The organism is Streptomyces sp. VTCC 41912 (assembly GCF_045799175.1).
Classification (GTDB): domain Bacteria; phylum Actinomycetota; class Actinomycetes; order Streptomycetales; family Streptomycetaceae; genus Streptomyces; species Streptomyces albulus_C.
Genome location: NZ_JBJMAB010000037.1, coordinates 1 through 94,489 on the forward strand (window position 1 = coordinate 1; position 94,489 = coordinate 94,489).

76 protein-coding genes, 2 tRNA genes and 1 riboswitch are annotated in these 94,489 nt (G+C 72.7%); of the genes, 31 read left to right on the forward strand and 47 right to left on the reverse strand.

All coding sequences use genetic code 11. The features are described from left to right. Positions 1–128 precede the first annotated feature (128 nt). The 3 genes from ACJ6WD_RS33390 to ACJ6WD_RS33400 are packed head-to-tail and all read right to left on the reverse strand — an operon-like array spanning position 129 to position 3,087. Complete coding sequence (locus ACJ6WD_RS33390) at positions 129–1,301, reverse strand: dipeptidase (RefSeq protein ID WP_233658120.1); 1,173 nt, start codon at positions 1,299–1,301, stop codon at positions 129–131. Then, entirely contained in the window at positions 1,298–1,885 is a 588-nt protein-coding gene (purE, locus tag ACJ6WD_RS33395) for a 5-(carboxyamino)imidazole ribonucleotide mutase (protein WP_016575654.1), read from the reverse strand. Before purE ends, ACJ6WD_RS33390 begins: the two co-directional genes overlap by 4 nt. Continuing rightward, on the reverse strand, positions 1,882–3,087 hold the full coding sequence (locus ACJ6WD_RS33400; protein WP_407617128.1) for a 5-(carboxyamino)imidazole ribonucleotide synthase: 1,206 nt from the start codon (positions 3,085–3,087) through the stop codon (positions 1,882–1,884). Before ACJ6WD_RS33400 ends, purE begins: the two co-directional genes overlap by 4 nt. A gap of 161 nt (positions 3,088–3,248) precedes the next feature. Between ACJ6WD_RS33400 and ACJ6WD_RS33405 the strand changes: the two genes are divergently transcribed. Both ACJ6WD_RS33405 and ACJ6WD_RS33410 read left to right on the forward strand, forming a co-directional pair. Then, positions 3,249–3,686, forward strand: a complete 438-nt coding sequence (locus ACJ6WD_RS33405; protein WP_407617129.1) for a protease inhibitor I42 family protein — start codon at positions 3,249–3,251, stop codon at positions 3,684–3,686. A 154-nt stretch (positions 3,687–3,840) separates the two neighbouring features. Continuing rightward, complete coding sequence (locus tag ACJ6WD_RS33410) at positions 3,841–4,350, forward strand: GtrA family protein (RefSeq protein ID WP_331248026.1); 510 nt, start codon at positions 3,841–3,843, stop codon at positions 4,348–4,350. Positions 4,351–4,374: 24 nt separating this feature from the next. Here ACJ6WD_RS33410 and ACJ6WD_RS33415 read toward each other — a convergent pair whose 3' ends face one another. Together ACJ6WD_RS33415 and ACJ6WD_RS33420 are read right to left on the reverse strand one after the other, a co-directional pair. Then, complete coding sequence (locus ACJ6WD_RS33415; protein ID WP_016575658.1) at positions 4,375–5,622, reverse strand: ATP-binding protein; 1,248 nt, start codon at positions 5,620–5,622, stop codon at positions 4,375–4,377. 6 nt (positions 5,623–5,628) lie between these two features. After that, a complete protein-coding gene (locus ACJ6WD_RS33420; protein ID WP_016575659.1) occupies positions 5,629–6,309 on the reverse strand; it encodes a response regulator transcription factor in 681 nt (226 codons plus the stop codon). Between the two features lie 508 nt (positions 6,310–6,817). On the opposite strand from ACJ6WD_RS33420, the gene ACJ6WD_RS33425 reads away from it, so the two are divergent. After that, positions 6,818–8,344 (forward strand): peptide MFS transporter, encoded by a 1,527-nt coding sequence (locus ACJ6WD_RS33425; protein ID WP_233658116.1) that lies wholly within the window; start codon positions 6,818–6,820, stop codon positions 8,342–8,344. A gap of 113 nt (positions 8,345–8,457) precedes the next feature. Here the strand turns inward: ACJ6WD_RS33425 and ACJ6WD_RS33430 are convergent, their stop codons facing one another. The 6 genes from ACJ6WD_RS33430 to ACJ6WD_RS33455 all read right to left on the reverse strand — a co-directional run bounded on the left by ACJ6WD_RS33430 (position 8,458) and on the right by ACJ6WD_RS33455 (position 14,244). Beyond that, complete coding sequence (locus ACJ6WD_RS33430; RefSeq protein WP_233658115.1) at positions 8,458–9,900, reverse strand: hypothetical protein; 1,443 nt, start codon at positions 9,898–9,900, stop codon at positions 8,458–8,460. Beyond that, positions 9,900–10,976, reverse strand: a complete 1,077-nt coding sequence (locus ACJ6WD_RS33435) for a hypothetical protein (protein ID WP_407617147.1) — start codon at positions 10,974–10,976, stop codon at positions 9,900–9,902. Before ACJ6WD_RS33435 ends, ACJ6WD_RS33430 begins: the two co-directional genes overlap by 1 nt. 164 nt (positions 10,977–11,140) lie before the next feature. Continuing rightward, positions 11,141–12,217, reverse strand: coding sequence for a hypothetical protein (locus ACJ6WD_RS33440; protein ID WP_407617130.1), 1,077 nt, complete (start codon positions 12,215–12,217; stop codon positions 11,141–11,143). Between the two features lie 19 nt (positions 12,218–12,236). Then, positions 12,237–12,968, reverse strand: coding sequence for an LPXTG cell wall anchor domain-containing protein (locus ACJ6WD_RS33445; protein ID WP_233658113.1), 732 nt, complete (start codon positions 12,966–12,968; stop codon positions 12,237–12,239). A 247-nt stretch (positions 12,969–13,215) separates the two neighbouring features. Further along, the gene (locus ACJ6WD_RS33450; protein ID WP_016574221.1) at positions 13,216–13,704 is read right to left on the reverse strand and encodes an ATP-binding protein; all 489 of its coding nucleotides are present in this window, start codon (positions 13,702–13,704) and stop codon (positions 13,216–13,218) included. Between the two features lie 171 nt (positions 13,705–13,875). Continuing rightward, complete coding sequence (locus tag ACJ6WD_RS33455) at positions 13,876–14,244, reverse strand: STAS domain-containing protein (protein ID WP_233658112.1); 369 nt, start codon at positions 14,242–14,244, stop codon at positions 13,876–13,878. A gap of 272 nt (positions 14,245–14,516) precedes the next feature. On the opposite strand from ACJ6WD_RS33455, the gene ACJ6WD_RS33460 reads away from it, so the two are divergent. Then, positions 14,517–15,455, forward strand: a complete 939-nt coding sequence (locus tag ACJ6WD_RS33460; protein WP_233658111.1) for an RNA polymerase sigma factor SigF — start codon at positions 14,517–14,519, stop codon at positions 15,453–15,455. Positions 15,456–15,605: 150 nt separating this feature from the next. On the opposite strand, the gene hutI is transcribed toward ACJ6WD_RS33460, so the two are convergent. The 4 genes from hutI to hutU all read right to left on the reverse strand — a co-directional run bounded on the left by hutI (position 15,606) and on the right by hutU (position 21,119). Further along, a complete protein-coding gene (hutI, locus tag ACJ6WD_RS33465) occupies positions 15,606–16,787 on the reverse strand; it encodes an imidazolonepropionase (RefSeq protein WP_020963685.1) in 1,182 nt (393 codons plus the stop codon). Positions 16,788–16,873: 86 nt separating this feature from the next. After that, the gene (locus tag ACJ6WD_RS33470; protein ID WP_407617131.1) at positions 16,874–18,229 is read right to left on the reverse strand and encodes a formimidoylglutamate deiminase; all 1,356 of its coding nucleotides are present in this window, start codon (positions 18,227–18,229) and stop codon (positions 16,874–16,876) included. Next, positions 18,220–19,437: an allantoate amidohydrolase gene (locus ACJ6WD_RS33475; protein ID WP_233658132.1), complete on the reverse strand. Its 1,218-nt coding sequence runs from the start codon at positions 19,435–19,437 to the stop codon at positions 18,220–18,222. The genes ACJ6WD_RS33470 and ACJ6WD_RS33475 overlap by 10 nt, the downstream gene beginning before the upstream one ends. 17 nt (positions 19,438–19,454) lie before the next feature. Continuing rightward, positions 19,455–21,119, reverse strand: coding sequence for a urocanate hydratase (gene hutU / locus ACJ6WD_RS33480; RefSeq protein ID WP_016574876.1), 1,665 nt, complete (start codon positions 21,117–21,119; stop codon positions 19,455–19,457). Positions 21,120–21,355: 236 nt separating this feature from the next. Here hutU and ACJ6WD_RS33485 point away from each other — a divergent pair, with 236 nt between their 5' ends. From ACJ6WD_RS33485 to ACJ6WD_RS33505, 5 genes are all read left to right on the forward strand, one after another. Beyond that, complete coding sequence (locus ACJ6WD_RS33485; RefSeq protein WP_233658108.1) at positions 21,356–21,880, forward strand: hypothetical protein; 525 nt, start codon at positions 21,356–21,358, stop codon at positions 21,878–21,880. Continuing rightward, positions 21,877–22,221 (forward strand): transcriptional regulator, encoded by a 345-nt coding sequence (locus tag ACJ6WD_RS33490; RefSeq protein ID WP_407617132.1) that lies wholly within the window; start codon positions 21,877–21,879, stop codon positions 22,219–22,221. The genes ACJ6WD_RS33485 and ACJ6WD_RS33490 overlap by 4 nt, the downstream gene beginning before the upstream one ends. Further along, positions 22,218–23,234, forward strand: coding sequence for an ABC transporter ATP-binding protein (locus tag ACJ6WD_RS33495; protein ID WP_407617133.1), 1,017 nt, complete (start codon positions 22,218–22,220; stop codon positions 23,232–23,234). The genes ACJ6WD_RS33490 and ACJ6WD_RS33495 overlap by 4 nt, the downstream gene beginning before the upstream one ends. 86 nt (positions 23,235–23,320) lie before the next feature. Next, the gene (locus ACJ6WD_RS33500; protein WP_331248029.1) at positions 23,321–24,214 is read left to right on the forward strand and encodes an ABC transporter permease; all 894 of its coding nucleotides are present in this window, start codon (positions 23,321–23,323) and stop codon (positions 24,212–24,214) included. A gap of 278 nt (positions 24,215–24,492) precedes the next feature. Further along, a complete protein-coding gene (locus ACJ6WD_RS33505; protein ID WP_038519840.1) occupies positions 24,493–25,827 on the forward strand; it encodes a diaminopimelate decarboxylase in 1,335 nt (444 codons plus the stop codon). A gap of 22 nt (positions 25,828–25,849) precedes the next feature. Here the strand turns inward: ACJ6WD_RS33505 and ACJ6WD_RS33510 are convergent, their stop codons facing one another. Together ACJ6WD_RS33510 and ACJ6WD_RS33515 are read right to left on the reverse strand one after the other, a co-directional pair. Then, a complete protein-coding gene (locus ACJ6WD_RS33510; protein ID WP_055582998.1) occupies positions 25,850–26,770 on the reverse strand; it encodes a MurR/RpiR family transcriptional regulator in 921 nt (306 codons plus the stop codon). 163 nt (positions 26,771–26,933) lie between these two features. Further along, on the reverse strand, positions 26,934–27,986 hold the full coding sequence (locus ACJ6WD_RS33515) for a sigma-70 family RNA polymerase sigma factor (protein WP_407617134.1): 1,053 nt from the start codon (positions 27,984–27,986) through the stop codon (positions 26,934–26,936). A 193-nt stretch (positions 27,987–28,179) separates the two neighbouring features. On the opposite strand from ACJ6WD_RS33515, the gene ACJ6WD_RS33520 reads away from it, so the two are divergent. Both ACJ6WD_RS33520 and ACJ6WD_RS33525 read left to right on the forward strand, forming a co-directional pair. Continuing rightward, positions 28,180–29,568 (forward strand): cytosine permease, encoded by a 1,389-nt coding sequence (locus ACJ6WD_RS33520; protein ID WP_233658129.1) that lies wholly within the window; start codon positions 28,180–28,182, stop codon positions 29,566–29,568. A 66-nt stretch (positions 29,569–29,634) separates the two neighbouring features. After that, positions 29,635–30,039 (forward strand): hypothetical protein, encoded by a 405-nt coding sequence (locus ACJ6WD_RS33525; RefSeq protein ID WP_233658105.1) that lies wholly within the window; start codon positions 29,635–29,637, stop codon positions 30,037–30,039. Positions 30,040–30,329: 290 nt separating this feature from the next. Here ACJ6WD_RS33525 and ACJ6WD_RS33530 read toward each other — a convergent pair whose 3' ends face one another. Beyond that, on the reverse strand, positions 30,330–31,718 hold the full coding sequence (locus ACJ6WD_RS33530) for a cystathionine beta-synthase (protein ID WP_233658104.1): 1,389 nt from the start codon (positions 31,716–31,718) through the stop codon (positions 30,330–30,332). Between the two features lie 227 nt (positions 31,719–31,945). Between ACJ6WD_RS33530 and ACJ6WD_RS33535 the strand changes: the two genes are divergently transcribed. The 3 genes from ACJ6WD_RS33535 to ACJ6WD_RS33545 all read left to right on the forward strand — a co-directional run bounded on the left by ACJ6WD_RS33535 (position 31,946) and on the right by ACJ6WD_RS33545 (position 35,945). Then, positions 31,946–32,974, forward strand: a complete 1,029-nt coding sequence (locus ACJ6WD_RS33535; protein WP_331248023.1) for an SGNH/GDSL hydrolase family protein — start codon at positions 31,946–31,948, stop codon at positions 32,972–32,974. A 278-nt stretch (positions 32,975–33,252) separates the two neighbouring features. Beyond that, entirely contained in the window at positions 33,253–34,473 is a 1,221-nt protein-coding gene (locus ACJ6WD_RS33540) for an acetyl-CoA C-acetyltransferase (RefSeq protein WP_016574473.1), read from the forward strand. 455 nt (positions 34,474–34,928) lie between these two features. After that, positions 34,929–35,945 carry a hypothetical protein gene (locus ACJ6WD_RS33545; RefSeq protein ID WP_233658102.1) on the forward strand — a complete coding sequence of 339 codons (1,017 nt, stop codon included), beginning with the start codon at positions 34,929–34,931 and terminating at the stop codon, positions 35,943–35,945. Here the strand turns inward: ACJ6WD_RS33545 and ACJ6WD_RS33550 are convergent. After that, positions 35,909–36,301 (reverse strand): hypothetical protein, encoded by a 393-nt coding sequence (locus ACJ6WD_RS33550; protein ID WP_233658101.1) that lies wholly within the window; start codon positions 36,299–36,301, stop codon positions 35,909–35,911. The genes ACJ6WD_RS33545 and ACJ6WD_RS33550 overlap by 37 nt on opposite strands. 106 nt (positions 36,302–36,407) lie before the next feature. Between ACJ6WD_RS33550 and ACJ6WD_RS33555 the strand changes: the two genes are divergently transcribed. After that, positions 36,408–36,635, forward strand: a complete 228-nt coding sequence (locus ACJ6WD_RS33555) for a DUF4287 domain-containing protein (protein ID WP_016574476.1) — start codon at positions 36,408–36,410, stop codon at positions 36,633–36,635. Positions 36,636–36,716: 81 nt separating this feature from the next. Here ACJ6WD_RS33555 and ACJ6WD_RS33560 read toward each other — a convergent pair whose 3' ends face one another. Next, positions 36,717–37,547: a Bax inhibitor-1/YccA family protein gene (locus ACJ6WD_RS33560; protein WP_038519845.1), complete on the reverse strand. Its 831-nt coding sequence runs from the start codon at positions 37,545–37,547 to the stop codon at positions 36,717–36,719. Between the two features lie 555 nt (positions 37,548–38,102). Here ACJ6WD_RS33560 and ACJ6WD_RS33565 point away from each other — a divergent pair. Both ACJ6WD_RS33565 and ACJ6WD_RS33570 read left to right on the forward strand, forming a co-directional pair. Beyond that, complete coding sequence (locus tag ACJ6WD_RS33565; protein ID WP_233658128.1) at positions 38,103–40,952, forward strand: CDP-glycerol glycerophosphotransferase family protein; 2,850 nt, start codon at positions 38,103–38,105, stop codon at positions 40,950–40,952. Then, positions 40,952–42,121 (forward strand): glycosyltransferase family 4 protein, encoded by a 1,170-nt coding sequence (locus ACJ6WD_RS33570; protein ID WP_407617135.1) that lies wholly within the window; start codon positions 40,952–40,954, stop codon positions 42,119–42,121. Before ACJ6WD_RS33565 ends, ACJ6WD_RS33570 begins: the two co-directional genes overlap by 1 nt. Before the next feature lie 113 nt (positions 42,122–42,234). Here ACJ6WD_RS33570 and ACJ6WD_RS33575 read toward each other — a convergent pair. Further along, positions 42,235–42,316: transfer RNA gene (locus tag ACJ6WD_RS33575), tRNA-Leu, on the reverse strand. A 500-nt stretch (positions 42,317–42,816) separates the two neighbouring features. Here ACJ6WD_RS33575 and ACJ6WD_RS33580 point away from each other — a divergent pair. After that, complete coding sequence (locus ACJ6WD_RS33580; RefSeq protein ID WP_233658099.1) at positions 42,817–43,599, forward strand: ABC transporter ATP-binding protein; 783 nt, start codon at positions 42,817–42,819, stop codon at positions 43,597–43,599. A gap of 63 nt (positions 43,600–43,662) precedes the next feature. Next, entirely contained in the window at positions 43,663–46,191 is a 2,529-nt protein-coding gene (locus ACJ6WD_RS33585) for an ABC transporter permease (protein WP_233658098.1), read from the forward strand. A gap of 127 nt (positions 46,192–46,318) precedes the next feature. Here ACJ6WD_RS33585 and ACJ6WD_RS33590 read toward each other — a convergent pair whose 3' ends face one another. The 10 genes from ACJ6WD_RS33590 to ACJ6WD_RS33635 form a co-directional block, all read right to left on the reverse strand. After that, positions 46,319–47,629 carry a cyclopropane-fatty-acyl-phospholipid synthase family protein gene (locus ACJ6WD_RS33590; RefSeq protein ID WP_331248021.1) on the reverse strand — a complete coding sequence of 437 codons (1,311 nt, stop codon included), beginning with the start codon at positions 47,627–47,629 and terminating at the stop codon, positions 46,319–46,321. Between the two features lie 201 nt (positions 47,630–47,830). Further along, the gene (locus tag ACJ6WD_RS33595) at positions 47,831–49,219 is read right to left on the reverse strand and encodes an NAD(P)/FAD-dependent oxidoreductase (RefSeq protein WP_044376135.1); all 1,389 of its coding nucleotides are present in this window, start codon (positions 49,217–49,219) and stop codon (positions 47,831–47,833) included. A 470-nt stretch (positions 49,220–49,689) separates the two neighbouring features. Next, positions 49,690–50,631 carry a Ppx/GppA phosphatase family protein gene (locus ACJ6WD_RS33600; protein WP_331248020.1) on the reverse strand — a complete coding sequence of 314 codons (942 nt, stop codon included), beginning with the start codon at positions 50,629–50,631 and terminating at the stop codon, positions 49,690–49,692. After that, positions 50,628–51,230, reverse strand: coding sequence for a DUF501 domain-containing protein (locus ACJ6WD_RS33605; RefSeq protein ID WP_020930486.1), 603 nt, complete (start codon positions 51,228–51,230; stop codon positions 50,628–50,630). Before ACJ6WD_RS33605 ends, ACJ6WD_RS33600 begins: the two co-directional genes overlap by 4 nt. Positions 51,231–51,356: 126 nt before the next feature. After that, positions 51,357–51,848: a septum formation initiator family protein gene (locus tag ACJ6WD_RS33610; protein ID WP_020930487.1), complete on the reverse strand. Its 492-nt coding sequence runs from the start codon at positions 51,846–51,848 to the stop codon at positions 51,357–51,359. 220 nt (positions 51,849–52,068) lie between these two features. Then, complete coding sequence (gene eno, locus ACJ6WD_RS33615) at positions 52,069–53,385, reverse strand: phosphopyruvate hydratase (RefSeq protein ID WP_044376130.1); 1,317 nt, start codon at positions 53,383–53,385, stop codon at positions 52,069–52,071. A 308-nt stretch (positions 53,386–53,693) separates the two neighbouring features. After that, entirely contained in the window at positions 53,694–54,377 is a 684-nt protein-coding gene (locus ACJ6WD_RS33620) for a transglycosylase family protein (RefSeq protein ID WP_233658094.1), read from the reverse strand. 7 nt (positions 54,378–54,384) lie between these two features. Further along, positions 54,385–54,554: riboswitch (cyclic di-AMP (ydaO/yuaA leader) on the reverse strand. Between the two features lie 259 nt (positions 54,555–54,813). After that, a complete protein-coding gene (locus tag ACJ6WD_RS33625) occupies positions 54,814–55,818 on the reverse strand; it encodes a transglycosylase family protein (protein ID WP_407617136.1) in 1,005 nt (334 codons plus the stop codon). Positions 55,819–56,055: 237 nt separating this feature from the next. Further along, on the reverse strand, positions 56,056–57,450 hold the full coding sequence (locus tag ACJ6WD_RS33630; protein ID WP_331248018.1) for a cytochrome P450: 1,395 nt from the start codon (positions 57,448–57,450) through the stop codon (positions 56,056–56,058). A 47-nt stretch (positions 57,451–57,497) separates the two neighbouring features. Next, entirely contained in the window at positions 57,498–58,373 is an 876-nt protein-coding gene (locus tag ACJ6WD_RS33635; RefSeq protein WP_233658091.1) for a LysR family transcriptional regulator, read from the reverse strand. A 110-nt stretch (positions 58,374–58,483) separates the two neighbouring features. Here ACJ6WD_RS33635 and ACJ6WD_RS33640 point away from each other — a divergent pair, with 110 nt between their 5' ends. Beyond that, positions 58,484–59,761: an MFS transporter gene (locus tag ACJ6WD_RS33640; protein ID WP_359828523.1), complete on the forward strand. Its 1,278-nt coding sequence runs from the start codon at positions 58,484–58,486 to the stop codon at positions 59,759–59,761. Here ACJ6WD_RS33640 and ACJ6WD_RS33645 read toward each other — a convergent pair. The 3 genes from ACJ6WD_RS33645 to ACJ6WD_RS33655 are packed head-to-tail and all read right to left on the reverse strand — an operon-like array spanning position 59,736 to position 61,053. Further along, positions 59,736–59,960, reverse strand: a complete 225-nt coding sequence (locus ACJ6WD_RS33645) for a DUF397 domain-containing protein (RefSeq protein WP_407617137.1) — start codon at positions 59,958–59,960, stop codon at positions 59,736–59,738. The genes ACJ6WD_RS33640 and ACJ6WD_RS33645 overlap by 26 nt on opposite strands. 54 nt (positions 59,961–60,014) lie before the next feature. Further along, complete coding sequence (locus ACJ6WD_RS33650; protein ID WP_233658089.1) at positions 60,015–60,242, reverse strand: DUF397 domain-containing protein; 228 nt, start codon at positions 60,240–60,242, stop codon at positions 60,015–60,017. Next, positions 60,229–61,053 (reverse strand): helix-turn-helix transcriptional regulator, encoded by an 825-nt coding sequence (locus tag ACJ6WD_RS33655; protein WP_233658088.1) that lies wholly within the window; start codon positions 61,051–61,053, stop codon positions 60,229–60,231. The genes ACJ6WD_RS33650 and ACJ6WD_RS33655 overlap by 14 nt, the downstream gene beginning before the upstream one ends. Positions 61,054–61,229: 176 nt before the next feature. On the opposite strand from ACJ6WD_RS33655, the gene ACJ6WD_RS33660 reads away from it, so the two are divergent. Further along, positions 61,230–61,586 (forward strand): hypothetical protein, encoded by a 357-nt coding sequence (locus ACJ6WD_RS33660; protein ID WP_233658087.1) that lies wholly within the window; start codon positions 61,230–61,232, stop codon positions 61,584–61,586. 153 nt (positions 61,587–61,739) lie between these two features. On the opposite strand, the gene ACJ6WD_RS33665 is transcribed toward ACJ6WD_RS33660, so the two are convergent. The 6 genes from ACJ6WD_RS33665 to ACJ6WD_RS33690 form a co-directional block, all read right to left on the reverse strand. Then, positions 61,740–63,944, reverse strand: a complete 2,205-nt coding sequence (locus tag ACJ6WD_RS33665; protein WP_407617138.1) for a tetratricopeptide repeat protein — start codon at positions 63,942–63,944, stop codon at positions 61,740–61,742. A gap of 39 nt (positions 63,945–63,983) precedes the next feature. After that, positions 63,984–65,000: a nucleoside triphosphate pyrophosphohydrolase gene (locus ACJ6WD_RS33670; RefSeq protein WP_407617139.1), complete on the reverse strand. Its 1,017-nt coding sequence runs from the start codon at positions 64,998–65,000 to the stop codon at positions 63,984–63,986. 77 nt (positions 65,001–65,077) lie between these two features. After that, a complete protein-coding gene (locus tag ACJ6WD_RS33675; protein WP_233658084.1) occupies positions 65,078–65,719 on the reverse strand; it encodes a SurA N-terminal domain-containing protein in 642 nt (213 codons plus the stop codon). A gap of 226 nt (positions 65,720–65,945) precedes the next feature. Next, complete coding sequence (locus ACJ6WD_RS33680; protein ID WP_407617140.1) at positions 65,946–67,634, reverse strand: protein kinase domain-containing protein; 1,689 nt, start codon at positions 67,632–67,634, stop codon at positions 65,946–65,948. Then, positions 67,631–68,293, reverse strand: coding sequence for a hypothetical protein (locus tag ACJ6WD_RS33685; RefSeq protein WP_407617141.1), 663 nt, complete (start codon positions 68,291–68,293; stop codon positions 67,631–67,633). Before ACJ6WD_RS33685 ends, ACJ6WD_RS33680 begins: the two co-directional genes overlap by 4 nt. Positions 68,294–68,502: 209 nt before the next feature. After that, complete coding sequence (locus ACJ6WD_RS33690) at positions 68,503–70,647, reverse strand: N-6 DNA methylase (protein ID WP_407617148.1); 2,145 nt, start codon at positions 70,645–70,647, stop codon at positions 68,503–68,505. 290 nt (positions 70,648–70,937) lie between these two features. Here ACJ6WD_RS33690 and ACJ6WD_RS33695 point away from each other — a divergent pair, with 290 nt between their 5' ends. Beyond that, on the forward strand, positions 70,938–71,729 hold the full coding sequence (locus tag ACJ6WD_RS33695) for a DUF4190 domain-containing protein (protein WP_376556282.1): 792 nt from the start codon (positions 70,938–70,940) through the stop codon (positions 71,727–71,729). A 132-nt stretch (positions 71,730–71,861) separates the two neighbouring features. Here the strand turns inward: ACJ6WD_RS33695 and ACJ6WD_RS33700 are convergent, their stop codons facing one another. Continuing rightward, the gene (locus ACJ6WD_RS33700; protein ID WP_233658082.1) at positions 71,862–72,647 is read right to left on the reverse strand and encodes an HNH endonuclease family protein; all 786 of its coding nucleotides are present in this window, start codon (positions 72,645–72,647) and stop codon (positions 71,862–71,864) included. Between the two features lie 137 nt (positions 72,648–72,784). Here ACJ6WD_RS33700 and ACJ6WD_RS33705 point away from each other — a divergent pair, with 137 nt between their 5' ends. Then, positions 72,785–74,245, forward strand: coding sequence for a DUF2079 domain-containing protein (locus tag ACJ6WD_RS33705; protein WP_407617142.1), 1,461 nt, complete (start codon positions 72,785–72,787; stop codon positions 74,243–74,245). Between the two features lie 633 nt (positions 74,246–74,878). On the opposite strand, the gene mfd is transcribed toward ACJ6WD_RS33705, so the two are convergent. Continuing rightward, positions 74,879–78,415, reverse strand: a complete 3,537-nt coding sequence (gene mfd, locus ACJ6WD_RS33710) for a transcription-repair coupling factor (RefSeq protein ID WP_233661995.1) — start codon at positions 78,413–78,415, stop codon at positions 74,879–74,881. A gap of 424 nt (positions 78,416–78,839) precedes the next feature. Here mfd and ACJ6WD_RS33715 point away from each other — a divergent pair, with 424 nt between their 5' ends. After that, on the forward strand, positions 78,840–80,456 hold the full coding sequence (locus ACJ6WD_RS33715; protein WP_376442164.1) for an MFS transporter: 1,617 nt from the start codon (positions 78,840–78,842) through the stop codon (positions 80,454–80,456). A gap of 24 nt (positions 80,457–80,480) precedes the next feature. On the opposite strand, the gene ACJ6WD_RS33720 is transcribed toward ACJ6WD_RS33715, so the two are convergent. The 3 genes from ACJ6WD_RS33720 to ACJ6WD_RS33730 all read right to left on the reverse strand — a co-directional run bounded on the left by ACJ6WD_RS33720 (position 80,481) and on the right by ACJ6WD_RS33730 (position 86,037). Beyond that, positions 80,481–81,533 (reverse strand): cellulose-binding protein, encoded by a 1,053-nt coding sequence (locus ACJ6WD_RS33720; RefSeq protein ID WP_407617143.1) that lies wholly within the window; start codon positions 81,531–81,533, stop codon positions 80,481–80,483. Positions 81,534–82,111: 578 nt separating this feature from the next. Next, the gene (locus ACJ6WD_RS33725) at positions 82,112–85,024 is read right to left on the reverse strand and encodes an SUKH-4 family immunity protein (protein ID WP_407617144.1); all 2,913 of its coding nucleotides are present in this window, start codon (positions 85,022–85,024) and stop codon (positions 82,112–82,114) included. Between the two features lie 5 nt (positions 85,025–85,029). Continuing rightward, complete coding sequence (locus ACJ6WD_RS33730) at positions 85,030–86,037, reverse strand: HNH endonuclease (protein ID WP_037635711.1); 1,008 nt, start codon at positions 86,035–86,037, stop codon at positions 85,030–85,032. A gap of 434 nt (positions 86,038–86,471) precedes the next feature. On the opposite strand from ACJ6WD_RS33730, the gene ACJ6WD_RS33735 reads away from it, so the two are divergent. Further along, positions 86,472–87,005: a YwqJ-related putative deaminase gene (locus tag ACJ6WD_RS33735; RefSeq protein ID WP_233661992.1), complete on the forward strand. Its 534-nt coding sequence runs from the start codon at positions 86,472–86,474 to the stop codon at positions 87,003–87,005. 8 nt (positions 87,006–87,013) lie between these two features. Then, positions 87,014–87,574: an SUKH-3 domain-containing protein gene (locus ACJ6WD_RS33740; RefSeq protein ID WP_233661991.1), complete on the forward strand. Its 561-nt coding sequence runs from the start codon at positions 87,014–87,016 to the stop codon at positions 87,572–87,574. Between the two features lie 10 nt (positions 87,575–87,584). On the opposite strand, the gene ACJ6WD_RS33745 is transcribed toward ACJ6WD_RS33740, so the two are convergent. Next, entirely contained in the window at positions 87,585–89,054 is a 1,470-nt protein-coding gene (locus ACJ6WD_RS33745) for a sensor histidine kinase (protein WP_407617145.1), read from the reverse strand. Between the two features lie 244 nt (positions 89,055–89,298). Here ACJ6WD_RS33745 and ACJ6WD_RS33750 point away from each other — a divergent pair. The 5 genes from ACJ6WD_RS33750 (at position 89,299) to pth (ending at position 93,491) form a co-directional block, all read left to right on the forward strand. Continuing rightward, positions 89,299–89,370 (forward strand) — tRNA-Gln (locus tag ACJ6WD_RS33750). Between the two features lie 131 nt (positions 89,371–89,501). Then, positions 89,502–90,989 (forward strand): bifunctional UDP-N-acetylglucosamine diphosphorylase/glucosamine-1-phosphate N-acetyltransferase GlmU, encoded by a 1,488-nt coding sequence (gene glmU, locus ACJ6WD_RS33755; protein ID WP_331248006.1) that lies wholly within the window; start codon positions 89,502–89,504, stop codon positions 90,987–90,989. A gap of 73 nt (positions 90,990–91,062) precedes the next feature. Beyond that, on the forward strand, positions 91,063–92,037 hold the full coding sequence (locus tag ACJ6WD_RS33760; protein ID WP_016578947.1) for a ribose-phosphate diphosphokinase: 975 nt from the start codon (positions 91,063–91,065) through the stop codon (positions 92,035–92,037). A 189-nt stretch (positions 92,038–92,226) separates the two neighbouring features. Continuing rightward, entirely contained in the window at positions 92,227–92,811 is a 585-nt protein-coding gene (locus ACJ6WD_RS33765) for a 50S ribosomal protein L25/general stress protein Ctc (RefSeq protein WP_233661989.1), read from the forward strand. Between the two features lie 89 nt (positions 92,812–92,900). Beyond that, positions 92,901–93,491, forward strand: a complete 591-nt coding sequence (pth, locus tag ACJ6WD_RS33770) for an aminoacyl-tRNA hydrolase (protein WP_038519896.1) — start codon at positions 92,901–92,903, stop codon at positions 93,489–93,491. Between the two features lie 65 nt (positions 93,492–93,556). Here the strand turns inward: pth and ACJ6WD_RS33775 are convergent. Then, positions 93,557–94,489 (reverse strand): RNA-guided endonuclease InsQ/TnpB family protein (locus ACJ6WD_RS33775; RefSeq protein WP_407617146.1); only part of this gene is annotated, 933 nt, incomplete at its 5' end.

Consider the following 94,489-nt stretch of genomic DNA (forward strand, 5'->3'; position numbering starts at 1 on the left):
TGCACACCACCCCCGCAGGCCCGTCACCGCACCCAACAGCCCCGCGCAGCGGACAACGCCCGCGCCGCAGGCGCAAAACAGCAACCCCCACGGCGGGACAGCCAAAAACGTGGGAAGAGAACCGCCCGTCAGGGCGCAACGTTCGAGGGCCCCCGCAACGCCTGTTCCGTGCGGGCCGTTGATTCCGCGTCGCGGAGCACGCGGACGGCGTTCTGCCAGGTCAGTTTGGCGATGTCGGTGGGCGACCAGGTGCGGTCGAGGAGTTCGGCGATGAGGTTCGGGTAGCCCGCGACGTCGGCCAGGTCGGCGGGGGTGAAGGCGGTGCCGTCGAAGTCGCCGCCGATGCCGATGTGGTCGATGCCGGCGACCTGGCGCATGTGGTCGAGGTGGTCGGCGACGGTGGCCGCGGTGGCCGTGGGGCGCGGGTTGGCGGCTTCGAAGGCGCGTTGGACGGCCATGCCCTGTGCGGTGGTGTCGAGGTGGTGCAGGCCGTGGGCGCGCATGTTCTCGTCGGCGCGCAGCGTCCATTCGACGGCCGCGGGCAGCACGAACTTGGGGACGAAGGTGGCCATCGCGACGCCGCCGTTGGCGGGCAGTTGGGCCAGGACGTCGTCGGGGATGTTGCGCGGGTGGTCGCAGACCGCGCGGGCGGAGGAGTGCGAGAAGATCACCGGCGCGGTGCTGACCCGGAGCGCGTCGCGCATGGTGTCGGGCGAGACGTGCGAGAGGTCGACGAGCATCCCGCAGCGGTTCATCTCGCGGACGACCTCTTCGCCGAAGGCCGACAGGCCGTGGTGGCGCGGGGTGTCGGTCGCCGAGTCCGCCCAGTCGTTGTTGTCGTTGTGGGTGAGCGTCATGTAGCGGACGCCCAGGGCGTGGAAGGCGCGCAGCGTGGCCAGCGAGTTGTTGATCGAGTGGCCGCCCTCGGCACCCATGAGGGAGGCGATCCGGCCCTCGGTGCGGGCGGCCTCCATGTCGTCGGCGGTGGTTGCCAGTCGTAGGTCGGCTGCGTAACGGGTGGTCAGCTGGTGTACGACGTCGATCTGCTCCAGGGTGGCGCTGACGGCGTGGTCGCCGGCGTAGTCGGAGCGTACGTACACCGACCAGAACTGTGCGCCGACCCCGCCGGCCCGCAGCCGGGGGATGTCGGTGTGCAGGTTGGCGCTCTGGTCGGTGGCGACGTCGCGCTGGTCGAGGTCGTAGCGGACCTGTTCGCGCAGGGCCCAGGGGAGGTCGTTGTGGCCGTCGACGACGGGCCAGTCGGCGAGGAGTTCCCGCGCCGCTTCCTGGGCGGCCGTCACTTGCCGCTCCCGAAGCCGAACCCGGCGGATCCGGCGACCTTGTTGCGCAGCCGCCGGCCCTTCTCGGTGGCCTGCTCGTTCAGTTCCTGCTGGAACTCCCGCATGCGGGCGAGGAGTTCGGGGTCGTGCGCGGCGAGCATCCGGGCGGCGAGCAGTCCGGCGTTGCGGGCGCCGCCGACCGAGACGGTGGCGACCGGGACGCCGGCCGGCATCTGGACGATGGAGAGCAGGGAGTCCATGCCGTCGAGGTACTTCAGCGGGACGGGGACGCCGATGACCGGCAGGGGGGTGACGGAGGCGAGCATGCCGGGCAGGTGGGCGGCTCCCCCGGCGCCGGCGATGATCGTCTTGAGGCCGCGGCCGGCCGCCTGCTCGCCGTACGCGACCATCTCGTGCGGCATGCGGTGGGCCGAGACCACGTCGACCTCGTAGCGGATCTCGAACTCTTCCAGGGCCTGGGCGGCGGCTTCCATGACGGGCCAGTCGGAGTCGGAGCCCATGACGATGCCGACGACGGGGGCGTCGGAGGGGCGCGCGTCAGCGCTCGTCGAGGGGTGGCGGTCGGGCGCCGGGCGGGCTGTCATTCCGTGATCGTTCCTCGCAGGTAGCCGGCGGCGTGCGCGGCGCGCTCACGCACGTCCGCCAGGTCGTCGCCGTAGGTGTTGACGTGCCCGACCTTGCGGCCCGGCTTCACGTCCTTGCCGTACATGTGAATCTTCAACTGCGGATCACGGGCCATGCAATGGAGGTAGGCCGCATACATGTCCGGGTAGTCACCGCCGAGCACGTTGGCCATCACCGTCCAACGGGCGCGCGGGCGGGGGTCGCCGAGCGGGAGGTCGAGGACGGCCCGGACGTGATTGGCGAACTGCGAGGTGATCGCGCCGTCCTGGGTCCAGTGACCGGAGTTGTGCGGGCGCATGGCCAGCTCGTTGACGAGGACGGCGGGCGTGCCGTCGGCGTCCCGGACCTCGAACAGCTCGACCGCGAGGTGCCCGACGACGCCGAGTTCGTCGGCGATGCGCAGGGCGAGCTGCTGGGCGCGGGCGGAGAGATCGTCGGAGAGGTCGGGGGCCGGCGCGATCACGGTGTCGCAGACGCCGTCGACCTGGACGGACTCCACGACCGGGTAGGCGACGGCCTGGCCGTGCGGGGAGCGGACCACGTTGGCGGCGAGTTCGCGGACGAAGGGGACCTTCTCCTCCGCCAGGACGGGCACGCCGGCGAGGAAGGGTTCCGCCGCCTCGTTGGAGGATCGTACGACCCATACGCCCTTGCCGTCGTAGCCGCCGCGGACGGTCTTCAGGACCACCGGGAAGCCGCCCGAGTCGCCGCCCGGCCACTCGCCTTCGGCGAGGTGCTCCGCGCCGCTTCCGCCGATCTCGGCCGCGAAGCGCGCCGCGTCGGCCGGGTCGGACACGATGCGGTGGCGCGGGCAGGGCGCCCCGATGGCGTCCAGTTTGGCCCGCATCACGCCCTTGTCCTGGGCGTGCACCAACGCGTCCGGGCCGGGCCGGACGGGAATGCCCTCGGCCTCCAACGCCCGCAAGTGCGCGGTGGGGACGTGCTCGTGATCAAAGGTGATCACGTCGCACCCGCGGGCGAAGGCGCGCAGGGTGTCCAGATCGCGGTAGTCGCCGATGACGACTTCGCTGACCACCTGCGCCGCCGAGTCCTGCGGGGTGTCACTGAGGAGCTTGAACTTGATGCCGAGGGGGATACCCGCCTCGTGGGTCATACGGGCGAGCTGACCGCCGCCGACCATGCCGACTACCGGGAACGTCACGCCCCCAGGGTAGCCGCCCGACAGTCGTGCACCCGACCCGGAGTTGGAGGATCGTCCGAGGGCAGGCGTTCGAGGGCGATCGGGAAGATCGACCACCGCGGTGAGGTTCCGGACCGGCGGCGGGGCGGTTCCGCCCCGGCCCGGTGATGGGGGGAGGCCGCATGGAGAGCGGCGACATAACGAGGAGTTCCCGGGCGCTGGTGACCGTCATCGCGGTCGCCGCGCTGCTGATCGCCGTCTACACGGTGGTCAGCGAACTGTCCGGGCCGGAGGTGTACGGCCCCGGCGACACCGAGATCGAGGTCTCCGCCGGCGACCGCTTCACCATCGAGGTGCCCGACGACCCCGCGGACGGCCGGCGCTGGATCGTCGCCGCCCCGCGACCGGATCCGGCCGTTCTGCGGGCCACCGGCGAGGAGGCCGCACCGGCGGCGGCCGGTGGGCAGCCGTCCCCGGGCCGCGGCTCGCGCGCACTGGACTTCGAGGCCGTCCACCCGGGCCGCACCGACCTGCGGTTGCTGCGGTGCCGACGGTGCGCGACCGGGGCGGCGGACGAGCCCGGGGCGCGCGCCCTCAACTTCCGGATCACGGTCGACTGAGGGGTCCGCGCCCCACCCGCCGTGACCGCATTCATGCGCCCCGTCGCGGGACGGACCGCCCGCGCACCGCCGCACAGGAGCCGTGGTTAGCATGAGGGTGCCTACCGGGTCGCCGGCCCGCCTACCGCCCACGACGGGGAGCTGAACGATCACCATGAGTGAACGGAGCGCGCTGCGGTCGCGGTTGGAGGCGTTCACCCGGGAAGTCGTGAAGTTCGGTGCCGTCGGCGGGGCCGGCGTCGTGGTGAACTTCGCGGTCTTCAACCTCGTCCGGCACCTGACCGAGCTGCCGGTCGTCCGGGCGAGCATCGTGGCGACGGTGGTGGCCACGGCCACCAACTACGTCGGCTACCGCTACTTCGCCTACCGGGACCGCGACAAGCGCGGCCGGACCCGCGAGCTGACGCTGTTCCTGCTCTTCAGCGTGGTCGGGCTGGTCATCGAGAACGGCATCCTCTACGCCGCGACCTACGGCTTCGGCTGGGACAGCTCGCTGCAGAGCAACGTCTTCAAGTTCCTCGGCATCGGGATCGCCACGCTCTTCCGCTTCTGGTCGTACCGCACCTGGGTCTTCCGGGCGCTGCCCGCCCGGGAGGCGGTGCAGACCGCCGAGTCGTTCCTGGCGGACGGCTCCCGGCTGCCGAGCGGCACCACCCGGAAGTAGGCCCCGCCCGCCGCCCGGTGGGGCTCACTCCTCGGTGGGCTCGCCCTCCCGGGCCAGGAAGAGGGCGAAGACCGGCGGGTGTTGCTGGAGCAGCTCCAGGCGGCCACCGTCCGCCTCGGCCAGGTCACGGGCGACGGCGAGCCCCAGGCCGGTGGAGTTGCGGCCGGAGACGGTCCGTTCGAAGACCCGCGAGCCGAGGTCCGGCGGGACGCCGGGACCGGCGTCGGTGACCTCCACGACCGCCTGGTTGCCGGTGACGCGGGTACGCAGGGCGACCGTGCCGTCGCCGTGCATCAGGGAGTTCTCGATCAGGGTGGCGAGCACCTGGGCGACCGCACCGGGGGTGCCGACGGCCCGCAGGCTCTTCTTGCCGGAGCGGACGATGGCCCGTCCGGCACTGCGGTAGGCCGGGCGCCACTCCTCGATCTGCTGCTTGACCACCTCGTCGAGGTCGAAGGCGACCGCCGAGCCGGAGCGCGGGTCCCGGGAGTTGGTCAGCAGCCGCTGCACCACGTCCGTCAGGCGCTCCACCTGGGCCAGCGCGATGGTGGCCTCTTCCTTGACGGTGTCCGGGTCGTCGGTGAGGGTGATCTCCTCCAGCCGCATGGACAGCGCGGTCAGCGGGGTGCGCAGCTGGTGCGAGGCGTCGGCGGCGAGCCGCCGCTCGGCGGTGAGCATCCGGGCGATCCGCTCGGCGCTGGCGTCCAGCACGTCGGCGACCCGGTCCAGCTCCTGGACGCCGTAACGGCGGTGGCGGGGCCGGGGGTCGCCGGAGCCGAGCCGCTCGGCGGTCTCGGCGAGGTCGGTGAGGGGTGCGGTGAGCCGGCGGGCCTGCCGGACGGCGAGCACCACGGCCGCCAGGATCGCCAGCAGCGCGACGGCCAGGATCACCAGCAGGGTCCGGCCGATCTCCGCGCTGACCGTGGAGCGGGACTCCTGGACCCGGACCGATTCGCCGCGGTCGCCGCGCACCTCCGACTCGATCACGTCGCCGACCGGCCGCTGCCCGATCTCGATCCTCGGCTTGCCGGGGACCGTGATCTCGGCGTAGCGGTGGGCGGTGATCTGCTCCGAGAGGATCTGCGGGGTGATCTTCTCGCCGCTGCCCAGTCGGCTCTCCACTATCCCGACCAGGCGGACCGCCTCGGAGGCCACGCTCTCCTGTGCGCCGGACTGGATGGTGCGGGTCTCGACGATCACCAGGGAGACGCCGAAGACGGCGATGACGACGAGCACCACGGCGAGCGTGGAGTTGATCAGTCGGCGGCGCACGGGCCCCTAGCTCTTCTCGAAGCGGAAGCCGACCCCGCGGACGGTGGCGATGTACCGGGGGTTGGCGGCGTCGTCCCCGAGCTTCTTGCGGAGCCAGGAGATGTGCATGTCCAGCGTCTTGGTGGACGACCACCAGGTGGTGTCCCAGACCTCGCGCATGAGCTGGTCGCGGGTGACGACCCGGCCGGCGTCCCGCACCAGGACCCGCAGCAGGTCGAACTCCTTCGCCGTGAGCTGGAGTTCCTCGTCGCCCATCCAGGCGCGGTGCGACTCGACGTCGATCCGCACGCCGTGGGTGGCCGGCGGCTGCTGGGGCTCGGCGGTGGAGCCGCGCCGCAGCAGGGCCCGGACCCGGGCGAGCAGCTCGGCGAGCCGGAAGGGCTTGGTGACGTAGTCGTCGGCGCCGGCGTCCAGCCCGACGACGGTGTCCACCTCGTCGGCGCGGGCGGTCAGCACCAGGATGGGGAAGGAATGGCCTTCGTTGCGCAGCCGGCGACAGACCTCGAGACCGTCCATGCCGGGCAGCCCCAGATCCAGGACCACGAGGTCGATGTTGCCCTGGAGACCGGCGTCGAGGGCCGTCGGGCCGTCCTCACGCACCTCGACGTCGTAACCCTCGCGGCGCAGGGCGCGGGCGAGCGGCTCCGAGATGGACGCGTCATCCTCGGCGAGCAGTACACGGGTCATGGGCCGATGGTAGTCCGATGTATCGACAGGCAGGGGCGGACCAGCACGGATGGGCGACAGCGGGCCGGTTTCCGCGCCCGCTCGCACGTCTCGGACCGCGGGCGCACGGGTGCGGGCGCGGTCGTACAGGCGGTTGCGGACGGTTCCCCACGCCAGTGTGAGCGTTCTCTCACCACTCCCAACCGGCCGGTGAGCGGACGTATGGTGTCCGGAACGTTCAACGCACAACCCCAGGACCCGTGGCGCAGAACTGACGTCATCGGTCCTTGTTGTGTGCGGGACTGGCATCCCCAGTCCCTTACACAGTGAAAGACCTGTCGACCGGGTCCGCCGGCCGCATTGTTGCGGCACGGGGGCGTGGATCCCGGTGTTCGGCCTTCCGCCGGCCCCCTCCTGTGGGTCGAACCTCCCGGACGTGAGGGCGGGCAGGGCGGCGCCGGTGCCGGTCATCCCCCACCCGGGCGCATACCGAACCCCTCGGACGCGTCCCGAGCAGCAAGGAACCACCATGGCGTCCAGCCTGACGAAGGACGCGGCCCAGCAGGGAACCCCTGTCAACGGCGGCAAGACCTTCTTCGGCCACCCCCGCGGCCTGGCCACTCTCTTCATGACCGAGATGTGGGAGCGCTTCAGCTTCTACGGCATGCGTGCCCTGCTCGTCCTGTACCTGATCTCCGGCGGTTCGGACGCCAAGGTGGGCTCCCAGGGCGGCGGACTGGCCATGACGGCCGCCTCCGCGACGGCGATCTACGCCGTCTACATGGCCCTGGTCTACCTGCTCGCCATGCCCGGCGGTTGGTTCGGCGACCGCGTCTGGGGCCCCCGCAAGACGGTGATCGTCGGCTCGTGCGTGGTCATCGCGGGCCACATCGTGCTGGCGATCCCGGGCCAGACCTTCTTCGTCGGCCTGGCGATGGTGGCGTGCGGCTCCGGTCTGCTGAAGTCCAACATCTCCACGATGGTGGGCCACCTCTACGACGGCCCGCAGGACCCGCGCCGGGACGGCGGTTTCACCGTCTTCTACATGAGCATCAACCTCGGGTCCATGGCCGCCCCGATCATCGTCGGCGGCATCGGCCAGGGCATCAACTGGCACCTGGGCTTCGCCACCGCGGCGCTCGGCATGGCGCTGGGTCTGATCCAGTTCCTGATCGGCACCCGGAACCTCAACCCGCAGAGCAGCCAGGTGCCGACCCCGCTGGCCGCCGCGGAGCGCAACAGCTGGCTGCGCAAGGGCCTGATCTGGGCCGTCGTCGCCGCGGTCTTCTACGGCATCGTCGTCGGCACCGGCCACTTCACGCTCAACTGGGCCCTGGTCCCGCTGGCCGTCATCGGCATCTGCGTCCCCTGCTTCGTGCTGCTGCGCATCAAGCGGGACAAGGACCTGAGCAGCACCGAGCAGGCCAAGGTCAGTGGCTACCTGTGGTTCTTCTTCGCCGCCGCGGTCTTCTGGATGATCTTCGACCAGGCCGGTTCGACGCTGAGCGTCTTCGCCGAGAAGAACACCGCGGAGACCGTCTTCGGCCTGGGCTTCCCGTCCTCGTGGATGCAGTCGGTCAACCCGGTGTGGGTGCTGGCCCTGGCCCCGGTCTTCGCCTCGGCGTGGATGGCGCTGGCCCGCCGCAACCGCGAGCCCAGCACCCCGGTGAAGTTCGCCATGGCGATGGTGCTGATCGGCGCCTCGTACGTCTTCTTCCTGCTGCCGATCGCGATGTCGTCCGACGGCACCAAGGTCAGCCCGATGTGGCTGATCACGGTCTACGGCCTGCAGACGATGGGCGAGCTGTGCCTGTCCCCGGTCGGCCTGTCGGTGACCACCAAGCTGGCGCCGCAGAAGTACGCCAGCCAGATGATGGGCGTCTGGTTCCTCGCCGTCACCGCCGGTGACAGCGTCATCTCCCTGGTGTCCATCGCGGGCGCGGACCTCAGCGGGGTGGGCGTGCTGGTCACCGAGGCCGCACTCGCCGTCCTGGCCGGTGTCGCGGTCTTCATGTACCGCAAGAAGATCACGCCGCTCATGGGCGACGTGCACTGATCGGTTCCCGGTAGTGGGCAAGGGCCCGGCGCGCTGGTGCGTGCCGGGCCCTTCCCCTTTTCCCTGAGCGGGCTTCGCCCTGAGCGGGCTTCACCGTGAGCGGCGAAGGGCCGTCAGCGGCGCAGTCGCCGCGGGGCGAAGGTGAAGACCGCGGCGCCGAGCAGGAGCACGGTGCCGGCGAGCACGCCGAGGGCGGTCAGCGCGCCGTGGTCGTCCGCGCCGGTCTGGGCGAGGCCGCCGGCGCTGCCGCTGCCGCCGGACGCACTGCCCGTCCCGGCCGTGCCGCCGCCGCTGGACGTCCCGCCGGTGGAGCCGCCCGAGGTGCCGCCGGGCTGGGCCGCGGTGTCGAGCACGAGCGAGGCCCCGGGGTCCTTCTCCGGGGTGCAGGTGGTGGTGGTGCCGAGGGCGTTGACGGTGAGGACGCCCGGGGTGAGCGTGGCCTTGCCGCTCGCACCGGGCTTGTAGGTGCCCTTGAGGTCGGGTATCTCGATGGGTTGGCCGGACTTGATGGGCTGGGCGTTGGTGGGCCCCTCGACCTTCACGGAGCCCTTGTCGGCGCCGCCCACCTTCACGTCCATCGACGGTTTGACCGACCCCTTGGGGATGTCGGCGGGGCTGTCCATGACGGACTTGGCGAAGTGCACCGTCAGGTCGTAGCCACCGCCCTTCTTGACGCCGTCGATCTGGACCGGCGAGGTGGCCTTCTTGTCGCCGATGGGCGTCTTGCAGGCGTAGGGGACCTGTACCTGCTTGCCCTTGTACGCGGTGCCGTCGGGGTCGCCGCCCGAGCCCCCCGGGCCGCCGCTGGTGCCGGAGCCGCCGGAGGAGCCGGTGGAGCCGCCGGTGGAACCGGTGCTGCCGCCGGTGGTCGCGCCGCCGGAGCCGGTGGTGCCGGAGCTCGTTCCGCCGGCCGTGCTGCCGCCGCTGCTGCCCGTCCCCCCGCTGCCCGTGGTGCCGCCGGAGGAACCGCCGCCGTCCGTCACCTTGAGGGTGACCGCCGGCTGCACCGCCTCCTTGGGCGTGCACTTGGTGTCCGTGGAGATCGGCTTGTTGACGTTGATGGTGTAGGCGCCGGGCGTCAGCGTGACCTCTCCCGGCGCGGTGAGCTTCAGCGTGCCCTTCATGACGGACAGCTTCATCGGGCTGTTCTTCGGGATCGGCGGGTTCTGCCGGGGGCCCTGCACGGCCAGGTCCCCGGTCTGCGCCCCGGCGACCTTGATCGTGCCGGACGGCTGGACGGTGTCCTTGCCCAGGTCGAGGATGCCGGGGTTCTGCGACGCGGCCTGGACCGTCGTCCAGACCACCTCGATCGCGTCGCCGACCTTGGCGGTCGCCGGCGCGGTGACCTCGACCTTGGTGGTGCCCTCCACGGGCGGCAGGCCCGAGATCGGCGGCGGCTGGCACTCGGTCTTGTACGCCACGTCGGCCGCCTGCGCGGTCCCGGCGGCGGCGACCACGCCCGCCCCCGCGAGCACCAGTGCGGCCGTCGCGGCCAGGGTCGCTCTCCTGCGCCGTCCGGTCGGCCTCGGCGGCCCGGTCGGCCTCATCAACGTCATCACGGGGAACCTTTCGACGGGGGTCCTTCGGTTGATGTGGTGGACGGTGCGGTGTCCTGGGTGAACCACGGCAGGGCGGCGGTGCCGGCCGGTGGTGCGGTGCCGGGGCCCGTGCCGGGTCGTTCCTGGTGTCGGCTCCGCGGCCGGGCCTGTTGCCGGCCCGTGCCGGTGCGCCGCGGGTGCGGGCGGTGCGTCGCCCTGCGGGGGCGGACGGTGGTGCCCGGTCGGGGCGGGCGGACGCGGTCGACGACCGCCATCCCGATCCGGAACACCGCCGTGGGGACGACCAGGCACAGCAGCAGCCAGAAGAGCGTCACGCCCCACGGCCGGCCTACCTCCCACGGCTGTTCGACCAGCACCTTGCCGCCGTACTTGAGGGAGACCAGGTAGTCCCCGTGCGCGCCGGCGGCCAGCTCCACCGGGAGCCTGACCTCGGTCTTCTGCCCGGCGGGGACGGTCCCGCGCCACTGCTGGTCCTCCCACTGGGGCGCGAAGACGCCGTGCGAGGTGCCGACCTGGAAGACCGGGTCCTTGGCCGGCATCGAGCCCAAGTTGCCGACGGTGACGGTCAGTTCGCGCTGCGGCGGGGCGCCGAACCAGGTGAGGAGTCCGCTGCTGCCGGTCAGCCGGGGCTGCGCGAGGACGGCCAGCCGGCCGGCGCTCACGTCCTGCGGCAGCGGGGCGACGGGGTGGCCGGCGACCTTGAACGCGGCGTCCGCGGCGTCCGCCGGGCCGGTCGCGGTCGCCACGTGCACGACGCAGGGGCAGGGTTTGGGCGGTTCGGCGACCGGCAGGGCCTTGCTGAACGCGCCCCGGTCGTCGGTGGTGACGGTCCGCCCGTCGGCGTTGGCGCACGCGTTGGTGCCGCCGATCATGTTCTGGCCGCAGATCAGCAGCATCAGCAGGGTGTGCGGGCGCCAGCCCCGCCCGGTGACGGTGACGTCGCCGCCGGCGCCCGCCTCCTTCGGGGAGACCGCGGCGGAGGGCGGATCGCCGGCCGCGGCGGCGTGCGCGGCGGGGGCCGGCAGGCCGGGCAGCAGGGCCGGGAGCACGGCCAGGACGAGGGCGGCGAGCAGGGCGGGCGGCCGGCACCGTCGTCCGAGGCGCCCGGAGGCTCGTCTTCCGCTCGTTCGCGCGCCCGGCCCGAGGCCCGCGCCGACCCCGCCGCCCCGTCCGTTGCCGGCGTGCTCGCCGCTCTCACCGCTCTCACCGCTCTCGCCGTTCTCGCCGTTCTCGCCGTTCACCCGCGCACCCCTGATCCCGTCTTCGCGACCGTCGTGGTGGAGCTCGTCGTGCCCGTCGTGGTCGTTGCGGCCGCCCCGCGCGTCCCGGTGCCGTTCGCCGGTCGGGTGCCGGCGGTCACCCGGGCACCGGGCCGGTGGGGCGGGGGCCCGCCCCCGTCGTCGGGTCCGGGACCGGCCCCGCCGTCGCCGGTCGGCGCCGCCCGCCCGCTGCGCCCGCGGCGCCGACGGACCGCCCAGGCGCCCCCGCCGGCCGCCAGGAGGAGCGCCGCCGCGGCACCCGTCCCCCAGGGGACGGCGGTGTATGCGGCGGTGCCGGTGTCCTGCGCCCCGCCCGCCGCGGTCGCGGTGAGCGTGACGTGGACCGCGTCCAGGGCGGGCGGATCGGACCAGGTCTCGGTCCGGGCGGTGCGGGCGCCGGGCGGCAGGACGTCCGGCAGCGGGCGGGCGGGCCGGCGCAGCAGCGTGCCGAAGAGGCCGTCGGCGCGGACCGCCACCTGTGGCCGGAGCGCGGTGTTCCCGCGGTTGACCAGGGTGTACCGGATCACCGCTGCGCTCCCCTGCCGGGTCACCGAGACGTGTTCGACGGTGAGCGCGGACAGCGTCGGCCCGGTCACCCGCAGCCGGACGGGTATCCGGATCCGGGCGCCGGGACCGGTGACGGTGAGCGCGGCCGGGTGGCTGCCGGGGGCGGCGGTGCGCGGCACGGCCGCCGTGAACGGCACGCTCGCCTGCGTCCGCGGCGGAACCGTCACCTGCGCCGCGCCGAACGCGAGCCACGCCCCGGCACGTTGACCGTCGCCCCCCTCGCCGTCGCCGGCCAGCCGTACGGTCAGCGGCCGGTCGGACGGGTTGCGCACGGCCAGCCGGTCGGTGAGCGCGCTGCCCGCCGGCCCCTCCAGGTAGAAGGACGTGCGGGCGGTGCCGGTCGGCGCCGCGGACCAGCCGGGTGCGGCGGTGGTGGACGGCCCGGCCGCCGCGGCGGGCGGACGGGCCGCGGCCACCGCGGGGCACGGCAGGACGACGGCGGCCGCGAGGACGGCGCCGGCGGCCGCGGTGCGGAGTCGGAACGGCATCGGCGGCTCCCGGTGGAGGTCAGGCCCGTTGGTGACGGCGGGTCAGCCAGAGCGCGCCGGCCGCGCCGGCCAGCAGCACGGTGCCGCCGAGGGTGCCCAGGGCGATCGCGGAGTCCGCCGGTCCGGTCTGCGGCAGTTGGCCGCCGCCGGTCGATCCGCCCGCCGCCGCGGAGCCCCCGCTACCACCGGAACCACCACTGCCGCCCGTACCGCCGCTGCCCTTCACGTCCAGGGTCAGTGCCGGCTTGGGGTGGTTGCTCGGCGTGCAGGTGGTGGTGGTGCCCAGCGCCTTGATGGTGAGCGTGGAGGCCGTGAAGGTGACCTTCCCGCTGGCCTTGGGGGTGTACGTGCCGCTCAAGTCACTGATCTTGATGGGTGTGTTGGCCGGTATCGCCTGGTCGTTGGGCGGGCCGCTGACCGCGACCGTGCCGCTCTCCGCGCCGCCCAACTGGATCACCGCGCTGGGGCTCATCGCCCCCTTGCCCAGTTCGACGGGGCTGGAGGAGACGCCCTTCTGGAACGACATCACGAGCTTGTACGAGCCGCCGCTGGGCGTCCCCTTGATGTCGATGGGCGAGACCGCCCCCTTGTTGCCGATCGGCGTCTTGCACTGGTAGTTGACGTCGACGACCTCGGCGTGTGCGACGGGCGCGGTGAACAGCACCGCGGATCCGGCCGCCGTGACCGCGGCCGCGGCCAGCCCGGCCGCCCGCCGCGGCCGCCTGCCGTGTTGTGCGTGGAAGCGGGCCACCTTGAGTTCCCCTTCTCCCGGGTGCGCGCCGCCGGATGTTACTGACGGCACATCAGATTGGGCGCTCAAGGTACGCCCGGGAGGGTGTCGAGGGAAGGCACAGCACAGCCCCGATGCGCGGCGGCGACCGGATCCGTCCACGGGACGGGCGTCCGCCCCGGTCACGCCCCGGGCCGGAGGCGGCCCCGGACACGACGAAGCGCGGGCCGGTGGGCCCGCGCTCGCCTTCCGCTCGTCCGCCGCCCCTTCAGGAGGGTGCGGCCAGCTCCGCCCAGACGGTCTTGCCGGCACCGTCGGCGTTGCGCACCACGCCCCAGTCCAGGCACAGCCGCTGCACGATGAACATGCCGTGGCCGCCCGGGCGTCCGGGGCGGTGCGGGCTGCGCGGCGCCGGGGAGCCCGCTCCCAGGTCGCTGACCTCCAGGCGGAGCACCTTCGCGGCGCAGCGCAGCCGCAGCTCCTCGGGGCCCTCGGCGTGCAGGCAGGCGTTGGTGACCAGCTCGGAGACGACGAGCAGCACGTCCTCGGCCGCGGCCCGCTGATCGGCGGTGGCGGCCGGCAGCCAGCCCCAGTCGTTCAGCGCCTCCCGGGCGAAGTCGCGGGCCCGGGCCACGGCGCCCCGGGTGCCGGCCAGGCGCAGCCGACGAATCTGACCTGTGGGGACGGCAGCGGAAGCGCCGGCGCCGCCCGGCTCCGGGCCAAGATCGCCCGGCGGGTACGGCCGGGTGGTGCTCATCAGCGCTTCACCTCACCGATTCGCCTGTTCACGGACAACAGATACCTGACTGATTCAACGGATTCAGGTGTCTCCTGCCCGACCGGACCGTGAGAACACCCACTTCTTGGGAACGGAAGTTGTGACGCCGACTACGCGCCCGGATCGGAGCCGTCCGGGCTTCGCGTCCGGTCAGTCGGCCAGGGCCGCTTCGAGCGAGTCGTGCACCGTGAAAACCGCCTCCGCGCCGGTGATCTCGAAGACCCTGGCCACCACCGGTTGCATCCCGGCCAGATGGACGCCGCCGCCCGCGGCCTCGGCTTTCAGCCGGGCGCCGAGCAAGACGTTCAGCCCGGTGGAGTCCATGAATTCCAGGGGTGAGCAGTCCACCACGAGGCGTGCATAACCGTCGTCGATGCAGCCTTCCAGTGATTCCCGCAACAGATCCGCGGTGTGGTGATCCAGCTCACCGGCGACCGTCACCACCGCACTGGCGCCGTGATGGCGGATCTCGACGTGAAGCCGACCACGGCTTGCACTGCCGACCGTCCCGCGGTCCATCCGAGCGCACCCCTCTTGCTGCCTAGACGACTGTTTTGGTGACGACATTGCTTATGACTGCGCGGGTCGAACCCTACGCCTTCCTGACGTTCACCGGTAGCCGCAGAAAGGGCATAGCGCAAGATTGCGGACAACACGCACTTGCCTTCTTCCGGCGAAGCCAGGTAGGCGTAGAAGGACACATTCGAAACGGCCGGCTTTGGAGGCGCCGCACACCGCAGCTTCATGCAGAGGCTTCGGCAGCCATATGCCGAGAACGATGGAGGAGACACATGTCACCCCGGCTCGACGAATTGCGTATCGAGGACGAGCAGCGAACCGCTTCGTCGACACCCCGGTCCGATGCGACCGGTCACATTCCTTCCCAAAAGCATGCCGCGGCAACCGACCCGGTGAGCGTGCCCGAGCTCGACGACCTGCCCGAGATCCCACCGTTCGACGAAGTGGGTCCGGTGGATGCCAGGGCGCTGTCGAAAACTCTCTTCGAGCGGCTGGAAACGCTGGAAGAAGGCACGCACGAATACGCGTACGTCCGCAACACCCTGGTCGAGCTGAACCTCGCCCTGGTGAAGTTCGCGGCCTCCCGGTTCCGTTCCCGCAGTGAGCCGATGGAGGACATCGTCCAGGTCGGCACCATCGGTCTGATCAAGGCCATCGACCGTTTCGAGCTCAGCCGCGGCGTGGAATTCCCGACGTTCGCGATGCCGACCATCGTCGGCGAGATCAAGCGTTTCTTCCGCGACACCAGCTGGTCGGTGCGGGTTCCGCGACGTCTGCAGGAACTCCGCCTGGACCTGGCGAAGGCGGGCGACGAACTGGCGCAGAAGCTGGACCGGTCACCCACGGTCGGCGAACTCGCCGAACGCCTCGGCCTCACCAAGGACGAGGTCGTCGAAGGGATGGCCGCGAGCAACGCGTACACCGCGAGCTCGCTGGACGCCCAGCCCGAGGAGGACGACAGCGAAGGCGCGCTGGCGGACCGGATCGGTTACGAGGACCACGGCCTCGAAGGCATCGAATACGTCGAGTCGTTGAAGCCGCTGATCGCCGAACTCCCGTCCCGGGACCGGAAGATCCTCTCCCTGCGGTTCGTCGCCAACATGACGCAGTCCGAGATCGGCGACGAGCTGGGCATTTCGCAGATGCACGTCTCCCGTCTGCTCTCCCGCACCCTCGTCCGGCTCCGCAAGGGCCTGATGGTCGAGGAGTGACCCCGCGGTCGGCGCCGGCCCCCACGGCCGGCTGACGCCCGTGCACACGAGGGCCCGCCCCGGAATCGTCCGGGACGGGCCCCCAGTGCGTCCGGGGCGTCCCCCGCCCCCCGACGGCGTCGCAGCGGCGCCAGAAGGCGTCAGAAGGCGTCAGAGGCGCACGCCGCGGTGCCAGACGTCGGTGACCAGCGGCACGCCCGGCCGGTAGGCGAGGTGGACGTGGGACGGGGCGTCCAGCAGGAGCAGGTCGGCGCGGGCGCCGGGGCTGATCCGGCCGACGTCGTCGCGGCGCAGCGCCCGGGCGCCGCCCGCGGTCGCCGACCAGACCGCCTCGTCCGGCGTCATCCCCATGTCGCGCACGGCCAGCGCGATGCAGAACGGCATCGAACTGGTGAAGGACGAGCCGGGGTTGCAGTCGGTGGAGAGCGCGACGGTGGCGCCGGCGTCGAGCAGCGGACGGGCGTCGGGCCACTGGGCGCGGGTGGAGAACTCGGCGCCCGGCAGGAGCGTGGCGACGGTGTCCGACTGGGCCAGCGCGTCGATGTCGGCGTAGGTGAGGTGGGTGCAGTGGTCGGCGGAGGCGGCGCCGACCTCGACGGCGAGCTGCACGCCGGGGCCGTGGCCGAGTTGGTTGGCGTGCACCCGGGGCACCAGGCCCTTGGCCTTGCCGGCGGTGAGGATGGCGCGCGCCTGGTCGCCGTCGAAGGCGCCCCGCTCGCAGAAGACGTCGACCCAACGGGCGTGCGGGGCGCAGGCGTCCAGCATCGGTCCGGTGACCAGGTCGACGTAGCCGGCCGGGTCGTCGGCGTAGTCGGGCGAGACGATGTGCGCGCCGAGGAAGGTGACCTCGTCGGTGTGGGCGGCGGCGATGCGCAGCGCGCGGGCCTCGTCCTCGACGGTCAGGCCGTAGCCGGACTTGGTCTCCTGGGTGGTGGTGCCCTGGCGCAGGCCCTCGGCGAGGTAGCGGGCGACGTTGGCGTGCAGTGCGTCGTCGCTGGCGGCGCGGGTGGCGGCGACGGTGGTGCGGATGCCGCCGGCGGAGTAGGGGCGGCCGGACATCCGGGCGTTGAACTCGGCCGTGCGGTCGCCGGCGAAGACCAGGTGGGAGTGGGAGTCGACGAAGCCGGGCAGGCCCGCCCGGCCGGCCGCGTCGACGGCGTTGTCAGTGGCCGGTGCTTTGCTGGAGGGACCGACCCAGGCGATGCGGTCGCCGTCGATGACGACCGCGGCGTCCTGGATCAGACCGAGGGGGCCTTCGCCGAGGGAGGGGTCGTTGGTGACGAGCTGGGCGATGTGGGTGATGGCGGTGGTCGGCGCGGAGGTCGTCGTCATCGCGGGGGTGTTCTCCTTCGTCCGCGGGTGGCGGGGCCCGGGCCGGCTGGGGGTGGCTGCCGACGGTGGCCGGGCGGGGGTGGGGGTCAGCCGCGCACGGCGGCGATGGCGTCGGCGAGGGCGGTGGGCACGTCGGGCACGCGCGTGTGCGTCCCGTCGCGGACGATGTGCCGCCCGCCCACGACCGTGTGCCGCACGTCCGCCGCGGTGGCGGCGAATACGGCCGTCTCGGCGCCCAGTCGCGGTACCGGTCCGGCGGTGCGTACGGAGTCCAGCCGGATCGTGGTGAGGTCGGCGAGCGCCCCCGGTGCGAGGGTGCCCGCGTCGTCCCAGCCCAGGGCGGCGTGCCCGTCGCCGGTGGCGGCGCGCAGCAGGGCGGCGGCGGTCCAGTGGCCCCGGGTGCGGGTGCGCAGCCGCTCGTTCAGCTCCATGGCGCGGGCCTCTTCGAGCAGGTCGATGACGGCGTGGCTGTCGCTGCCGAGGGAGAGCGGGCTGCCCTGTTCCTGGAGCGCCACGGCCGGGCCGATGCCGTCGGCGAGGTCCCGTTCGGTGGTCGGGCACATGCACACGCCGGTGGTGCTGCCGCCGAGCAGCGCGATGTCCTCGTCGGTGAGGTGGGTGGCGTGCACGGCGGTGGTGCGCGGGCCCAGCACCCCGTGGTCGGCGAGCAGTTGGGTGGGGGTGCGGCCGTGGGTCGCCCAGCAGGCGTCGTTCTCCGCGGTCTGCTCGGAGAGGTGGACGTGCAGGGGCGCCTGCCGCCGGCGGGCCCATTCGGCGACGGTGGCCAACTCCCCGGCGGGGACGGCCCGCACGGAGTGCACCGCGGCGCCGATCCGGGCGTGCTCGGCGCCCTTGAGCGCGTCGGCGCGCTCCGCCCAGGCGTCCGCGGTGCCGTCGGAGAAGCGCAGTTGGTGCTGGTTGGGCGGGTCGCCGAAGCCGGCGGAGAGGTAGGCGGTGTCGAGCAGGGTGATCCGGATGCCGGCGTCGGCGGCGGCCGCGAGCAGCGCCCGGCCCATCGCGTTGGGGTCGTCGTAGCGGGTGCCGCCGGGCGCGTGGTGCAGGTAGTGGAACTCACCGACGCAGGTGATGCCGGCGAGCGCCATCTCGGCGTAGGCGGCGCGGGCGAGCGCGTGGTAGCTGTCCGGGGTGAGCCGGTCGGCGACGCCGTACATCACGTCGCGCCAGGTCCAGAAGGTGCCGCTGCCGACCTGCACGGAGCCGCGCAGGGCACGGTGGAAGGCGTGGCTGTGGGCGTTGGCCAGGCCCGGGAGGGTCAGGCCGCGGAGCGCCTCGGCGCCCGGCGGGGGTGTCGGGGTGTCGGTGCGGACGGCCGTGATCCGCCCGTCCGCCGTCTCCACACTCACGCCGGAGGCGACGTGCGAGCCGAGCCAGGCGTGTTCGAGCCAGTACGTCTTCGGTGTTGCCTCGGGCGTCAGCGGCACGCCAGCCCCTCCAGTACGTCGGCGAGTGCGGTGACCCCGGCGACGCAGTCGTCCTCGGCGGCCGTCTCGGCGGGCGAGTGCGAGACGCCGGTCGGGTTGCGGACGAACAACATGGCCGTCGGGACGGTTGCGGACAAAATACCCGCGTCGTGTCCGGCGCCGGTGCCCAGGACCGGTACCGGCCGTTCGCCCTGCTTGCCGAGGAGGGCGCCCAGTTCGTCCCGCAGGGCGTGCTGGAACTCCACGACGGGGGTGAAGGACTCGCGGACGACATCGAGGTCGACGCCGTCGCGGGCGGCCCGTTCGGCGGCGGCCCGCTCGATGCCGGTGATCACGGTGTCCAGGGTGTCCTGGCCGGCGGCGCGGGCGTCCAGCCAGCCGCGGACCAGCGAGGGGATGGCGTTGACGCCGTTCGGTTCGACGCTGATCTTCCCGAAGGTGGCCAGGGCGCCGGCCAGTCGGGCCTGCTCGCGGGCGGCGAGCACGGTCGCGGCGTAGGAGAGCATCGGGTCGCGGCGGTCTTCCAGGCGCGTGGTGCCGGCGTGGTTGGCCTCGCCGCGGAAGTCGAACCGCCAGCGGCCGTGCGGCCAGATGGCGGAGGCGATGCCGACCGGGTCCCCGGACAGGTCGAGGGCGCGGCCCTGCTCGACGTGGAGTTCGACGAACGCCCCGATGGCGGCGAGCCGCTCCGGATCGGGGCCGATCGCCTCGGGGTCGTGGCCGGCGCGCTCCATGGCCTGCGGCAGGGTGACGCCGTCGCCGTCCCGCAGCCGGTGCGCGGCCTCGGTGGTCAGGGCGCCGGCGGACAGCCGGGAGCCGACGCAGGCCAGCCCGAAGCGGGCGCCCTCCTCGTCGCCGAAGTTGACGATCGCCAGCGGCTTGGTGAACTCCGTTCCCCGCCCGCGCAGTTCGTCGAGGGCGGCGAAGGAGGACACCACGCCCAGCGGGCCGTCGAAGGCGCCGCCGTCCGGGACGGAGTCCAGGTGCGAGCCGGTGACGACGGCCTCGCCGGGGGCCACGTCCCGGTAGGTGGTGGCGCCGAGCCAGGCCCACTGGTTGCCGTTGCGGTCGAGTTCGTAGGCGAGTCCGCGGGCCTCGGCCTGGGCCCGGAACCACGCGCGGCAGTCGGTGTCCGCGCCGGTCCAGGCGAAGCGGCGGTAGCCCCCGGAGGAGGAGTCACGGCCGAGCGGCCGCAACTCCTCCCACATCTCGTGGAACGAGGAGCTCACGCGCCCTCGCCCTCGCGCATCGGGATGCGGACGCCCCGCTCGGCGGCCACCTCGTCGGCGCGCTCGTAGCCGGCGTCGACGTGGCGGATGACGCCCATGCCCGGGTCGTTGGTGAGCACCCGGCGGATCTTCTCGCCGGCCAGCGGGGTGCCGTCGGCGACCGTGACCTGTCCGGCGTGGATCGAGCGGCCCATGCCGACGCCGCCGCCGTGGTGCAGGGAGACCCAGGAGGCGCCGGAGGCGACGTTGACCATGGCGTTGAGCAGCGGCCAGTCGGCGATCGCGTCCGAGCCGTCCTTCATGGCCTCGGTCTCGCGGTACGGGGAGGCGACGGAACCGCAGTCGAGGTGGTCGCGGCCGATGGCCAGCGGGGCCTTCAGGGTGCCGTCGGCGACCATCTCGTTGAACCGCTCGCCGGCCTTGTCGCGCTCGCCGTAGCCGAGCCAGCAGATCCGGGCGGGCAGGCCCTGGAAGTGGACCCGCTCCCCCGCCAGCTTGATCCAGCGGGCCAGCGACTCGTTCTCGGGGAAGAGGTCGAGGATGGCGCGGTCGGTGGCGGCGATGTCGGCCGGGTCGCCGGAGAGCGCCGCCCAGCGGAACGGGCCCTTGCCCTCGGCGAAGAGCGGCCGGATGTAGGCGGGGACGAAGCCGGGGAAGGCGAACGCCCGCTGGTACCCGGCGAGCTGGGCCTCGCCGCGGATGGAGTTGCCGTAGTCGAAGACCTCGGCGCCGGCGTCCATGAAACCGACCATGGCCTCGACGTGCTTCGCCATCGACTCGCGGGCACGCTGGGTGAAGTCGGCGGGCTTCTCGGCCGCGTAGGCCGCCATGTCGGCGAAGTCGATGCCGACGGGCAGGTAGGCGAGCGGGTCGTGGGCGCTGGTCTGGTCGGTGACGATGTCGATCGGGGCGCCCTCGGCGAGCATCTGCGGGAGGAGCTCCGCGGCGTTGCCGAGCAGGCCGATGGAGAGCGGCTTGCGCTGGTCGCGGGCCTCGACGGCGAGCTGGAGGGCGTGCTGGAGGTTGTCCGCCTTGACGTCCAGGTAGCGGTGCTCGATGCGGCGCTCGATGGCGCGCGGGTCGCAGTCGATGCAGAGCGCGACGCCGTCGTTCATGGTGACGGCGAGCGGCTGGGCGCCGCCCATGCCGCCGAGTCCGGCGGTGAGCGTGATGGTGCCGGCCAGCGTCCCGCCGAACTTCTTCGCCGCGACCGCCGCGAAGGTCTCGTAGGTGCCCTGGAGGATGCCCTGGGTGCCGATGTAGATCCACGAACCGGCCGTCATCTGGCCGTACATGGTGAGGCCGAGGGCCTCCAGGCGGCGGAACTCCTCCCAGTTGGCCCAGTCGCCGACGAGGTTGGAGTTGGCGATCAGCACCCGCGGCGCCCACTCGTGCGTCTGCATCACGCCGACCGGCCTGCCGGACTGGACGAGCATCGTCTCGTCCTGCTTGAGCGTGGTCAGGGTGCGCACCATGGCGTCGAAGGAGCGCCAGTCACGGGCGGCCTTGCCGGTGCCGCCGTAGACGACGAGCTGGTCCGGGTGCTCGGCCACCTCCGGATCGAGGTTGTTCTGCAGCATGCGCAGCGCGGCTTCCTGCTGCCATCCCCGTGCGCTCAGCTCCGTACCGCGCGGTGCCCGCACGGGTCGCGGTCCCGACATGGGCCGTGCCTCCCTGACTCTGAATGGATTGACCTATTCACAGTCTGGAGCTACTGAATACCGCTAGTCAACAGGGCGCGACGACAGCTTTCCCCAACCCACCCGTTCGACTTGCCCGACAGGAAAGTCAAGTGTTAGCTTTCCTGGTGGGAAAGTTGGACGGGGGCGCCCTCGGCGACCTCGGCACCGGCCGTGCGACACGGCCCGTCCGACACGTCTACGGGGAGGCGAAGGACATGACGACACCGGTGGATGCCGAGCAGGCCTGGAAGGATCTCCAGCGCATCCGGGTCCCGCAGGAGCGGGTGTACGACGAGGTGGAGCGCTGCGCACACGGCGACCAGCGGTCGACGTACGTGACCGCCGCGCTGATGTGGCTCTTCCTCGCCGGTTACGGGCTCAAGCTCCCGCCCTGGGGCTCCTTCTTGATGCTCGCCCTCTACGTCGGCGCACTGGTCGCCCTGGGGGTCGTCTACAGCCGCCGGACCCGCGTGCGGCTGCACCGCTCGCGGTACACCTGGCGCAGCTTCGCCAGCTTCCTCGCGGGCGGGGTCGTCAGCGGCGGCACGATCGTCCTCACCGATTTCCTGACCGAGCGGCTGGCCCTGCCCTACGGCAACCTCATCCAGGCCACCGTCTCCGCCGGCGCCTTCCTGCTCTTCGTCGGCCCCGCCAACCGCTGGGCGATCAGCCCGCTGCGCAGCCGCGCGCTCGGCGACCGCTCCCCGACAACCGTCCATGAGGAGGAGACAGACCGTTGAGCACCCCCTCGGGCTTCGACGAACTGATCCACCCGTCCACCCGGCTGTCCGTGGTGGCCCTGCTGGCCGCCACGGAATGGGCCGGCTTCCCGTTCATCCGCGACAGCCTCTCGCTCAGCGACTCCGCGCTCTCCAAACAGCTGCACACGCTGGAGGAGGCGGGATACCTGGAGATCCAGAAGGAGGGCGGCGGCCGCAAGCGCCGCACCAAGGTGCGCCTGACGGCCCGGGGCCGCACCGCCTTCGAGGGACACGTCGCCGCGCTCCGCGCGATCGTCGAGGGCGCGGGCCCCGCGCCGGTCCGACCGGCGCCCCACGAGCACGCGGAGGCGGGCCGATGACCACGACCGCACGCCCGGAGGCCACCACGATGACCACCACACCCGCAGCCGTCACCGCACCCGCCGCGACGGCCGGCGCCACACCGGTCGTCGAGGCCCGCGACCTGCGGATGCGTTACGGCAGCGCCCACGTGCTCCGGGGCGTCGACCTGGAGATCCGGCGCGGCGAGATCTTCGCCCTGCTCGGGCCCAACGGCGCCGGGAAGACCACCACGGTCGAGATCCTGGAGGGGTTCCGGCAGCGGTCCGCCGGCGAGGTGCGCGTCCTCGGGACCGACCCGGCCCGCGCCGACGACGCCTGGCGCGGCCGGATCGGGCTGGTCCTGCAATCCTGGCGCGACCACCGCCGCTGGCAGGTCGCCGAGCTGCTGACGCACTTCGCGACGTACTACCCGGATCCGCGCGACCCCGCCGAGCTGCTCGACCTGGTCGGCCTCACCCACCAGGCGCGGCAGCGCGTCGACCGGCTCTCCGGCGGGCAGCGCCGCCGCGTCGACGTCGCGCTCGGCATCATCGGCCGGCCCGAGTTGCTCTTCCTGGACGAGCCCACCACCGGCTTCGACCCCGAGGCGCGGCGCGACTTCCACGACCTGATCGAGCGCCTGGCCCGCACCGAGGGCGTCACGATCCTGCTGACCACCCACGACCTGGCCGAGGCCGAGCGGTTGGCCGACCGCATAGCCATGCTGGTCGACGGCCGGATCCGGGCCTGCGGCACGCCGGCGGAGCTGGCCCGGCGGGCCGCCGCCCAGGCCGAGGTCCGCTGGACGGCGCCCGACGGCCGGCCGCGCCACGAGCGCACCTCGGACCCGTCCGGCCTGGTGTGGGAGCTGCACCGGGAGACGGCCGGTCCGATCGCGGACCTGGAGGTGCGCCGCCCGACGCTGGAGGACACCTACCTGCACATGGTGCACCGGCAGGGCACGGACACCGACGGCACCGACGGCACCGACGACGACGCACACCGCACCGGTTTGGCGGCCGGCGGCGACACGGGGGAGGCAGCGGCATGAGGGGGACGGACATGACGGCGACGACGGACACCGGCCCGACGGCGCCGGACCGCGACCACGGTGCGGCGAGCGGCGACGCGGCGGCGATGGGCGACGCGGCGGCCGGGCGCGGCGGGGCCCGGCCCGGGCGGCTGCGCCCCCTGCGGGCGGGCCTGCGGCGCGGCGGCATCGAGCTACGCCACCTCCTGCGCGACCGCAAGGAGATGAGCGGCTATCTGAGCAACGTCGTGGTGGCCCTGCTGCTCGCCACCTTCATCAGCGACGACGTGCCGGGGACCCGGGTCCCGATGGCGCAGTTGACCCTCTCCGGGTTCGCCGCGTACCTGCTGTTCCAGATCGGCGTGATCAACCTCCCGCAGATGCTGGTGACCGAGCGCGAAGAGGGCACCCTGCTGCGGCTGCGGGCCACCCCCGGCGGCATACCGGCCTACCTCGTCGCCAAGTCACTGCTGATCGTGGGCGTGGCCGTGGCCACCTTGGTGGTCCTGCTGGGCGCCGCCGCGGCGCTGGTCGACGGGCCGCTGCCACACGGCCCGGGCGGTTGGCTGACGCTGCTCTGGGTCACCGGCCTCGGCCTGCTCGCCGTCGTCCCGCTGGGCGCCGCGATCGGCGCGGTGCTGCCCAATCCGCGGGAGGCGCTGGCGTTGATCATGCTGCCCGCGATGGCGCTGCTGGTCACGTCGGGCGCGATGTTCCCGATCACCACGCTGCCGACCGTGGTGCAGAACATCGCCTCGGTCTTCCCGCTGCGGTGGATGGCGCAGGGCCTGCGCGCGTCCCTGCTGCCGGACGCCGCCCGCGCCGCCGAGCCCGCCGGCTCCTGGCAACTGCCCACCGTCGCCATGGTCCTGGCCGCCTGGGCCGTCCTGGGCTTCCTGCTGGCGGTTCCGTTGCTGCGCCGGGCCGCCCGCCGCGAGTCCGGCTCCCGACTGACCGCCCGTCAGACCAAGGCTCAGCTCGGCGGCGCCCCCACGGCGTGAGCCCGGGGACGCCGCCCCGCGCCCCGTCCCCTCCGCTCCTCCGGGCCCCGCCGCGGGGGCGGGGCGTGGGGCGGGGTGCGGGCCGTTGCGGGCCCGGCGGCCGACGTCGAGGGCCGGTGCGCGCGGCGCGTGAACGGCGGGCGGCGGCGCACTGCGTAACGTCACGCCCGGCAGCCCACGGACGGCACACAAGATCACCACAACATGGCCACCGGAAGGGCTCCGACCTCCCCCTCCGGCCGTGGCGCGGGGCACCCGTCGGATGATGAAGTTGCGTCATGACCTTCACGGACCGAGACCGTGCCGTTCAGGCAGCCATCACCCAGGGTCTGATCGGCCCCGGTCAGCCCGTGGCCGGGCTGCTCGACGTCGCGGGCATCCGCCGCTCGGCGGCCGAACTCCGTTCCGCCTTCGCGGAGTTCACCGCCCCCGGCACCCAGGTGCTCCACGCCTTCGCGGTGAAGGCCGCCTCGCTGGTGCCCGTGCTGCGGCTGCTGGCCCAGGAGGGGATCGGCTGCGAGGTGGCCAGCCCCGGCGAGCTGGCGCTGGCCCGGGCCGCCGGCGTCCCCGCCCGGCACACCGTCCTGGACTCCCCCGCCAAGACCCTCCCCGAACTCCGTGAGGCGCTGGCCCTCGGCATCGCGGTCAACGTCGACAACCACGAGGAACTCTCCCGCATCGACCGGATGATGGCCTCGGCCCCCTCTGCCGCGCCGATAGGGCTCCGGGTCAACCCGCAGATCGGCGGCGGCGCCATCGGCGCGATGAGCACCGCCACCGACACCTCCAAGTTCGGCATCCCGCTGCGCGACCCGGGCGCCCGCGAATGGGTCGTCCGGGCCTGCCTGGACCGCCCGTGGCTGACCCGGTTGCATGCCCACGTCGGTTCCCAGGGCATGCCGCTGGAACGGATGGCGGAGGGCGTCCGGGCGCTCTACGACCTCGCCGAGGAGATCAACGAACAGGCCGGCTCCCCCCGGATCACCACCCTCGACATCGGCGGCGGCCTGCCCGTCAACTTCTCCTCGGACGCCGTCACCCCGACCTACCGGGAGTACGCCGCGCTGCTCCGCTCGGCCGTCCCCGGCCTGTTCTCCGGGCGCTACGGCCTGGTCACCGAATTCGGGCGGTCGCTGCTGGCCAAGCACGGCATGGTCCTGGCCCGGGTGGAGTACGCCAAGTGGGCCGGCGGCCGGTCGATCGCGCTGACCCACGCCGGAGCGCAGGTCGCCACCCGCACGGTCTTCGCGCCCGCGTCCTGGCCGATCCGGGTGGCGGCGTACGACGCCGCGGGGCGCCCGAAGACCGGGGCACCGGTGCCGCAGGACATCGCCGGACCGTGCTGCTTCGCCGGTGACCTGGTCGCCGAGAACCGGCCGCTGCCCCGTCTGGAGGCCGGCGACCACGTCGCCCTCCTGGACACCGGCGCGTACTACTTCTCCACCCACTTCGCCTACAACTCGCTGCCCCGCCCCGGCGTCTACGGCTACGCGCCGGCCCCCGACGGCACCCACGCCTTCGCGACCGTCCGCACCCCGCAGACGCTGGAGGAACTCACCGCGGAGAGCGGCGCCGAGCACGCGGACGGCCTGCGGAAGCTGGCGCTGGGCTGAGCGGCGGCGGTGCCGCGGCCGTTCACTCCACGAACAGCTGGCGCTCCGCCGCCTTGGCGTCGAACTCCTCCAGCCGGGCCTGCGCGTCCGGGAGGTCGTCGCACATCGCCTCCAGCAGGACGCGCCCCAGGAGCATCGGGGCGCAGGCGGTGTCGAAGGCCAGGCCGGTGCCGACCGGCGCCGGCAGGAGCAGGTCGGTGTGGTGGGCGACGGGGGCGAAGGCGCTGTCGGCGACGGTGACGACGGCGAGTCCGGCGGTGCGGGCGTAGGCCAGCGCCTCGATGACCTCGCGGGGGTGCCGGGGCAGGGCGAAGCAGAGCAGGGCGGTGGCGCCGGCGTGCACCGCGGCGTCGATGCGGTCGGTGAGCAGGGTGCCGCCCTCGTCCAGCAGCCGGACGTCGGGGTGCACCTTGCGCGCGAAGTAGACGAACCCGGCGGCCTGGGCGGTGGCGGCGCGCAGTCCGAGGACCGGGAGCGGCCGGGAGGCCGCGAGGAGGCGGCCGGCCTCGGTCACCGGGCCGGGGTCGGCGAGCGCGTCGGCGAGGTGGCGGAGGTTGTCGATCTCCGCCTGGACGGCCTGCTGGTACTCGTTGTCCACCCCGGAGACGCCGGGCTGCTCGGCCGGGGCGACGTCCCGCAGGTGGCGGCGGAGCGCCGGGTAGCCGTCGAAGCCGAGCGCGACGGCGAAGCGGGTGACGGACGGCTGGCTGACGCCGGCCAGCTCGGCCAGTTCGACGCTGGAGAGGAACGGCGCGTCGGCGGCCCGCCGCACCATGCAGTGGGCGATCCGCCGCTGGGTGGGCGTCAGCCGGTGCCCTTCGAAGAGCCGCTGGAGGCGGGCGCCGGTGCCGGTGGCACCGCCCGCTGCCGTGTTCCCCGCCGCGCGTGTCCCCCGCGGCTGCGTCCCGTTGGTGCTGACGCCGTTCTCCCCGTCCCCGCTCATCGCCTCTTCTTCCCGGCCCGGTCCGGGGCCTTGACGTCGGTGCACCGACTGTACGGAATTCCTCGGCCGCGCCGGTCCCGGGTCCGGCGCGGAGCGGCGCGTGGCGGCGGACTCCGGCCATCCTGACGGCGCCCGGCCGCCCGTCCGCGCCCGGCCGCGGGGGCTACCCCGGGTACCGCAACGGCAGTCCGAACAGCGGGAAGAGCCGCTCGGTGTCGAGGAAGGCGTTGAGCGCGGTGATCCGGCCGTCGGCGAGCTCGACGACCTGGAGGGCCCAGGCGGTGCCGTCCGCGCGGTACTGCGCGAAGGCCGGCGTCCCGTTCGCGGAGAGCGGCACCAGGTGGGAGCCCCGGCAGCCGCAGCCCGGCCCCAGCATCCACCCGATGACGTCCGCGCGGCCGCGCAGCCACAGCGCGTACGGGGGCATCGACAGGGTGCAGTCCTCGTGCAGCACGGCGGTCAGGGCCGCCATGTCGAAGCGTTCGAAGGCGTCGACGTAGCGCTTGAGGAGGTCTTGCTGGGCGGCGCCCAGCGGCCTGGCCGGGGGCCCGGCCGGGTCGTCACCGGTGGCGGCCAGGGTCGCCCGGGCGCGCTGGAGAGCGCTGTTGACGGAGGCGACCGAACTGTCCAGGAGCTCCGCGACCTCGCTCGCCGACCAGCTGAGGACCTCGCGCAGGATGAGCACCACCCGTTGCCGGGGGGCCAGTCGCTGGAGCGCGGAGACGAAGGCCAGCCGGACCGATTCGCGGGCGAGGGCGGTGTCCGCCGGGTCGCCGGCCCGGGCCAGCACCCGCTCGTCGGGGACCGGCCCGATCCAGGTGGTCTCCGGCAGGCCGGTCCCGACCGGGGTGTCGAGGCTCGCCGGTGAGGCGAGGTCCATCGGGCGGGCGCGGCGGCTGCTGCCCTTGAGCAGGTCCAGGCAGACGTTGGTGGCGATGCGGTAGAGCCAGGAGCGCAGCGAGGCCCGCCCCTCGAAGCGGTGGTGGCCGCGCCAGGCCCGGACCATGGTCTCCTGGACGGCGTCCTCGGCTTCGAAGGCGGAGCCGAGCATCCGGTAGCAGTAGCCGGTCAGTTCGGTGCGGTGCGCCTCCAGCCGGTCGGCCAGGTCGCCCGGTTCCGGCGGGCGTCGGTCGGTGTCCGGCGCGGTCCCGTCCGGGTCGGGCGCCGGGCCCCCGCCGGTCGTGGCGTGCTCCGCGTTGCTGGTGGGCTGCTCCATGAGATCCGCCGTTTCCCCGTCCGCCGACGTCCGGCCTTTCGTGCCCAGACCGTACCGGAGCGGCGGGCACCAGTCTGCTCGGTGCGCCGGGACCCCGCGAGCGGGCGAATCGCCGCCGACCTATTGACCTTCCATTCATCGACCCTGATCCTGCATGGATCCATACATGCAGCGCGGCGAAGAGGCGGCACCCATGGCAGGCGTGATCGAACGGCGCTCGATCGACGTCGTCCCGGACGACGAACGGCACGGCAGCGCGGTCAGCCAGTTCACCCTCTGGCTCAGCGCCAACCTCCAGGTCACCGCCGTCGTCACGGGCGCCCTGGCGGTGGTCTTCGGCGCCAACGCGTTCTGGGCGCTGATCGGCCTGCTGCTGGGCAACCTCGCGGGCGGCGCGGTGATGGCGCTGCACTCCGCGCAGGGGCCGCGGCTCGGCCTGCCGCAGATGATCACCTCCCGGGCGCAGTTCGGGGTGCGCGGGGCGGTGGTGCCGCTGGCGCTGGTCATCGTGATGTACGTCGGCTTCTTCGCCAGTGGCAGCGTGCTCGCCGGGCAGGCGGTGGGCGAGCTGACGCACCTCGGCCAGACGACCGGGATCGTGCTCTTCGCCGCCGTCACCGCGCTCGCCGCGGCCGTCGGCTACCGCCTGATCCACCTCCTCGGCAAGGTCGCCGGCCTGGTCTGCGCGCTGGCCTTCGTCTACCTGGGCGTCCGCCTGCTGGAGCGCGCCGACCTCGGCGCCCTGTTGCACGACCGCGGCTTCGCGCTGCCGGTCTTCCTGCTCGCGGTCTCGCTCTCGGCCTCCTGGCAGCTGGCGTTCGGCCCGTACGTGGCGGACTACTCCCGCTACCTGCCGCGGGACACCTCGCCCCGGGCGACCTTCTGGTGGACGCTGGGCGGTTCCGTGCTGGGCGCGCAGTGGTCGATGACGTTCGGGGCGCTGGCGGCCGCGGCGGCCCCGGGCGCGTTCGTGGGCCACGAGGTCGGCTATCTCGTCGGGCTGGGCGGTACGGGCCTGATCGCCTCGTTCCTCTACTTCGTCATCGCTCTCGGCAAGCTCACCATCAACATCCTCAACACCTACGGCGGCTTCATGTCGCTGGTCACCAGCGTCAGCGGCTTCCGCGGGCAACGGACCCTCTCGGCGCGCGGCCGTTCCGCGTACCTCGCCGGGATCATGGTGGCCGGCACCGCCGTGGCCCTGGTGGGCAAGGACTCCTTCCTCACCTCCTTCAAGGACTTCCTGCTCTTCCTGCTGACGTTCTTCACGCCCTGGTCGGCGATCAACCTCGTCGACTACTACCTGATCTCCAAGGAGCGCTACGACGTCCCGGCGCTCAGCGACCCGGCCGGCCGGTACGGCGCCTGGAACGTCCGCGCCCTGACCGTCTACGTCGTCGGCGTGCTCGCCCAACTCCCCTTCCTCGCCACCGCGTTCTACACCGGCCCGCTGGTCGCCCCGCTCGGCGGCGCGGACGTCTCCTGGCTGGTCGGCCTGGCGGTGCCGGCCGTCCTCTACTGGTTCGCCGCCCGCCACGACACCGCGCGGCTGGTGGACCCGCGGCCCGGGGAGGGGCAGTAGGCGCCGCTCGGATCGGGGGGCTAGCCCTACCGCGCCGCCCCACCGCCCGGCCGTAGCCTCGGGGACATGGCGAGACACGACCCCGAGCTGAAGAAGGACCTCGACGCGACCCTCCAGACCCGCAAGGAGCTGGGTCCGGAGTACGAGTCCGAACTGGTGGAGTCCTTCCTGACGAAGCTCGACGAGGACGTCGACCGGCGGGTGCGCCGGCACCTGGCCGAGCAGCAGATGCAGGTGGCCCGCGGGGCGCAGCCGCCGCGAGCGCCGGCGGTCGGCGCCGAGTTCTGGCAGCGCTTCGCGGTCGCCGTCCTCTCCCTGGTGCTGGCCATCCCGCTGTCCGCGATCGCGGTGGCCAACGCCGGCCTGGTCGGCCTGACGGTGTGCTGGGCCGGCATCGTCGGCGTCAACGCCGTGTACGGCCTGGCGCAGCGCTCACCGGCCGCACGGCGGACGGAAGCCGACCGCGACTGAGGCCGGGAGCGGGGGTTGGCGCGGGGACCGCCGCACCCCGGCCGGAGCCGGGGGCGGGACGACGGCGGTCCCCGCCCGAGACGCGAACCGGGTCAGGGCCGGTCGTCGCATCCTGGCGATCGTGGAGGTCCGGGAGCCGCTCCGGAGGTCCGTATCGCCTGCACAACAATGTGCCGGAGAAGTGTTAAGCGCGTGCTGCGTGCACGTGACGCATACGTACACCTTGCGGCGACGGGCCTTTTCCTGACGGACACTTGACGCCGCGCCGGGCACGGCGCGGCGTCGAGCTGCTACTTGGCGACGCTGCGGGCCAGGAACGCCAGCAGGTCCTGCCGGCTCACCACGCCCTTGGGCTTGCCCTCGACGAGGACGATCGCCGCGTCGGCGTTCTCCAGCACCGCCATCAGGTCGGCGACCGGCTCGCCCGAGCCGACCTGCGGCAGCGGCGGGCACATGTGCTTCTCCAGCGGGTCGGACAGCGAGGCGCGCTGCGTGAACAGCGCGTCCAGCAGCTCCCGTTCGACGACCGAGCCGACGACCTCGGCGGCCATCACGTCGGGGTGCCCGGCGCCCGGCTTGACGATCGGCATCTGCGAGACGCCGTACTCGCGGAGCACCTCGATGGCCTCGCCGACGGTCTCCTCCGGGTGCATGTGCACCAGGGACGGCAGCTCGCCCTCCTTGTGCTGGAGCACCTCGCCGACCCGGGCCGCGGTGCCGCTCTCCTCCAGGAAGCCGTAGTCGGCCATCCACTCGTCGTTGAAGATCTTGGAGAGGTAGCCGCGGCCGCTGTCCGGGAGCAGGACGACCACCACGTCGTCCGGGCCGAGCCGCTCGGCGACCTGGAGACCGGCCACCACGGCCATCCCGCAGGAGCCGCCGACCAGCAGGCCCTCCTCCTTGGCCAGCCGCCGGGTCATCTGGAAGGCGTCCTTGTCCGAGACCGCCACGATCTCGTCGGCGACCGTGCGGTCGTAGGCGGTCGGCCAGAAGTCCTCGCCGACGCCCTCGATCAGGTACGGCCGGCCGGAACCGCCGCTGTAGACGGAGCCCTCCGGGTCCGCGCCGATGACCTGGACGCGGCCCTCACTGGCGTCCTTGAGGTACCGACCGGTGCCGCTGATCGTGCCGCCGGTGCCGACGCCGGCCACGAAGTGGGTGATCCGCCCGTCGGTCTGCTCCCACAGCTCGGGACCGGTGGTCTCGTAGTGCGAGCGCGGGTTGTTGGGGTTGCTGTACTGGTCGGGCTTCCAGGCGCCCGGCGTCTCGCGCACCAGGCGGTCGGAGACGTTGTAGTACGAGTCGGGGTGCTCGGGGTCCACCGCCGTGGGGCAGACCACCACCTCGGCGCCGTAGGCCCGCAACACGTTGATCTTGTCCGTCGACACCTTGTCGGGGCAGACGAAGATGCACTTGTAGCCCTTCTGCTGGGCCACGATCGCCAGGCCCACCCCGGTGTTGCCGGAGGTCGGCTCGACGATCGTGCCGCCCGGCTGCAACTCGCCCGACTCCTCGGCGGCCTCGATCATCCGCACCGCGATGCGGTCCTTGACCGACCCGCCGGGGTTGAAGTACTCGACCTTCACCAGGACGGTTGCCTGGATCCCTTGAGTGACGTTGTTGAGTCGCACGAGCGGGGTGTTGCCGACGAGCTCAATCATCGAATCGTAAAACTGCACGGTGGTCTCCGCGGTCGGGGGCACGCTCTCCTGCGCCCGTGCAGCCAGCCTATTGCCCAGGTGGACGACGGGCCCACGGGTTCGATCACTGGGCTCCATCGGAGCTCCGGTGCGTTGCGGCACCGCCCGGAACGGGCATTTACCCGGTGAAGGAGTTCTCGGTTCCACGAGCGCGTCCCGGCCGGCTGGCCGCGGCGCGCCCGCGCTGCACGGGGAGGTGCCGGTCGATGGTGACAACAGTGGTGACGGGGTCCAGGGCGAGGGTGGCACGGCGGATCGCGACCGCGGCCGCGTTCGGCGGCGGCGGGATCGGGCTGCTGGGCGTGGCCGGCGTCGGGCTGCTGCTGACCGAGGTCCGGCTGGCCCGCCGCACGGTGGGCGGCTCCAGCGACGTCCCGCCGTGCGCCGACGGCCGCTACGGCGCCGCCTTCGACCACCGCACCGACCGGCCGCCGCTGCGGCTGGGCTTCCTCGGCGACTCCACCGCGGCGGGCCAGGGCGTCCACCGCGCCTCCCAGACGCCCGGGGCGCTGCTCGCCTCCGGCCTGGCCGCGCTCGCCGAACTCCCGGTCGACCTGCGCAACGTGGCGCTGCCCGGCGCCCGCTCCGACGACCTGCCCCGCCAGGTGGAGCTGCTGCTCGCGGACGGCACGGAGACCCCCGACCTCTGCGTCATCATGATCGGCGCCAACGACGTCACCCGCCGACTGCCGCCCGCGGAGTCGGTGCGGCACCTGTCCGAGGCGGTGCGGGCGCTGCGCACCGCGGGCTGCCAGGTGATCGTCGGCACCTGCCCCGACCTGGGCACCATCGAGCCGGTCTACCAGCCGCTGCGGTGGGTGGCCCGCCGGCTCTCCCGGCAGTTGGCCGCCGCCCAGACCATCGGCGCCGTCGAGAACGGCGGCCGGACGGTCTCGCTCGGCGCGCTGCTCGGCCCGGAGTTCGAGGCCCGTCCGCGGGAGCTGTTCGGCCCGGACAACTACCACCCCTCGGCCGAGGGGTACGCCACCGCGGCGATGGCCCTCTTCCCCACGGTGTGCGCGGCGCTCGGGCTGTGGCCGGAGGAGGAGCGGCCCGAACCGGCCCGGCGCGAGGGCCTCCTGCCCGTCGAGCAGGCCGCGGCCCGGGCCGCTTCCGAGGGCGGCACGGAGGTCACCGCCTCGCGCGCCCCCTGGGCCCTGCTCAAGCACCGTCGGCGCCGTCAGCTGCCGGCTGCGGAGGAGAGCCCGGCGGACCGGCCGTCGGTCACGGGCTAGCCACGCGGCGCCCCGGGGCGGGCGGCGCCCGTCGGTGCGGGCCGGCCGGCCGCGCCGCGTGCGTGCGCGGCGAGCCGGGACGGGAATAGCCGCTCCGCCCCCGCCGTTCCCCATAAGCGCTCGCTTAGAAAAGAGGTCCGCATCACAGCACCCACCCCGTGACCTCTCGCACTACGTGCAGGTAACTTCCCAGACGGTCCGCCCTGTTCGCCGCCCACCACCGGTCGCCACCGCGCCGGGGCGCCGGACGCCGCACCCACTCACCCCTTGGAGCCGTGATGCCCGAAGCCGTGATCGTCTCAGCCGCCCGCTCTCCGATCGGCCGGGCCTTCAAGGGCTCGCTCAAGGACCTGCGCCCGGACGACCTCACCGCGACGATCGTGCAGGCCGCCCTCGCCAAGGTGCCCGGGCTGGACCCGACCGACATCGACGACCTGATGCTGGGCTGCGGCCTGCCCGGCGGCGAGCAGGGGCACAACCTCGGCCGCATCGTGGCCGTCCAGATGGGGATGGACCACCTGCCGGGCTGCACCGTCACCCGGTACTGCTCCTCCTCGCTCCAGACGACCCGCATGGCGCTGCACGCCATCAAGGCCGGCGAGGGCGACGTGTTCGTCTCCGCTGGCGTCGAGATGGTCTCGCGCAGCGTCAAGGGCACCTCCGACGGCCTGCCGGACACCCACAACCCGCTGTTCGCGGACGCCGAGGCGCGCACCGCCGCCCGTGCCGAGCAGGAGGGCGCGGACTGGCACGACCCGCGCGAGGACGGGCTGGTCCCGGACGCGTACATCGCGATGGGGCAGACCGCGGAGAACCTCGCCCGCCTCAAGGGCGTCACCCGCCAGGACATGGACGAGTTCGGGGTGCGGTCCCAGAACCTCGCCGAGCAGGCGATCAAGAACGGCTTCTGGGAGCGCGAGATCACCCCGGTGACGCTGCCCGACGGCACGGTCGTCGCCAAGGACGACGGCCCGCGGGCCGGCGTCACGTTGGAGGGCGTGCAGGGCCTGAAGCCGGTCTTCCGCCCCGACGGCCTGGTGACGGCGGGCAACTGCTGTCCGCTGAACGACGGCGCCGCCGCCCTCGTGATCATGTCGGACACCAAGGCCCGCGAGCTGGGCCTGACCCCGCTGGCGCGGATCGTCTCCACCGGCGTCTCCGGCCTCTCCCCCGAGATCATGGGGTACGGCCCGGTGGAGGCCAGCAAGCAGGCCCTCGGCCGCGCCGGCCTCTCGATCTCCGACATCGACCTGGTGGAGATCAACGAGGCGTTCGCGGCGCAGGTGATCCCGTCCTACCGCGACCTGGGCATCGACCTGGACCGCCTCAACGTCAACGGTGGCGCGATCGCCGTCGGCCACCCCTTCGGCATGACCGGCGCCCGCATCACCACCACCCTGATCAACTCCCTCCAGTGGCACGACAAGCAGTTCGGCCTGGAGACCATGTGCGTCGGCGGCGGCCAGGGCATGGCGATGGTCATCGAGCGGCTGAGCTGAGCCGAGCGGGGCCGGGCCGGCACCGTCCGGCCCGTCGCCTGCGCGCGCCGAAGGGTGCGCGGGGAAACGGACCAACTCCCGTTCCCCGCGCACCCTTCGCGCTCGTCCGGGCACCGTCCGCGACGGCGAGTGACCCAGGCCACTCGGTGACAAGATCGCGACCCAATCGCCCCCAGGATTGTGACCAACATCCCGGGGAAGCAGCGTTCTTGCAGCTCAGCCGGGGGGCACCCCACCGCAGAAGCCCTCATGGACCCCCCATTCAAGGACATACCACCCTGCGATCTCTCGCCGACCTCGGTCACGCTGTTGTAGGAAGTCGGAGAACAATCTGCTAACGGGAGTACGCCGGTGACCGGTCCGCGACAGTGTGTGGTGCGTATGCCCGGAAGTGAGCGAACCACCGAAAGGTGCGCGCCTCGCGAGTGCGAGGCCGAGCGAAGCGAGGTTTCGGCATGAGTGTCACCACCCTCGTCCTGCTGCTGGCCGCAGCAGTGGCCGTGGTGCTGGGCGCCGTCGCCCTGTGCACCGCCCGTGTGCTGCGCCGCCAGATCACCGCGCTGCACGCCGAGCTCGTCGCCGCCCGCGCGGACGCCACCGCCCGCGCGCAGGCCGCGAGCGTGGCCGCCGCGGCGGTCCCGGCCGCCCGTGGGGTGCCCACCGGCGAGACCCCGCTCGCGGACATACGCGCCGCGGTCGCGGACGCGCTGGCCGAGGAGCGGGAGCGGGAACTGGCCGAGGCGCGCGCCTTCTGGGCCGCGCAGGAGGCCAGGGAGTCCCTGAACGCGGACGCCCCGTCGCTGTCCGGGCCGCTGCCCGGCTTCGGCGACGACGGTCCGCTCGACGGCCGCGAGGGCCGGCGGGAGCAGTCCGAGCGGCTGGAGCTGGACCGGTTCGACGGGCATCCGTTCGTGCCGCGCCAGGCGGACCTGGCCGGACTGGAGTCGCTGCTGGGCCCGGAGGGCCTGGAGCCGCTGCCGGCGCTGGAGCCCGTCGAGGCCCTGGAGTCACTGGAGTCGCTGGAGACCCTGGAGTCCGTCGAGGCGCTGGAGGCCCTGGACGCGCCGGAGTTCGAGCTGGCCGAGGAGAGCGAATCCGCCGAACTCGCCGCCGCCCGCCGGCGCCACCCCTCGCACCCGGACTTCTCCCCGGTGCCGGCCGTCGCCGACCACGAGCGCACCGTGGCGCGCCTGGCGGAGCTGGCCCACGAGGGCACCCCGCTCGCCGACGTCCGCCCCGGCCCGCTGGGCACCCTGGACGTGTACGTCTTCGCGGACGGCACGACGCTCTGCCTGACCCCCGGCGACCGCGAGACCGCCGAGAGCGTGGCCGGCGCGCTGCGCGACGGCCACTGCCCGGTGCTGCTCGGCGGGTCGGGGATCTCCGGGGCGTACGCGCTGACGTTCTCGTGGGGCGAGCGCCGCGACGAGAACGTCTACATCCTCGCGGACCGGGTCATCGCCTCGCTCTGAGCCGCGTCCCGCACGCGCTGCACGGCCTCCGCCAGATACGTGGCGGGGGCCGTTTTCGCGTCAGCTTCCGCACCGCCGGGGCCGTCCGCCACCGCTTCCGCGGCGGCCGCCCGCAGCGCCTCGACGAGGTCGTGTCCGGCCACGGCGACTTGGTCGCCGACCGCGAACATCCCGGCGTCCGGGAGTTCCCTGGGCTGCGCCCCAGGGCGTTCGATCAGCTGCGCGCGGGTCGCCAACTCGCGCGCCAGCACCAGCCCTTCGGCCGCGGCACCGCGGCGCAGGGCGCTCTGCGGCAGCGCCCTGAGCCGGTCGGCGAGCGCGTCCACGGCGGTCTGCAAAGGCATCACGTCAAGCACGGCGCGAGCCTAAGCGCAACTCCCGGGTGGTTGCCAATGCCGGAAGCCTCAGGCACGGTGAGCGGAAGAACGGAAGAACCAGCATCGACCGCGTCCGGAGGCGCCGATGTCTCAGTCCTTCTCCCAAGAAACCCACCGGAACATGCTCTCCCGCATCCCGCACTGCACCGGCCGGGAAATCTCCGATTGGCTCCGCACCGTCGACGAGGGCCCCGCACTCGTCCGCTTCGACGAAAAGGTCAGTTGGCTGCGCGGTGCGCACGACCTCTCCTACGGTCACGCCAAGGCGATCGTGCACGAACACGATCTCCGGCGCGCAGCCCGCAAGTTCTGACCGGGCCCGGGCCGCGTCTCGTGAACGCGCGAGGGGCCCGCGGGCAGTTGCCCACGGGCCCCTCGTCCGTCGTACGGGGCGTCAGTCGCGCAGGATCGAGATCAGGCGCAGCATCTCCCAGTAGATCCACACCAGGGTCGTGGTCAGGCCGAACGCGGCCAGCCAGGACTCCTCGCGCGGCGCGCCGTACGCGACGCCGTCCTCGACCTGCTTGAAGTCCATGGCGAGGAAGAGCGCGCCGAGGACGACACCCACGATGCCGAAGACGATGCCCAGGCCGCCGCTGCGGAAGCCGAGCCCGTCACCCCCGCCGAACACCATGAAGAGCAGGTTGACCAGCGACAGCAGCACGAAGCCGAGCGCCGCGATCATCACGAAGCGGGTGAACCGCGCGGTGACCCGGACGATCCGGGTCTTGTAGGCGACCAGCATGGCGACGAAGACCGCCATCGTGCCCAGCACCGCCTGCATGGGGGCGCCGTTCATCTTCGGCAGGTCGTTGATGAAGCCGCTGAGCGCGCCGAGGAAGACGCCCTCCAGCGCGGCGTAGCCCAGGATCAGCGCCGGCACGGGCTTGCGCTTGAAGGACTGGATGAAGCCGAGCACCGTCGCGGCCAGCCCCGCGCCGATCGCGAAGGCGAGCTGTCCGGTCAGGAACAGCCAGCCCGCGGTGGCGCCGACGATGACCGTGCCGAGCGTCAGGCCCGTGCGCACGACGACGTCGTCCATCGTCATGGGGCGGGTCTGCGGGGTGTACTGCGGTGCGTGCTGCGGCGCCTCGGTGGCGTACGGGTTGGCTCCGGCGTACGGGTTGGCGGCGGGGCCCCCGGCCTGCGGCGGTGCGTTGAAGCCCGCGTAGCCGGTGCCTCGGCTGAACCCCCGTCGCGAGAAGACCGGGTTGCTGCTCCTCATCTCACTCCTCCATGGCCGCCCTGCGCGGCCTTGACGCAAGCGTAATGGCTTGGCAAAGACGCGTCTCTCGTTCTTGGGCAGGATCTTCCCCCACCCCACGCAGTACACGTCCTCTCCAGAGAGGACGTCCAGAGAGGCGCGGAGGTGCCCGAACCGGCCGATCCGGTGCCGGCCGGCGCCGTCTTCGTCACACCTGCCGCTGTGTCATGTGCCACTCGCCGGCGCGCGCGCCGGGCATCCGGGCCGCCAGATAGTCCGGACAAAATCCGGGTAATCGATCTTTTCTCGCCGCCGTCGAACGGGCATTTCCCCGCCCCGTCAACTCCGGGAGCCCGGGGTCACCGGCATGATCCGAATCCGATAAATGTCTGATCGCGCCACACCTGGGCAACCGATTGACCAGAGGCGTCGTCATACTGGCTAGCCGGTACCTGCCCTTGCCCGGGCAGTACCCCGTCACCACGTGTAGCGGTCCGGGTGCGGGTGGTCGTAAACCCCGTGTGCAGATGGGGCTATTCTGGCCGGAAACAGCAGCGAAAGAGGGTTGAGGTGCCTGTGCCTGACGTCTCAGTAGTCGTCATTGTCTACAACGACGCCGACCGGTTGCCGACCGCGGTCCAGTCCGTGCTGGACCAGACGCTCCGGGACGTCGAGGTGGTGATCGTCGACGATTGCAGCACCGACCGTTCTTTCGAGGTCGCGCAAGCGCTCGCCGCCACCCACCCCGAGCGGGTCAGAGCCTTCCAGCTGCCGGAGAACAGCGGTGCCGGCGGAGAGCCGCGGAACCACGGCATCCAGCACACCCGGGGACAGTACGTCATGTTCCTGGACAGCGATGACGTCCTGGAGCACAACGCCTGCCGCAATTTGCTGGAGGCCGCGGAGGAAACCGGCTCGGACATCGTCTCCGGCCTCTGCGTCCGCGTCCACAAGGACACCCGGAACCAGAAGCGCGACGAGTGGTACTCCTGGCTCTATTCCACGACGCGCACCCTTGAGTCCGTTACGGAATTGCCGGACCTTTTCGTCTGGGACACCCTCTCCACCAACAAGTGCTACCGGCGCGAGTTCCTCATCGAGAATGACCTCCGGTTCCCCAAGGGGATGTTCTACGAAGACCTGATGTTTATCGCCGACGCCTATCTCGCGGCGAAGCGCATCACCCTGATTCCCAATCAGGTCTACTTCTGGAACGTCTTCGAGAAGGCCGCCGTGAAGTCGGTGACGAACCGGCGCCACGAGATGACCAATTACATCCACCGGCTGGAGGTCCACCGGCGGATCGACGCCGCACTGGTGGAGCGCGGGCTCACCGAGATGAAGCTCGCCAAGGACGTCAAATTCCTCAAGCACGACCTGGTGCTGCACCTGCGGGACCTGCCCTTCCGGGACGAGGCGTACCGCCAGGAGTTCGCCGCGCTCTCCAAGGAGTACCTCGCCAACCTCGCGCCCGAGGCGTACGAGCGGGTCCTGCCGATACAGGCCATCTGCGCCTACCTGCTCCAACAGGGGGACTGGGACAACCTCATCCCGGCGGTCGACACCCTCATCAACCGCGACAAGCTCTCCTCGCCGCTGGCCCAGCACGACGGCCGGATCTACTGGTGCGACGGGCACTTCGACGACGCGTTCGGCCGCCAGGTGCTGGACGTGACCGACATCGGCTACCACGAGAAGCCGGTCAACCAGCTGTTCCTGCGCAACCAGCTCACCCGGTTCGCCGAGGAGGGCAACACCGTCTCGCTGGCCGGGCGGATCACCAATCCGCTCGGCGTGGTCCCCGAGGGCGCCAAGCTCGCCGGCGCGCTGGAGTTCAGCGCCCGCCGTCGCAGCCTGCAGTCCTTCTCCTTCCCGGTGCAGACGGTGCGCCACGACGGTGACGCCGTGGTGTGGGAGACCGCAGCGGACCTCACCGCCCAGCTGCGCCCGCTGGGCATCGTCGACACCATCTGGGACGTCCGGCTGCGGCTGACCGTCGACGGAAAGCCCACCACCTCCCGGCTGACGGTGGCCGACACCGAGCTGGCCGGTGGGCCGCTGCCGATCCGGCCGCGGCTGAGCCGGATGGTCGCCGACCACATCGAGCCGCACATCTCCTCCAAGGGCCACCTGGCGTTCCGCCTGATCAGCGAGGGCCAGAAGGCCGAGCGCGTGCAGGAGCTCATCGCCAAGGGCGTCCGCGGCAAGCCGGGGACCCTGGCGAAGAGCGGCTTCCGCAAGGCCAAGGCGCTGCGCAAGACGCTGACCTCCGGGGACACCAAGCTGCGTGCGTACCACGAGGTGTTCAGCCGACTGCCGATCAAGAAGCGCACGGTGGTCTTCGAGAGCCACCTGGGCAAGCAGTACAGCGACAGCCCGCGCGCCATCTACGAGGAGATGCGCCGGCAGGGCCTGAAGTTCGAGGCGATCTGGGCGTACGCCGGGTCCCCGAAGGACTTCCCCAAGGACGCCACGCTGGTCAAGCGCTGGTCGCTGCCGTACCTCAAGGCGCTCGCGCAGGCCGAGTTCTGGGTGGACAACCAGAGCTACCCGCTGAAGCTGACCAAGCGCCCCGAGACCACCTACATCCAGACCTGGCACGGGTCGGCGCTGAAGAACATGGGCTTCGACCAGCCCTCGCTCAAGGCGCAGACCCGCCAGCAGCAGGCCGAGCAGCAGCAGTCACTGGACCGCTTCGACCGGTTCCTGTGCCGCACCGAGCACGACGCGCGGACGCTGGCCAAGGCGTTCCGCCTGAAGGAGAAGACCCTGCTGCGGGTGGGCTACCCGCGCAACGACGCGCTGGTCAAGGCACGGCTGCGGGAGACCGAGCTGGGCCACCGGGAGCGCGGTCCGCTCGCCGCGGAGCTGGGCATCCCCGCGGACAAGAAGGTGCTGCTGTACGCGCCGACGTTCCGCAAGGCGGGCGGCCGGCACGGCCGGTTCGCGCTCCCCTTCGACGTGGAGCGCTTCGCCGACGAGTTCGGCGACCGCTACGTCCTGCTGGTCCGCTCGCACTACCTCAACCACGTGGTGCTGCCGCCGACCGTGCAGGGCCGGGTCATCGACGTCTCCGCACGGCACGACATCACGCCGATCCTGGAGCTGGCCGACGGCCTGGTCACGGACTATTCGTCGGTGATGTTCGACTACTCGCTGCTCGACCGGCCGCTGATCTTCTTCACCTACGACTACGACGAATACGTGCACGAGGGCCGCGGAACGTACTTCGATCTGCTGGAGCACGCCCCCGGCCCGGTGGTGCGCACCGAGGACGATTTCTTCGAGGCCATGGCTTCTTTCGAGTCCCAGCAGCTGGAATACGCCAAGGACCGCAAGGAATTCGTCGCCAAGTTCGGGGAATACGACCAGGGCGACGCCGCACAGAGCATCGTCGACCAGTTCTTTGCGCAGTGGAGCCGTTGATGACCAAGTCGAACGCAGCCGGGCCGCGGGACATCTTCCTCGTCTCCAACAGCGTCAACGAGCTGGGCGGCATCACCAGTTGGTCGCACCAGATGGCGCGCCTGTTCGCCGAGCATGGCCACCGGGTGCACGTCATCGGAATCGTGCCGCCGCCCGAGGGCCGGGTCCACGAGCTCGGCCCCGACCTGCCCTACGAGACCACCACGCTCTACGACGTGCACCCGCCGAGCGTCCGCCCCGTGCGGGGCCTGAAGGACAAGCTGAACGTCGTCGAGCAGCGCCGCCGGGCCGCCCGCGAGGCCGGCATGCACGAGCAGGCCGCCAAGATGAGCGCGCTGTTCCGGGCCGCGCGGCCGCACGGCGTGGTGATCGTCACGCAGGTGTGGGCGATGGAGTGGGTGGCGCTGGCCGACACCGCCGGGCTGGCGGTCATCGGTATGAGCCACGAGTCGTTCGAGACCTGCCGCAAGTCGTCCCGGTTCGCCCGCGTCAAGCGGTTTTACCAGGACGTCGACCGGATGCTGCCGCTCACCCGGGAGGACGCGGACAAGTGGATCCGGCAGCGGATGGACAACGTCGGCTACATGCCGAACCCGCTGCCGTTCTTCCCCGAGGTGCCCTCGGAGCGATCCCAGAAGGTCGTCGCGAGCATCGGCCGGCTGCACGAGGAGAAGGGCGTCGACCTGCTCCTGGAGGCGTGGGCGAAGGTCGCGCCGCAGCACCCGGACTGGACGCTGCGGCTCTACGGCTCCGGCGAGGAGGCCGAGGCGCTGCGCAAGCAGGCGGCCGAGCTGGGGGTGACCGATTCGATCGAGTGGATGGGGCGCACCAGCGACGTCGCCGGCGCGCTGCGCGAGAGCGCGGTCTTCGCGCTGAGCTCGCGCGGTGAGGGCTTCCCGCTCGCGCCCATGGAGGCGATGGCCACCGCGGTGCCGTGTGTGGCGTTCGACGTGGCGCCCGGCGTCCGCGAGATCATCACCGACGGCGTCGACGGCTTCCTGGCCCCGCCGGGCAACATCACCGAATTCGCTCGGCACCTCGACGCCCTGATGTCGGACGAGGAGCTGCGGGACCGGATGGGCGAGCTGGCCCGGGAGAACATCCAGCGGTTCTCGACCGACGAGATCGTCGCCCGCTGGGAGGCGCTGTTCGCGCTCGTGGAGCGCTGAGCGGGGCCCGAAAAATACCGAGGAGGGGCCGCCGGGTAATCCCGGCGGCCCCTCTCCGCAAGTAAGTTGAATATTCAGGTATTTACGGGTCTTTGTCCCGCTGCCCGCGGAAGTGCCCGGAGCCGGACTTGAACCGGCACGGCCCGAAGGCCAGCGAGGTTTAAGCTCGCCGTGTCTGCATTCCACCATCCGGGCTTGGGGTCCCCCATGCCACCCTCCAAGAAGGCAGCACGAGCGTAGCCCGCAGCGCACCAAGCAGATCGGCCGCTCTTCCCGAGGTTGTCTTATTTTATTGGCAACTGAGGGTGCATCAGTGACCGCCAGGGCCCCCGGCACATGCCTGATGCCCATGTTCGCCGGTGCCCGCGAGGGCGAAATTCGACCCTGAATTGACGAAAATTCGACGCCCGTGCGCGACCCGGTGAACACCCTTCCCGGGCCCTTCCCCAGGCCACCTGTCGCCGCCCGCTCGGCGGCCCGAAGGCGCCGCCCGCCTCAGGGGCCGCGTCATACCCAGGGATGACGGGGCGCGGGGGAGCTAATCCCTTGGGGTGGGCCAAGGACGGTCACACGGGTTGACGTCCGGAGCAGCGGGCTGCCGCACGATGGAAACCGATGTTCCACCGCCCGCCCGCCGCGGCCACCGTGCCGGCGCGGGAGCGGCCCGTTCCCCGTTCCGACAGGAGTCCCTTCCCGTGACCACCACCCACTCCGGCGTCCCCCTCGCCGGCCGCAGCACCGCGGTGGCCGCCCGCGCCACGGATCTCACCAAGGTCTACGGACACGGCGAGACCCAGGTGGTCGCCCTGGACGCGGTCTCCGTCGACTTCCGGCAGGCCCAGTTCACCGCGATCATGGGCCCCTCCGGGTCCGGCAAGTCCACGCTGATGCACTGCATGGCCGGCCTGGACGCGATCTCCGGCGGGTCCGCGAGGATCGGCGACGTCGAGCTGACCGGGCTGAAGGACAAGAAGCTCACCCAGCTCCGGCGCGACAAGATCGGCTTCATCTTCCAGGCGTTCAACCTCCTCCCGACGCTCACCGCGCTGGAGAACATCACCCTCCCCATGGACATCGCCGGCCGGAAGCCGGACCGCGCCTGGCTGGACCGGGTCGTGGAGACCGTCGGCCTCTCCGACCGGCTCAAGCACCGCCCCAGCCAGCTCTCCGGCGGCCAGCAGCAGCGTGTGGCGGTGGCCCGCGCCCTGGCCTCCCGGCCCGAGATCATCTTCGCCGACGAGCCCACCGGCAACCTCGACTCCCGCTCCGGCGCCGAGGTCCTCGGCTTCCTGCGCAACTCCGTGCGCGAGCTGGGCCAGACGGTGGTGATGGTGACCCACGACCCGGTCGCGGCGTCGTACGCGGACCGCGTCATATTCCTCGCCGACGGCCGGATCGTCGACGACATGCCCAACCCCAGCGCCGACATGGTGCTGGAGCGGATGAAGGGCTTCGACGCCAAGGGCCGCATCAGCTGATCACCGGCAGCCACCTCCCCCACCCCGGACACCCCGGACCACTCCTTCAGGACTGACCCACCCATGTTCCGTACCGCCTTGCGCAATGTGCTCGCGCACAAGGCCCGGCTGCTGATGACCGTGCTCGCCGTGATGCTCGGCGTGGCCTTCGTCTCCGGCACCCTGGTCTTCACCTCGACCCTCTCCGACGCCCTCCAGGCCAGCTCCCGCAAGGGCTTCGACAACGTCGACGTGGCCATCCAGCGCGGTGGCGACCGCGCCGACGCCGCCCCCGGCACGCGCTCCGCGCTCGACGCGAAGCTGCTGGACCGGGCCGCGCACCTGCCCGGCGCCGCCTCGGCGACCGGCACCGTCTCCGGCTTCACCGCCATCGCCGACAAGAGCGGCGCGATGATCGGGAACGGCTTTTCGACCAGCGGCAGCAACTACTTCCCCGGCCACGACGGCACCGACGCGCGCTACCCGATGCGCAGCGGCACGGCCCCCAAGGGCCCGCACGAGTTCGCACTGGACGCCCGCACCGCCGACCGCGGCGGCTACAAAGTCGGCGACACCGTGCGGATATCCGTCGACGGCCCGGTCCGGGAGCAGAAGCTGACCGGCGTCTTCACCACCGACGACGGGGCGGTCGGCGCCGGCGGCAGCCTCGCGCTGTTCGACACCGCCACCGCACAGCAGCTGTTCGCGGCCCCCGGCCAGTTCGACGAGATCGACATCAAGGCCGCCCCGGGCACCTCCCAGACGGCGCTGAAGGACGCGGTGGAGAAGGTGCTGCCGCACGGCGCCGAGGCCACCACCGGCCGCGCACTCGCCGACGAGCAGGCGAAGATGATCGCCCAGAGCATGGACGGGATGAAGACCGGACTGCTGGCCTTCGCCGCCATCTCCCTCTTCGTCGGGGTGTTCATCATCGCCAACACCTTCACCATGCTGGTCGCCCAGCGCACCAAGGAACTGGCGCTGATGCGCGCGGTCGGCGCCAGCCGCCGCCAGGTCACCCGCTCGGTGCTGACCGAGGCGTTCGTGGTCGGTGCGGTGGCCGCGGTGGTCGGCCTGGCGGCCGGCGTCGGCATCGGCGCCGGACTGCGCGCGCTGGTGAACGCCACCGGCGCCACGGTGCCCGACGGCCCGCTGGTGGTCTCGCCCAGCACGATCGTGATCGCGCTCGTGGTCGGCATCGTCGTCACGGTCCTGGCCGCCTGGCTGCCCGGCCGCCGGGCCGCGAAGATCCCGCCGGTCGCCGCGATGAACAGCGTGCACGCCACCGCCACCACCAAGTCGCTGGTGGTCCGCAACACCATCGGTGCGCTCTTCGCGGGCGCCGGCACCGCCGCGGTGCTGGTCGCCACCGGCATGTCCGACGGCAAGACCACCATGGGCGCCGGCGCGGCGCTGCTGCTGATCGGCGTGTTCGTGCTGACGCCGCTGCTGTCCCGTCCGCTGATCGCGCTGGCCTCGCCGGTGCTGCGGCTCTTCGGGATCTCCGGCGTCCTCGCCCGGCAGAACGCGGTCCGCAACCCGCGCCGGACGGCCGCCACCGCCTCCGCGCTGATGATCGGGCTGACCCTGATCACCGGCCTGACGGTGATCGCCGGCAGCGTGCAGCAGGGCATCGACAAGATGGCCACCTCCGCGCTGAAGGCCGACTACGTGGTCTCCATGGCGAGCCGGTCGCCGCTCTCCCCGGACGTCGCGAAGAAGCTCGCGACCGCGGACGGGGTCACCGCGTCCAGCCCGCTGCGCAACTCCCCGTCCCGGATCGGCGGCGACGTCGAGTACCTGACGGGGGTCAACGGCAAGGACTTCGGCAAGCTCACCCAGCTCGACTTCACCGCCGGCTCCCTCGGCACGCTGCACGGGGACCGGGCCGTGGTGGACGACCACCTGGCCAAGGAGAAGGGCTGGCACCCCGGCTCCCGCGTCCCGGTGACCTTCGAGGACGGCAAGCAGGGCACGCTGACCATCGGCGGCGTCTACCAGGGCAACCAGGTGATCCGCGGCCTCCTTCTGGACAACGGCACGCTCGCCCCGCACCAGAAGCACGCCACCGACATGCAGGTCATGGTCAAGACGGCGCACGGGGCCACCCCGGAGGCCAAGGACTCCCTGGTCAAGGCCCTCGGCAAGAACCCCGCGATCACCATCGCGGACAAGAAGGACGTCTCCAACGCCATCGCCCAGACCTTCACCCTGCTGCTGAACATGGTCTACGGCCTGCTGGCCATGGCGGTGATCGTGGCGGTGCTCGGCGTCATCAACACCCTGGCGATGTCGGTCTTCGAGCGCTCCCAGGAGATCGGCATGCTGCGCGCCATCGGCCTGGACCGCCGCGGCATCAAGCGGATGGTGCGCCTGGAGTCACTGGTGATCTCGCTCTTCGGCGGGGTGCTGGGCATCGGCCTGGGCGCGTTCTTCGGTTGGGCGGCCGGTGAGCTGATCGGCGGCTCGCTGCCGACCTACGAGCTGGTGATGCCCTGGGGCCGGATGGCCGTCTTCCTCGCGGTGGCCGCGCTGGTGGGCGTGCTGGCCGCGCTGTGGCCGGCCCGCCGGGCGGCGAAGCTCAACATGCTCCAGGCCATCAAGGCGGAGTAGCCGGCCCGCCGCCGCCCGGCGGCCCCGGACGGCCCGAGGGCCCCGGTCCCCCGCCCTGTCGGGTGGGACCGGGGCCCTCGGCCGTGGGTGCCCCGCCGGACCGGACGGCCACGGGGCACCCGGCGGGTCAGTCCCGCCAGTCGCGGGCCCGCAGCGGCATCCCGGCAGCTCCGGAGTCCGGGGTGCGGACGGCGAGGACCTGGTTGACCCCTATGCGGTTGCGCTCGAACGACAGCGCCGAGGCGGCCATGTACAGCCGCCAGACGCGGGCCCGGCCGGGGGACGTGAGCCGCACCGCCTCGGTCCAGTGGGCCTCCAGGTTGGCCACCCACTGGCGCAACGTCAGCGCGTAGTGCTCCCGGATCGCCTCGACGTCCCGGACCTCGAAGCCGGCCTCCTCCAGCTGGCCGGCCGTCCGCCCCACCGGCGCCAGCTCGCCGTCGGGGAAGACGTAGCGGTCGATGAACTCGTCGACCCGGTACGTCTCCTCGTCCGCCAGCGGCCGCCGCGCGATCTGGTGGTTGAGCAGCCGTCCGCCGGGCTTCAGCAGGGCGTGCAGCAGACCGGCGTACTCCGCGTACTGTGCCCGGCCGACGTGCTCGGCCATCCCGATCGAGGAGATCGCGTCGAACGGCCCGTCGGCGATCTCGCGGTAGTCCTGGACCCGGATCTCGACCCGGTCGGCGAGCCCGGCGTCGGCGATCCGCTTGCGGGCGAAGGTGGCCTGCTCCTCGGAGAGCGTGATGCCGACCGCCCGGACGCCGTACTCGCGGGCCGCGTGCAGCACCATCGAGCCCCAGCCGCAGCCCACGTCCAGCAGCCGCTGGCCCTCCGTCAGGCCGAGCTTGCGGCAGATCAGGTCGAGTTTGGCGCGCTGGGCGTCCTCCAGGGTGCCGTCCGGGGACTCCCAGTACGCGCAGGAGTAGACCATGGACGGGCCGAGCACCAGCGCGTAGAAGTCGTTGCCGACGTCGTAGTGGTGGCTGATGGCCTGGCGGTCGCGGCGCAGGGAGTGCAGTGGCCCGCGGCGCGGCCGGGCCTCTTCGGCGGGCGGCGCGGGCGGGACGGGCAGACCGGCCAGGGAGAGCAGTTCCTTGCCGGCGGCACGGACCTCGGGGCGGGCCAGGGCCCGCAGCACGGCGGCGCGGGCGGGCTTCGGGGCGGTGCTGCCGCGCTCCCAGATCAGCCCGGCGAGCAGGTCGAGCGCTTCGTAGAGGTCCCCGTCGACGTCGACGTCACCGGCCACCCAGGCCCGGGCCAGGCCCAACTCGCCCGGCTTGAACAGCAGTCGTCGCAGGGCCCGACGATTGCGGAAGACCAGCGTGGGGGCTCCCGGGGGGCCGGCTTCGCTGCGGTCCCAGGCGCGGATCCGCACCGGGAGCGGGGTCCCCAGCACCTCCTCGGCGAGCTTGGTGAGCCGTCCAGCGGCACCGGCCATGTCGCAACACCTCCGTCATGACGAGTCGGGCAAAGAAGTTTCACCCACCACGTAAACGCCAAGTGGGCCCTCAGATAGTCCCGTTCGCCTGCTAGAGAACAACACGGCGTGCCGTTTCAGCCACACCCGAGCATGCCGAAGGGCGCCCGCCCCACGGATGGCGGACGCCCTTCGGGCTGGTCGGAGTACCCGACCGATGGTTCAGGAAGCCTTGGCCTTCGGCTTGTCCCCGTCGGCCGCGGCGGCCGGGGCGGGGGCCGGCTTGGCGGCCTCGTAGAACTCCTCGCGGGGGTTCTCCATGGCGCCGAGCGAGACGACCTCGCGCTTGAGGAAGACGGCCAGCGTCCAGTCGGCGAAGACCCGGATCTTGCGGTTGAACGTCGGCATCGCCATGCCGTGGTACGCGCGGTGCATGTACCAGGCGAGACGGCCCTTGAGCTTGATCTTCATCTTGCCCATGACGATCATCGCGACGCCCTTGTGGAGGCCGAGGCCCGCCACCGCGCCCTTGTTGGCGTGGCTGTACTCCTTCTGCGGGAAGCCCCGCATGCCGGAGACCACGTTGTCGCCGAGGACCTTGGCCTGCCGCAGCGCGTGCTGCGCGTTCGGCGGGCACCAGGCGTTCTCGTTGCCGTTCTTGCGGCCGACCAGGTCGGGGACCTGGGCGTTGTCGCCGGCCGTCCAGATGTAGTCGGTGCCCTTGACCTGGAGGGTGGGCTCGGCGTCGATGTGACCGCGCGGGCCCAGCGGCAGGCCGAAGCGGGAGAGCGCCGGGTTCGGCTTGACGCCGGCGGTCCACACGATGGTGTTGGACAGCACCTCAAGGCCGTTGTCCAGGATGACGTGGCCGTCGACGCAGGACTTCATGCCGGTCTTGAGGTAGACCTCGACGCCCCGGGACTCCAGGTGCTCCTTGCCGTAGGCGCCGAGCTTGGGACCGACCTCGGGGAGGATCTTGTCCGCGACGTCGACCAGCAGGAAGCGCATGTCCTCGCGCTTGACGTTCTTGTAGTACTTCGCGGCGTCGCGGGCCATGTCCTCGACCTCGCCGACGGTCTCCGCACCGGCGAAGCCACCACCGATGAAGACGAAGGTCAGCGCCTTGCGGCGGACCTCCTCGTCGGTCGTGGAGTCAGCCTTGTCCAGCTGCTCCAGGACGTGGTTGCGCAGGCCGATGGCCTCCTCGATGCCCTTCATGCCGATGCCGTTCTCGGCCAGGCCGGGGATCGGGAAGGTGCGGGAGACCGCGCCCATCGCGACGACCAGGTAGTCGAAGGGCAGCTCGTACGCATCGCCCACGAGCGGGGCGATGGTGGCGACCTTGCGGTCCTGATCGATGGTGGTCACCCGGCCGGTGAGGACCTCCGCCTTGGGCAGCACGCGCCGCAGCGGGACCACAACATGACGGGGGGAGATGCTGCCGGCCGCAGCTTCAGGGAGGAAGGGCTGGTACGTCATGTACGAGCGCGGGTCGACGACCGTGACGGTCGCCTCGCCGTACCGCATCTTCTTCAGGATGCGGCGTGCCGCGTACAGGCCTACGTACCCACCGCCTACAACGAGGATCCTGGGACGCTCCGTGGTGCTCATGCAATCGAGTATCCACCCCCACTTGGGGGGTCGCTCGTGAGCCCCTTCACAAGAATGACGGAGGCATCTGCTACACTCCGCCGTCCCCGTGACCGACGCCATAGCGCGTTCGGGGAACCACGGTATAACGCGACACGTTGGATACCCCTGTTGATCAGGGGTTGTCCCCTCGCGAAGGGCCGTACCAAGGCCCTGGAGGGCACTCGCGTAACACGGTGGAGACCCACCGTAGACCCCGCATTCTTCGGGCAGATGAGTCCTAGGACCTTCGAATGAGGGTCGAATGGCCCTCCAGTTCGCCCGGGAGGCGGGTTTTTCATGTGAAGGATTTCACGAACTTTCTTCCCGGACGGCCTTCCGGGCCCCCTCCAGGGGCCCCGAAACCCGCTCGGACGGCGCCGCGCCCGCTCAAAAGCCGCGGTACGGACGGCGGTTGCGGCACCGCCTGCGGGGCCTGGCCGACCCGCCGGTCAGGCGAGGCTCCAGGCGATTCCGTCCAGAATGTCGTGCTCGCTGACGACGACCTCGTCGGCGCCCACCCGATCCATGATCGAGAGCAGGACGAGGGCGCCGGCGGCGATGACGTCGACCCGCCCCGGGTGCATGACGGGGATCGCCGCGCGCTCGGCGTGGGTGGAGGTCAGCAGCCGCTCGGTGATCTCGGCGACCGTGGCCCGGGACATCCGGGAGTGGTGGATGGCCGCCGACTCGTACTGGTCCAGGCCGAGTGCGACCGCGGCGACGGTGGTCACCGAACCGGCCAGGCCGACCAGCGTGGCGGCCTCGGTCAGCGGGACGGTCTCCTCGGCGCGGTCCAGGGCCGCGGCGATGTCGGCCTTGATCGCGGCGATCCGCTCCGGCGCGGGCGGGTCGGAGACCACGCCGTCGTGGACCAGGTGGCGCTCGGTCATCCGGACGCAGCCGACGTCGACCGAGCGCGCCGCCCGGACCGCACGGTCGCCGAGGACGAACTCCGTCGAGCCGCCGCCGATGTCCACCACGAGGTAGGGGAGTTCGATGTGCGGGTGGCCGGTCAGCTCCTTGGTGGCGCCGACGAAGGAGAACTCCGCCTCCTGGTCCCCGCTGATCACCTCGGGCTCGACGCCGAGGATGTCCATCACCCCGCGGACGAACTCGTCGCGGTTCTCCGCGTCCCGGGACGCGGAGGTCGCCACGAACCGCAGCCGCTCCGCGCCCAGGTCCTTGATCACCGCGGCGTACTTCCGGCAGGCCGCGAAGGTGCGCTCCAGTGCCTCGGGCGCCAGCCGCCCCGTCCGGTCCACGCCCTGGCCCAGCCGGACGATCTCCATCCGGCGGTCCAGGTCCTTCAGCTCACCGGTCTCCGGGTCGAGGTCGGCGACCAGCAGGCGGATGGAGTTGGTACCGCAGTCGATGGCGGCGACCCGCTTCACTTGGCGTCTCCTTCGGGGCGGCGGCCGCCGTCGGCGGCGTCCGGCCGGGTTTCGGAGGTGTGCGCGGGGCCCGGGGCGGGCTCCGCGCAGGGCGTCACGCAGGGGCCCTTGCGCCACCACTCGGGGAGCATCGCCAGGGCCTCGTCACCGAGCGGGTTGACGCCCGGCCCGGCGGCCAGCGAGTGGCCGACGAGCACGTGCAGGCACTTGACCCGGTCGGGCATCCCGCCCGCGCTCGGGAAGCCCTGGAGCACCTCGATGGCGTCCCGCCGGCGGATGTAGTCCTCGTGGGCCGCGCGGTAGGCGGCGGCCAACTCGGGGTCGTTCGCCAGTCGCTCGGTCATCTCCTTCATCACGCCGTTGGCCTCCAGCGTGCCGATCGCGGACGCGGCCCGCGGGCAGGTGAGGTAGTAGAGCGTGGGGAAGGGGGTGCCGTCCTCCAGGCGCGGTGCGGTCTCCACGACGTCCGGCTGCCCGCACGGGCAGCGGTGCGCGATGGTGCGCAGGCCGCGCGGCGGGCGGCCGAGCTGGTCCTTGAAGGCGGCGATGTCCGCGGCGGTGGGCTCGGTGGGCTCGGTCTGGGGCGGGGGGGTGTCCATGTGCGCTTTCGGTCAGGGCCGGAGGTGGGTGGCGGCGGGGCCGGGCGGCGGCGGGAGACCGGTGGCGTCCCGCGCGACCGCGTGCGGGCCCGCGCGTACAGTCTCGCCGGTCGTGGCCGTCGGGGGCTACCGCCCGATCGTGGCGGCGGCGGGTCCCGCGGCGTCAGCGGTGTCGGCGGCGTCGACATCGCTCCAGAGCTTGTCGTACCAGGGGCGCTGGGCCGCCTTGGCCTCCTTGGGGGCGGCGCGGACGCCGGATCCGTCCTGGACGACGTATCCGGTCTCGTCCGGCATGACGTAGTGGAGGTGGCGGCGGGCCTGCTGCCGGACGTACGCCGGGTCCTGCCAGCGGGCCTTCTCGTCGCGCAGCCGGTCGAGCGCGGCGGCGGCGTCCTGGGCCTTGCGGCGCTGGTCGGCGATGTCCGAGCGCTGGGAGATGTACTGCCGCATGGGGTAGGCGAGGGCGACCACCAGCGAGCACATCACCAGCGCCAACAGGGCGGCGCGGCCGGTGAGGCGGTTGCGGCGGGGTCGCCGCTTGGCGCGGTGGACGCGGGCGGCGGCCTGTTCGCCGAGCGCCTTGAGCCGGGTCGCGGTGGAGAACCGGTCCGCGGGCACGTCGCCTCGCCTCCCCTTCAGCTTCCGTCCGTCCCGACGTCGTCACGGCGGGCGTCATGACGTACGTCCCCGGCAACGGTACGGGACCGGTGCCGGGGACGGTGTGCTTCGCCCCGGCCGTGCCCTCGTCGGGTCCTGGTGCGGACCCGCGGGGGCGCGGCCGGACGGTGCGGTGCTGCTTGCCGTGCGGGCGCGGGGCGCCGACGGCGTCAGGGCGTGGTCAGCCCTTGAAGCGCGGGAAGGCGGAACGGCCCGCGTACACCGCGGCGTCGTCGAGGATCTCCTCGATGCGCAGCAGCTGGTTGTACTTGGCGACGCGCTCGGAGCGGGCCGGGGCGCCGGTCTTGATCTGGCCGCAGTTGGTGGCGACGGCGAGGTCGGCGATGGTGACGTCCTCGGTCTCGCCGGAGCGGTGCGACATCATGCACTTGAGGCCGTTGCGCTGGGCCAGCTCGACGGCGTCCAGGGCCTCGGTCAGCGAACCGATCTGGTTGACCTTGACCAGGAGGGCGTTGGCGGAGCCCTCCTCGATGCCGCGGGCCAGGCGCTCGGGGTTGGTGACGAAGAGGTCGTCGCCGACGAGCTGCACCTTGGAGCCGAGCTTGTCGTTGATGACCTTCCAGCCGGCCCAGTCGTCCTCGAAGAGCGGGTCCTCGATGGAGACCAGCGGGTAGGCCGCCACCAGCTCCTCGTAGTACTCGGTCATCTCGGCGGCCGAGCGCTCCTTGCCCTCGAACTGGTACTTGCCGTCCTTGTAGAACTCGGAGGCGGCGGCGTCCATCGCGAGCGCGATGTCCTGGCCGGGGGCGTAGCCGGCTTCCTTGATGGCTTCGAGGATCAGGTCGAGGGCCTCGCGGTTGGAGCCGAGGTTGGGGGCGAAGCCGCCCTCGTCGCCGAGGCCGGTGGCCAGGCCCTTGGCCTTCAGCACCTTCTTGAGGGTGTGGTAGACCTCGGCGCCCCAGCGCAGCGCCTCGGAGAAGGACTCCGCGCCGATCGGCGCGATCATGAACTCCTGGATGTCCACGTTGGAGTCGGCGTGCGAGCCGCCGTTCAGGATGTTCATCATCGGGACGGGCAGCACGTGCGCGTTCGGGCCACCGAGGTAGCGGAACAGCGGCAGGTCGCTGGCCTCGGAGGCGGCGTGCGCGACGGCGAGGGAGACGCCGAGGATGGCGTTGGCGCCCAGCGAGCCCTTGTTGTCGGTGGCGTCCAGGTCGAGCATCGCCTGGTCGATCAGCCGCTGCTCGGTCGCGTCGTAGCCGACGAGCTCCGGGCCGATCTGCTCGATGACGGCGAGGACCGCCTTCTCCACGCCCTTGCCGAGGTAGCGGTTGGGGTCGCCGTCCCGGAGCTCGACGGCCTCGAAGGCACCGGTGGAGGCGCCGGACGGCACAGCGGCACGGCCGGTGCTGCCGTCGTCGAGGCCGACCTCGACCTCGACCGTGGGATTACCTCGCGAGTCGAGAATTTCGCGGGCTACGACGACGTCGATGGACGGCACGTTGTCTCCTTCGTGGGTGTCTGGAGTTCTCGGCATGAGCCTAACGGCCCCGGACGGATCCGCTCGCCTGTGGCCCGCTCCGTGGGACGAAAAACCCCAACAAGCAGGCTAAAAGCCCAGTTCACCGGAGGTTTGCGGGCAATGTTCGCTGAGCGGGGAACGTCGCGCCGGGCCGTCGGCGAGGCCCGGGGATCGGTGCACGTCAGGACGGGCGCCGGGGTCGGTCCGGGTGGGGCGGCCGGACCGCGGTGGGTTTCCTGGGCCCGGGAACGGAGAAGCCCCGCCGTGGCGCGCTCGGGGGTACGCGCCGCGGCGGGGCAGCTCTCTCAGGCAACCGGGACGGCTCAGATGCTGAGCTTCTGGCCCGGGAAGATGAGGTTGGGGTTGCCGCCGACGACGGACTTGTTGGCGGCGTAGAGCGCCTTCCAGTGGGTGCCGTGCGCCTTGGCGATCTTGGCGAGGGTGTCGCCGGCCTTGACGGTGTAGGTGTCACCGGAGCGCTGCGACTGCTGCGGGGCCGGCTGGGCCTTCTCGGCCTTCTCGCGGACCGGGGCGGACTTCTTGGTGGTGCCCTCGGTCTGCTTGCGGGCCTCGGAGGCGCCCTGGCTCTTCTTGACGGTGGCGCCGCCGGACGGGTCGACGTTGGCGGCCGGGCCACCGGAGGTCAGGTTGCCGGCGCCGGCGCAGGACCAGGCACCCGGGCCCTGGATGGCGAGGAGCTTCTCGGCGGCGGCGATCTGCTGGGCCTTGGTGGCCAGGTCGGCGCGGGCCGCGTACTGGGTGCCACCGGCGGCGGCCCAGCTGGAGTTCGAGAACTGCAGGCCACCGTAGTAGCCGTTACCGGTGTTGATCGACCAGTTGCCGCCGGACTCGCACTGGGCGACCTTGTCCCAGGTCGCGACGGAGGCGGCGGAAGCGGAGGTGGCACCCATCAGCGGGACGGCGACGGCGGCGCCGGCGACACCGGCCAGGGTGGCGACGCGGACGGCCTTGGAGCTGCGGCGGTGCTTGCCCTTGTTGATCAGCATCGTGCGTTCGTTTCCTCACCGACGCCTACGAGGTGAGCTGTCGGGTTCGGGCCGTGTGAGCTGCCCGGCCGCGTGTGCTGGACACGCGACTTCACCCCAAGCCGGCTGACCCGTTTTCACGGGCGGGGCCGGCACTTACCTTGGGTCCCCCGCTCCTGCCTTCGGCGCTTGCGCGTCGTCGACTCCGACCGCCGGCAGGACTCGGCGTGCGATCGAAGGGCCCGCTTTGGCGAGCGGTCCTGACCGTAATCAGTAATCCCGTTGGTGTTCAAACCCCATCTTCTGAACCAAGTTGACCGTTTTTGATCATCGCGGTGGTCATTTCCGCAGGTCGGCACCGGTATGGGAACGGGGGGCGAACCGGGGTCCGCCCCCCGCAACGAGAGCCATATCTCACTTTTACGGAACGCCGCGAAAAACGACGAACTGCCGGTAACTACCCCTCTGTCCGGCCGAGATCGAGCAACTGGCCGGGGTGGATGAGGTCCGCGTCGGCGCCGATGACGCCCTGGTTGCGGTGGTAGAGCGCGGGCCAGCCGCCCGGCAGGTCATGGCGGCCCGCGATGGCTGACAGGTTGTCACCGACGCGCACGCGGTAGCCGCCGGTCTCCGCCGGGGGCGTGCGGGGCGTCTCCCCGCCGCGGGAGGCGTGCCGGCCGCTGCCGCTGTCCCGGTCCTCCCCGGGGGCCGCGCCGTCGTCCGGCGTGCCGCGGTGCTTGCCGGCGGCGGGCGGCGTGCCGGGCTCGGCGGGCCGGTCCGGGCCGGTGGAGCCGGGCGGGGGCGTGGGGGTGCTGGGGTCCGCCGGGTCGGACGGCGTCCCCGACGGGGAGTCGCCCGGCGTCGCGGAGTCGGACGGGGCGGGGGTGGCGGACGCGGAGTCCGTCGGGTCCGGGGTCGCCGGGGGCGCGTCCGGGGCGTCGGTGCCGGTGCCGGTGTCGGTACCCGCGTCGGCGCCGGTGCCGGTGCCAGTGCCGGCGGAGGCACCGTCGGACGGTGCGGGGGTCTTGCTGCCCGGGCCCGCCTCGCCCTGGTCCCCGGCCGCGTCGGACGGGTCGCCGGTGCCGGTGTGGCCGTGGGTCGGGCGGGGCGCGGGCCGGGTGGTGGCGCCGGGGTCGACGGCGGGCTTGCGGCCCCCCTTGGTCAGCCCGGCCTTCACCGCGCAGCTGGGGAAGGCGTCCGGGCCCCGGTCGTCGAGGATCGCCTCGGCCACGGCTATCTGCTGGGCGCGGCTGGCGAGGTCGGGGCGGGAGGCGTAGGCGGAGCCGCCGTAGTCGTCCCACATCTCCTGGGTGAGCTGGAGGCCGCCGTAGAAGCCGTTGCCGGTGGCGGAGCTCCACACCCCGCCGCTCTCGCACTGCGCGACGCGGTCCCAGGTGGACGCGTCGGCCGCGTGGGCGCCGCCCGCGGTGAACAGCGGGAGGGCCAGGCCCGCGCCGGTCACTCCTGCCGTGACAAAGATGGCCGGTGCTTGTCTGGGGCGACGGTGTCGGCCGTTCCCGGAACGCATGCGGTTGCCTTTCGCGCGGCGGTTGAGTTGTCGGACCGGTGTCGGCGGGGACACCGGTCGGCATCCCGGGGCCGGCCCCGATCGTCGGTGGAAAGGTAACCGGGGTTACGGGCAGTCACAAGCCGGTGTAGCGGAGATCACGCAATGGTCACGCAGCTGACGCAGCGTCAATTACGGCGTGGCTCCCGGTCGGGACGGCTCGGGCGTGAACTCCACCGGCAGGGTGCGCAGTCCGCGCATGATGAGCCCGCCGCGCCAGCGCAAATCATCCGGTTCCACCGCAAGTCGGAAGTCCGGCAGGCGGGTCAGCAGGGTCGCCAACGCGGTCTGCCCTTCCAGCCGGGCCAGCGGGGCGCCGAGGCAGTAGTGGATGCCGTGCCCGTAGCCCAGGTGCGGGTTGTCACGCCGGGTGAGGTCGAGCACGTCCGGCTCGTCGAACCGCGCCGGATCCCGGTCGGCGGCGGCCAGCACCACCAGCACCGGGTCCCCCTCGGCGATCCGCTGTCCGCCGAGCGTCAGCGCGCGGGTCGCGTACCGCCAGGTGGCCAGCTCCACGGGTCCGTCGTAGCGGAGCAGCTCCTCGACGGCGGTGCCGAGCAGCTCGGTGTCGCCGGCGGCGAGCGACTTCTGGAGCAGTTCGCGCTGGGCGGGGTGGCGGAGCAGGGTGTAGGCGCCGTTGCCGATGAGGTTGACGGTGGTCTCGAAGCCGGCGAAGAGCAGGATGAAGGCCATCGCCGCGGCCTCGTTCTCCGTGAGGTGCTCGCCGTGGTCGGAGGCCCGGATCAGCCCGGAGATCAGGTCGTCGCCGAGGTCGGCCCGCTTGCGGTGGATCAGCTCGGCCAGGTACGCCCGCATCTTCTTCACCGACCGGGCGACACCGCCGCGCGGCCCGCCGCCGTGCCGGATCATCATGCCGGCCCAGTCCCGGAAGTCGTCCTGGTCCTCGGGCGGGACGCCGAGCAGGTCGCAGATCGCGTAGATCGGCAGCGGGAACGCGAACTCGTGGATCAGGTCCGCGCTCCCCCGCTGCCCGCCGTGCGGCTTTTCGATCATGGCGTCGATCAGCCGGTCGGTCAGCTCCTGTATGCGCGGCGCGAACGCGGCGACCCGGCGCGGGGTGAACGCCTTGGAGACCAGGCGGCGCAGCCGGGTGTGGTCCGGCGGGTCGATGTTCAGCAGGTGCGTCATCAGGTTGGCGCCGCGTTCGCCCGGAATGCCGGTCTTGCCCTTTCCGTGCGCGGCCTCGGAGTGGTGCACCGGGTTCTTCGACAGCCGGGCGTCGGCCAGCGCCTGCCGGGCGTCCGGGTAACGCGTGACCAGCCACGCCTCGACACCGCTGGGCAGCCGGGTCCGGTGCACCGGCGCGTGCTCGCGCAGCCAGGCGTACGCCGGATAGGGATCGGCGGCGAACTCCCAGGAGAAGAGGGCGGGGCTGGGTCCGGCGGCGGTCGCGGACGCGGCGGCCGGACAGCCGGTGGGCGGATCACCCGCCGGACGGGCTTCGGGCCGGGCCTCCGGGTGGGAGTCGGACCGGTTCTCCTGGCGGGCGTCGGACGTCTGCTGCACCTCTCGACCGTAACCGGTGCCGCACCCGCCCCACGCAACACAGCAGGTCACCCCGTCTGGACGCCCAGCCCCGCCAGGAACGCCGCCGCGGCCGGCGACGGCCCCAACCCGCTCCACACCACCCGCTCGGTCCGCACCGGCGCCGGCCGCACCCGCACGAGGTGCAGCCCGGTCAGCTTCCGGGCGGACACCTCGGGCACCATGCCGATGCCGAGCCCGGCCCGGACCAGCTCCGCCAGGAACTCCACGGTGGTCACCTCGAACGCCACCTGCGTCGTCAGCCCCGCCGCCCGGAACGCCTCCTCCCGCTGGCGCCGCGCCGCCGAGCCCTCGGCGTAGTCGACGAAGGTCTCCCGCGCGACCCGCGCCAGCGTCGTCCACTCCCGTCGGGCCAACGGGTGCTCCGGCGGCACCACCGCGACCAGTTCCCCGCGCGCCAGCACCTCCTCCCGCACGCCGACCGCGCGCGCCCCGGGCACCAGCCCGACGAACGCCACGTCCAGCACGCCCGCCCGCACCCGCTCGATCAACGGATCGCTCATCTCCATCTGGAGGCTGATCCGCACCTTCGGGTACTTCGTGCGGAACGCGCCCAGCTCCCGGGCCAGGTCCACCGCCCCCACGGTGGAGATCGCCCCCACCGCCAGCCGCCCGCGCACCTCCCCGGTGACCGCCTCCACCTCCGCTCGGGCCCGCTCCGCGGCCTGCAACGCCTGCCGGGCGACCGGGAGGAACGCCTCCCCGGCGGCGGTCAGCCGCACGCTGCGACTGGTCCGGTCGAAGAGCCGCGCCCCCAGGTCCTTCTCCAACCGGGCGATCTGGTGGCTGAGGGCGGACTGCACCACGTGGCAGCGCTCCGCGGCCCGGGTGAACCCACCGGTCTCGGCGACCGCGACGACGTACCTCATCTGCTGGAGCTCCATGCGCGCGATCGTAGGCACCCGCCGCCCCGTGCCATCGATCGCGTTCCACGATCGATGCGATGAAAACTATGCGTTGGACCGATCAATGATCCCGGCGGGACGCTGGCCGCATGAACGAAGCCGCGCACGGCGCGCACCCCACGACCGGACCGCAGGCGGACCCCGGAGGCGATCCGGGGCCCGCGGCGGAGGCCCCGGCGACACCCCTGCTGACCCGCGGCACCCTGCTCCTGATGACCGTCGCCACGGCCCTCTCCGCCGCCAGCAACTACTTCGCCCAGCCCCTCCTGGACGTCATAGGCCACGACCTCCGCCTCTCCACCGGCACCGCCGCGCTGGTCGTCACCGTCGCCCAGACCGGCTACGGCCTCGGCCTGCTGCTCCTCGCCCCCCTCGGCGACCTGCTGGAACGCCGCCGGCTGGCGGTCACCCTGTGCGCCCTGACCGCCGTCTTCCTGACCGTGACGGCCAGCGCCCCGAACGGCACGCTGCTGCTCGCCGGCACCGCCCTGACCGGCCTGACCTCCGTCGCCGCCCAGGTCGTCATGCCGTTCGCGGCGACCCTGTCCGCCCCCGCCGAACGCGGCCGGACCATCGGCACCCTCATGACCGGGCTGCTGCTCGGCATCCTGCTGGCCCGCACGGCGTCCGGACTGCTCGCCGAGGTCGGCGGCTGGCGCACCGTCTACTGGGTCAACGCCGCCCTGATGCTGCTGATCGCGCTCCTGCTGCGGCTGCGGCTGCCCGTCCTGCGCACCACCGCCGGACTGCGCTACCCCGCCCTGCTGCGCTCGACGTTGGCGCTGTTCGCGCAGGAGCCGGTGCTGCGCTGGCGGGCCGCGCTCGGCGCCCTGACCTTCGCGGGCTTCAGCGTCCTGTGGACGGCGGTGGTGTTCCTGCTGTCCGGGCCCGCGTACGGCTGGCAGGAGTCGACGATCGGGCTGCTGGGACTCGTCGGCGCGGCCGGTTCGTTCGCCGCCTCGACGGCCGGCCGCCTGGCGGACCGGGGGCTGGCGCACCGCGTCACCGGCGTCAGCGCGGTCCTGCTGCTGGGCTCCTGGGGCCTCCTGGCGGCCGGCGGCACGGGCGGCGCCTGGTCACTGGCGGCCCTCCTGGCCGGCGTGATCGTCCTGGACCTGGCCGCCCACGCGATCCACGTCAGCAACCAGAACCTCGTCTACGGCGTCCGCCCCGAGGCCCGCAACCGCCTCAACTCCGCCTACATGACCAGCTACTTCGCCGGCGGCGCAGTGGGCTCCGCCCTCACCTCGATGGTCTGGGGCCTGGGCGGCTGGGGCGGCGTGTGCGCGCTGGGGGCCGGGGTGGCACTGGCCCTGGTGGCGACATGGGCAGCGGAACGCCTCAGGCGCCGAACTCCCCACGCCTGACGGCCGCCACGAACGCCGACCAAGTCCCGGGGGAGAAGGCGAGCGCGGGGCCGGTGGGGCGCTTGCTGTCGCGGACGGGGATGGTGGCGTGGCCGGTGGCTACTTCGAGGCAGTTACCTTGACCGCCGCCGCTGTAGCTGGACTTGTACCAGCCGGTGAGCGTGGACGAGTCCTGGACGGTGCTTTCACTGCTGACCATGCGCGTGCTCCTCCACTACAGCTTCAACGAGGGTCAGTGGGCTCCATCTTGACCTCAGCCAGTGAACTCGCCACACCTGACGGCCGATACGAACGCCGCCCAACTCGCGGAAGAGAACGACAGCACAGGGCCGGTGGGGCGCTTGCTGTCACGGACGGGGATGGTGGCGTGGCCGCGGGCCACTTCGAGGCAGTCGTCTTGCGGGGTACCCCCACCGCTGTAGCTGGACTTGTACCACCCAGTGAGGGTCGATGAGTTGGCGGCACCCTTACCGCTGATCATGTGCGTACTCCTCTGCTGCTGCCCTGACGAGGTCCAGGGATTCCTGCCGCGACAAAGCGTCGCTCAGGGCCAGAGCGTAAGCCGTCTGGCACTCACCCACCATCGCAGGATCGTCCATCAGGTTCCCAGTCCTGACACCTTCCGAGTAGGCCACCGGGGCTGAGTCCGGGAAGCTCATGAGCGTGAGCAGACTCTGCTGGAGGGCATGAGCGCCGATGCCGTACGGCACCACGTGGAGACGCAGCCGCCCCGCTTCGGCCATATCAGCGATCCTTCCCAACTGGTTGGCCATGACTTGCGAGCCGCCGACATGGCGTCGCAGGACGGTCTCGTCGAGCAGCGTCCAGACCTCGGGGCGCTGTGGCCCGTCGAGGATGCGGCGGCGTTTCGTTCGGATGACGACGAACTCGTCAATCGCTTCGTCGGTGTAGTTCGGGTGGCAGGCACGGAAGACGGCACGCGCGTAATCGCTGGTCTGGAGCATGCCGGGAACCAGCGATAGCGCGAACTGCTTGATTAGCGTCGCTTGTTGTTCCAGTTCGGCCACTGCCGCAAAGCTTTCGGTATACGTCGGCTCCAGATCTTCCAGCCATCGAACGAAGAACCCGTCCGTTCCCAGCGCCTGGTCGATCCGCTGTGCATCATCCGGCTTCGGAATTCGCCTCCCCGCCTCGAAGTGGCTGATCAACGTGGGCGAACACACCACGCGCTCGCTCAGCGCCTCCTGCGTCATGTTGGCCGCGACGCGCCGGATCCTCAGCTCCTCCCCGTACTTCTTCTTGGGGGTGCGTGGCCGCTGTTCCCTCTTCATGGGCTGAACTCCCCTACTTGACAGCTGGCTTGTCGGGCTCGACCTACTGGCAGCGTAGCCACAACGGACCCGATCCTGTGAGGGAACGACCACACAGCGTGAAGAAACGCAGAGACCCTCGCGACCGGCGTGCACCGGCCCGAGGGCGTGGTCACCAACCCCAGGAGGTTGACGACATGGCCGAGCCTAAGCGACGGCTGCTGCACGACGGGCGACTTCTGCCATGGAGCAGCATGGAGGGGAAGCCCTGCTATCTCCTCGGCGGCGACGGGACCGGATACGTCTCCCGCATGGCCGACCGGGTCGAGGCGGAACAGCTCGATTCGGCGGCCGAACTCATCGAGGAGGCCCGGGACGTCCTGCGCGAACGGTGCTGGACGCCGGGCGAAATCCACCTGCTGACCAGCGACTTGACCGCCTCGCTCAGCAACGTGCGGCGGATCGCGGTCAGCCGGGGCGCCCGGTTGCCCGCGCCCGCCTACGACTCCCCCGACCGGGCAACCGCCGAGCGGGACGGCACGCGTCCCGTCTGAGCCGACGGGCTCGACGCACGGCACCGCCCGGTCCGCCCCGCGGGGAGCGTTGCGGACGCTCCCCCGAAGGGTGCCGCGCCACCGCGGCGCGGTGAGGGAAGGGCCCCGTCCGGCGGACCAGTACGTTCGCCGGGCGGGGCCGCCCACGCGGCGCTACGCGTCCGATTCCCCCAGCGCCCGCTTGGCCCCGGGGTGGCCCATGGCGGCGGCCTTGCGGTACCAGGACCGGGCCTCGGCCTCGTCGCCGTCCTTCTTGTGGAGTTCGGCGAGGCGGAACGCCCCGTAGGCGTCGCCCTGTTCGTAGCCCTTGAGGTACCAGGGGCGGGCTTCGTCGGGGCGGTCGTGCCTTTCGAGAAGCACGCCGAGGTTGGCTGCGTCGAAGCCGCGACCCTCACGCGCATCGTCTTGGAAGAAGCCCACGGCTTGCTCCAGTGTCTCGGAAAAGTCATCATCCAGGAACTCAGCGGCTTCACCATCGCCGGAGTCGGCAGCTCGACGCATCCAGACCGCAGCGACTTTGGGTTCGCCGTATAGCAGGTGTGCGACAGCCATGCTCCTCGCGACTGGCTCATACCGTGCTGCGGCGGCATTCAGGTAACTGCCGAAAGCGCCGTCCAAGTCGCCGCGAGCAAGCAGCAGATCTCCAAGGAGATGTGCCGCCTCTGCGCTGCCCCCCTTCCGCCCCTCGGTGAACCAGCGCTTGGCCCGCTCCTGCAACAGCTTCCCCAGGTGTGTTGCTGCCTCCACGTCCCCCGCCTCGGCCGCTGCCTCAAGGAAGGGCTCGGCCTCCTTGCCCTCGCCCCGCCCGGCGAGCATCCGCCCCAACCGCCCCGCCGACCGCGGCTCGCCGGCCTCCACCGCCCGCCGGAACCAGCGCTCGGCCTCCTCCCCTTCGTCCAACGACTCGGCGAGAACACCGAGGTTGTGCAGGGCGGCGGTGTCGCCGGTGTCGGCGGCATGTTGGAAGGCGATCCGCGCTTTCGCCGCGATCTCGGCGTAGTCGTAGGCCGCGTCCGTCCGGGCTGCTTCCAGGGCACAGCGCCACACGGAGCCGGGGACATCCGCCAGTTCCAGTACCGGGGACGCCTTCGCAACATGAAAGGGCGCAGCCAGCCAGGTGTCTCCAATCCCACGGGCGAGGAGCGGCAGCAGACCTTGCCTTGGCTCGGTCGCCCAGGCGAGCGCATCGTCCACGGACTCCCGTGCCATGCCGGTTACGTCCGCGTACCCTTCCTGGACCTTGCGGAGCAGGTCCAGGGGGAGCGGGCCGGTGAGGCCACAGCGTGCAAGGTCGCGGGCAGCACGAACCAGGGCGTGGCCGCGCGGGTGGCGGTCGGCGCGGCGAGCCCGCCACCACTCGTCCCTCAAGAGGGGGCCCAAGGCGAGGAAGGCGGCGGCGCCCTCGGGGCCACTGGTGGAAACGACGCCTATCAGGCGCGGATCTCCGGTACGTGCGGCCTCCTGCGCCACCCGCTCCCGCTCCGCCGGGCTCCACTCGCGCGCCAGCTCGACGAGGTGCGCAACGTCGAGGACTCGGCCACCGGGCCGGGCGCGGCAGGCGTCGTAGGAGTCTTCCCGCATGGTGGCCACCACGACAACCCTCAGGGCTACCAACTGGGCCAACAGGCGCGGCTCCAGTCCGCCGTCACCAAGGTGCTCGTCGAGGTCGTCGAGCCAGATGACATACCGCTCCGGCCGGGCGCTCAACAGTGTGGGAAGCCCCCGCAGGTCCGTACCACCAGCCGGCGCGAAAACACGACGACCGGCTGGCCCCCTGGCCATCGCCGCCAACGCCGTGCGCGTCTTGCCTGTGAACGGCTCGCCAAGAAGGAGCACCAGCCCGCCACGCTCCCGCGCCTGTCCCAGCGCCGCATCGAGGTCGTGATCGCAGTCACGGAGAACGTAAGGAGGCAGAGGCGGGTGCCCAGGAACACGATGGGTGGGACGCACACCGAAGGCGATCGAGTCGACGTCCCCGGCCGTGGGCCAGCTCTGCGGGTCAGGAACGGTCCCGGAGAAACCGGGAGTCTGGAAGGTGACCGCGCCAATGGCCCCCGCCTGAACGACGGGGCCGTGAGCCCTGCCGGAAACGGTGTTGTGCGCAGCGGTGGCGCGGCCAGCGACCGCGACCGGGGGCACGCCGTCCACGAGACGCCGAACTTCCTCGCCGGCATCCGGATCGCGCTCCAGGAGTTCGCGCAACCGGTCCTCCCACCAATGCCGGGCCGAAATGAGGTCCTGCGGCGGATCGAAATCCGACGCCATGCGATGCCGGAACTTGCCCCACCTCGCCCCGGCCGCCCCCGTCGTTGTTCGCGCCAAGTGCATCGCCGCCCGCGCCATCAACTCCTCGTCCACCCGCACCCCTCCCCCTCAACTCCCGTTCCCCCAACGGTACTAAGCGCCGCCCCCCTCGACCGCCACCACCGCGTCGCGGTAGGCGCGGGCGGCGGCCCGCAGGGCGGCTTCCGGGTCGACGCCCTCCGACTCGGCGCGGACGGCCAGGGCGAGGAGTTCGTAACCGATCCCGGAACCGGACGGCAGGGGGACGTCCAGGCCGGCCGTGCGGACGCGGGAGGCGAGCTTGGCGGCGAGGGCGAGGCCGGGCTGGGCCAGCGGGACGCCCTCCGTGATCGACGCGCGCTGCTTCTCCTCGGCCTTGGTGCGCAGCCAGTGGGCCTTGACGTCCTCGGGGGTCTCGGCGGACTCGTCGCCGAAGACGTGCGGGTGGCGGTGGAGCAGCTTCTCGATGAGGGTGCCGGCCACGTCGTCGACGGAGAACGGCTCGTCGGGGTCGTCGTGGGCGATCCGGGCGTGGAAGACGACCTGGAGGAGGACGTCGCCGAGCTCCTCGCGCAGCGCCTCGCGGTCGCCCTCCTCAATGGCCTCGACCAGCTCGTACGCCTCCTCGATGGCGTACTTGGCGAGGTCGCGGTGGGTGCGGATGCCGCTCCAGGGGCACTCGGCGCGGATCTGGTCCATGACCTGGACGAGGTCGAGCAGGCGGGCGCCGGGGAGGTCGTAGGAGCCGGGCAGCAGCTCCAGGTCGGGCATCGTCTCGCGGCCGGAGCCGGCGAGGCGGGCCAGGCCGTCGGTGAGGGCGCTCTCGCCGTCGGCGGAGGTCAGGACGACGGCGGTGCGGTCGCCGGGGACGACGTCGTCGACCAGCTCGCGGGCGGTGGGGGCGGCGGTCTCGACCACGACGCCGGCCTCGCGGAGGTACGGCAGCTGGGGGTGGTCGGGGTCGGCGCACAGGACGCGGTCGGCGGCCCGCAGGACCTGCCAGGCGGGCCAGGACAGCAGGCCGGGGGCGACCCGGTGGCTGGTCGTGAGCAGGACCAGGCGGCCGGTGCCGGGGCCCTCGGGGTGGGGCGCGGCGCCGGGACCGGCGGCGGGAGTGGCGTCAGCGTTCACGTAAACGAACGTAACGCACGCCGCTGACAGCGCCCCGGCCGCCCGCGCCCGGCCCCGCTCCCGCCGCGGCCCGGCGGCTACGCCTGCTGCGGGTGGGCGGTGGCCGGCACGATCCACGGCTCCTTGGTCTGGCCGAGGATCACTTCCTGGTCGTCCCACTTGCCGAACCGCGGATTGACGTCGACCCGCAGGTCCCGGGAGGTCTTCGACAGCGCCTGGACGAGCTTCTGCTGCCCGTCGGGGCGGGCGCGGTCCGCGTGCAGGTGCTTGGAGAGGCCGTCCAGGAGGAGCTGGTTGCGGACGACCGTGTCGATCTCGTCGGGGGCGATGCTCTGCTGGAGCCACATCGTCTTGAGGCGGGCGGCGCCGCCGGCCCGTTCCTCGGCCGCCGCCCGGGCCTTCTGCACGTCGGCGCGGGTGACGTGCACCCCGGCGTCCGCGGCGGCCCGGTCCAACACCCGGTCGAAGATCATGCTGTTGAGGGTGGCGAGGCTGAGCCGCCCGGTGTTGGCGATCAGCTGCTTGCCCTGGGGGGACGTGGCCTGGGCGGTGCGGACGTCCTTGACCCGGGACTGGAGCTGAGCGACGGTGATCCGCTTGCCGTCCACGACGGCGGCGGCGCCGGGGTGGGCGTCGGTGCCGCAGGCGGTGAGCAACGGGGTCGCGGCCAGCAGAGCGGCGGCGGCGGTAACGGAGAGCGCTGTCCTACGACGGAGCACGTGGCCTCCCGGCAGATCGGATCGTGCGACGGAGTGACGACCTCTTACGGAGTGACGACCTACTTGCGACCTAGTGACGACCTTGAATGATCGATGCTAGGGAGTCGGCGTGGCCCAGGCCACTGCTTCGGCCAACGAGCTGCGGCGGGGTCGGTTCCGGTCGACGCCGGGCGGCCCGCCCGGGTGGCCCACCGCGGCCCGCCGCCGTGCCCGGGCGCGCGCGGCGTCACCCCTGCATCTGCCCCAGCCAGTACAGCGTCCGGCGGATCTCCGTGGGGAAGGGGTGGTGCGGTCCGTGCAGGCGCTCGGCGTCGTAGAGGAGGCGGGAGAGGGTCTCCTTGGCGGCGCCCTGTTCGCCCTGGGCCAGCAGCAGGTGCCCGATGGAGCGGCGGATTTCGAGCGGGCGGACGGGGTCGTCGGCGTAGTGCTCGAAGTACGGCAGGAGGGACCGGTACTCCTCCAGGGCCCGGGCGACCTCGCCGAGTTGTTCGAGGCACTGGGCGGCGTCGTAGTGGAACTGGAGGGCCTGGCGGGTGGCGCCGGCGCCGGACTCCTTGGCGTACTCCTCGGCCAGGAGGCGGAGTTCGGGCAGGGCGCGGCGGTACTGGCCGTCGTCCATGAGGGTGGCCGCGTACTGCTTGCGGAGGGTGCGCACGACCGGGGAGTGCGGGCCGTGGCGTTCGGCGGCGGCCGGCAGGATGCCGCCGAGGATGTCCACGGCGCGGGTGATCCGGCCCTGGTCCAGGAGGTGCTTGACCTCGTCGACGGCGGCGGCGACGTCCGGGCCGGCGGGGGCCGCGGCGCGGACGTCGGTGGCGCCGGCACCGGGCGCGGCCGCGACCGCGGGCCGGGCGGGGGCGGGGGTGGGGCCCAGTGCGCTCCACGGGGCGTCGCCGGCGAGGGAGGCGCGGGGGTCGGGGACGGCCCGGGCGGGCGCCTCGGGGATGCGCGGGGTGGCCAGCACCGTCGGGGTCGGCGCGGGCGCCGGGGCGGCCGAACGGGTCGGCCAGGGGGCGTGCGGCTGGCAGAAGGGGCGGGTGGGGTCCATGGGGGACAGCGGGGCGCGCGGGCCGGAGGAGGACGTGGGCAGGAGGGGGGCGAGGGCCGCGTAGACCTCCTGGGCGTCGGCGGGGCGGGCCTGGGGGTCCTTGCGCAGCAGGTGCAGGACGAGCGCTTCGAGCTCCTCGGGCACGTCGGGGCGGAGCCGGCGGACCGGGACCGGCTCCTCGTGGAGGTGGCGGTGCAGCACGCCCAGGGCCGTGGAGCCGGCGAACGGGACCTCGCCGCTGAGGAGTTCGTGCAGCAGCACCCCGAGCGCGTAGAGGTCGGTGTACGGGCCGACGGCGCCGCCCATGGCCTGTTCGGGCGCCATGTAGGCGGGGCTGCCGATGGGCGAACCGGTGTGGGTGAGGCGGGTGGTGTCGGTGTCCAGTGCTGAAGCGATGCCCAGGTCGAGGACGACGACCGAACCGTCCGGCCGGATCATGACGTTGCGGGGCTTGAGGTCCCGGTGGACGATCGGCACCGCGTGCACCGCGGCCAGCACGGCGCACAGTTGGGCGGCGACCGAGACCGCCCAGGGCCAGGGGTAGGGGTCGTGCTCGGCGAGGTGGTCGGAGAGGTCGGCGCCGTCGACGTACTGCATGACGAGGTAGAGGTCCTCGCCGTCGCTGCCGGCGTCGTGGACGGTGACGAGTCCGGGGTGGTCGACCTGCGCGGTGACCCGGCACTCGCGGACGAAGCGGCGGCGCATCTCCTCGCCGTCGAGGGTGCCGGCGACCCGGTCGGGGCGGAGCAGCTTGACGCCGACCCGACGGTCCAGGCGGCGGTCGTAGCCGATCCAGACCTGGCCCATGCCGCCCTGGCCGAGCAGGCCGGAGAGTTCGTAGCGGTCGGCGATGACCCGCCCGTTCACCGGCCGCCCTCCTTGCGGAGGTAGTCGCTGAGTTCGTCGAGTTCGGCGCGGACCTGGTCGATGCGCTGGGGCTGCGGGCGGTGCGCGGGGCCCTGCGGGGCCGGCACCGGGTGGGCGGGCGGCTGCTGCTGCTGCTGCGGGGGGAGCCCGGTGGCGGTGGTGGCGTACGGGTTGACCGGGGCTGGGGCCGGTCCCGGGGGCGCGGCGGCGTACGGCCGGGTCTCCTGGGCGTACCGCGGGGCGTGCGGGGGGAAGCCGCCGCCCGGCGGCGCGTAGGGGTGCGGGAAGGGGCCGGCGGGGTAGGCCGGCGGGACCGTCCCGGCGGGCTGGAGGCGCGCGACGCGGAGGTCGACGACGAGGTAGTAGGCGACGACCCCGGCGATCTGGAGCAGCAGGAGGGCCACGCCCAGGTTGGTGCGCCAGTCGGTCTCCGGGAAGCTGACGATCAGCACGCTGGTGCCGATGAACAGCGCCAACTGGCCGGCGAAGAGCCACCAGCCCAGTGGCCGGCGCTGCACGATCGCGGCCCGCAGCATCGCGGCCCAGCCCAGGAAGCCCAGGCTGAGCACCGTGGCGGCCACGAAGAGCACCCGCAGTGCGAGGACCGTTCCGCGCGCCGGGGGACGGTGCGGCGGCGGGGCCGGGACTGGGCCGTGCATCACTGCTCCTGAGGAATCGTTCGTGGCCGGGGGCCGGGTCTCCCCCATCGACTCCGCTCGAACGGGGTGGTGCGCCCGCCGGCGGTCGCGCGCCGCCGACGGGTCCACCGGGCGCGCACGTGCCTTGCGAGCGTATATACGACGCCGATCGCGTGTGCAGGGTTGTACGGATTGCCCCGGGCAATCCGCCGGCCCCGCGCCGGGCCGGTTCAGTCGGGCGCGACCGACCCGTCCGTCAGCCCGTCGTGCAGCCCCTGGACCAGTTGCTCGCCGAGCCGGGAGGCCAGCCGCAGGGCCGTTTCGAAGGCGGCCAGGTCGGCGAAGCGACTGCCGTAGCGGCGCTGTTCGGCGAGCGGGAGCCGGGGCAGTTGCAGGCGGCGGACGTCGAGGCGGGTGGCGGTGGAGGCGTAGCTGCTGGCCTGGCGGTTGTTGGCGGTGCCGCGCAGGAAGCCGGCCAGGAACCACGGGTCGAGGGCCGCGGCGTCGGGGCGGAGCAGGGTGAGGTTGCGGCCCAGGGCGGCGCCGGCGGTGGCCTCGTCGACGACCCGGGCGGTGGTGCCGCCGCCGAGGACCGGGACGACGACGTCGCCCTCCTGGACGAGGACCGGCTCCTCGGGGGGCGTGCCGGTGGGGGTCTCGGGGAGGGCGCCGGACGGGGCGAGGCCGCCGATCACGTCGTGGTCGGTGAGGACCGCGGGACCGCCTTCGGGCCCGGCGGTGCCGGGGCCGCCGGCGCGCAGGACCAGGGCACCGGAGCGGGCGAGTTCGCCGACGGTGGTCAGCGGCCAGCGGGCGGCGGCCGGTTCGGCGGCGGTGGCGTCCGGGGCGGGGTGCGGGGTGAGTGCGGTGGTGCGGGCCAGGGTCGCGGTGAGGCGGTCGTGGACCCGGGCGAGTTCGGCGGGGCCGCCGGCCGCGGCGGGCGGCGGGAGGTGCCGGGCGGGGGCGAGGTCGACGTCGTCGCCGAGCAGGTCGATGGCGGCCAGGGAGCGCCGCACGCCGGGCACTTCCTCGATGCCGCCGTCGCGGTCGAAGTCCCGCCAGGCGTCCAGGGCGGTGGCCCGCACGGTCTGCCAGTCGAGCTTGTCGCGGCCGCCGGCGGGGGCGGCGCCCGGCTCGGGCTTCGCGGCGGCCGCCGCGGTGTCGACGACGAGCAGGTGCGGAACGGGCGGGGTGGGGCCGCCGGGCTTGCGCAGCACCCACAGGTGCAGCGGGACGTTGTTGGGCGGGGCGGCGCCGGCGGGCAGCGCGATCACGGCGCGCAGGGCGCCGCGGCGCAGCAGGTCGGCGCGGATGCGGCGGCCGGAGCGGCGGGAGGCGGCGGCCGGCGGCATGAGGAGGACGGCGGTGCCGCCGGGGCGCAGGCGGGCCAGGGCGTGCTGGACCCAGGCGAGTTCGGATTCGGTGCGGGCCGGGAAGCCGTACTCCCAGCGCGGGTCGTAGGCGAGTTCGTCGTGGCCCCAGTTGCGTTCGTTGAACGGCGGGTGGAGCAGGACGGCGTCGGCGGCGAGCTGCGGGAAGGCGTCGGCGCGCAGGGTGTCGGCGGCCCGGATGCGGATCGCGGCGCCGGGTGCCTCCAGGGCGAGCCGGAGCGCGGTGAGGGCGGCGAGGTCGGGGTCGGCCTCCTGCCCGTGGAGGGCGGGCGGCGCGGCGTCCGGGGCCCCGCCGGTGTCCGCCGCGGCAACCCCGGCGGTGCCCCCGGTGGCGTGCTCGCGGGCGGCGGCCAGGAGCCCGCCGACGCCGCAGGCCGGGTCCAGGACGGTGGTCGACGGGCCGTCGCCGCGCGCGAGTTCGGCCATCAGGGCGGCCGGCCCGGGCGGGGTCAGGGTGTACTGGCGGGGGTTGGCGTCCAGGTGGCGGCCGAGCAGGAAGGCGTAGGCCGCGGCGGGCCCGTCGGTGGTGGCGAGGTCGCCGGCGGCGCGGACGAGTTCGGCGGAGCGGGCGAGGGCCGCGCGGGTCAGGCCGCGCACCGGGTGCTCGGGGCCGAGCCGGGCGGCCAGCACGGACTCCAGCAGCGCGGGCAGCACGCCGGTGAGTTCGGTGTCGTCGGCGGCGCCGCGGAGCTGCCGCCAGGCGGCGGGGCGTTCGTGGACGAGCAGGAGGACGGCGCCGACCTGGCGGAGCGCGGCGGCGGCGCCGGCGGGGTGGCCGACGAGTTGCTGCCAGACCCGTTCGCGGGCCGGGACCTCGGCGATCTTGCCCTGGTCGCGGAGCCACTGCTCGACGTCGTGGAGGGCGAAGGCGGGGCTGGTCTCGGTGCCGCCGACGGGCTTGGGGAAGTCGGCGTGGCGGCGGCGCCAGTTGCTGACCGCGGCCCGGCCGACGCCGGCGAGCCGGGCGATGCCGGCGGCGGTCACCTCGGTCGGGCGGCCGTCCGTCCCGCTCCGCGCGCGGGTGTCCGTGGCGCCGCGGTCCGCGCTGTCGTCCGTCGCCTGCTCCGGCACCTGTGTGGCTCCCGTCCCGATGACCCCGTGACTTCTGCGTGCCCCCTGTGTCGACGAGCATACCCATGCACTACGAACGAACCCCTTCACGCCGTGAACGATCGTGTTTCGTGAATTCGTGTTGACTCGATTCACAGCCTCTGTTGTTATTGACCCACCGATTCGACAGAACGCAGTCCAGCGCCCGGAAGGGGCCCCTTCGCATGTCCCAGCAGATGCAGTACCAGCCCGTCCCGGAGGGGGCGCCCGGCATGCCGACCCCCGGTCACCAGGCGGCCCGCAACGGCCTCGGCGTCACCGCCCTGATCCTCGGCATCATCGGCGCCCTCAGCGGCATCCCGATGATCCTGTTCTGGCTGGCCGGGCCGCTCGGACTGCTGTCGCTGATCTTCGGCTTCGTCGGCCTGAGCCGGGTCAAGAAGGGCCAGGCCACCAACAAGGGCGTGGCGCTCACCGGCACGATCCTCGGCGCCCTCGCGATGATCCTGGCGATCGTCGGGATCATCGTCACCGTGTTCGCCGTGAACAAGGCCGTCGACGAGATCAACAAGCAGGTCAACGGCGCACAGGCGCAGCCCAAGGACGGCAGCAAGGGCGACAAGCCCTACGGGCCGGGCGACGCGGCCACCTACCCGGACAAGGGCCTTGAGGTGAGCGTCGCCAAGCTCTCCCCATACACGGTCGGCGAGATCGTCTCCGGCCACACCGCCGGCAACAAGGCGTACAAGGTCACCGTCCAGATCAAGAACAGCGGCAAGGCCGTCTTCGACCCGGCCCTGACCCAGATCAAGGCGAAGACCGGCGCCGACGGCCGCAAGGCGGAGCAGATCATCGACGGCAAGATCGGCATCGGCTTCGACGGTTCGATCGCCCCGGGCGCCACCGCCACCGTGGACGTCGCCTTCGACGCGCCGCCCACCGCCAAGGAACTCGACGTCGAGGTCGCCCCGGACATCGACATGCAGGGCGTCCACTGGAAGCTGCCGACCAGCTGACCGAAGCGGCCCGTCCGGCGATCCCACCGGACGGACGCGGAGCAGGACGACCGACGGCCCCCGGGCCCGGACCGCGCGGCGCGCGACTCCGGGCCCGGGGGCCGTCCGTTCCGTCTCCCCGCCCTCCGGCGGCTACTTCGCCGTGAAGCGCGCCGGCGCCTCCGTCGGCGTCCCCCCGCTCGGCAGCGCCTGCCGCGGGCAGGAGTTGAGCACCCTCGCCATCGCGTCCTTCTCGGCCCGGGTCACCCACAGCCCGTACTTCTTCTTCACCGCCACCTGCCGCGCGACGTAGGTACAGCGGTAACCCGCGTACGAGGGCAGCCAGTCCCCCGCGTCCCCGTCGCTCTTGCTGCGGTTGGCCGACGCCTCCACCGCGATCAGGTTCAGCGGATCGTTCGCCAGCGCCACCCGCTTGCGGCCCGCCCACTGCCGCGCGCCCGTCTGCCAGGCGTCCGACAGCGCCACCACGTGGTCGATGTCGACGGTGCTGCGCCCCCGCTGATAGCGCAGCGACTTCCCCGTGTACGGGTCCTTCGGCAGCGTCCCGGACACCACCACGCACTGCTTCGCGTCCCGGAACGCGGTGTCGCGCAGGTCCCGCTTGAGGATGTCGTCGCGGGTGCCGCAGCCGTTGCCGTCGGTGTCCGCCCAGGCCGAACCGAACCGGTCCCGGGCGTAACCGTCCTTCGTCCCGGAGCGCTTGACGGCCAACGAGTCCAGCGTGCGCAGCGCACTGCCCGCCGCCCCCGACCGCCCGTCGCCGCCCGCGGAAGCGGACGGGTCCGCCCCCGAGTGCGCACCACCGCCTCCCCCGGCACCGTGGCCGGAGCAGCCGGCGACGGTCAACAGCGCGGCCAGGGCGGCGGCGCTGACGAGGCGTGGGGCCGGGCGGCGGGCGGAAGTGACGGTCGGTATCACGTGGGGCGTCCAATCCGAGGAGCGTGTCAACAGGGTTGCGGGACAGGTGAACAAGGGAGCGGACCGGCCGGCGAACGCCGGACCGGCCCACCCCCCGGGTTCGGATATCTTTTCGGAAATCGAGAGTGAGGACGCCCATGGACACGGCCGCAGCAACCACGGCGGACGACCGCTCCGGGCCCTCCCCCGGCACCGCCACCGCGTCCGGTCCGCCGTCCGCCCCCGACCCGGCATCCCGGTTCGCCGCGCTCCGCGCCCCGCGCCTCGACCCGTACTGGACCGCCGGGTTCTTCTTCCTCGCGTTCGCCGTGCTCTCGTTCTGGCGCTACCGCACCCTGTCCACGATCTCCTGGGACCTCGGCATCTTCGAGCAGGCGATCCGCGGCTACGCCCACCTCCAGGCACCCGTCGTCGACCTCAAGGGCCCCGGCACCAACATCCTCGGCGACCACTTCAGCCCCATCCTGGTGCTGCTCGCCCCCTTCTACCGGCTGCTGCCCTCACCCCTGACCCTGCTCACCGCGCAGGCCGCCCTGTTCGCGCTCTCCGCGATACCCGTCACCCGCGCCGCCGCCCACCACCTGGGCCGCCGGCGCGGGCTGGCCATCGGCCTCGCCTACGGCCTGTCCTGGGGCATCCAACGGGCCGTCGACTTCGACTTCCACGAAATAGCCTTCGCGGTCCCGCTGATCGCCTTCGCCCTCGAAGCGGCACTGCGCGGCCGCTGGAACACCGCGGTGTGCTGGGCCGCACCCCTCGTCCTGGTCAAGGAGGACCTGGGCGTCACCGCCGCCGCCATCGGAGCGCTCTGCCTGATCCGCTCCCGCCGCCCCGGACCACTGCCGCTCGCCCTGGTCGCCCTCGGCATCACCGCCACCGCCGTCACCCTCGGCCTCCTGATACCCGCCTTCAACGGCTCCGGCTCGTACGACTACTGGACCAAACTCAGCGGCAACGGCAACGCCGGCCCCGCCATACCCCTCGACGTCGCCCTGCGCACCCTGCTGTGGACCCTGCTGCCCACCACCGGACTGCTCGCCCTGCGCTCCCCACTGCTGCTGGTGGCCGCACCGACCCTCGGCTGGCGCTTCCTCTCCCACGAACCGCACTACTGGGGCACCGACTGGCACTACAGCGCCGTCCTGATGCCCGTCGTCTTCCTCGCCCTCGTCGACGTCCTCCCCCGGGCCCTCGCCTCCCGCCGGCCCTGGCTGCGCTCGTACGCCCACCACCTGCCCGCCGCCGTCCTGGCCGCCGCCCTCGCGCTCACCACCACGCTGCCGCTGGCACGGCTGACCGAGGCCGACACCTACCGCACGCCCCCGTCGGCGACCGCGGCGGAACGGCTCCTCGACCGGATACCCGACGGCGCGAGCGTCGAGTCCGACGTCCGCCCGCTCAGCCACCTCACCGGACGCACCCGCGTCTACTGGACCGGCGACACCCGCGGACTGATGCCGGACTACGTCGCGGCCCAACTCCACGACGGGGGAACGCCCCCACAGGTCCTGGCCGACGCGCAGGCACGGCATCCGCACACCACGTACGACGTGGTGGGGGCCGCCGGGGACGTCGTGGTCCTCCGCCGGCGGGCGTAGCGGGTGCGGGCGGGTGGCCCGCGTACGTTGTCGGCTCTCCCGCCGTGGTGGCGTTCCGCCTTCGGCGGGGGTCTTGCGTACGTTGTCGGCTCTCCCGCCGTGGTCGTTCTCGCCTTCGGCGGGGGCCGTGCCGGTGTCGTCGGCTCTCCCGCCGTGGTGGGTTTCGCCTTCGGCGGCGGGGGGTTGAGGGGTGGGGCTTCGGTGGGTGGCGGGGGTGGGGGGGGGGGGGGGGGGGGGGGGGGGGGGGGGGGGGGGTGTGCGGACTGCTGCGCTTTACGTCCGCACACCCACCCCCAAGGCCCCACACCCTCGCGCCGTCCATACGGTTCCCCACCCCTGGGGTGAGGAGGGGGAAAGGCCCTGGCTGCTCACGGCCGCCCCGCGCGACCCGCGCTTCTGGTCGGGGGGCCACCACGACGGGGCTTGTCTGTCCTCTCCCCCTCACCGGGTGGGGGCGCTCCACGGCGGGAAGGGGTCGGGCCGGAGGGGGCGTTGTGCAGGACGTAAAGCGCAGCAGTCCTGCATGACGCCCCCTCCGGCCCGACCCCGCCACCACAACGAACCGACGCCCCCACCCGAACACACCCCCCGCCGAAGGCGAAACCCACCACGGCGAGAAGGCCGAACCGCGGATCAGCCCAAGATCGTCGTGAGGAACTCGCCGACCCACGCCAGCAGTTCCCGTCCCACCACCGGCTTGCCGCCGATCCGGCCGGTCGTCGGGCGCGGCACCAGGATCTGCCGGGTGGCCGGCTTGAGGACCGTCCGCGGGTGCAGCCGCTTGAGGCGCAGCTCCTGGGACTCCCGCAGCTCCACCGGGCCGAAGCGGATGTTGGAGCCCTGGAGGGTGATGTCACTGACGCCGCAGGCGCGGGCCAGCATCCGCAGGCCGGCGACGAGGAGGAGGTTCTCCACCGGCTCGGGCAGCTTGCCGTAGCGGTCGGTGAGTTCCTCGCGGACCGCCGTGACGTCCTCCTCGGTGGTGGCCGAGGCGATCGCCCGGTACGCCTGGAGCCGCAACTGCTCGCCCGGCGCGTAGTCGTGCGGCACGTGCGCGTCCACCGGGAGCTCGATCTTGACCTCCAGCGGGGGCTCCTCCTCGCCGCCCTCCAGGGACGCGCGGTAGTCGGCGACGGCCTCGCCGACCATCCGGACGTACAGGTCGAAGCCGACGCCCGCGATGTGACCCGACTGCTCGCCGCCGAGGAGGTTGCCCGCGCCGCGGATCTCCAGGTCCTTCATGGCGACGTACATGCCGGCGCCCATCTCGGTGTGCTGGGCGATGGTCGCCAACCGCTCGTGCGCGGTCTCGGTGAGCGGCTTCTCCGGCGGGTAGAGGAAGTAGGCGTAGCCGCGCTCCCGACCACGACCGACCCGGCCGCGCAGCTGGTGCAGCTGGCTGAGGCCGAAGTTGTCGCCGCGCTCGACGATCAGGGTGTTGGCGTTGGAGATGTCGATGCCGGACTCCACGATCGTGGTGGAGACCAGGACGTCGAACTTCTTCTCCCAGAAGTCGACGACGACCTGCTCCAGCTGCGACTCCCCCATCTGACCGTGGGCGGTCTGGATGCGGGCCTCGGGCACGATCTCCCGCAGTCGGGCCGCCGCCCGGTCGATGGACTCGACGCGGTTGTGGATGTAGAAGACCTGGCCCTCGCGGAGCAGTTCGCGGCGGATCGCGGCGCCGATCTGCTTCTGCTCGTAGGGGCCGACGAAGGTCAGGACCGGGTGCCGCTCCTCGGGCGGCGTGGTGATCGTCGACATCTCCCGGATGCCGGTGACCGCCATTTCGAGGGTCCGCGGGATCGGCGTCGCGGACATCGTCAGGACGTCGACGTTGGCCCGGAGCTTCTTCAGCTGCTCCTTGTGCTCGACGCCGAAGCGCTGCTCCTCGTCGACGATGACCAGGCCCAGGTCCTTGAACTTGGTCTCGGACGAGAACAGGCGGTGGGTGCCGATGACGATGTCCACCGCGCCCTCCCGCAGCCCCTCCAGGACCGCCTTGGCCTCGGTGTCCGTCTGGAACCTCGACAGCGCCCGGACGTTGACCGGGAACTGGCCGTAGCGCTCGGTGAAGGTGCCGAAGTGCTGCTGCACGAGGAGCGTGGTGGGCACCAGCACCGCCACCTGCTTGCCGTCCTGGACGGCCTTGAAGGCGGCCCGGACCGCGATCTCGGTCTTGCCGTAGCCGACGTCGCCGCAGATCAGCCGGTCCATCGGGACCGACTTCTCCATGTCCTCCTTGACCTCGGCGATGGTGGTGAGCTGGTCGGGCGTCTCCGCGTACGGGAAGGCGTCCTCCAGCTCGCGCTGCCAGGGCGTGTCCGTGCCGAAGGCGTGGCCGGGGGCCGCCATCCGGGCGGAGTACAGCTTGATCAGGTCGGCGGCGATCTCCTTGACGGCCTTCTTGGCGCGCGCCTTGGTCTTCGTCCAGTCCGCGCCGCCGAGCCGGTGCAGCGTCGGCGCCTCGCCCCCCACGTACTTGGTGACCTGCTCCAACTGGTCGGTGGGGATGTACAGCCGGTCCCCGGGCTGGCCGCGCTTGGCCGGCGCGTACTCCACGAGGAGGTACTCGCGGGTGGCGCCCTGGACGGTGCGCTGCACCATCTCGATGTACCGGCCCACACCGTGCTGCTCGTGGACGATGAAGTCACCGGCCTGGAGGGTGAGCGGGTCGATCTGCTTGCGGCGGCGGGCCGGCATCCGGGCGGCGTCCTTGCCGGCGGCCTTCTGCCCGGACAGGTCCGTCTCCGTGAGCACCGCGACCTTCAGGCCGGGGTCGACGAAGCCGTTGTCGATCGAGCCGCACGCCACGTGCACCACGGACGGCGCGATCTCGCCGAGGTCGGCCTCCAGGCGCGCGGCGATGCCCTCGCCGCCCAGCACCTCGACCGTGCGGGCCGCCGGGCCGTGGCCCTCGGTGACGAACACCGTGCGCCAGCCGTCCGCCAGCCACTCCTTGGTGTCGGCCAGCGCCCGCTGGGTGTCGCCGCGGTACGTCTCGGGGGCGTGCATCCCCAGCTTGAGGGTGTCCCCGTCGGCCTCGGCCTCGTCGGCCGCGAACGGCGACACCGACCACCACATCATGCCCAGTTCACGGGCCCGGTCGCGGACGTCCGCGAGGCCCCACAGGGACGCCGCGCCCACGTCGATCGGGGCCGCGCCGCCCCCGGCGCTGGCCGCCCAGGACGCCTGGAGGAACTCCTGGCTCGTCGCCACCAGGTCGGCCGCCCGGGTCCGCACCCGCTCCGGGTCGCAGACCACCGCCATGCTGCCCTTCGGCAACACGTCCAGCAGCAGCTCCATGTCGTCGACCAGCACCGGGGCCAGCGACTCCATGCCCTCGACGGCGATCCCCTCGGCGATCTTCCCCAGCAGTTCGCCCAGCTCCGGGTGGTGCTCGGCGAGCTCCGCCGCCCGCGCCCGCACCTCGTCGGTCAGCAGCAGCTCGCGGCACGGCGGCGCCCACAGCCCGTGCTCGGCCACCTCCAGGGACCGCTGGTCGGCGACCTTGAAGTACCGGATCTCCTCGACGTCGTCGCCCCAGAACTCCACCCGCAGCGGGTGTTCCTCGGTCGGCGGGAAGACGTCCAGGATGCCGCCGCGGACCGCGAACTCGCCGCGCTTCTCGACGAGTTCGACGCGGGCGTACGCGGCTGCCGCCAGACCGTCGACGACCTCTTCGAGATCGGCCGTCCGCCCCGTCCGCAGACTCACCGGGACCAGTTCGCCCAACCCCTTGACCTGCGGCTGGAGCACCGAGCGGATCGGCGCGACCACCACCGACACCGGGCCCGCCGTCGGGTCGTCGGCGCTCGGGTGGGCCAGCCGGCGGAGCACCGCCAGGCGCCGGCCGACGGTGTCCGACCGCGGCGAGAGCCGCTCGTGCGGCAGCGTCTCCCAGGACGGGAACTCCACGACGGAGTTCTCCTCGCCGGCCGGCATCAGCGAGCGCAGCGCGGCGGCCAGGTCCTCGGCCTCCCGGCCGGTGGCGGTCACCGCCAGCACCGGGCGGCCGGTGCGCCGCGCCAGCGCCGCCACCGCGAACGGGCGGGCGGCCGGCGGCCCGACCAGGTCGACGTGCGGCCGGTGCCCGTCGGCCGCGGCCTTGACCGCTTCGGCGAGCGCCGGGTCCCGTACGACGGCGTCGAGCAGACCACTCAGGCTCATGAAAAGGTTCCGTCCCAGCGAGGCGAACAACGCGACCGGTCCGCCACCCCTCGACGGCGCCGGCGGGCGCACACGGACCAGGGCTGACCACCTTACGCCGGACCGCCGACAACCGGCCGCCCCGACGGCCGGCACCGCCGTCCACGCTGCGAGAAACCCCATTCCGCCCGGCCACCGCGCGTGCAAGGGTGTCCAGCGGAATCGTGCCGACTACACGTATGCCCACCGCACGGACACCGGCCATCCCGGTACCGGCCGCGCGGAGCGGGGCGCACCCCGGGTCGGCCACGTCGCAGCAGGGCAGGAGGGGGCCACGGTGAGCCGCACCACCGAGGACAGTCACGGCACGGGCCGCAACGGCACCGGGAACCAGCCACCCGACGGCCCGGCCGCCGCCCGCCGCGGCCCGGTCGTCGCCGCCCTGATGCTCGGCATGGCCCTGGCCGCCCTCGACTCGACGATCATCGCCACCGCCGTCCCCCAGATCGTCGGCGACCTCGGCGGCTTCGCCGTCTTCTCCTGGCTCTTCTCCGGCTACCTGCTCGCCGTCACCGTCACCCTCCCCGTCTACGGCAAGCTCTCCGACACCTACGGCCGCAAGCCGATCCTGCTCACCGGCATCGTGCTGTTCCTCATCGGCTCCCTGGCCTGCGCCGGCGCCTGGAACATGGGCTCGCTGATCGCCTTCCGCGTCCTCCAGGGGCTGGGCGGCGGCGCCCTCCAAGGCACCGTCCAGACCATCGCCGCCGACCTCTACCCGATGAAGGAACGCCCCAAGATCCAGGCCAAGCTCTCCAGCGTCTGGGCCACCTCGGCGGTCGCCGGCCCCGCACTGGGCGGGCTGCTCACCACCTACGGCGACTGGCGCTGGATCTTCCTGATCAACCTGCCGGTCGGGGCGCTCGCCCTCTGGCTGATCGTCCGCCACTTCCACGACGCCCACCGCGACCGGCCGGCCGCCGGCGCCCGCACCCGCGTCGACTGGCCCGGCGCGCTCGCCGTCTTCGCCGCCGGCGGCCTGCTGCTCACCGCCCTCGTCCAAGGCGGCACCGCCTGGCCGTGGCTCTCCCTCCCGTCCCTCCTGCTGTTCGCGGGCAGCGCCCTGGCCACCCTCGCCACCGTCCTGATCGAACGCCGCGCCGCCGAACCGGTCATCCCCGGCTGGGTCTGGCGCCGCCGCACCATCTCCGCCGTCAACCTCGCGCTGGGCGCCCTGGGCCTGCTGATGGTCGCCCCGACGGTCTTCCTGCCCACCTACGCCCAGGCCGTCCTCGGCCTCGGCCCGATCGCCGCCGGCTTCGTGCTGTCCGTGATGACCCTGAGCTGGCCGATATCCGCCGCCTTCAGCAGCCGCGTCTACAACCGCGTCGGCATCCGCAACTGCGCCCTCCTCGGCATCGGCGGCGCGGCCCTCGTCCTGCTCGTCTTCCCCCTGCTCCCCTATCCCGGCGCCGCCTGGCAGCCCGCCCTGGTCATGCTCGCCCTGGGGGCCACGCTCGGCCTCTTCCAACTCCCGCTGATCATCGGCGTCCAGTCGTCCGTGGGCTACGCCGAACGCGGCACCGCCACCGCCTCGATCCTCTTCTGCCGCCAGGTCGGCCAGTCCCTCGGCGCGGCCCTCTTCGGCGCCGTCGCCAACGCGACCCTCAGCGACCGCCTCACCCACGCCCCGGCGGCCATCCGCGCCGGCCTCCCGCACGACCTCGACGGCGTCTCCCGCGCCCTGCAACACGCCGGCACGCTCGCCACCGGCACCGTCGACTACCTCCGACGCGCCGTCGACACCACCGTCGAACACGTCTACCTCGGCGCCGCGGCCGCCGCCGCCCTGGCCTTCCTCAGCGTCCTGGTCCTGGCCCCCCGCCGCTTCCCCGTCCACCCGGACGCCCATCCGGCGCCACCCGCCGAGACCTCGCCAGACGCCACCGCGGCAGGCACGATCGGCGACGCGGTCGCCTCCGGGGGCGTCGCGCCCGGGGACCCCGGCCCCCTCGGGGACACCGGCCGGAACGGCGGCGCGAGCACCCCGTCCGCCAGTTGACCGCCACGGCGCACGGACCGTGCCCTAGCGCCGGCCCTGACCGCCCCGGTCCGCCCGCGGCAGCTCCGTCCCCCGCGTCTCCTGGGCGTCCGGCTCCCGCTCCGGCTCCGGCTCCGGCTCCGCAGCCGCACCCGTACTCGTACTCGTCGTCGTCCCGGGCGCCGGCGACCCGGCGCCCGCGCCCGAACCGGGGAACTCCGCCGGGTCCTTCCCCGTCAACGCCGCCAGGCTGTTCCGCACGTGCGTCATGTGCACCCGGACCTCCTCGCGCGCCTCGTCGTGCTCCCGCACGACCCGCTCGGTCGTCCGCTCGATCCGCTCCAGCTCGACCTTGGCCTGCGCCAGCAGCTCCGCCGCCCGGGCGTCGGCGTCCTCCAGCCGGTGCCGCGCGGACTCCTCGGTCTCCGCCGTCAGCCGCCGCCGCTCGGCCATCACCGCTTCCCCGTGGGCGTCCAACTCGGCGACCCGCTGGTCCATCTCGTTCTCCAGCCGCGCCAGCTCCCGCTCCAGGGCTTCCCACTCCTCGGCGTGCCGGGCCTCCTGGTCCTTGAGCAGCCGCTCGGTGCGCCGCCGGGTCTCCGCCAGTTCCTCCGCCGCCTCGGCCCGCACCTGCTCGGCCTCCTGGCCGGCGTCCGTCACGAGCTCCGCCGCCTCGTCGGTCGCGGCCTTCTCCGTATGGCGCGCGTCCTCCGCCGCCTCCGCACGCAGCCGCTGCGCCGCCTCGTCCGCCGCGTCGTGGACCTGCTGCGCGAAGTCGGCCGCGTCGTCGTGCGCCTGCTCCGCTTCCGCCTCCGCCCCGGTCAGCAGCCGCACCGCCTCGGACTCCGCCGTCGTCAGGATCAGCCGTGCCTGCTCGCCGAGGGACTCGTACGTCTGCTCCGGCAACTGGGCGACGTAGCCCTGTAGTTCGTCGAGTTCGGCTTCCATCTCGTTGGCCAGGACCGTCAGCCGGGCGGCCCGCTCCCAGCAGGAGTCGCGGTCGATCGAGAGCCCCTCGACGCGCCGGTCCACGTCCTCCGGCCGATAGCCGCGCCCTCGTACGGTCTCGAACCCGTGAGGCGAAACCGAAGTACTCATCCCTCAAGCCCCTCTCCGCTGCGCACAGCAGTGGCGCGAACCCGCAAGCTTCCGCACAGTCCCGCGCACATCTTTCTGGATCGACCCGAAGCGGCCTCATCGCGACACTCCGCCCATTCCTTCCCACAAGGATGCGCCATTTGCCACCAGAAGCCGGAATTGGATCTTCGCCCGCGAGGGGGTTTTGCCGCCTCCCACGTTGTCGAGGTGCCCCGAGCGCCGCCGCGCCGCCCGTACGGCGCCCCGGTTCCGCCGGCCGTCCGGGCGTTCCGAGGGGCTCCGCGGACCCGGAGGATCGCCAGGCCGAGTTCACCGTCACGGCGCACGGACCGACCGGTGCGGCAACGGGACGGCGCGGCCGCGGCCCGTCGACGACGGCGCCGCGGGAGGGGCCGCGCCCCTGGCGGCCGAGGGCCACGGGGGCCGGAAGGTCAGCGCAGGGCCGGGGCGGGCGGGCGCGCCTCAACCATCCGCGGCGCACCGGCCCGTGCGGTGCGCCGCGCAAACGGCGCGGCGCGGCTACGGACCGCCCGCGCGAGCGCGCCGGCCTCCGCAACCGCGCCGCGCGCCGCCGCCCCCTACAACAACCCGTCCCACATCTGTTCCAGCAGGACCGACCACCACGTCTCCGGCGACCCCAGCGCCGGCGGGTCCAACGCCACCAGCTGCGCCTGGAAGTCCACCGTCCACCGGCCGGCCTGGTCGGGCGTCAGCCCGTACCGCAGGCGCCACATCCGCCCCAGCATCGCCAGGCACCGCACGAACTCCGGCAGCCCGCTGTTCACGAACTGCGGCGCGACGGACTGCCCGCCGGGCCCTGCCTCCAGCGGGACGGCCACGATGTGCGCGGTCCCGTACTGGACGCACAGCTGGCGCCCGAAGTCGTTGCCCATCACCAGGTACGAACCGGCGTCCGGCGACGGCTGCACCCGTCGTTCCATCGCCAGCTCCGCCAGCGTCGGCACCGGACGCCCCGGCTGCGCCTGCGCCCAGAAGAACGGCCCGAAGTCGACCGGCAACCCGGCCCAGACCAGGGTCTGCGCGACGACGTCCGGCACGCCCTGCCGGGAGACCGCCCGTTGGTCGAAACGGAAGACCCCCTGGGGCCCGAACGCCTGCTCCAGTTCGTGCCCGATCGCCTGCGGCGGCGCCGGCGGCACCGGCTGGACCTGCGAGGGGTGCGGCAGCGGCGCCCGCACCGGCGCGGGCCGCGCCGGCCCGTCGGCGACCTGGTGCAGTTCGCCCTGATGCTCGATCAGGTGCCGGACGCCCTGCTGCCGCGACGCGTGGTCCTTGCCGTACGCGGCGGTGTGGCTGATCCGCACCTGCGGCCAGGTCTCCCGGATCATCCGGGCGCAGTAGCCACCGGGCAGATCGCAGCACTCCAGCTCGGTGTGGAGCTCCACCACCTGCTGCGGCGGGACGTTCATCGCGCGCAGCTCGTGCAGCAGTTGCCACTCCGGGTGCGGCGTGCCCGGCGCCGAGCGGCGCACGATCTTCTGCTCGCTGCCGTCCGGGGCGCGGTAGCTCAGGACCGCCATGTAGCCGGGGCCGACGGTCGGCTGACCGCTGGGCGCCGGCGGGTAGCCGTACGCACCGGACGCACCCTGCCCGCCCTGTCCGCCGGGAGCCCCCTGCCCACCGGGACCCGGCACACCCGGCCCCGGCATTCCGGGCGGACCGGACTGCGGGCCGGGCGGCGCCGGCGGGGCCATCGGCGGACCCGGTGGCATGCCGGGGCCGGCGGCGGGCGGCCCGCCCGGGGTCACGGACAGCGCGGCACCGTCCGCGAGCATCGTCGCCGCGGCGTGCACCCCACCGCCGGCACCGGCCTGCGGAGCGGGCGGCGGCGGGAGCGGCGGAGGCGGACCGTCCTGGCCACCGGGCGCGGTGCCGCCCGCTGCACCGGCGGGCTTGCCGCCCGAGGGCTTCGGCGTGCCCAACGGGCCGGGCGGCGGCGGGGGCGGCATGCCGGGAACGCCGGCACCGCCGGGGCCACCGGGGCTGCCGGTCGCGCCGCCCGGACCGGGCGCGGCGGCCTGGAGGGCCGCGCCGTCCGCGAGCATCGTCGCCGCGGCGTGCACCCCGCCCCCGCGACCACCCGCACCGGAACCCTCGGCACCGGGACCGCCGGCACCAGCCGCTCCGCCCGGGCCGTCGACCGCGCTCAAGTCCAGTTCGGACGCGTCCAGTTGGGACACCAGCTGGGTCGGCACGTAACCGCCGGCCGGCGCACCGGTCGCGCCCGGGCCCGGGGACGCCGGGCCGTCACCGGGGCGCCCGTCCGTCTCCTGGGCCCCGGCGGTGGCAGCCGCCCCGGACGCCGCCGGGGCGTTTCCGGGCAGCGCGGAACCGTCCGCCGGCATCGTCGCCGCGGCGTGCGCGCCGGGCGGCGGCGGTACGTCGGCGATCGGCGTGCCGGTCGGCGGCGGCAGGTCGCGCAGCGCGGCCGGCGTCGTGGACGGTGCGGGCGGGGCCGGTGGGGCGGGCGGCATCGGCGGCGGTGCGGATGGCATCGGCGGCGGGCCACCGGTGCCGCCGGTGCCGGTCCGGCCGGGCACGTCGGGCGCCGGCGGGGGCAGCGCGGGCGAGAGCTTGGTACGCGGCAACTGGCTGCCGCCATGCAGGAGTTCGGTCTTCGCGTCGGGCCGCACCCGCGGCGTCGACGGGGTGTCCTCGTCGTCGGAGCCGGCGAGCGGCGGCGCGAACACCGTCTGCGGCGGCGCCACCGAACGGTCCGCGTCGTCCCCGCCCGCGGTGGTGTCGGCGGCGGCCCACGGGGTGTCGTCCACCGCGGCCGCCCCGGACGGGGACGGCGCGGAGCTCGGGGCGGGGGAATCCGGGGGCGCGGCCGGCGGCGGAGCGTCGGCGGGCGCCGACCCCGCGTTCACGTTGACGTCGGCCCAGGCGTCCTCGGCGGTGCCCGTGGAAGAGGAAAGAGAGGAAAGAGACGAAGGAGAGGAAGGAGCGGTGGAAGGGGAAGGGGAAGGGTCGGCGGGCGGGGTGGAAGCGGCAGTTCCGGTCTCTCCCGCGGAACCCGCCTCCGCCGCAGCCCTGGCGGCGGCCCCGGGTTCGGCCCCGGACTGCGTCCCGCCGTCGGCCGGCTTCCGGCCGCCGATCCCGATCGTGTCGGCCGCCTCCTGCAACCACTCCGGCGGTGTCAGCAGGAACGACGTGGCCTCCAGGTCGATCCGCTGCGGCGGCTCGGCCGCACCGTAACCGGCCTCCGCCGCCGCGCCGTACTCCTCCTCGTAGCGGCGGATCACCTCGCCCACCGGCAGCCCCGGCCACAGCGTGGTCTCCCCGCTGTCCCGGGCGATCACCAGTCGGCTGCGGCCGCCGTCGGCGACCTGGCCGCCGTCGCGGTCCTCCGCCCACGCCACGAAGCCGAGCGCGAACTCCCGCACCCGCACCTCGCGGTGGAACTCCGACGCGACCTCGCCGTTCACCCACTGCTCGGCGCGCTCCTGCGCCTGCGCGAACGTCACCACTGAGCTCAGCCCCCCACCGGTACGGCGTACGCGAAGCCGCCGTCCACCATCAGGTTCGCCACCGTCTCCAGCTCCGGCGGGTTGCCCGCCAGCCGCAGGAGGAAGTCGTCGAAATCCGCACCGCACGGCAGCATCAGCCGCTCCACCCGTTCCTGCACCGACCACCCGTCCTGATCGCGGGCGTCGTCGTACGGGCAGAACCACACCGAGCCCGGCGCCTCGCCGCGGACCTTCACCGCGATCACCCCGCCCTGTGCGAACGCCACGCCCAGGTAGTCCTTGGTGAAGTGGTCGCGCAGGCACTTGTTCACGTAGACGAGGTCGTTGACGGCGGCGTCGTCCAGCACCGTGAAGAACGGCTGGTCGACCAGGAGTCCCAGTTCCGCGTCGAGGGCCGCGCCCACCGGGGCGCACCCGCCGGCCGCCTTCAGGAACGACCGGTACGCCCCGGGCAGCCGGTAGCCCAGCGCCTCCTCGGCCTGGACCAGCTGCTCCTCGCCGACCGCCAGTTCCCGCCGCGGCAGTCCGAAGTGCACCGGACGCGTCTCCTGCAAGGGCCGCGTCCCGCGCTTGTCGTGCGCCACCGCCGTCGTCGCCAGCCCCGCGTGGTGCCGCAGCAACGCCTTCACCTCGACCGGGACCAGTTCCATCCGCCGGGTCCCCGCCACGTGGTGCCAGGTCCAGCCGTGCGGGGTGGCCACCGCCGGCACGTCTATCCACAGTTCGTGGCCCTGGGCGTGCAGCGCCGCGTTCGCCGACACGAAGTCCGTCAGCCGCAGCTCGTCGACGCCGAAGCCCTCGGGCGGCTCGGCGATCTCCGCGGCGGCCCGGGCGTACGGCGAGAAGTCCGGGAAGCCGTTCCCGTCCATCCGCACCCCGGCCGGATGGCGCGCGGCGCGCACCGGATCCGGGAAATGCACGACCTGCCCGGCGTAGGCCGAGTTCGGTGGCACGGGACGTCCTTGGGCCTGGAGGCCGGGATGCGCCCCCAGCCCTTGCCGACCTGTCGTCATCGCGGTTGCCCCCTGGCTGAAGCTGGCTTTGGGGCACAGCCTATGTGGTGCCGCAACACCCTCCACCGCCCCCGTCCCGCCCTTCCACCCGTCGCCGGACCGGCCGCTCGGCGGTGCCGTCGGACGGTGGCGTGGCCGCGCGCGCCCCGCCCCGGCCGGATGGTGCCTCCCCTTGTACGGCGCCCGCGCCACATCCGGCCCCCGCGACGCACCCGCACCACGCGTCAGCCCCACGCCACACCCGCGTCACCCTCCGTCCCGCACCCCGCGGAGCCCCCCGCCCACACCCCGCCGACCAGCCCCGTTACCGGACAACCGACGGACCGTCACACGTCAGTGACATCCCCGACAGCGCGTCCGACTACCGCAACACCCAGCACATTTGGCAATCTGACCTCCGCAACCGGGGGGATTGCAGGGAGGGAAGCACCACCATGAGCACCACCGCACACCACACGACGGCCACGGGCGACCCCCGCGCCGCCGGCGACCCCCGCATCGGCTGGAGCGGCACCGCCGACGCGGACCGCGCGCCCGACCTCCATCACCGCCGCGACGGCATCCTCCCCACCATCGGCGCCGCGCTGTCCGTACGCGGACAAACCCTGACCTGCACGGCGAGCAAGGCGGAACAGCCCCCGACCCTGCACCCGCTCGTACAGGACTTCCTCGACACCCTCACCACCGCGCAACGCGACCGCTTCACCGGTCGCTGCCCGGAGGCGGTCCTGCTCTCCCGCCACCTGACCGCCGTCGAGAGCAACCGCGGCAAGCGCGCCTCCCGCAAGCCCCTCACCAACGGCGAAGCCCGCCGCTCCCTGAAACACTCCAAGATCACCGCACGTCACATCCGCGAGGACGGCGACCCCCAGCACGGCAGCTACGCACCCCCCTGCCGCTCCTGCGACGCGCTCCTCGCCCACTTCGGCGTCATGCCCATCGGGGCCACGACGCCCCAAGGGAGCTGACCGCCACCATGCCGCCCACCCCCACCCCGCACACCCCGGCCCCCGAGGACCCCGGGTCGACCCGCTTCCCCGCCGCCGTCGACATCGCGCTGCACAACGCCGGGTGGGAACCGGGCCGCTGGGACATACAGCAGGCCGAACGCTGGGCCGACGCCCTGCGCACGCACGCCTCGCCCGGCGGCCACCGCCACACGGTCTTCCCGGCCGCCGTCGAAGCCTGGGCCGAGTTCGGGGGCCTGTCCATCGCCGGTCCCGGCCCCGGCCGCCACATCGCGCCGACCCCGTTCGTCATCGACCCGCTGCTCGGCCTCCACCTCGCCCGGACCCTCGGCGACCTCGGCCGCGCCCTGGACACCGACGTCGCCCCGCTCGGGCAGGAGCAGCTCCCCGACACCAAGTCGACCCGCGGCACCACGTACCCGCAGGCCGCCCTCGCCATCGACACCGAGGGCCGGATCTACAGCCTCGACCACACCGGCGACTGGTACCTCGGGCACGACCTCGACCAGGCCCTCGGCACCCTCATCCTCGGCACCCGCCCCAGCCGCCTCACCGTCTCCGGCGACTGACGGCGCGGCCTCAGCCCGCCGCGCCCGCGGCGCGCACCTGGACCACCGGCACCACGGCCGACACCCGGAAGCCGCCGGCGTCGGTCGGGCCGGACACGAACGCGCCGCCCAGGGCCGTCACCCGCTCCCGCATCCCCACCAGGCCGTTGCCCCCGCTCGGCAGCCCGGCGTCGGTCGCGCCCCGCGCCGACGGGCCGTTCTCCACCTGCACCGCGACCTCGCCGGTCCGGTGCGCCAGGCGCACCCGCGCCCGCGCCCCGGGCGCGTGCTTGTGCACGTTGGTGAGCGCCTCCTGCACCACCCGGTACACGGTCTGCTCCACCCGGGCCGCGTACCGGCGCCCGTGGGCGTCCGCCGCGGGGGACTGCGCCGCCGCCTCCGCGCCGTCCTGCACCGAGAACTCCACCGCCATCCCGGCCGCCCGGGACTGCTCGACCAGCTCCCCCAGCTCCGTCAGGCACGGCCCGTCGCCGTCCGGTTCCGCGCCGCCCACCGGCGCCCCGGCCGGTCCCGCGAGCGCGTCCGACGGCGACCGCCCGGATTCCGCCGCGGGGTCCTCCGCGGTCTTGCGCGACACCCGTGACGCCACGGCCGCCAGTCGCTCCGGCTCGTCCGAACCCGCCGGGCCCCGCACCCCGGCCCCCTCCGCCGTGCGCAGCACCCCCAGCATCTCCCGCAGTTCGGTCAGCGCCTGCCGGCCCATGTCCCCGACCAGGGCCGCGTTCCGCGACGCCTTCTCCGGGTCCTTCAGGGCCACCGCCTGCAACGCCGCCGCGTGCACCACCATCAGGCTCACCCGGTGCGCCACGACGTCGTGCATCTCCCGGGCGATCCGCGTCCGTTCCTCGTTGCGGGCCCACTCGGCCCGTTCCTCGGCGCGGTCCGCCAGCAGCGACAGCTCCCGTTCCAGGCCGTCCGCCCGCTCGCGCAGGCTCTCCACCAGCCGCCGCCGCGCACCGACGTAGAGCCCCCACAGCACCGGCGGGGCCGTCAGCACCACGCCCACCGCGAGCGCCATCACGATCACGAACCAGGACGGCGGGTGGAAGTCCGGCTCGGCCGCCACGTCCTGCCGCATGCTGAAGAAGGTCGTCACCACGGTGCCGACCACGGTCATCCCCGCCAGCAGCCCTATGATCCGCCGCGGCACGTCGGACGCCGCGAGCGTGTACAGGCCGACGACGCTCAGCAGCCCGCCCATCTCCGTGGGCATCACCGCGATCGAGGTCAGCACCACCGCGACCGGCCAGCGCCGGCGCACCAGCAGCATCGACCCGGCCACCAGGCCGAACAGCATCCCGGCCACCGTCGGGATGCCCGACGAGTGCGCGAACGGGATGCCCTCGGCCATGCACTCCGCCATGGACGCCAGCGCGAGCAGCACGTCCAACACGGCGCTGCGCCGTCGTGTCCACCACCAGGGACCGCCCCCCGGTCTGCCTCGCGCGGCCACGCTCTCACTTGCCCCCGATGCGGTCATACCGACCAGCGTACGGGCGCCGGCACCGCTTCCCCGGCCTCCTCCCGGCCCGCATCCGGCCCGTTACCGCGCCTTACGTTCGGTGAGGGTGCGCACCCGACCGCCGGGCCCCGCGGCGGCGCCCCGTCGTTCGGGTTTCGCAAGGCAGTGATCCATACCGTCGCGTCGAAGGCCGGTGGTACGGCATAGTGTTGGGTGTCGAGCGGCCAGCCTGACGGAATGTCCGGTTTAGCTTGCTTTACACTCCCCTGTGGTGTAATAGGCAGCACTGAGGTTTTTGGTACCTTAAGTCCGGGTTCGAGTCCTGGCGGGGGAGCACAGTCACCACATCGCGACGTCCGGGTCCTGACCACACGGTCAGGACCCGCCCTCGTTTCCTTCGCAAAACGCCCCGGTATCCTTCGGATGACCACCACCCGAAGTAGCCAAGAAGCCGAAGGGCATCCCGTGAGCGCCAACCGCCCGGCCGCCGTCGTCGTTCTCGCAGCGGGTGAGGGAACCCGCATGAAGTCGACGACCCCCAAGGTCCTGCACGCGATCTGCGGCCGATCCCTCGTCGGCCACGTCGTCGCCGCATCCCGCGAGCTGGACCCCGAACACCTCGTCGTGGTCGTCGGCCACGCCCGCGAGCAGGTGCGCGAGCACCTCGCCGCGATCGACCCCGCCACCCGCACCGCCGTGCAGCACGAGCAGAACGGCACCGGCCACGCCGTCCGCACCGCGCTCGAAGAGCTCAGCGGCGACGGCGTCACGCTCGACGGCACCGTCGTCGTGGTGTGCGGCGACACCCCCCTGCTGACCGGCGAGACGCTGCGCCAGCTCAGCGAGACGCACGCCGCGGACAAGAACGCCGTGACCGTGCTCTCGGCCGAGGTGCCCGACTCGACGGGCTACGGACGGATCGTGCGGGACGAGGAGTCCGGCGCGGTGACCGAGATCGTCGAGCACAAGGACGCGAGCGAGGCCCAGCGGGCCATCCGGGAGATCAACTCCGGGGTGTTCGCGTTCGACGCACGGCTGCTGGTCGAGGCGCTGGGCAAGGTCCGCACGGACAACAGCCAGGGTGAGGAATACCTCACGGACGTGCTGGGGATCCTGCGGTCCGCCGGACACCGGGTGGGCGCCGCGGTGGCGGGCGACCACCGCGAGATCCTCGGGATCAACAACCGGGTGCAGCTGGCCGAGGCCCGGCGGCTGCTCAACGCGCGGCTGCTGGAGCGGGCGATGCTCGCGGGCGTCACGGTCGTCGACCCGGCGTCGACGTGGGTGGACGCGTCGGTGACGTTCGAGCAGGACGCCACGGTGCACCCCGGGACGCAGCTGCTGGGGGCGACGCACGTGGCGTCGGGGTCCGAGGTCGGCCCGCAGTCGCGGCTGACGGACACCGTCGTGGGTGCGGGGGCGTCGGTGTCGTTCACGGTGGCCGACGGCGCGGAGATCGGACCGGACGCCTCGGTGGGTCCGTACGCGTACCTGCGTCCGGGCACGGCCCTGGGCCTGAAGTCGAAGGCCGGCACGTTCGTCGAGATGAAGAACTCGCAGATCGGCGAGGGCACGAAGGTGCCGCACCTCTCCTACGTGGGGGATGCGACGATCGGTGAGTACACCAACATCGGTGCGGCCAGCGTGTTCGTGAACTACGACGGCGAGGCCAAGCACCACACGACGGTCGGCTCGCACTGCAAGACGGGCTCGGACAACATGTTCGTGGCGCCCGTCACGATCGGGGACGGCGCGTACACCGCGGCCGGTTCGGTCATCACCAAGGATGTGCCCCCGGGTTCGCTGGCGGTCGCTCGCGGCCAGCAGCGCAACATCGAGGGTTGGGTCGCGCGCAAGCGGCCCGGGAGCGCCGCCGCGCAGGCCGCTTCGTCCGCCCACCAGGAAGCGGAGTCGGGTCAGGGCTCTGACCGGAAGTCCGAGGGTGAGCGGTGACTGTGCCAACAGGTACGCCGTGCGGGGCGTACGGTGACGAGCGCACGCAAACTGTGATGCAAGGAGATTTGCTGTGACCGGGATCAAGACGACCGGCGAGAAGAAGCTGATGCTCTTCTCCGGCCGCGCCCACCCCGAGCTTGCCGAGGAGGTCGCGCACCAGCTGGGTGTGGGCCTGGTCCCGACGAAGGCGTTCGACTTCGCCAATGGCGAGATCTACGTCCGCTACCAGGAGTCGGCGCGCGGCGCGGACTGCTTCTTGATCCAGAGCCACACGGCCCCGATCAACAAGTGGATCATGGAGCAGCTGATCATGATTGATGCGCTGAAGCGGGCCTCGGCCCGCAGCATCACCGTGGTCGTGCCGTTCTACGGGTACGCGCGTCAGGACAAGAAGCACCGTGGGCGCGAGCCGATCTCGGCGCGCCTGATCGCGGACCTGATGAAGACGGCGGGCGCGGACCGCATCGTCACCGTGGACCTGCACACGGACCAGATCATGGGCTTCTTCGACGGCCCGGTGGACCACCTCTTCGCGCTGCCGGTGCTGGCGGACTACGTGGGCGCCAAGGTCGACCGCGACAAGCTGACCGTGGTGTCGCCGGACGCCGGCCGGGTGCGGGTGGCGGACCGCTGGTGCGACCGCCTGGGCGCGCCGCTGGCCATCGTCCACAAGCGCCGGGACAAGGACGTGGCGAACCAGGTCACCGTCCACGAGGTCGTCGGTGACGTCGAGGGCCGGGTCTGCGTCCTCGTCGACGACATGATCGACACCGGTGGCACGATCTGCGCGGCGGCCGAGGCCCTGTTCGCCAACGGTGCGGCCGACGTGATCGTGACGGCCACGCACGGCGTGCTGTCGGGTCCGGCCGCGGACCGGCTGAAGAACTCCAAGGTCAGCGAGTTCGTGTTCACCAACACGCTGCCGACGCCTTCGGAGCTGGAGCTCGACAAGATCACGGTGCTGTCGATGGCGCCGACGGTCGCGCGGGCGATCCGCGAGGTGTTCGAGGACGGCTCGGTGACGAGCCTGTTCGACGAGCAGTGAGCCGGCGGCCGGCGGTGGCCGGCTAGATCGACTTTGGGGCGGCCTTTCTCGCCGGGTAGACTCATCGAGTTGCTCGGCGAGGGAGGCCGCCCTTTTGCGGTGGCTGTCCGTTATCGACGCGCTCTTCGTAGCAGGTCTGTCGTGGGCCGGGTGACGCCCCGCAGATACTTTGAGATACGAGGAGCTGGCATGGCTGAGATCAAGCTTGTCACCGAGACCCGGAACGACTTCGGCAAGGGCGCCGCGCGCCGTCTGCGCCGCGAGGAGAAGGTTCCGGCGGTCATCTACGGCCACGGCGCAGAGCCGAAGCACGTGGCGGTCGACAGCCACGCGCTGATGATGGCCCTGAAGACCCCGAACGCGCTGATCCGCCTTGAGGGCGAGGGCACCAACGAGCTGGTGATCCCGAAGGCCGTGCAGCGCGAGGCGATCCGTCGCTTCCTCGTGCACGTGGACTTCCTCGCCGTGAAGAAGGGCGAGAAGGTCTCCGTCGAGCTGCCGATCCAGACCGAGGGCGAGCTGGCCCCCGGCGGCAACCTGCTGGAGCACCTGCTCAACACGCTGCCCGTCGAGGCCGAGGCGACCCACATCCCCGAGTCCGTCACCGTGTCGATCGCGGGCCTGGACGCCGGTCACACCGTGCTCGCCAAGGACATCGAGCTGCCGGCCGGCGCGTCGCTGACCGTCGAGGGCGACACCCCCGTGCTGCAGGTCGTCGCCGCGCAGGCGGAGGCCCCGGCCGAGGCCGCCGAGGGCGAGGGCGCCGAGGGCTGAGTCCTCGCGCGGTAGTTTTCTTCCCAACCGCTGTCGCGGTGCCGGACGGCGCCGGGGCGGCGGTTGGGTCGTTTTGAGGAGACGTGAACATGACCGATGCGGCGAGCCCCTGGCTCATCGTGGGGCTCGGCAACCCGGGCCCGGAGTACGCCGGCAACCGCCACAACGTGGGGTTCATGGTGGCGGACCTGCTGGCGGAGCGGATGGGCGGCCGCTTCAAGGCCCACAAGGCACGGGCCCAGGTGGTGGAGGGACGCATCGGCCCGCCGGGCCCGTCGAACCGTCGGGTGGTGGTGGCCAAGCCGTCGTCGTTCATGAACCTGTCGGGCGGGCCGACGACCGCGCTGCGGGACTTCTTCAAGGTCCCGGTGGCCAACATCGTCGCCGTGCACGACGAGTTGGACATCGACTACGGCACGCTGCGGTTGAAGCTGGGCGGCGGTGACAACGGACACAACGGCCTGAAGTCGATCACCAAGTCGATGGGCGCGGAGTACCACCGGGTGCGGTTCGGGATCGGCCGGCCGCCGGGGCGGATGCCGGTGGCCGACTTCGTGCTGAAGGACTTCTCGTCCGCGGAGCGCAAGGAACTGGCGTACTTCGTGGACCGGGCGGCGGACGCGGTGGAGGCGCTGGTCCTGGAGGGCCTGGAGCGGGCGCAGTCGACGTACAACACGTGAGGGGCGGCCCCGTCGGCCGCTACTGCTGGTACATGTCCTTGGCGCTTTGACTTCCGCTCTCCTCCCTAGCGGGAGGAGATTCCTACCACGGTCAGTTGACCGTCTCGGTGGGTTCCTGCTTCTTCGCGCTGTGCGGGGAGAGGTCCCCGTCTTACCCGCGCTCTACAGGCTGACACGGCCAGTCCGGCCGCCGTGGCGACGTTGACCGCCGCGTTGATATCCCGATCGAGGACGGCCCCGCACGCCCCGCACGCCCACTCACGGACGTTCAGCGGCTTGGGGCCGTCCTTGACGCCGCACTGCGAACACACCTGAGACGTGGGCTCAAAGCGTCCGATGCGGTGGAAGGACCGCCCGTACCGGGCAGCCTTGTACTCCAGCATCGTGACGAACGCCGACCATCCGGCGTCGTGCACGGACTTGGCCATACGCGTACGGGCGAGCCCCTTCACCGCCAGGTCCTCCACCGCGACAGCTTGGTTATCGCGAATCAGTTTGGTGGAGAGCTGGTGGTGGAACTCACGCCGTGCGTCGGCCACCCGGCAATGAGCACGGGCGACCTCGACACGGGCCTTGTCCCTGTTCTTCGACCCCTTCGCCTTCCGACCGAGAGCCCGCTGCGCCTTCCTGAGCCGCTTCTCTGCCCGGCGCAGGAAGCGGGGGTTGTCGATCTTTGTGCCGTCGGAGAGGATCGCGAAGTGCGACAGGCCCAGGTCGATACCAACGACCGCATCCGTGGCGGGCATCCGGTCCAGATCCGCGGCCGGGTCGATCCCCACGATGAAGCTCGCGAAGTACCGGCCTGCCGCGTCCTTGACCACGGTCACCGTGGACGGCACAGACGGCAGGACGCGGGACCACCTCACCCGCACGTCGCCGATCTTCGGCAACGACAGGTCCCCGCCGGGGGTGATCTTCCACCGCGCGTTCGCGGTGAACCGGACGGCCTGCCGGTTGTCCTTGCGGGACTTGAACCTGGGCGCCCCCATCCGCGGGCG

Coding starts and splice junctions, on each gene's coding strand:
- ACJ6WD_RS33410 (WP_331248026.1), top strand. CDS start 3,841: ATGAGTGAACGGAGCGCGCTGCGGTCGCGGTTGGAGGCGTTCACCCGG.
- ACJ6WD_RS33705 (WP_407617142.1), top strand. CDS start 72,785: ATGGACACGGCCGCAGCAACCACGGCGGACGACCGCTCCGGGCCCTCC.
- ACJ6WD_RS33645 (WP_407617137.1), bottom strand. CDS start 59,960: ATGGTCAGCAGTGAAAGCACCGTCCAGGACTCGTCCACGCTCACCGGC.
- ACJ6WD_RS33570 (WP_407617135.1), top strand. CDS start 40,952: ATGACCAAGTCGAACGCAGCCGGGCCGCGGGACATCTTCCTCGTCTCC.
- ACJ6WD_RS33560 (WP_038519845.1), bottom strand. CDS start 37,547: ATGAGGAGCAGCAACCCGGTCTTCTCGCGACGGGGGTTCAGCCGAGGC.
- ACJ6WD_RS33460 (WP_233658111.1), top strand. CDS start 14,517: ATGTCACCCCGGCTCGACGAATTGCGTATCGAGGACGAGCAGCGAACC.
- ACJ6WD_RS33485 (WP_233658108.1), top strand. CDS start 21,356: ATGACGACACCGGTGGATGCCGAGCAGGCCTGGAAGGATCTCCAGCGC.
- ACJ6WD_RS33715 (WP_376442164.1), top strand. CDS start 78,840: ATGCTCGGCATGGCCCTGGCCGCCCTCGACTCGACGATCATCGCCACC.
- ACJ6WD_RS33510 (WP_055582998.1), bottom strand. CDS start 26,770: ATGAGCGGGGACGGGGAGAACGGCGTCAGCACCAACGGGACGCAGCCG.
- ACJ6WD_RS33720 (WP_407617143.1), bottom strand. CDS start 81,533: ATGAGTACTTCGGTTTCGCCTCACGGGTTCGAGACCGTACGAGGGCGC.
- ACJ6WD_RS33695 (WP_376556282.1), top strand. CDS start 70,938: ATGTCCCAGCAGATGCAGTACCAGCCCGTCCCGGAGGGGGCGCCCGGC.
- ACJ6WD_RS33500 (WP_331248029.1), top strand. CDS start 23,321: ATGGGCGACGCGGCGGCCGGGCGCGGCGGGGCCCGGCCCGGGCGGCTG.
- ACJ6WD_RS33590 (WP_331248021.1), bottom strand. CDS start 47,629: ATGGCCGGTGCCGCTGGACGGCTCACCAAGCTCGCCGAGGAGGTGCTG.
- ACJ6WD_RS33520 (WP_233658129.1), top strand. CDS start 28,180: ATGGCAGGCGTGATCGAACGGCGCTCGATCGACGTCGTCCCGGACGAC.
- ACJ6WD_RS33475 (WP_233658132.1), bottom strand. CDS start 19,437: ATGTGGGAGGAGTTGCGGCCGCTCGGCCGTGACTCCTCCTCCGGGGGC.
- ACJ6WD_RS33585 (WP_233658098.1), top strand. CDS start 43,663: ATGTTCCGTACCGCCTTGCGCAATGTGCTCGCGCACAAGGCCCGGCTG.
- ACJ6WD_RS33595 (WP_044376135.1), bottom strand. CDS start 49,219: ATGAGCACCACGGAGCGTCCCAGGATCCTCGTTGTAGGCGGTGGGTAC.
- ACJ6WD_RS33735 (WP_233661992.1), top strand. CDS start 86,472: ATGAGCACCACCGCACACCACACGACGGCCACGGGCGACCCCCGCGCC.
- ACJ6WD_RS33425 (WP_233658116.1), top strand. CDS start 6,818: ATGGCGTCCAGCCTGACGAAGGACGCGGCCCAGCAGGGAACCCCTGTC.
- ACJ6WD_RS33745 (WP_407617145.1), bottom strand. CDS start 89,054: ATGACCGCATCGGGGGCAAGTGAGAGCGTGGCCGCGCGAGGCAGACCG.
- ACJ6WD_RS33555 (WP_016574476.1), top strand. CDS start 36,408: ATGTCTCAGTCCTTCTCCCAAGAAACCCACCGGAACATGCTCTCCCGC.
- ACJ6WD_RS33515 (WP_407617134.1), bottom strand. CDS start 27,986: ATGGAGCAGCCCACCAGCAACGCGGAGCACGCCACGACCGGCGGGGGC.
- ACJ6WD_RS33655 (WP_233658088.1), bottom strand. CDS start 61,053: ATGAAGAGGGAACAGCGGCCACGCACCCCCAAGAAGAAGTACGGGGAG.
- eno (WP_044376130.1), bottom strand. CDS start 53,385: ATGCCGAGAACTCCAGACACCCACGAAGGAGACAACGTGCCGTCCATC.
- ACJ6WD_RS33740 (WP_233661991.1), top strand. CDS start 87,014: ATGCCGCCCACCCCCACCCCGCACACCCCGGCCCCCGAGGACCCCGGG.
- ACJ6WD_RS33535 (WP_331248023.1), top strand. CDS start 31,946: ATGGTGACAACAGTGGTGACGGGGTCCAGGGCGAGGGTGGCACGGCGG.
- ACJ6WD_RS33450 (WP_016574221.1), bottom strand. CDS start 13,704: ATGAGCACCACCCGGCCGTACCCGCCGGGCGATCTTGGCCCGGAGCCG.
- ACJ6WD_RS33620 (WP_233658094.1), bottom strand. CDS start 54,377: ATGCTGATCAACAAGGGCAAGCACCGCCGCAGCTCCAAGGCCGTCCGC.
- ACJ6WD_RS33765 (WP_233661989.1), top strand. CDS start 92,227: ATGGCTGAGATCAAGCTTGTCACCGAGACCCGGAACGACTTCGGCAAG.
- ACJ6WD_RS33430 (WP_233658115.1), bottom strand. CDS start 9,900: ATGACGTTGATGAGGCCGACCGGGCCGCCGAGGCCGACCGGACGGCGC.
- ACJ6WD_RS33525 (WP_233658105.1), top strand. CDS start 29,635: ATGGCGAGACACGACCCCGAGCTGAAGAAGGACCTCGACGCGACCCTC.
- mfd (WP_233661995.1), bottom strand. CDS start 78,415: ATGAGCCTGAGTGGTCTGCTCGACGCCGTCGTACGGGACCCGGCGCTC.
- ACJ6WD_RS33405 (WP_407617129.1), top strand. CDS start 3,249: ATGGAGAGCGGCGACATAACGAGGAGTTCCCGGGCGCTGGTGACCGTC.
- purE (WP_016575654.1), bottom strand. CDS start 1,885: ATGACAGCCCGCCCGGCGCCCGACCGCCACCCCTCGACGAGCGCTGAC.
- hutU (WP_016574876.1), bottom strand. CDS start 21,119: ATGTCGGGACCGCGACCCGTGCGGGCACCGCGCGGTACGGAGCTGAGC.
- ACJ6WD_RS33650 (WP_233658089.1), bottom strand. CDS start 60,242: ATGATCAGCGGTAAGGGTGCCGCCAACTCATCGACCCTCACTGGGTGG.
- ACJ6WD_RS33545 (WP_233658102.1), top strand. CDS start 34,929: ATGAGTGTCACCACCCTCGTCCTGCTGCTGGCCGCAGCAGTGGCCGTG.
- hutI (WP_020963685.1), bottom strand. CDS start 16,787: ATGACGACGACCTCCGCGCCGACCACCGCCATCACCCACATCGCCCAG.
- ACJ6WD_RS33660 (WP_233658087.1), top strand. CDS start 61,230: ATGGCCGAGCCTAAGCGACGGCTGCTGCACGACGGGCGACTTCTGCCA.
- ACJ6WD_RS33420 (WP_016575659.1), bottom strand. CDS start 6,309: ATGACCCGTGTACTGCTCGCCGAGGATGACGCGTCCATCTCGGAGCCG.
- ACJ6WD_RS33635 (WP_233658091.1), bottom strand. CDS start 58,373: ATGGAGCTCCAGCAGATGAGGTACGTCGTCGCGGTCGCCGAGACCGGT.
- ACJ6WD_RS33640 (WP_359828523.1), top strand. CDS start 58,484: ATGAACGAAGCCGCGCACGGCGCGCACCCCACGACCGGACCGCAGGCG.
- ACJ6WD_RS33455 (WP_233658112.1), bottom strand. CDS start 14,244: ATGGACCGCGGGACGGTCGGCAGTGCAAGCCGTGGTCGGCTTCACGTC.
- ACJ6WD_RS33540 (WP_016574473.1), top strand. CDS start 33,253: ATGCCCGAAGCCGTGATCGTCTCAGCCGCCCGCTCTCCGATCGGCCGG.
- pth (WP_038519896.1), top strand. CDS start 92,901: ATGACCGATGCGGCGAGCCCCTGGCTCATCGTGGGGCTCGGCAACCCG.
- ACJ6WD_RS33605 (WP_020930486.1), bottom strand. CDS start 51,230: ATGGACACCCCCCCGCCCCAGACCGAGCCCACCGAGCCCACCGCCGCG.
- ACJ6WD_RS33505 (WP_038519840.1), top strand. CDS start 24,493: ATGACCTTCACGGACCGAGACCGTGCCGTTCAGGCAGCCATCACCCAG.
- ACJ6WD_RS33495 (WP_407617133.1), top strand. CDS start 22,218: ATGACCACGACCGCACGCCCGGAGGCCACCACGATGACCACCACACCC.
- ACJ6WD_RS33440 (WP_407617130.1), bottom strand. CDS start 12,217: ATGCCGTTCCGACTCCGCACCGCGGCCGCCGGCGCCGTCCTCGCGGCC.
- ACJ6WD_RS33685 (WP_407617141.1), bottom strand. CDS start 68,293: ATGCACGGCCCAGTCCCGGCCCCGCCGCCGCACCGTCCCCCGGCGCGC.
- ACJ6WD_RS33730 (WP_037635711.1), bottom strand. CDS start 86,037: ATGACGACAGGTCGGCAAGGGCTGGGGGCGCATCCCGGCCTCCAGGCC.